We start from the raw sequence: 113,919 nt of genomic DNA on the forward strand, positions 1-113,919 counted from the left end.
CCTTGAATGTATTTCCGTAACGCGCCAACTTGTTCTCTCTTTATCGCCCCCAGATTCCAATTTTATCCAGGCGACAACCATTGTGACGCGGGGGGTAAGGGCGACGTACCGCGCGCGGAAGCCGTCAGAAAGAATCAAGAGCGGGATGGGGGAAAGGTAGCTAACAAGCCGGGAACCATGGTGATGCGTGACGCGTTCTCATTCGAGATCACGCCCGACACTGAGAACCTTTAGAGGATTCAAATGAATATGACGACTTACCCCATCTATCTCGTTGGCGGCAGTAAGGGCGGCGTGGGCAAGAGCTTTGTTGCGCTCGCGCTGGTCGATTATCTGCTGCGGCGAGATATTCATGCGGCGCTGGTGGAAACCGATACCTCCAATCCGGACGTGATGAAAGCAGTTCAGGATGAGATGCATTGCATCGCATACAACCTGGACGATGCAAACGGCTGGATCGGTCTCGTCAATTTCTGCGATGAGCAACGGGACGCTGCAATCGTCATCAACACGGCGGCGCGAAGCCAGACGGGTGTCGAGCAGTTCGGCGCGACACTGGCCGGTGCGCTTGGCGAGCTTCGGCGCCAGCTTGTTGTCCTGTGGGTGATCAACCGGCAACGCGACAGCCTTGAACTGTTGAACGCTTTCAGCCGGACGTTCCCGGACGCCGTAACGAATGTCGTGCGCAACGGCTACTTCGGTCCGGCTGACAAGTTCACGCTGTATCAGGGATCGCAGCTCCGCCGTTCCATCGAAACGCGCGGTCATTCGCTGGACTTTCCCGATCTCGCGGATCGCGTTGCCGACGAGCTTCGCAGTCACCGCATGTCGATCCGCAAGGCAGCGGAGACGATGCATATCGGAGAACGGGTCGAATTGTTGCGTTGGCGTTCGTTGTGCGATGCCATGTTCGCCAAGGTGACGGCCAATGCGTAACGGGCGGGCGAAGTCGCCTGATGTGCTCGCCCGTCTGTTCTTCGACGCCACGGGCGAGGTGCCCGACGACGCCAGCCTCCTACGCATACGCCGAGTATCCAGCACCCTGAAACTGCGCGACAACGATGCGCTATGGTCCGTCATCGCCGTGCTCGAATACTACGCACGGTTATATGAGGCGATACCTGAGCGTATCCGGCGGGCCGGTGATGGCAGCTTCGACGCGGTGCGTCGGGAGGCCGAGGCGGCAAATGATGCGCTGATGCGCCAGCATCGGGACGCGCTCGCGCGTTGCAAGGCGACGATCCAGTTGGCCGAGGACATGACCCGGGAGCACGAAGCGAGGTACCAGGCCGCGCTGGCAAAACTCAGCGAAGCATCGATAACTGTGCTCGCAGACCGAATGGCCAATCGGGTCGCGGGGATTGCCTGCAACCGTTTCATCGGTGCGGCGGCGGTGGCGGCGCGGGATCAGCGGACGCGGATGGACGGGGCGGTCGGCCTGTTCGAGCGAGCCATAGCGGAAGCGGCAACACGGGCACAAGCGAGCATCGAAGTGACCGAGGGGCGTTTGACTCGCACACTGCGTCGTTTATTGATCGTCGCGGCCTGCCTGCTTGTGACGCTGGTCGCTGCCGCATTCTGGGTGGGCGAGCATGCCCGGTAAACGATATGCCCCGCCTACGCGCGAACGCAGGCGGGGGAGTGGGTTATCACGCGATGTGCTGCACGGTTTCCGCCGTCGTGACGCTGGCGGAGGTCGGGAAGGGCCATGCCGGGAGGTTGTTGTCTGCCTCTGCGGTGCCGGTTGCGGGAGCAGGTTCCGGAGAACCTGCCTCATTTGCTTCGACTTTCTGCGGGTTCTCCGAATCATCCTCGTCGGCCTCATCGTCCGGGTCGTTCATCACGCCGAGGGCGCGAATCGACGGAACTTCCCGATCGGTGAGCATTTCCGGGAGCCATGCGGATTTTGCCAGTCGCATTTCGGCAGAGGCGGCGGCATCGCCTTTCTTCATCTTGCTGAGGTCGAGGGCGATCTTGGGCGAAACCGCCTGCATGGCGATGTCCACGATGCGCGTCTTGCTGACGTGATCGAAATACGAGGCGCGGGTCGGCGTCCAATACCGGGTCATGTCGAGTTGCAGCGCATTGCTCAGGGCATTGACGGCGTGTGGCCCCTCCGTGCCGGTGACGCCGTCGAGCAGGGTGCCGGTGCAGAAGGCAAGCAGGTCGAGCAGTGTCGTGCCGGGGTCCTGCTTGATCAGCCACGGCAGCAGGTCGGCCAGTTTCCCGGGTAGTGTGGCGAGCCATTGCTGGCGTCTCACGTCGATGATGCCCCACGCCGTGCTGGCAGGCAGATCGTCGGCCGCCTTGAGCAGCAGATCATGGTTGCTGGTTGCGTTCAGTTCGAGATAGTCCCGGCTCGGGCCGACGCCGTACCGCTCGGGGAAGGCGACCGGCGTGAGCCGGAACAGCAGGGCGGCGAGGGCGACGGAAGGCTGCGCGATCAGTTCCGCGTGGACGGCGGCGGTACGATGGGCACTCAGGCGCTGGCAGAGCTTCGCGCTGTGGACCGGCTTGGCTTTCCGGTTTGCTTCCTTGAGCGCGGCGACGGCCTGTCCGACCGGGATTCCGCCTTCGCCGCGTCTATCATCACTTTCGCGGCGTACCAGACCGCGCTCGATGATCAGGTTGCCCTGCGGGTCGAGGATGACAAACGCGCCCGCTTCCGCGATCTGCTGCGCATCCCATGCCTGCGTGCGGATTTCCAGCGCCTGAATCGCGGCGGTCACTTCGTTCATTTCGGCTTCGAGCTTTTCGCCTTCCTCATAGGCATCCTCGTCGTCCTCTGCGAGCGCATCATACCGTTCAGTCAGTTCGTCCTGCCGTGCGGTCAGGGCATCCATCTCACGCTGCTCGTCCTCCGTATAGGGGCGGTCGAGCGGATGGAGTCTGCCGAAGCGGTTCAGTTCGAGCACGTCACGCTCGATGCGCGTCTCCGTCCAGTTCCACCCTTCGGCGCGGACAGCCTCCGCAGCGGCTTCGAGCTTTTCGCCTGCGAGACGCTGCAGCAGTTCGACATCGGCGATGAATCCGGCGTTTTCGGTGTCACTGAACAGATCGCGTCTCACGTACCCGCCTGCTGCCTCGTAGGCCGCGAGTCCGACGAAGCGCACCAGACGGCTGCGGCTCGCGTCGATTTCGGCTCGCGTGATCGCCTGCCGCAGATATTGCGGCGCGTGCTGCCAGTCGTTCGGCGCATCGAACCAGACGCGTTCCTGCGTTTCATGGTCGTCGGCCAGCGCGAGCGCGGCCAACTGGTCGAGGGTAATCCCATCCTCGCGCAGCAGGGCGAGCAGTTTGGGTGATACGTTGGCGAGCTTGAGACGCCGCTTGACCGTGATCGGCGCAGCAGAAAAGAGTGCCGCAATATAGTCCACGCTGCGACCTTCCTCGGCCAGCATCCTGAACGAGCGCAGCACATCGAACGGGTCGAGACCTTCGCGGTGACTGTTTTCGATCAGCGAAATGGCAAGGGCTTCCCCTTCGCTGACGATCCGCACAGGAACCGGGTAATCGTTCCCGATGCGCTTGTCTCCGTGCAGCAGGTCGAGTGCCGCATGGCGGCGCTGACCGGCGCAGACGCCGAGCTTGCGCTGCTTGCCACGCGATCCGCGCAGTTCATGTACGACGAGATTCTGCAACAGCCCCTTCGCTGCGATATTGTCCGCAAGACCCGGAATTCCGTTGAGTGGCTTCGTGCGCGCGTTGAGCGGGGAGCGACGCAGGCATGAATAGGGCACCGTGACAATCGGCTGCTCGTTGCCAAAATTGTTTTCGAGCAGGGGTGTTTCCGTGGCGTCGGTGGTTTCGACGGCTTGGGTGATGGTTTGGGCTTCCATGATTGGCTCCAGATAGAAAGAAAGGTCCCGGGTCGCACTTCACTGGATTCGATCAGGAACGGACTCGGATAGGATTCCTGATCGAATGAATGGAGGGATGCCTGTCGGCGCACCCCTCCGGTGAGGCTTACGCCTTCATCTGGCGCATGGCGTCAGCAAGCATCCACAGTGCGCGGTTCAGCTTCACGTTCTGGTCGATGCCGGTCACGGGCCGGGTGGACATCGCGCGCCCGCTTGCCGAGCGCCCGTGCAATCCGCCTTTCGTGAGGTTTTCCTGAACGCGGTTAAAGACCGTCCAGAGATCGTCGCGGCGATCCTCGAAGCGGCGCGGAGAGAGCAACTGGTTCTCGGTGATCGGCGCAGGGGCGGTGGCGTCGGTCGGGTCATACCGCAGGGCGAGCGCGGAGCGGGCAAAGACGGTTTGCTCGTCGCGGTTCAGGGTCACGGCCTGCATGCCGTCCTTCTGCTCGCGGATCAGGTCGAAGCCGTCGAGCACGTCGAATGCGCCGTTGATGACGTTCTGCACGATGTTGCCCTTGTGGGGCACGCGGACATCCCGGACGTTTTCGCCTGCGACCATGCCGTTCTGGCACACAAATCTCAGTATTCCGGCGAGCATCTGGTAACTGCTGGTGCCATCGTGCGAGTTCAGCAGCACGATTTCGTTGGCTTCGTCGCCGGTGATCGTGTCGGCGTGGCGAAGCCGGAGCATGTGTTTTGTGTATTCGCGCTTGCTCTGGTCGCGCACGCGGGTCTGGCAGACCATGAACGGCTCGAAACCTTCGTTACGCAGGCCGCGCAGCACGTCGATGGTGGGAATGTGGTGTAACGGTTCGAGCGGCTGCCGTGCTTGCCTTCGGCAAAGATGGACGGGGCGACATGGTGAATCTGATCGTCGGAAAGCGGCGCATTCGAGCGCAGGACCGGGGAACCGGGACGGAAAGAAGAGGCGAGTTGCATGGCAATCTCCAAAGCAAAGGGTTGAGGGCACTGACCGGGCGATGGGGTGTGTCCTGCCGTTGCGGCTGGGCACCTCCCGGTGGAACCCGGGGTTGGCTTTGCTGCCGCCAGGCTCCCTGGTTCGCGCCCGTGCGACTCAAGGAGCCGATAGCGGGCAGGTGTCAAGGAAAAAGGCGAGGGAGGGGTGCGGGCAACACGGTCCCTCGCCCCTTGATGCCTGCCCGCTATCGGCTACGGTCGCGGGGTGAGGGCGGGAACCTGGGAGCCAGGTGGATGCCAGGCTTCGGGGTAGACCTGGTGGGTGCTGGCCGCGCGGTGAGCGCGGCTGCGTGGCCGGACGGCCGCGCTGGAATAGAAGGTGGCGGGGTTGACTGCTGCGCCAGGGATTGATGTCCGACAGCGCCGAGACGCGGTACGGTAGACACCACACTCGCCGTCGAAGGCAACCCACCACCAGAAAAACATGAGATAATTAGATTAGTCCATTTTATATTTATATAAATCAGTTTCAAATCAACGACTTAATGAAATGCTGGACGAAATGAACGAAGTCCAATCAGATTTAGCCCAGTTGATCCGGCTGGCTCTTGCCGAACAGACCGAAGATGTGCGGCTGTTCGTAGCGAGGCTCGTGCGCAAATACCGTCATACCGATCCGGCGCTGGCCGAACAGATGGATCTTTACTTGCGCGCGAAGACGCCTCGAACGGGTGCCCCTCTACGCAAGGCTGCGCAGTCGACGGCGCCCGCGCAACCGTTGCCGGTTGACGATGAGTCGCGGCTTTCGCTGCTTAAAGTGTTCAAGGACACGCCAGACCGGGAGCAACCGTTGCTGTCGGTTGATCTCGAAGAGACTCTGAGTCAGTTGATCCAGGAGCGCCGGCAGGTGGAGCGTCTGGCGTCAATGGGGTTGAGTCCGACACGCTCTGCCATCTTTGTGGGACCGCCGGGCGTCGGCAAGACCCTGACCGCTCGATGGCTCGCCGCGCAACTGGGCGTGCCGCTGTATGTGCTCGACCTGACTGCCGTCATGAGCAGTCTGCTCGGACGCAGCGGCAGCAATCTGCGTACCGCACTCGATTTCGCGAAACGCAGCCCTTGCGTTCTGCTGCTCGATGAGATTGACGCTATTGCCAAACGTCGCAGCGACGACACCGACATCGGTGAATTGAAGCGCCTGGTCACCGTCATCCTGCAGGAAGTCGATGAATGGCCGGCGACCGGATTGCTATTGGCTGCCACGAACCACGCAGACCTGATCGATCCTGCGTTGTGGCGTCGCTTCGATCTGGTAATCAACTTCAAGACACCTGAGATGCCGGCCGTCAAGTCGGCGATCAAGCGGTTCCTGGGCCCTGACTATGCGTTGTTCGGGCGCTGGATCGACATCCTCACTTTCGCCTTCAACGGCGAATCATTCAGTGACATCGAGCGCGATCTCCAGCGTTTCCGCCGCGCAGTGGCGCTTGGCACCGCTTCCGATGCCGATCTCATTGAAGAGTTCATCAAGTCGCGTGCGCTTGTTCTCGATCGCCAACCGCGCATCGATCTGGCGGTGTTGCTGGCCAAGCAGACGCGCCTATCGCAGCACACGATTTCCGACATCACCGGCGTCAGCCGCGACACCATCCGTAAGTACACAAACGAGCAACTGTCCGCAGATAAGAACCCGAAAAGGAAATCTGACGCATGAGCCAAACGAACTTTCTAATCGGACGCGGCGAATTGCTGACTCACGATATCAAGGGCCCGAAGCGCATGCCGGGCAAGGCTGAGGTATACAGCTTTGAGCAAGCCACGCAGCGGCTGACGCCGCAGTTTTCCGAGACGACCACGGCACTCGATGCCTTGCCACAGGACGCCTGCCCTGGTGATTTCGGCGTTGCCCGGCTGACGATGAACCCGAGCTACATCGCGAGATCCTTCTTCCCGGTGGCAATGCTACGTACCGTCGGCTTGGAATCAGTTGGCAGCCGCACCGTGAAGGTGGTGCCCGATGGCTGGACGAAGAAGGGGACGCCGGAGGAGTGCACGACGACTGAACTGTTTGTCGCCGGTAAGCGTCAGGCATTCCGCAACCTCAAAGGATGGACTCAACAGATTGAACCTGAATCCGATGAAGCGCTGGACTTGGCGCATATCGAAAAGTTTTCGGTGTTTGCTCCCAAGGAACGCATCGCCGACTATGGTAGCGCGAAGGATCGCTTCTTCGAGGTCGGTATTCACCTGCTGCCTGAAAGCCGTACCTTCGTCCAGCAGGCCTTCGTGAAGTATGCCAAGGAGGTCGGCGTCAAAGTCCACAGTGATCTCGGTTTCACGGCAGGCAGCCTGTGGTTCGTACCGGTTGAAGGCAAACACGACCGCATTGAACGGCTCGCGCAATTCGTGTTCGTGCGGGTCATCCGTCCGGTTCCCAAGTTACGCGGCATGCGCCCCGTGCAGCGCGTGGGGGAAGTGTCGGTCGGCTGCAGCCTGCCGACCGAGCAACCATTATCGTCGGAACCGAAGGTTGCGATCCTCGATGGCGGTTTGCCGAAGCAGCATGCGATCGGTCCATGGTTGCGCTCCTATCGCATCCTCGACGAAGATGCCGAGGACGACCCAGCAGGCCTGGAGCATGGTCTGGCAGTCAGCTCCGCGTTCCTGTTTGGTCCCATCCAACCGGATGGCGCTGCGGCCCGTCCCTTCGCTTATGTAGATCACTTGCGCGTGCTAGACAAGGATGCTGACACTGAAGACCCCTTGGAACTCTACCGAACCCTCGGCTTCGTCGAACAGGTTCTGTTGTCGCGCCAGTATCAGTTCGTCAACCTCAGTCTCGGCCCAGATCTACCCATCGAAGACACCGACGTTCATGCCTGGACTTCGGTCATTGACGATCTGCTGAGCGACGGCGATACGCTGATGAGCGTGGCGATTGGCAACAATGGACAGATGGACCGCGCTTCGGGAAATGCTCGCGTCCAGGTCCCGTCGGACTCTGTGAATGCGCTGGCAGTCGGTGCCGCCAACAACACTGAAGCGAGCTGGGCTCGCGCGCCTTACAGCGCGATGGGTCCTGGCCGCAGTCCCGGCGTCGTCAAACCCGATTTGATGGCTTTCGGTGGTGACGCCGGCAACTATTTTCATGTGCTTTCGCCGGGCAAAAAAGCTCGGCTTTCGCCGCAACTCGGCACCAGTTTCGCTTCCCCCTACCTGTTGCGCAGTGCGGTCGGCATCCGCGCTATCCTCGGCGCTGAATTGACGCCTCTGGCGATCAAGGCACTCCTAGTGCATGCCGCGGACGCTGCGATGCACGACAAGCTCGAGGTGGGTTGGGGCAAAGTACCCGAGGATTTGATGAGCATCATCACCTGCCCGGAAGGGGTGGCGCGCATCGTCTATCAGGGCGAGCTGAAACCGGGCAAATACCTTCGCGCCTCGTTGCCGCTCCCGGTCGGCGGTTTGAAAGGCAGCATCCGCCTCAAGGCGACCTTTTGCTATGCCTCGCCAACTGATCCGCAGGATGCCGCCGCTTACACCCGCGCGGGCCTGGAAGTTGTTTTTCGTCCCAGTGACGAGAAAATTAAGGCGGGCAAGACCAACGCCGATACGAAGAGCTTCTTCGACATGAAGAAATACGCGACCGAGGAAGAACGGCGCTCCGACATGGGCAAATGGGAGACTGTGCTGCACAGCGCAAAGAACATGCGCGGCAGCACCCTCAACAATCCTGTCTTCGATATCCACTACAACGCGCGCGAAGCCGGCGGCCGGGCAGCCGGGGCCGAGAAGATTCGTTATGCGCTGATCATCACCGTCGAAGCTCCGAAGCATGCGGATCTTTACAACGAGATCCTGCGTGCCTACGCCAAGACGTTGGTACCAATTCAACCGCAGGTGTCGTTGCCGATCCGCATCTGATAGCACGGTGAGTGCGACGCTGGATCTTTCAGTATCAACTGGGCTGTTTATAACGGAGGCAGCGATGCCGGAACCGCTTAAACGAAAAAGAAAAGACGGTGTGCCGTACGAACGCCCTCCAGAAATCGAAGCCTCGCTCAGGAAGCTGGAGGCGGTCGATGTCGCAGAGCGGCTTCAGCAGTTTGCTATGCTGTCTAGGAAGAGTCCTGGATACGTGCCATCGGAAGCCTTGGTCTATTTCCTGCGGCGAGCCTGGGCTGAGGGAATGAGGGGAGATTTCGAAAAGATCTTTCGCATTCTGATGAAACGGATCGAGCAATCCCTGTGCTCGGCCATCCCCGAGTCACGCATAGCCGGCGCCCGAGGCATCCGTGAAGAGATCATGGAGCGGTTTGCGGAGCGCGTCGCCAAGGACTGTGGGGGGCGCATTGGTCCGCTCGACTTCTATGAGATCCGCTTCGACAAGGCATTCGCAGCCTTCCGCACGTCCGCGCTGCGCCAGATCGGCCCGTCAGTTGTAGACACGGTGCCATTGGGCACGGACAACGACGACGGCTTGGAGATTTCGGCTGAGGTGGAAGCGGCAGCCGCTGACTTTCTAGGCGGTGATCCTGAAAAACTTGATGATCCGGCTTTCCGGTTGGAGCTGACCGCTGCGATTGACCGTCTACCCGATGACCAGAAGCAGGTCATCGGGTTGCTCCTACAAGGATTCCAGATCGACTCAAAGGATAAAGATGTCATGACCATCGCACGCATTCTGCAGTGTGACGAAAGGACGGTTCGCAACCGTCGTGATCGTGCTTACAAGACGCTCATGGTCATTCTTCAACAGGAGAATGCAAAATGATTGCTGAACAACCGTCAAGTCGGAGTGAGGAAGAGGTTCTGCTTGCCTTTTCAATCGAACCGACGCATGACCGCAAGACGTTAGAGAAATATCTGACGGATTACCCGGAGCATGCGCAAGCGCTCATCGCCTGTTCGATTGAATTGATGGTGGATGCAACGCGTACTGACGAAGTTGTGGGAACGTCAGAGCAGGCGGTAGATCGGGCTTGGCAGCGATTTCAATCCGTTATTAACGAAACTAGAGGTTCGTCAGTCGCAAACCCTTTTGCCACGCTTAATCCGACCGCATTGCGATCGTTAGCGAAGAAACTCGACATCACTAATTTACTATTAATACGCCTGCGTGATCGTGCAATCGACGCAGCGACGATACCGCGCCGCTTTGTTCAGCGGCTCGCGACCGAGTTGGAGACAACGACAGATGCTGTCACGGACTATCTAAGAAATCCGCCGGCCATGGTTTCCGGGCACAGCTTCCGCTCGGCCGTGAAGCCCACGGTTACCGAACAGATTTCGTTTGAAAAAGCCGTCGAGACCTCGCAACTTACGCACGATCAGCAGCAAGCCCTCAAGGCGCTGCAGGATTAGTCATGGATGCGACCGAGGCGGCTCATCGAGAAGCAGAACACATCCATAGAACAGCGGTCGCGGCGGGTAACGATCCCTGGGCACTGCTCGACTTTGTCCGCCAGGAGGCGATCCGGAGAGAGCTGGACGTGTATGCGTTGCCAGCAGGGGATTCTCAACTCAAGGGTGGGCGAGCGACCTTCGATAGTCAGGCTGGGATCATTCTTTACGAAGACATTGGGTCCGAATTTGACCGCGCTTTCCTCATTGCCCATGAACTTGGGCACGTTGTCCTGGAAGGCGGAACTCAGGACGTTGTGACTGAGCACGTCGAACCGGATCGCTCTATGGAGGACGCTCCAGTCGGCATTGAAAAAGTGCTCGACTATGGTGCGCGGGAGCGGCGGGAGGTCCGCATGGATCTCTTTGCTCGCGAACTTCTCCTGCCGCGTACGATGGTCCGGCATCTCCATCTGCATGATGGCCGCTCTTCAACTGACATTGCGGCGCGACTTGGTGTCCCATTGCCGGTGGTTCAGCAGCAGCTTCTCGACGCGCTATTGTTGCCCGACGAGTCGTCGCTCGAACCAGTCGCCGTTTCCGCTTCAGCCTTGACCCCTGATCCGACCCAGGTCGCAGCGGCAAGCCATCGCAATAGTGCCTTCCAGCTACAGGCGGGACCAGGCACAGGTAAGACGCGAACGCTTGTACATCGTATCGAGAGCCTGCTTGCTGAAAGTGTCGACCCCACGTCCATCCTGGTTCTTACTTTCTCCAATAAGGCGGCCAATGAACTGAGCGAGCGGCTTGCTGCAAGCAACCCGGCAGCGGCAGCAGCAATGTGGATCGGTACGTTCCACGCTTTCGGCCTGGATATCGTTCGTCGCTTTCACGACAAGTTAGGGCTCCCGCCCGATCCACGCCTGATTGATAAGCCAGAAGCGATCGAACTGCTTGAAGACGAACTACCCCGGCTGCCGCTTCGTCACTATCGAAATCTGTGGGACCCGACGCTTGATCTCAGTGACATGCTCAATGCGATATCGCGAGCCAAGGACGAGGTTATAGATGCCGCAGCGTATCGCACCTTGGCTCAGGCCATGGCGAACAACGCCGGTCATGACGCAGAGGCAGTTAAACGCGCAGAGAAGTGCCTGGAGGTTGCGCTGCTGTTCGAGACTTATGAGCGGCTCACGGCAGCAAGGCAACTGATCGATTTCGGAGACCTGGTCGCGCAACCTGTACGGTTGGTCGAATCCGATGCTGAAGTGCGCGGTGCGTTGAAGGCGCGGCACCAGCATGTTCTCGTTGACGAGTACCAGGACGTCAACCGTGCGTCGGTGCGTCTGCTGAAAGCGATTGTAGGCGAAGGGCGAAATCTCTGGGTCGTGGGAGACGCGCGCCAGTCCATCTATCGGTTTCGTGGTGCGTCGGCTACCAACATGGCGCAGTTCTCTTCGGACTTCCCTGGTGCACAGGTGCGCCAGCTAGGCATTAACTATCGCTCGGGTCAGGAGGTCATCGAGGTATTCACTGCGTTTTCGGGCACGATGAAAGCATCGGGAGGCGCATTACCTCTGCAACTGGTGGCTAATCGCGGTGCCCTAAATACACGGGCGGAATTTCGGGTGGTCAAATCAACCGACGATGAAATATCGGCGGTAGCGGCTGCGATCCAGGAGCAGCACGACACGGGAGTTCCATTTCGCAGACAGGCGCTGCTCTGCGCATCTAACGCTCGCCTGGGCGAAATTGCCGAAGGCCTGGAGGCAAGAGGTATTCCAGTGTTGCACCTGGGCAACCTCTTTGAACGCCCGGAGATCAAGGATTTGCTTGCCTTGCTTTCGATGTTGTCGGACCCGTATGCGGCGGGCCTGATCAGAGCCGCCACGATGTCGTCGCACGAGATGCCGTTGCAGGATGTGATGCAAATCATCGGATATCTCAGAGAAAACAATGCTGCTCCTCTCGACTGGCGGCAGGTCGGCGCGAAGCTGCCAAACCTTACGACCGGAAGCCAGGCTGCGTTGACTCGCGTAGCGAACCTCTTTGCCGGCCTGAATCCGACGGGCAACCCTTGGACCATCCTGGTGACATGGGTGATAGACCGGTTAGGTATGGCAAAAACCCTGTATCTGGCAAACAATCCTCAAAGCCGGATGAAGGGGCTCGCGCTGTGGCAATTCCTCAACTTCTGCCGTCGCCAGCCAGCGGGAATCGGAATTCCGGGCGTGCGCCTGCTTGATCGGATTCGCCGTCTCCTCGTGCTCTCCGAGGATCGAGGTCTTCGGCAAATGCCGGGGGCTGCTGAAGGGATTGACGCTGTACGCCTGATGACGATCCACGGCAGCAAGGGTCTCGAGTTCGACATCGTGCATATTCCCGGCATGGTGACCTCCGGGTTACCACGCAACAACACCCCGCCGCGCTGCGTGCCCCCGGATGGCTTGATTCACGGTTCGCAGGGCTTGACCGGATTGGAGGCGGTCAAGGCGGGGCATGACGAAGAAGAGGAGTGCCTGTTTTTCGTAGCGCTATCGCGCGCCCGTGATCGGCTATTTCTCTATGCGTCCTCGGTTCAGTCCGATGGCAAGGTACGCAACCCTTCAAAATTCATTCTGGCAATCGATCGTCTGCTTGTCCGTCCAGTCAATCCGCCTCAGTGCGGCGGAGTGGCTACGCCAGCAACCGCCATGGATATGACTTGGGAGGAAAAGCCGGCCTGGACCGAGAACCAGATCAACCTGTTTGAAAGATGCCCGCGACGGTTTCTGTACACGCACGTGCTCAAGCTCGGCGGGCGTCGTACGGAAACAGCTTTCATGAAGATGCACAACGTCGTCAGCGACGTGTTCGAGTGGCTGAAAACGGCCCACGAAACGACGACCCCGAGCGAAGCCGAACTCGACACACGCTTTGAGGAGGCATGGCAGGTGAAGGGCGCAGTGGATCATGGGTATGCTGATGACTATCGGCGCATCGGTCGCCGCCTGGTTGCCTACCTCGTCGAAACGCGAAGCACTGGCGTCCGCTCTCCGGTCGCGCCGCTTTCGCTCGGTTGGGCCGAGGGTGACATTTTCGTCAGGCCGGATAGTATTACCCGTGGTGGCCAAGGGCAAGTCGTGGTCGGGCGGGTCAAGACCGGCAAACCACGGTCGAATGCTTTTGACGATATCGAATACACCATTCTTCATCTCGCCGCGGTGCAGGCTTATGGCGGTCAAGCGCAGGTCGAGGTAACTTTCCTGACCAGCGAGACCACGGTGCCCATGTCGATCTCGGCGAAGAAACTTGAGGCACGACGACAGAAAGTTCAGAACATCGTTCAAAGCGTCCGCTCCGGCGACTTTCCGCCCAAGGCAGAAGCGCGCGCCTGTCCGCGCTGCCCCAGTTTCTTCATTTGTGGCGATCTGCCGGGTGGCGCCGTGACAATAAAAAAATCGTAGGCAGCTTTCCGGTTCAGAAATGGGCTGCGATTAACTGACTGAAGGCCAGAAACCTGCACTCCCGCAGCGGCCAACAGAAAGGTAATCATATGCAAACTGATGCTAATAACGGCGATAAGCGGATTCATGACGAAGATGGTGGCGGCGCAGCCCACTACATCATCGAAATCGCCGATCAAACCCTGACTTATCGGCAGGTCCGTATCGAGGACCCCACCCCAACCGGCGGGCAACTCGTCGTTGCCGCCGGCTTCAAGTCGGTTGATGATGTCAGTGTGCTGCAGGCCTTGCCTGACGGTGAACTGCAGGACATCCGCCCCACGGAAACCGTGGATCTGCGCCGGACGGAACGGCGCTTCGTTATCGTCGAGAGCGATCGCGCCTACCGGCTTACTATCGATGGCCAGCGTTTCGATTGGCCCTGCCGCATTGTCTCGGGAGGACTCTTGCGCAAGCTTGGGCAAGTACCTGCCGACAGGGCGATCTACTTCGAACGGCACGATCAATCGGATCGCCTCTTGGGCGAACACGATCTTGTCGATCTCAACGCTGCAGGGGTCGAAGCGTTCGTTAGCCGCAAGCGCGTGTGGAAGCTGAACGTGCAGGGCGTGTTGCTGGAGCTTCCCGCGCCGACTATTGTGGTGCGCGAAGCGCTGGTCCAGGCAGGGTTCAACCCGGATCAAGGCTGGCAGATTTTCCTCAAGATCGCCGGGCAGCCGAAGCAGCCTGTCCAGCTCGCCACCGAAATCGATCTGCGTACTCCGGGCATCGAAAAGCTCCGGCTCACGCCGAAGGACGTCAACAACGGCGAGGGGCCGGCAAACCCTTGCCGGGCGTTCGCTCTGCTCGGCATCGACGAAGCACATCTCGATCGCCTCGGCCTGAGGTGGGAAACCATTATTGAAGCCAATCGGCGCTGGCTTCTCCTCCACGACTATCCACTGCCGACCGGCTATACCGTCACCGAAACGAAATTGGCATTGGAGATCCCGCCCACCTATCCGGGCGCACAGATCTATGGCTTTTATGCCTACCCGCCGCTCGCGTTGGCTTGCGGGCGGACAATCGACAGGACTCAGCTTCGTGGAGTTGTGCTCGGCGCCGAATATCACGGCTGGTCCCGATACCGCGGCCCGGCGGCGCCTTGGAATCCTGCCACGGACAACGTGGTGACCCAGCTCACCCTGGTCGATGCGGCACTATCCAAGGAGGTAGGAGAATGATTTTCGAAACAACTTTGGCCTTCAGCGGTGCCGTACATGCCGAAGTGAAGAACCATCTCTTTCCGGGGGACGGACTGGAGGCGGCCGCCATCCTGATTTGTACGCGTACACCTAGCCCGCGACTCCGTCTCCTGGTCCGGGATGCCGTCCTTGTACCGCATATCGTCTGCAGGAACCGACAACGTGATGCGATCACCTGGTCAGGGGAATACTTGGAGCAGGCAATCGATGTAGCCGAGCCCGACGGCTGTATTGTGATCCTTATCCATTCGCATCCCGGCGGTCTTCTTGCGTTCTCAGTCGCGGACGATGAAAGCGACCGACGGGTGATTCCCAGCTTGTTTCATGCGTTCGGTGACTTGCATGGTTCAGCGGTCATGACAAAAGACGGCGCGATTCGTGCGCGCCTCTACGATTCTGGCCTTCACGAGCAACCGATTGATCTCGTTACCGTCTCCGGTGACGATTTGCGCTATTGGTGGGCGGACAGTGTTATCAACCATGGTTTCAGGAATCGGCCCGTCGCGTTCACCAGCGGCATGACTACCGAACTGGGCCGGCTTTCCGCCTTGGTGATCGGTGCGTCCGGAACTGGGTCGATCGTCGCAGAGCAGCTTGCTCGTCTGGGATTTGGTCGCATTCAGGCAGTCGATTTTGACCGGGTCGAATTGAAGAATCTGAACCGGATTCTCAACTCTAGCCGCGCCGACGCCGATGCTAGTCGCCTGAAGGTCGAGGTGTTTGCTGAAGCGGTGAATGGCTATCGCGGTGAAGGTGTCGCCATTCCGGTACCGGCTTCGATCACGACTCGGGATGCAGTGCTTGCGGCTGCTGATTGTGATGTTGTCTTCTGTTGCGTTGATACCCTGGAGGCTCGGCATATCGCTGACCTGATTGCGGCGGCATTCCTGCTGCCGCTGTTCGATGTTGGCGTGGTGATTCCTGTGCGGAAAAAGGAAGATACGTTCGCGATCGCCGACGTGTGCGGGCGCATCGATTATGTTCAGCCTGGCGGCTCCACCCTCCGGGATCGCGGCATCTATACGCCGGAGAGCTTGCGTGGTGAATATCTCCGGAACGTGGCGCCCGAGGCACATCAGCAAGAATTCGAAGCCGGCTATCTTAGGGGCCTTGTCGACGAAGCGCCGGCGGTAATTACGCTCAATATGCGTGCAGCCTCCGCCTGCGTAAACGAGTTCATAGCGCGTGCATATCCTTTCAGGCTGGAGCCTAACGGCCTTTATGCGCGCACAGAGTTTAGCCTCGCAGCCTGTGAGGAGGAATATTCCGCCGAGACGGCTTTTACGCGTACATCGAATCCCATTCTTGCGCGCGGTAGTGCAGAGCCGCTGCTGGGCATGCCGATGCTCAAAGGACCCGGGCGATGATGAATGCGACGAATATACGAAAATGGTGGCGTAACGCGCTGGCGCGCATTAGACCGCGTCGCCGGCTGCGTGTCATTGAGGGTGACAGCTTGCCCTCTCGACTGCCCAGACGTGACCTGATCCTTATGCGTGACGATGGCGAGGATTGGTGCGTTGGGATGCGTTGCCCCTGCGGTTGCGGGCATGCAATCGAGCTATTGGTTGTTGCGGAGGGCAGGCCTCGCTGGGACATTGAAGTCGATGCAAACGGTGCACCCACGCTTAAACCATCGGTCTGGATGCAAAGGGGTTGTCGTTCTCATTTCTGGGTGCGCGAAGGCCGTATTCACTGGTGCTAAGGTCGCTGGAGAAGGGCGCATTCGCGACGGGTGGAAAACGAAAGGAGCGGTCGGCCTCAGCTAAGGTGTCGATGTATAGATGTGGTCAATCCAAGAAGCGCATGCAGTCACCACCTGCAACGCCATGCCTGGTGAGTGAATGTCCGAAGTGCCGTGGGACAATCCGTTGCGCAACGCGATGAGGGCTTCAATCGGATCCATCAACGCGGGAGCGCCAGAGGTGATGGAAGGGAGGACACCTGCTTTGCGGGCTCGATCCACGAGATTCCGCAGCGTTCCGCGCGAAGCTCGGCCGTGACCATTGAGCCTATGCTTTAAGGCTAACTCGAAGGAGCCGAAAGCTTGTACCTCGCCGACCACAAAGAGATCATAGTCGAAGAACGCGTAAATCATCGTGTTGCGTGCGCGGTCGAACGAGTCCCTTACCTCGGAAGGTACTGTAGCTGTCAGCACAATACCCGCGAGTGTTTGATGGTGATCCGCTAGTATCATCGGACGTGCAAGGCCGTTTTCGACAACGCAAAGATCGGCGAAGCGCGGATCGGGCCGCATAACAGAGTCGATTGGTTTGAAGGGCATGGGTTCAGTCTGACTCAGACGAGTGTTTAACCGACGAGAAGGAACACATATACATGCAAGAGTCGCTCACACGAGAAATTGGCCTTTTGCGAACGCTCGCTACACATCTTGAGGGGCGACCGCTGCCATTTGAAAGCTTGACACAAGAACTGTTGCGGCGGGAAGGTCTTGGACATGTACGCCAGAAGGCTGGTGGTATTATTGCCATTCGAGTGCCCGGGCATCACGCGTTCACCGAGCTTACCGATTGCCTTTTGGATCGCCTTCCCGGGATGGAGCGTGGTGCCATCTACGTGGACATCCAGACCGAGCTGTTTAGTTTCATTGAAGACTATGTCGGCCGTGATCCATCGACCGTCGGAAGCAAGGATGCCGAGGCTGTCGTTGCACATTTTGAGAAATGGTTTGCCGATAAGGCGTCGCCCCGGCGTGTTTTCGTGCCGTGTGTAATCAGTCGAACACCTGCGCCACGCTTCGAGATTGGACCTGTCACATTCGAATTTATCGATCGTGTTGCGACCAGCAGTTTCTACCCGCGCGGCGGTGAAGACGCGGCGTTGGATCGACAGGGATTCGACGACCTAGTACGATGGATGCAAGAGCAAGACGCCGATTGGCTGGCACGCGTTTCCGTCGATGGTTGCGAGCAAAAGCGTGCCGAAGAAATAGCCGAGCTTGCAGTCGATCTTGTGATCGTGGGGCTGCAGCTTGCGGCTCCCTATCTGGACACGCGCACTATGGCGCGACTCGATGCTCGGCGAGGAACGTCGCAAAAACGCACCTTGTCAGAAGCCGACGGTTACCATAACGCTGGCTGGACACGCAAAGAGCCCGGAATGGCAATTGGCCAAGGCACGCTGCCTGATATTTTGCAAAAGGCCGCACCCATCTTTGTAGCCGTCGGGAATGTAGTGCGTTCATTTGCTGCTGGTTCGTTTCGTCTGCCGGCGCTTGAGCGAGCTTGGTGTGACGCTGCCTATTGGTTCCATCAAGCTTTGGCTGAATCCATCGATACTATTGCGATAGCAAAACTTGAAACAGCTTTGGAAGTATTGCTCCGCGCGGAAAGCAGCAAGGGCAGCGAGCGGCGCATGTTTGAGATTTTGAGCGCTTTCTTTGGCCTGGGGCCAGACGATCCCATTACGCCAGGATCTCCGCTAACTGCGCGGCAATTTGCGCGCAATGTTGTTCGCGACCGCTCCCGAATCCTACATGGGACGTGGTCGACGCTTAACGCTCGCGGTATTGATCGGTCAGGCATGGAAGGCTTCGTGGTTACGGTTCTCCGGACGGCTGTGATTGAACTTGAGGCGTACATTCATTCCGCAGGTCGTGCGGATGACATCGACGAATTTCTCAAGTGGGTGGAACTGCGTAGAACGACATCTGTACCCGCGAACATCTAATCGTGCCATCGCGTCGAAGGGTTGCGCTATGAGGTTCCCAAGCACACGCTGTGCTTGAACCGGACAGTTTGAGTTGAGGATCGCAGCACGTAGAGTGTATTAGGACAGCGTTAAATGGGTGCGTACACCGCCGGCATCGATGACGGTATCGTTCTTCGCAAGTCGCCCTAAACTACCTTTTTTGATGTTTTTTTGATTGAGCGGTGTTTAACTTCCAGTGCCGTCCGACCAAAGCCATCAAGTGCTAGGCACAAGTTTCGGTATCGCTGACGGTATTGGAGCTACACGATCGGGCGAAAACGCCGTCGCCACAAGGGTTGAGCTTCACGATTGACAATCGAGTGGGAATTGTGGGCCTCGGCTCGGTTTCGGTAAATGGTCGGGGCCAGCCGGGTGCGAGCTTCGAGACGTTTGAGAAACGCGAGAAGATGGCCATGACGCCACCGAGTCAGCCATGGCGCCGCCGGTGTTCTGCAAGCTAGGGTTCGTCGATTTTTCGCTGATGACCTCACATCCCCGGAGCTTGTTTGTTTACAAGCAATTTCAGTTTGCCGCGCCCCCTGGCGGTGTTGTTGTACATAGTCCGTCGATGTAGTCCGCCCACTCTTGCATCACGTGGCGACGGTCATCGTCAAAGGTTGTTCTGTCGTAGGCCTTCTGTACGTCACCTCGTTTCGCGTGTGCGAGTTGCGCTTCGAGAACATCGATGTCGATGCCAAGCCGCTCCCTGCCAACGGTTCGCAGCATACCGCGGAACCCATGAGTTGCATGTTTTCCTTGGAACCCCATGTCGCGCAAAGCCTTGCTTAACGCGTCTCGGTGCAAATGCGGCGTCTTCTGGCGGGCGGGCGACGGAAACACATAGTGCCCGCGGCCTGTGAGCGACTGTAATTCGCCGAGCAACGCAACCGCCTGTTTAGGTAACGGCACGATATGGTCGTGGCGCATCTTCATCCGGCTGGCGGGGATATGCCACTCGCCCGCGTCAAGATCGATTTCGTCCCACGGTGCGGTCGCCACTACTCCGGGACGTAGGCCAGTGAGCATGGTCAGCTTTAGAGCTGCCCTCGTGATTGGCGACTGGTATGTATTGATGGCCTGCACGAGCGGGACGATTTCGGTGGGCTTCGTAATCGCCGGTATGTGACCTTTCTCGTGTCGCGGGATGACGCCGCGCAGCGACAACGGAATACCGTCCTCTCTCAGGCTATGGTGGATCGCGTAGGTTACGATGCCGCCGACGTATTGGCGCGCCTTGGTTGCGAGGTTGGGGGCATGCGCCGCTATTGCTTCCAACACCGGCTTGACTTCCGATGTAGCGAGCGTCGAGATGGGCTTGTTGCGTAGTGGCGGGATCAGGTATTGCCGAACTACGAATTCCGCTTTGCGATAGGTCTCGTCGGCCCACTCCTTCCGTTTGAAGGCGAGCCAATTCTCGGCGACGAGGTGGAACGCCCCTTCTGCGACCCGTTTGCGTGCGGCAGATTCCGCCCTGCGGTGCTCGACGGGATCAGTACCCTCTCGTACGAGGCTCCGAGCGATCACGGCAGACTTGCGCGCGTCGACGAGCGCAACCTCAGGGTAGGGGCCGAGGCTGAGAAAGTTTTCCTTCCCAGTGCCCGGGCGGCGATAGCGGAGCAGCCAAGTCTTGCTCCCGTCCGGCCAGACGCGCAGAGCGAGCCCATTCCCGTCGGTGAGCAGATAGGGGCGCTCGCGCGGTTTGGCGACGCGAAAGACCACCTCGGACTTCGGTTCGACGCGTTTAGGCATGACCCGGCACCTCGATTCCGCGTATACGCAAGTGTATACGCAAAAATCGTCGATGCCACCGGAACTCGACAGTCGTCCGCGGAAACAAAAAACCCCGTAAGACCATGATCTTACGGGGTTTCTCGGACTACATCGGCTTACGCCGGAACTACTGATGGTGCCCAGGAGAGGACTCGAACCTCCACGGTGTTGCCACCGCTAGGACCTGAACCTAGTGCGTCTACCAATTCCGCCACCTGGGCACGTCTTCAAGCTAGACCGCTAGTTTAGCAAGATGATTAAGTTTGTCAATTTCTGCTTCAAACAAACTTGCTTTTCTCATCCGCCCGGTTGAATGCGCAGCGAAGTAATGCAATCGCTACTGAACCACCGTCCTGCTGATCCGGCAATCGAAACACAAACAGCGATTACGACTACCAGGCCCTTACACAAAAAAGTAGAGCCGCCAAAAGGCGGCTCTACTTTTGAATCTGGTGCCCAAGAGAGGACTCGAACCTCCACAGTGTTGCCACCGCTAGGACCTGAACCTAGTGCGTCTACCAATTTCGCCACCTGGGCAGGTGATGAACAGCAAAGACCGCCATTATAGCGACAGATTCCGACCTGTCAAGCGATTTGCCGAACGTGATTCAACCTCGCGGCGGGCCCGGCGAACGATGCGTCCCAACCACCGCCGCAGGCCCGCGTGGCGCCCGACACGGGTGTTAGAATGCCTCGCAGTAGTTCGTTGGCACGATGCACATCCGGCGTCCCGACGCGAGTGTCGACATGCGATCAGGCAGACGCGCGTCGGCTGGCGTCGAACGAGCAGGAGCCAGGCAGTTTCCAGTGCAAATCGCAATGGAGCAGAAGAGCAGAAAGCAGCAGGTGCAATGACCGAGGCAGCGCAGCCGCCGTGCAGATGCAGCCGAGCGCGACTGCGCGCATTACGCAAACGCCTTCCAGGCCGGATCACATCGCCGACCGACGTCCATGCAACGAGAAAAAATCATCGACAAGCCCTTGAGCAAATTTCCGTATCCGATTCCAAGCCGCGAAGAAATCCTCGGCGTGCTGCGCACGAGTGAAATGCCGCTTGCCGCGAACGACATCGCCGAAGCCCTGTCGATCAAACGCCAGGAGCGCGAAGGATTTTTCAAGCGTCTCGGCGCAATGGAGCGCGACGGCCAGATCCGGCTCGATCAGCGCAATCTCTATCAACTGACCCATCCGTCGAACTTCGTCGCGGGCCGCGTCCAGGGCCATCGCGACGGCTACGGTTTCCTGATCCGCGACGACGGCCAGGACGACCTGTTCCTGCCCAACGGCGAGATGCAGAAGGTCATGCACAACGACCGCGTGCTCGCACGCATCGTCGGCTATGACCGGCGTGGGCGGCCCGAAGGGCACATCGTCGAGGTCACCGACCGCGCGAACAAGCGCGTGATCGGCCGTCTGCTCAACGAGAACGGCGCGCTGATCGTCGCGCCCGAAGACAAGCGCATCGGCCACGACATCCTGATCACGCAGAACACCCGCAAGGCGAAGGTTGGCCAGGTCGTGGTGGTCGAACTGACCGATTTTCCGAGCCGTCATTCGCAGCCGCTCGGCCGCGTGGTCGAAGTGCTGGGCGATATCGACGACCCCGGCATGGAAATCGAAATCGCGGTGCGCAAGTACGGCGTGCCGCACGAGTTCGGCGAGGCCGCGCTGGCGGAAGCGGCGAAGCTGCCCGACGAAGTGCGCCCAGCCGACATCCGCCATCGCGTCGATCTGCGCGACGTGCCGCTCGTCACGATCGACGGCGAGGACGCGCGAGACTTCGACGACGCCGTCTATTGCGAGCCGGTGAAAGTGGGCCGCGGCGATGGCTTCCGCCTGATCGTCGCGATCGCGGACGTGTCGCATTACGTGCTTCCGCAAAGCGGACTCGATACCGACGCAATCGAGCGCAGCACGTCGGTGTATTTCCCGCGCCGGGTGATCCCGATGCTGCCGGAGAAGCTGTCGAACGGACTGTGCTCGCTGAATCCGCAAGTCGACCGCTGCGTGCTCGTGTGCGACATGATCGTCACCGCGCGTGGCGACGTGAAGGCGTATCAGTTCTATCCGGGCGTCATGCATTCGGCCGCGCGGCTCACCTACACGGAAGTCGCCGCGGTGCTGAAAAACACCAAAGGCCCGGAAGCGACCCGCCGCGCCGCGTTGCTGCCGCAACTGCAGAATCTGTATGGCGTCTACAAGTCGCTGTTCGCGGCGCGTCAGAAGCGCGGCGCGATCGACTTCGATACGACGGAGACGTACATCGTCTGCAACGCGCAGGGCAAGATCGAGCAGATCGTGCCGCGCACGCGCAACGATGCGCACAAGCTGATCGAGGAATGCATGCTGGCCGCGAACGTGTGCGCGGCGGACTTCCTCAAGCGCAACAAGCATCCGGGCCTGTTCCGCGTGCATGCGGGCCCGAGCGCGGAAAAGCTCGAGAACCTGCGTACCTTCCTGCGCGGCATGGGCCTGACGCTCGGCGGCGGCGACACGCCGCACGCGAGCGACTACGCCGCACTGATGGCGCAGATCCGCGATCGGCCCGACGCCTCGATGCTGCAGACGATGCTGCTGCGCTCGATGCAGCAGGCGGTCTACAGCCCCGACAACATCGGCCACTTTGGCCTCGCCTACGAGGCCTACGCGCACTTCACGAGCCCGATCCGCCGTTATCCCGACCTGCTCACGCATCGCGCGATCTACGCGATCCTGCAGGGCCGTAAGTATCAGCCGCAGCCGCCGCACGGCGTCGAACTCAATACCGCACTGTCGCCGCGCGCCCGCGCGATGCAGCAGGCCGACGAGGAAAGGCGCGGCGCCCGCGGGCGCGCGAACAACGTGGCGATCTGGGAAGAACTTGGGCTGCACTGCTCGGCGAACGAGCGCCGCGCGGACGAAGCATCGCGCGATGTCGAAGCGTGGCTCAAATGCTATTTCATGCGCGACAAGCTCGGCGAAGAGTATGGCGGCATGGTCAACGGCGTCACGTCGTTTGGCATTTTCGTGCAGCTCGATTCGCTCTTCATCGAAGGCCTCGTGCATGTGACCGAACTCGGCTCCGACTACTTCCAGTACGACGAGATCAAGAACGAGCTGCGCGGCGAGCGCACCGGCATTCGCTACCGGCTGTCGGACCGCGTGCGCGTGCAGGTGAGCCGCGTCGATCTCGACGCGCGCAAGATCGACTTCCGCCTTGTGCGCGATACGCCGATCAAGCCGCCTGCGGCACGCAGTATGGCGTCGGACAAGGGTGAAGGCGCTGGCCCGCGCGTGCGGTCGTTGCCGCCGGCGGAAAGTGGCGCGTCGGTGCCGGGTCCGCGGCGCAAGAAAGCCGCGCCCGCGCAGAGCGCGGCGCTCAAGGAAGCGCGCGCGGCGAGGAAGCACGGTGCCGCGACCAAGGCGGCGTCGAAGCAGGCACACAAGAAGCGCTGAGGCTTTCACAGCGCCGGGACCGCGCGCAGCGGGCACGTGAGCACGTGCCGGTTGCGCGCGGTCTGCCTTTTGGTTTCATATTCATCACAGTGGCGCGCGTTGAATGCGCGCCCCATCAAAGGTTGTTCAGTCATGGCACGTCATAAGGTTTTATACGGTTTCCACGCAGTGACCGCGCGTATCCGGCACGATGCGTCGACCGTCGAGGATGTCTATTACGACGCGACGCGCAAGGACCGTCGTATGACCGAATTCCTGCAGGCCGCGAAGGACGCGGGCGTGCGTCTGATCGCCGCCGACGAAACGCGTCTGTGGGGCCTCGCGCGCACGGAACGTCATCAGGGCGTGGTCGCGCGCGCGGGCGATCTGCCGCTCGCGCAGAATCTCGCCGAACTGCTCGACGGCATCAGCGGCTCGCCGCTGATCCTCGTGCTCGACGGCGTGACCGATCCGCACAATCTCGGCGCCTGCCTGCGCGTCGCCGATGCGGCCGGCGCCCACGCGGTGATCGCGCCGCGCGATCGCGCGGTGGGACTGAACGCGACCGCCGCGAAAGTCGCGAGCGGCGCGGCCGACACGGTCCCGTACATCACGGTCACGAATCTGGCGCGCGCGCTGCGCGAACTGAAGGACGCGGGTGTCTGGGTGGTCGGCACGGCCGACGACGCGCAGAAAAGCGTTTACGAAACGGAACTCGACGGGCCGGTGGCGCTCGTGATGGGGGCCGAAGGCGAGGGCATGCGACGTCTGACGCGTGAAACCTGCGATGTCGTCATGAACATTCCGATGGCGGGGACGGTGGAGAGTTTGAACGTATCCGTGGCTAGCGGAGTGTGTCTGTTCGAGGCTGTGCGGCAGCGGGCGGTGAAGAAGTAGTTTTGGTGTCGTCGTTCTTGTTGTTGGCCGATTGTTGGCGCCCGGAACGCGGTGGTGGTTCCGGGCGTTTTGCTTTGAGTGCGGAAAATGCAGCTATTTGCGCAGGAGGAGGCGCTTTAGCGTAGCCCCGCCCATAGCCGATTGCTCAGCATCTCCGTCTGACTGATCCGGGGCACAAAGCCACCCAAACCCGGCCTTCTCCGCGCCACTCCGGTAAACTACGGGTTTTTCACGCTTCTGCCGCCTCTCCCATGACTCAAGACGAACTCAAGCAACTGGTCGGCCGGGCCGCCGCCGATTACGTGAATGCCAACGTGCCGCAAGGCTCGGTGATCGGCGTCGGCACGGGCTCCACCGCGAACTGCTTCATCGACGCGCTGGCCGCCACCAAATCCCGCTATCGCGGTGCGGTGTCGAGTTCGCTCGCCACCACTGCGCGTCTGCAATCGCACGGCTTCAAGGTGCTCGACCTGAATGAGATCGACTCGCTGCCGGTGTACGTCGACGGCGCCGACGAAATCGATCACGGCGGCGCGATGATCAAGGGCGGCGGCGGCGCGCTCACGCGCGAGAAGATCGTCGCGTCGGTGTCGGAAGTATTCGTCTGCATCGCGGATGCGAGCAAGGTCGTCGAAACGTTGGGCCATTTCCCGCTGCCGATCGAAGTCGTCCCGATGGCGCGCACCGCGATCGGGCGGCGCGTGACGGCGCTGGGCGGCGTGCCCGTTGTGCGTGTGACGAAAGAAGGTGTGCCGTTCATCACCGACAACGGCAACGAGATCATCGACGTGAAGGGCTTGAGCATCAGCGACCCGCGCACGCTCGAGGCGCATATCAACGCATGGCCCGGCGTCGTCACGGTCGGCCTGTTCGCGGGCCGCGGCGCGAATCTGTGCCTGCTCGGCACGGACACCGGCGTGCAAACGATCACTTACGGCCAGAATTAAGCGAATGCGTTTCTGTTCGCTCTGACGCGTGTGAGCCGTTCCAACGGTTCACACGCGTTTTTTGTTGCGGTCGTGCCGTACGATTCCGGTTATATCGGCCGCCGCGGCGGCAATCGCGCGCACCTGGCGGAAAATGCCAGGCACCGTGCGCAGACAATTGGCCGCCGACGCCTGCCGCGCGATGTCCGACACGCGCGCGTCGCCAATCACCCGCGCGCCAAGCGCTTCGAAGCGCATGCACAACGGACCGTCCGACAGCAGCCCCACTGCGTCGCGCGCCGTGCAGCGCCCGGCGAATTCCCCAGGGCGAACCCGGCCCTCCCAACTGACTGCTCCGATCGCCAAACGGCACGCGGGGCACGCGGGGCACGCGAGGCACGCGAGGCACGCGCGGCACGGCGGCCGTCGACGTCGCACGCCTGTCGCTCGCGCAGCGCTCCGATCGTAAAGGTGTGGGCTGGACTGGCGAGCAGGCGTGGGACGATACGTCAGGCGTAGTGCACATACGAAAGCGCGGGAATGAAGCCGTGATTTTGCAGACGCGAACGGACTCTCCGAATTACTCGCGTACTGTCGCACGTCGAATGTGGGCACGCGCACGCACAGTCAGGAACGTGGCACATACACTCTTCTCTGAGGCCAGGTGGCGATTCGTGACAGATAGGACGGAATATGAAAGTGGCGATCGTGCACGATTGGCTGGTCGCTCCCGGCGGCGCCGAGAAAGTGCTCGGGCAGATCATCGAGTGCTTTCCCGACGCCGACGTTTTCAGCGTCGTCGATTTTCTCGAAGATCGCACGCCGCTTGCCGGTAAGCCGGTCACCACGTCGTTCATTCAATGCCTGCCGTTTGCGCGCAGCCGTTATCGCGCCTATTTGCCCTTGATGCCGCTCGCCGTCGAACGGTTCGATCTGTCGAGCTATGACCTGATCATCACCAGTTCTTGCGCAGTCGCGAAGGGCGTATTGGTCGGCCCTCATCAGACGCACATCAGTTACGTGCACTCGCTGATGCGCTATGCGTGGGATCTGCAGCATCAGTATCTGCGCGAAGCGAATCTGCTGCGCGGGCCGAAGTCGTGGGCCGCGCGGGTATTGCTGCATTACCTGCGCGGCTGGGACGCGCAGTCGACGAATGGTGTCGATCGTCTGATCGCGAATTCGCAATCGGTCGCGCGGCGCATGATGAAAACCTATCGGCGCGATGCCGCGGTGATTCCGCCGCCCGTCGACGTCAACGAATTCGAACTGCGCACCGAAAAAGACGATTTCTATCTGACCGTGTCGCGGATGGTGCCACACCAACGCATCGATCTGATCGTCGAGACGTTCAACGCCACGCCGCAGCGCAAGCTGATCGCGATCGGCGACGGGCCGCAGATGGCGTCGATCCGCGCGAAGGCCGGACCGAACGTGACGGTCCTCGGCTATCAGCCATTCGGCGTACTGAAGGATTATCTGGCGCGCGCGCGAGCCTTCGTGTGCGCCGCCGAGGAGGATTTCGGCATCGTGCCGCTCGAAGCGCAGGCCTGCGGCACGCCGGTCATTGCGTTCGCCAGGGGCGGGGCGCTCGAAACGGTAGTGCCGGTCGGCGACCCGCATCCGACCGGCGTTTTCTTCGCGCGTCAGACGGCGGTGTCAATGCTCGACGCGATCGACCGCTTCGAGCGGCTGAGCGCGTACATCACGCCGGCGGCCTGTCGCGCGAATGCCGAGCGGTTTTCGGCTCAGGTGTTCCGGCGGGCGTTCATGGCCGAGGTCACGCGCACGATTGCGGCGGTCGCTCAGGGTCTGCCGGCGATGGAGCTGGGGGAGCAGGTGAGGTGGGCGGAGCCCGATCTCGCGCGCCGGGAACTCGGCATCGCCAGAGACACGGCGCCGAAAAGCGGGTGGAGGCAATGAGGTGAGGGTCTTTCGCTGTTCTCGCCTCGTGGAGTTTTCGATAGGAGAGCAAGAGGTTTTCGTCGTCATGCAGTGATTTCGCAATGGGCAGTAACGAGCCGTTCTGACCAACGCGTCCGGGCGGCTATTGGTGTGGGCGCGTCCGCTTCGCGCTTTGTGTCGGCAGCGCATATCGCGTATCGCGCGATACGCGCCGCGCGTGCAAGGCCAGCCGCGGCGGGTCATTGTCAAGCAAGCAGTATTGGACTTCAAAAACGACATCGGGGTGCGCACCACGCGCTATGGGCGAGATATTCGCTGGCGCGGCATGCCTCGCGTGGCCATAACGACCTGAAGCAGACGTTCGCTATCGTGATCGCTGAATTTCCTCACTGCGAAGTTCGCCGTGCCGGCAATTCGGCGTGTCACGGCGATTCACTACAACAGGCAGTCGTCATTCGCGCGTCACCGATTAACGCGCCGACGGCTTTTGGACGAGGACGAATTTAAACTCATGAATGCCGATCGCCTTCCGGGACCCTTTCCCGACATCTCCGCAACGTGGGCTGCGCTGAAGAGCCAGTTGCCGATCACGCCGATTCGCACCGAAGAGGATTTTCACCAGATGGTGCGAGTCGCCAATTCGCTGTCCGATCATCTAAGCGGCAACGACAACGATCCGCTCGCCGATCTGCACGCGATCGTGACGGAACTGGTCGGTCACTGGCAAGCGCGCAACCTGACGATTCCAAAAGCGGAGCCGCGCGAGGTCCTGCGCCATCTGCTGATCACGCATGGTCTCAAGCAGAAGGATCTGGCCGGCATCGCGTCGCCGACCGTGGTCAGCGATATTCTCGCGGGGCGCCGCGCGATCAGCAAGAAAGTCGCCAAGGCGCTCGCGGTACGGTTTCAGACCGATGTCAGCGCGTTCCTGTAGAGGCGGTGTCGCGGACCCGTCCGTGACGTGGTCCGTCGCGGCTGCTCATCTTGCGTCAACCACGGCGGCTGTCGATCGGGCCGCCGGCGTTGGCGCTTCTATTCGCAGCGGCGCGTACGCGTTGTTGCCCGGTTGGGTGTTTTTCTCGAATGGAACGCAGGCGCATTCCGGCGATCCTTCAGCGCACCGCCTTCAGTACCCGCACTTCGCATGCGCCGCAGTGCCGGCACGATGACCGACACTCCCGGATGCGATTCCCTCGATGGCATGGTCAGAACGCGTTGCGGCCGACAAAGCCCTTGAAAATCGTGATGAAGACGATTTTCATGTCGAACCAGAACGACCAGTTCTGAATATAGAAGAGATCGAACTTCACGCGCGCTTCCATCTTCTCGACCTTGGCGGTCGCGCCGCGATAGCCGTTGACCTGGGCCCAGCCGGTGATGCCGGGCTTGATGCGGTAACGGTGCATGTAGCCGTATACCTGGTCCTTGTACAGATCATCGTGTTCGACCGCATGCGGACGCGGACCCACCACCGACATCTGACCGAGCAGCACGTTCAGAAACTGCGGCAGCTCGTCGAGACTCGTGCGGCGCATGAAGCTGCCGAGCTTCGTCACGCGCAAGTCGTTGCGGGTCGCCTGCGTGATCTGGCCGTGCTCTTCCTGGTGCACGGTCATCGAGCGGAACTTGTAGATGCCGAACGGCTGGCCGTCGACGCCCTTGCGGATCTGCCGGAAAAACACTGGTCCCGGCGACGTGAGCTTGATGCCGATCGCGAGCACGGCGAACACCGGCGCGAGCACGATGAGCGCGAGCACGGCGAACAGGCGGTCGAACATCAGCTTGGGCCAAATCTGCGGCGACGAGAATGGCGTCGCGCTCAGATTCAGCGTCGGCAAACCGACGACATCGACGATCGCATGATTGAACAGCGACAGACTGCGCACGTCGGGAATGAAGCGCAGATTGACGAAGTCGTGTCTGAAGGTGCGCGTGAAGCGGTAGATCGTGTGTTCCTCGGAAAGCGGCAACGCGAGCCACACTTCGTTCACGCGGTCATTTCGCACCTTCGTCGCGAACGCTTCCAGATCCGTCAGCACGGGTAGGCGGGTCAGACGCGCGCCATACGCGTCGTGGCCTTGCACGCTGGTGTCGAACACGCACACCGGTTTGAAGCCCGCTTGCGGCGCATGCTCGAGATGCGCGAGCAGCGTGCGCGCAAACCCCGGTGCGCCGACGAGCGCGACGGTGCGCGCGTTCATGCCGCGGCGACGTACGAAGCGCAGCACCACGTGCATGATGCAGCGTGTCGCGATGATCAACGCGCCGGAGATCAGCGTCGAGTAGCCGATCCACAGGCGCGACACCGCATCCGTCCGATGCAGCGTGAACGCGAGCAGGAGCGCGGTCGCGACCACCATGAGCCACGCGGCGGCGATTCGCGCGAGCACCGGCGCGAGCGCCTTGCCGCGCCACGTCTCATAGACCCCGAAGTACGGAAACAGCAACAGAACCAGCACACACTTGAACGCGATCAGAAGACGCTCGGTATCGGCGAACGCGATCGGCGCGGAAAAGCGCATCCAGTGGGCGAGCAGACCGCCCGCAATCACGAACAGTGCGTCGAGACATCGAGCAGTAATCCTGAACATAGGCAAATCGACCCCGGTCATCGAGCCGCGTGCCGCTTATTCGACGGTCTCGGCCTGGCGCAGTCGCGGCAGCAGACGATCGAATTCGCGTTTCACGAGGCCGTAGCATTCGCACGCGCGGGCTTCGAGGCCCTTGCGGTCGAGCACCTTGATATGACCGCGGCTATGATGAATCAGGCCTTCGTCGTGCAGCTTGCCGGCCGCTTCGGTGATGCCTTCGCGGCGCACGCCGAGCATGTCGGCAATCAGCTGCTGCGTGACGGTCAGATCGTTCGACGCCACGCGGTCCACCTCGATCAGCAGCCAGCGGCACAGTTGCTTGTTGAGCGCGTGATGGCGGTTGCACGCGGCGGTCTGCGCGACCTGGGTCAGAAGAGCGTGCATATACAGCAGCATCAGGCGGCGCAGAAAGTCGGACCGCGCGAACTGCTGCTTGAGCGCCTGTGCGCTCATCCGGTAGGCGAAGCCCGCGCATTGCACCTGTACGCGGTTGGGCATGGTTTCGCCACCCGTGAGGACCGGCACGCCGGTCATGCCTTCGCGGCCGACCGCGGCGATCTCGACGGAGCTGCCGTCTTCCATCGTCGAGAGCATCGAGATGATCGCGGTGGTGGGGAAGTACACATGATGGATCCGTTGACCCGAGTCGCATAGCAGTTGCTCGGTACGCAGATGAACCAGTTCGAGGTGGGGAGCTAGTGCCTGCCATTCGTGCGACGGCAATGCGCCCAGCAAATGGTTACCGTGCAAATCGGATTGAAGTGTCAACATGATCGGTCCTCGCATGAAAGTCGCGCCTCGCGCGACTCTCTCCGTTTATTTGATCCGATGCCCGCATCCTCGGAAGTGGGCTGCCCGGCGAGCAGCTAGGATGAACAGCATCGGCCCCGTTTTAGGCCTGTCTGCCACCGCCTCTGTTGTTGCGCTCGTGAGCGGTGGCACTCTGTTGCGTCGAAGTAGTAGCGAGGACCGTGCCAACGTTAGGGAAAACGCCTGCTGATGCGGCGCAGCGAAGAAACCCGAAGCACGTCGGGAGAATAAAAGCGGCTTTTTGTTTCAGTTCTGCACACCCCCGCCGGATGGGGAATGCATCGTATGAAAGCTTTGGGTTTGGGCGAATCCCTTGATATCAAAGGCTTCACGGCCAAAAACAGGGATGCTGTCGAAGCTGTCTCAGATTTGAACCTGGCGCCGCATGCACGTTTTGAAGCGCTCCTCGTGAAGTGCCGGAAATGATTCAGAAGTGTTCAATGGAGTGCGTACGCTGTCGCACTTAAGGCCTTTCAGAGCAGGCAACAGTCGCGTTCGAGCCAACAGTGAGCGAGCCGGGCAGACAGTTCGAGACCTGCGAAGCGAGCTTTGGGGCGCTTCGCGTGTGTGCGACTAGTTCGGAATGACCACTAGCCGTAGAAGATGGCGGATAGCGCATTGATCGCGCGGACTTCCCCCTGGGGTGCCGCGCATGTTTCATCCACCTTAAAAGCCGCGTTTGATGCAGGAGCAACGAGTTCTTGCGGCGATGCCGCGAAGGCGGTCGGCAGCAGCGGTTCGAGCGCATGCAGCGGCACGATACAGCGCCGGTTCGGCGCGAGATGGAACCAGTCGCGCGCCGCGCGATAACGGGGACCAATGATATGAACGAAGCGCGCAAAGCGCTTCGTTTCGATCGCAAGCTGCCAGCCGCTGCCGTCGCCTCGACGTTCGACCTCGACGGTCATACCGAGGTCATCACGCGCGTGCACGCTACGCTCAGGCAGATGAAACGCTTCGGACACGATCTCGCCACTCGCGGCGTCGTAGAGCGTTGCAATCGTGACATCGTGCGCGCGTGGGCCGAAGCGGTACGCATGCGTGAAATCGAAGAACCGGCCCAGATGCGCGGCCGCACTGATGCGTTGCAGGCTGCGCGGGGCAAGCGTCAGCGCGCGTCGCGCGGACGTGACCTTCACGCTGCCGTCGCGCAGACAGACCAGTTCGAGTTCGCCGCAAAACGTTTGTGCGCGCTCGTTGATCAGATGGATATCGAGGCCGTTCAGGCCTTCGTCGGTGAGCGTGATCTGCAACGGCTGCAGTGTCTGCGCGAAGCCGTGCAGCGCGCTTTTCGGCCGTCCCGTCGCGTCGATCACGCCCCAGCCCGCCCCTGCGCGCAGATCCTGCAATTGCCACACGAGGCCGCCGCCGCAAGACGAGCCCGCGCGCCGCCACTCGGCGAACACATCGCCGATCAGCTCCGCAACCACCGCGCGCGACAGATCCAGATAACGCGCAGCATCTTCATAGCGCAAGCGCGCCGGCTCGACGCCGTAAAGCGCCTGCAAATAATGATCGCGCACGTCGTCGAAATCCCAGCCTGCGCCAGGATCGCGCGGCACGGCGGCTTTCCAGCGCGGATCGTGCGTGTGGATCGTGCCGAGCGCGTCGTGCAGCGTCGCCTCGTCGGGCACGTTGGCGAATGCCAGGCATTCGGCCGCGAAGCGCACCTGCGCGCGGCGCACGTCGGCGAGCGGGCGCTGATACGCGCCGACGCCGTAGTAGTGCGTGACGCCCTCGTTGGTCGAAAACGGCCACGCGCCGCCCGATGGCGAATTGCTGACATAGGGCACGTCCTCGCGTTCGCGCGCGACGAGCGCGGGCAGCAGCTCGGTAAACAACGCTTGCGCGCGCCGCGCCGCGGGCAGTCCGAACATCGCCGCCTGCTGGTCGACCTCGCTGCCGCCGCACAGCACCGCGAGCGAGGCAAAGCGACGCGTGCGGCTCAGGAACTGGCTCGCTTCGCGCTCGATCAGTGCGCTGAACGCGGCATCGTTCGGGTAGTCGAAATTCGCCAGCGCGAAGTCCTGCCAGATCAGCATGCCGTACTCGTCGGCGAGTGCATAAAACAGATCGGACTCATAGAGCATCGTGCCGCCGACGCGCAGCATGTTCATGCCAGCGGCGCGCGAGAGCTCGAACGTATGGCGCAATTGCGTTTCGGTGCCTGCTAGCGTGACGAGATCGGCGCTGGTCCAGCACGCGCCGCGACAGAATACGGGCACTTCATTCACGCGCAAGGCGAAACCCGCAGCATCGGCGCCGCGGTCCACTTCGATACGACGAAAGCCGATCGAGCCCAGAGACTGAGAGATCACGTTGCCGTCGACGAGCTGCAACGTCAGAGGATATAAAGTGGGCTCTCCATGCGTATGCGGCCACCAGCGTTTCGCGTGGGGCACGCGCACGTCGCCGGCGAGTGTATATGCATCGTGCCATTGCAAGGACGAAACATGGTCGCCGCAAAAAAGTGTCGCGCGGCAGGCCGCGACGTCGTGGGGACGTACGAAACGTAACGTCAACGAAACAACCCCATCCTCTTGCTCGAGCCGGCTGGTCAGATCAATCGTGTCGAATGCATGCGGCGCGTCGCCGAGCATTTCGATCGGACGCCACGGGCCGACCGTCTGAATCGACGGACACCAGCCGGGCATATGGCCGAGCAGCGTGGTGCGCACGCTGCGAAGCGTCGGCGGCGACACGAGCCGCGGCCGCCAGCGCGCACGCGAGCGTTTGGCCGCCAACGCTGGCGTCAGTGAGCGAAAGCACAGCACGAGCGTCGCACGGCCATCTAGTTCGATATCCAGGTCATGGGCGATGAACATCGATGCGGAATCGAGCTGCTTCACATCGTCGAGCCACACTTGCGCGAGCGTCGCGAGTCCATGAAAACGCAAGCGGCGCCGCCCCGTACCGATCAGCGTGACGCGATACCAGTGATCGTCGAATGCGAGCGGTGGCGGGTGATCGACATCGAGCAGACCGGCGGCGAGCCGCGCGCTCGCGACGGTGCCGGGCACCTGCGCGGCGAGCCAGCCTTGCGCGGGCAGATCGGCCGGCGACTCATAGGCGTGCGGCGGGGTGCTCAGACAGGCCCAGCCGGTATCGAGCCGTTGCGGCCATAGCGAGGGCGCGGCGCAGGCAGTGCCCGCATCATGCGCTTGCGCGATCGCGCCGGCCGCGCGCGCACGGCCAGCATCGCTCTCGTCAGCGGGCGGATCGAGTGTCGATACATCCACGGTCAATTCCCGGAAAAACCGCGCGGCACGAAGTGCGCGCAACAACGCATCGCCGTACTAGCGCACCAGAGCGGCCAGCGCTGGCAGCGTTTTTTCGTAAGCGCTTTCAAGCACGTCGAAGCAGTCTTCGCAGGTATCGCGACGGCCGCGCGCGATCGCGCGAATGAGCCGGAACTGCATCACCATCGACTCCGACGCGATGCGTTGCGCGGCGGCCAGTATCGTCGGCGGAATCTCGAAGCCTTGTGCGAACAGCCACTGCAGATACTTCGACAGGAACTCGAAGTTCGCGCCGAGCTGCCGCATCAGATTGAACGAGTACAGATGGAAGTACGCCGCGTCGCGCTCGAACAGCGTATCGAGATGCGCGGGAAACGCGGCACGCCATTGCGAAATCGGATTGGTCAGCGGACGCCGCTCCAGATGCGCGCACAGCAGTTCCGCCGACGCCTCCGCGAGCGCGGTGCCTTCGAGCGCGGGCCGCGCCTGCTTGGCGAACTCGACGTATGGAAACAGCAGATCGGGCTGAGCGGTGAAATGCGGCAGCTTGCGAAACACGCCGTCGTAGTCGTCGCCCTCGAGCCGGTGGTAGCCGGTGTTGTGGAAATAGCCGAGGCGGCGCGCGGCGGTGTCGACGAAGTCGATGCCGATCGTGGTCTTCGGATGCTCGCGGCGATACGAGGTCGCGCGCGTATCGGGGAGGTAGTAGCCGTCGACCTCGACGAGCACGGTGTGGCCGCGCAGCGTCTGCGCGAGCACGCGCTCTTCGAGCGAGTCGTAGATCGCGAGCTCCTGCACCTGGGTGCCATACAGACGTGCGAGATCATCGAGCGGAAACTTGAAGAACGTGAACTGATCGCCTTCGAAATCCTGCGTGACCGTGAACGCGAGCGCCGCGCGCGGATCGAGCCCGAAGCCGTGCAGCAGCTCGATCCACAGATCGACATAGCAGTTGGTCTCCTGCCACACGCGTTCGCCCTGATGCAGCGCGTGCGCTACGTGCTCGCGCAACTGCGTGCCGGCACCGGGCACCGCGTGGGTCTGCTGATGCGTCGGCAGATCGCCTGCGCGTCGCGGCAGCGACGAGTTGGCGAGCGCGCCGGCAAGCGCCGAAGTCGGCGATGGATTCATGCGCGCTCCCCGGCGACGGTCGCGGTTTGCGTAGATTGCGCCGCCTGCAGCGCATCCGCGACGCGCGTCTCGGTATCGCCCCACAGCAGCGCGCGCACCTCGTCGGGCCACGTGTCGACGTCGAGCCCATGATGACGGAACAGCGCGAGCGTGATGCGTTCCATGCCGAAGCCCACACAACCTGTATGCGCGGTCGTGCCGTCTTCGCAGGCGATCTTCCAGATCGCGCCGAAGTGGTCCACGTGATAGTTGAACGACAGGCAGGCCGTCTTGCCGCGCGGATCGGCGACCGCGATCAGCAACTCGAACTTGAGCGCTTGCGCGCGCTGACTATCCGCGACGATCTTGCCGCCGCGGCCGAAGAACGGATCGTTCGCGAGATCGACTTCGACCGGCAAGCCTAGCAGCTTCACAAGCAGCGAGCCGCGCTCGATCCACATCTGGCGGAACGCCATCACCTGCTCGGGGCTGCCGAGACGCACGTATTCCCGCTGACGGAACATCTGCATGCGGCCCGGATCGAGCGACGGCTCATGACGGAAGCAGTACGACAGCACGTCGACGGTGCGGCCGTCGGCGGGCAGCGCGCCGCGCCGCGCCATCACCGGATAGATCGGATAGCAGGCGGCCGGCGTCAGCACGACGCGCGTCGGTTTCTGTTGCGCGAGCCACGCGTCGCCGCGGTCGTCGTCGCGGTCGGCCATCGCATCGTCGAGCGCGCGCAGCAGACGGTGGTGGCCCATGTCGTCGCCGCAAAACGAATGGATGGTGCCCGCGAGATTCGGAAAGCTCTTCAGGTATTCGCTATCCTCGAAGTCGGTGCGGCGCATGGCGGGCGGAAAACGCAATACTTCGGCTTGCTGATCTTTACCCAGCTGCGTAATCGCGAGGTTCAGTCGCTCGATCACGTCCTCGAAAACCTGGCTGCGGCCATACAGTCCGTTTTCACCGGTATCGATCAGCAGGCCGGCGGCCAGCATCTCGTCGCGCAGCGTGAGCGAAGGCCCCACGTCCGCGGCGGCGGCGGCGGCCGCGGCGACAGCGGCGGTATCGGTCATCAGCTTCATTCAGGGTCTCCCCGGCGCGGCGGGACGTTGCGCGAGCAGCAGACTCGCGGTGTTCTGCGCGATACGGTCGTTATTGATCATCAAGGGCGCCGAGTGCAGGTCGCGCAGATGGCGGCCGACGCTATAGGGCGTGCCGTTCTTGTAGCCCGCCATGCCGCAGATCATCAGCACTTCCTGTACGACCTGCAGCGCAGTGGTCGAAATGCTGGTCTTCAGCGTGTTCATGTCCGACGCGAAACCGAGCATCGCCGCGAGCGGGGCGTCTGCCTGGGCCGCGCCCTCGCGTGCCTGATGCGCGGCGCGCGCGGCCTCCAGCGCGACCGCTAGACGCGCCTGCATCATCTGCAATAGCCCGACCGCTTCGGCGAGCCGCAGGCCCGCCGGCGGCATCGTGCCGGGCTTCGCGCGCGCCTGCGCGCGGAAGAACGCTTTCGCGCGATTGACCGCGTCGACGGCGATGCCGGTCCATACCGACGCCCACAGCGTGTGCGACACCGGCAGCATGGTCTGATCGGCGATGTCGGCGAACGGCGTCGCGAGGATCTGTTCGGCCAGTCCCGTCGCGACGAGCCGGAAGCCCTCGCTGCAGGTGCCGCGCATGCCCATCGCGTCCCAGCCGCCGCGCCGCTCGAGCTGCGTATCGGCGCGCAGCGCGACGATCAGCACCTGGTCGGACGCGGCCGCGTCGGCGGTGCGCCGCGCGGTCACGAGGATGCCGTCGGCATGCGCGCCGTACGAGATCGTCGGTGCGAGCTTTTCGATCCGAAAACGCGCGCCATCGAGCTCCACCGAGCACGCGCTCGTGCGCATGTTGCCGCCGATCGTCTCTTCCGACGTCGCCGACGCGAGCAGCCATTGCTGCTCGGCCAGTTGTGCAAGCAGGCTCGCTTGCCAGGCGGAGGCGCCGCGGTGAGAGTCGATGCACGCGACCTGGATCTGATGCATCGCATAGATCATCGCGGTCGATGCGCAGCCCTGCGCGAGCGTTTCGCAGATCGCACCGATATCGGCAAGCGACAGGCCCGCGCCGCCGAAAGCGGTCGGCACCATCGCCGACAGCAAACGCTCGGCCTTGAGCGCGTCGAACGCCTCGACCGGAAAGCGCGCCTCGCGGTCCACGGCGTCCGCGTACTGCGAGGCGATCGCCGCGCAACGATGCGCTGCAGCACGCCATTCGGGACCGGTATCGAGCGCGGTCAGCGCCCCGGTGGCAGCGCCCTGGCCATCGCCGGTCCGTGCGTCAGTAGTCGAGTTCGAGGCCGCCCCGGAGGCCGCTGCGGCGGCCTGACCCAGCAGCGGCGCACTCATGCTGCCGCCTTGGCCCGCTGCAACTCCGTCATCGCGGCGGCCATCGAGTCGATGCTCGAGAACAGGCGGCGCGTCAGCATACGGTCAGGAATTTCGACGTTGAATTCGTCTTCCATGGCAAGCATCAGATGCACGGTCGCGAGCGATGAGAGTCCGGCAGCATAGAGGTCGGCGTCGTCGGCGAGGCTTTCCACCGGGACATCCAGGCGTGCGGATTCAGAAAGGATGCGTCTCAATGCAGTCTTCATGCAGTGCTCCCCTTATGGTCAAAGGTCTGCCGATGGGTGCCGAGGTCGAATGACGTCGGCACCTGATTTTCGTGTGTAGTTACGTGCGGAGCGAAGACCGCGGCGTGCGTTCGCGATGGTGCAGTGCGGTGTTGCAGGCGGGCCTGCGTGAAGCCATCTGCGATACCGGGCGAACGTGGCAAGGCTGCGCTTCGTTGGCTCGTATTCGTATTTAAGATTCCTCAACCCCGAGCGTCAGTGCGATGGCGCACGGAAGCACATCTTTCACGCACGTTACCGTGTAGTCGATGATGAGGGACCGTCATGGATCGGCCTGCCGTCGCGCACGGCAGGCATTGCCGGACCCGCCGAAAATTTTGACAGCCGGGGGCGTGATGAACTGGAAAACGCTGGAGTTCGATCAGCTATCTGCACGTGAGTTGTATGTCGTGCTGCGTGCGCGCAGTGCGGTATTCGTCGTCGAGCAGTCGCATGTGTGCCTCGACGCGGACGGTCGCGACGAGCGGGCCTTGCATGTGTTCGCGGTCGAAGACATGGCGCGGCCGATGCCGGTGCTAGCCTATGCGCGGGTGCAGCCCGGCGATTCCGAAGATCCGGAAGTGATGATCGACAAGGTGCTGACGAGTCCGCTGCGGCGCGGCGACGGCACCGCCGAGATGCTGATCGAGCGTGTGCTCGAAGCGGTCGCCCAACGCTGGCCGGGCCGCGCCACGCGCGTGAGCGCACCGCTTGGCTTGCGCGGGTTCTACGAGCAGTTCGGCTTTCGCAAGACGGAGGGACCGTACCTCGAACACGGTATGCCGTTCATCGGTCTCACGCGTCAGGTGCGCGGCGCTCAGGCGCGCTTCGGTCTGAGGCGCCGCGAGCGCGACGGCGCATCGTTCGTCAATACGTTCGAACTGTTGTGATGCCGCGTTGGCTGGGTACGTGTTTTCAGCCTTGGCATCCAGGTCCACCGACCATGAACGAGCGGTGGACCGGCGTCATTGATTGCGCGCGCCGGGACTCAGCCTTGTGCCCGTCCGGACGACGGCGCGCAACGCAGCCAGAGCCTGTACAGCGCGTCGCGCAACTCGCTCGACCCGCGCAGCGACATGCCGAAGTTCGCGGCGCTCAACGCGAGCGCGACGACGATCGCCAGCAGCAACGCGCTGATCGAATCCGCGAGCGCGAGCGCGACGAGCAGAAACGCGAGATGCGCGAGCATGTTGCGCACGATCGTCCATGCATGCAGCCGTGAGAACGCTAGCAACACCGAGTAATCGAGCAGCGCCTTCAGCACGACGACGACCGCCGCGCCCATGATGCCGAACCAGTGGATGCCGCACCATAACGCGCCGGTAAAGAACGGCAACTGAAGCCAGCTGACGCTCGCCACTGCCCCGGGATGGGTCTGCGCCTGCAACAGGCTGCCGAGGATGCTCGACTGGCCGCTCAGCCACACGCCGAGGATCAGCACGCGCGCGACCGGCGCCGCGGCGGCGAGCTGCGGTCCGAGCCACAGCAGCAAAAACGGCTTCAGGGCAAATAGCGCGATGATCACGCATGGCGTAAAGGCTCCATTGAGAAGCGCGAGCGCGTTATGCGCGAGCGCATCCGCATCCTCGCGCGACGCCGCCGACAGTCGCGGAAACAGGGTGCGCACCATCGCGAGCGGCAGCAGGTTCAATCGATTGATCAGGTTTTGCGGCGTCGCGTAGTAAGTGACGAAGCGCGCGCCGAGCAGTCCGCCGATGAACACGCGGTCGAGCGTCGACGCGATCATGTTGGCGCCGGAAAACATCAGCAGCCAGCGGCCGTTGCGGAACAGCCCGATCATCAAGCGCCATTGCGGCATCCGCATACGGCGAATGCCGAGCGCGCGAATGGCGGCCACGCCCAGCATCAGGCCGCCGACGAAACGCGCGATCACGGCGGCTGGAATCGCGATCGCCAGTGACGGCGAAAAGCAGAGGACCGCCGCGATCGGCAGCAGCTGGAACAGCGCGGTGCCGAGCGTCTGGTTGATGTTGTAGCTCGTGAAGCACTCGACGCCCGTAATCGCGCCCGCGAACACCCAGGTCACGTTCGCGATCGGCACAGCGACTGCGATCCACGGCAGGCTCGCCATCACTTCATGCTGGAACGTCGGCTCGATTTTCACGCCGTAGGTGATGTAGACAATGGCTCCGGCATAGATCAGCGCGCCGCCGATGATGCCGGTACCGAGATTCATGAACCACGCACTCCAGAAGATCGGTTCGATCGAATCGTCGCCGGCCGCGCGAGCCTTGGCGATCTGGTTTTCGGTCGCCAGACTGGTGCCCAGATCGAGGACGCTGAAGTAGCCGATCAGCGCCCACACCAGATTGACCACCCCGTAACGCTCGGCGCCCAGCAGATGAATGTAGGTGGGCACGGTCATGAGAGAAACGAAGGTCGGCGCGACCGCGCCGGCAAAGTTGATGAAGATGTTCCTGACGATGCTTCGTTCCATGTTCCATTGCCGGGCCGGTGAGAAGGGCCGCGCGGACATACGCGGCGGCATCAACGCGTCGCAGGTCTTGCATCTTGCCCCCGTGCGCCGCGTGACTGTGTGGGTGGCCGTACAGATAGCCGCGATCGGGAGGGGTTAAATGGCAAAGGTCACAGGGTAGCGCGGTGGTTAGCCACGAGCCGGCCGCGCGCACCGCATTGCGGAGCACGCCTGAGCGTGCCCGCGCCGTCTCCATCACGTCATGCTCGCGGCACGCTGCACGCAGTCGCGGGCATCGACTACAGCGCATGACCGACGCGATCCGCCGCACGTCGGTCCATGCGCGGGGCCTGCTGCACTGCACAGCACGCTCATCGATACACACGCCAGCGCAGCGCGATTCGGAGCCCAAACCAATGTGGCGCGACGCACATATGCGCGAGAGCACCTTTGTTGTAATCACTTGAAAAGGAAGAGTAAGGAGCGGACTGTGAGACCCATCGTCTTCGACGGCAAATTCGGCTGGTTGCATCCAGCCAACGGCCCGGATGGCGTTGTGATGTGTTCCCCGTTTGGCTACGACACGCTGTGCACGTATCGCGGCATGCGCCGGCTCGCCGAGCGCCTCGCCGCGCGCGGCATGCCGGTGCTGCGCTTCGACTACCCGGCGACCGGCGATTCAGCCGGCGATCCGACCGACGCCGGCCTGTGGCGCGCATGGATCGACAGCGTCAAGCAGGCGGTCGCGCAGCTGCGCGAGGCGACCGGCATCGAGCGTGTCAGCGTGTGCGGTCTGCGTCTCGGCGGCATGCTGGCCGCGCTTGCCGCGCAGGAACTTGGCGATGTGCACGGTCTCGTGCTGATGTCGCCGGTGCTGTCGGGCAAGACTTACCAGCGCGAATTGCGCGCGCATTACCGGCAGTGGTTGAACGATCCGGCCGCGATGGATTGCGTGGTCGAGCCCGATACCGACGAGTTCGTCGAAGCGTATGGCTTCCGCATGTATAGCGACACGCTGCAAAGCCTGCACGCGGCGGATCTGTATCGCGCGACGAGCCGGCCGGCCGCGCGCGTGCTGCTGCTCGATTCACTCAACCCGGTGCGCGCCGGTGCCCTTGCCGCGCATTACAGCGAACATGGCGTCGAGCTCGAGCGTCATCCGTTCGACGAATACAGCCGCTTCATGATGGAACCGCTCGAAAGCGAAATACCGCACGCCGCGTTCGAGACCATCGAGAACTGGCTGCTGGCGGGGCGCGCGCGAACGACCCAAACGGTGGCGCGCGTGCCCGAGCGAGGCGAGGAGCCGGCGGGCGGCCACTATGTCGCGCCGAGGCTGCACGAGACGCCGGTGTGGCTGAACGACGGCAAGGTGTTCGGCATCTACTGCCGGCCCGACGGCGCCGCGGCGGCGCGCGCGCCGGCGGTGCTGCTGCTCAATACCGGCGCGGTCTCGCGGATCGGCAATGGGCGTTTCGGCGTGCATTTCGCGCGGCGTCTCGCACGCCAGGGGATCGCGTCGCTGCGCGTCGACGTGGGTGGTGTCGGCGACAGCATGCCGTCCTGCGACACGTTGAGCCTCGACGCGCTGTACTCTCAGTCGAGTGTCGGCGACGCCGCGTGCGCATCGCGCTGGCTCGCCGCGCGCGGTCATGCTGGCGCGGTGCTGCTCGGCATCTGCTCGGGCGCCTACACCGGCCTGCATGCGGCGACGCGCGAAGCGGCGGTGGTGGGCGCGGTGATCGTCAACGTGCAGAAGTTCAGATGGCATAACGTCTGCGACGAACACGGCAAGCCGATGATCCCGGTGTCCGCGTTCGGTTCGACGCGCAACTACATGCGCTCGATGAAGCAGCCGGGCAAATGGCTGCGCGTGCTCAAGGGCGAGACGGGCGGCTGGGGCCTCGTGCGCGAGCTGGTGGTACGCCAGCTCGCGCGGACCGGCGAAACGCTGGCCGACCGGATCGAGCAACTGTGTGGCCTCGAATTCGGCGCGCGTGACGAGCGGCATCTGTTCGCGAACCTCGAAGCACGGGGCGTCGACACGCACCTGGTGTTCGGTGTGCTGGACGAAGGCGTCGAGGAGCTCGAGCGCTACTTCGGCGTGCGAGGCACGCGGCTCGCGCGCTTCACGCGCATTCACGTGGCCTTCTGCAAGCACACGGATCACGCGATCCTGTCGTCGGTGGCGCAGGAAAACATCATGTCGTACGTCGAGAACGTCTGTCGCGGCGGCTTCACGAAGCTGCGTCAGCCCGACAGCGCGGCGCTCGACGGCGAGCTGCACAGGCAGCACCCGGAGCACGATGAACATCGCGCCGCGGGGGCCTTGCGTCCGTTCGGAGAAGCATAGGGAGCACGCGGACAGACAGGGCCGCCCAGGCCGCAGTGTATGTCGCGCGTATACGACTGAACGCGCTTGCGACCACGAGGCGCTTGCTCGCGTCATGCCGGCCCGTGAACAGGATCTGGATTCGACGGGATCGCAAATGAATCGAATAGTAGAGCCAGGTTATCCGCTCGCGCCGCAGGCTGGGACCGCCGCCGCGCTGCGCGAACTGACCGTGCAACCAGTGATTCTCGCGAGCGGCTCCGGTACGAGGCTGTGGCCGCTGTCGCGCGAACGCAATCCGAAGCAGCGGAGCGGGCTGATGGGCGACCAGTCGCAGCTCGAAGCGACGCTGCGCCGGCTCGACGACGCGTTCGACCCGGCCGCGCCCGACGCGACCCGCACCACGCCGCCCGCCGTGCCGCTGGTGGTCTGCTGCGAGGAACTGCGGCTGCCGACGCTCGAGCGCGTCGAGCAGTACCGCAAGCCGGTGCGCATACTGCTCGAACCGATGGCGCGCAACACCGCTCCGGCGCTGACTGTCGCGGCGCTCGCTGCGCGCGCGTCGGTCGCGGCCGGCGACGATCCGATCCTGGTCGCGCTGCCCGCCGATCATCCGATCGCCGATCAAGCGGCGTTCGGCGCGGCGCTCAACGAAGCGCTCGCGCATGCCGCACGGGGCGCGATCGTCACGCTCGGTGTGCCGCCGCAGCGCGCGGCGACCGGCTACAGCTATATCCGCACCGCCGCGGCCTTGGGAAACCGGGGCGCGCGGACGATCGAGCGCTTCGTCGAGAAGCCCGATGCCGAGCTGGCCGAGCGCTACCTCGCGTCGGGCGAGTACTGGTGGAACAGCGGCATGTTCGTGGTGCGCGCGTCGGTGTGGCTCGACGCGATCGGCCTGTGCCGTCCGCTGATCGCGGCGGCCTGCAAGGACGCATTCAGAGGCGCGAGCATCGACGATGCCGGCGCGCTGCACCTCGCACGCGACGCGTTCGCCGCGTGTCCGTCCGACTCGGTCGACTATGCGGTGATGGAGCGCATGGGCACCGACGCGCGTCTCGTCGGCGTGACGGTGCCGCTCGACGCGGGCTGGTCGGACACCGGCGCCTGGGATTCGGTGTGGGGCGCGTCGAGCAAGGACGGCGACGAGCGCTTCCTGCTGTCGGAGAATCAGTCGACGTTGATTCCGCCGGGCGTCAGGCATCGGCTCGAAAATGCTGGCAAGACGCCGCTGGAAATCATCGAGGCGCATTCGGGCGGCGATCCCGGCGAAGACGACATCGTGCGCTTCGACGATCGGTATGGCCGCGAGCACGGGAGCGCCCGTGCGCGCCACGGCAGCTCAGACGGATAAGCCAGCCGATAAAGCGCCGTCGCCGTCATTCGACGAGCGGCGCTTTCGTCATGCGCTCGGGCGCTTCGCCGCGCGCGTGGTGGACCGCCATCCGTGCGGCGACCATACGCTGTTCGTCGGCGAGGTGCTGGTGTTCTCGCTCGACGAGCACGCGCCGCTGCTGTTCTTCGGCGGCCGCTATGCGTCGGTCGCGGCGAGCGCGTCGAACGAAGTCTCGGCGTGATGCGGCGTCCGCGTGCCGCGGACCCACCTGCGCCGCTTGCGCTTCGCACGACATCTTTGTTCGCCGGAACACGCAGGCGTCCGACCACGTCCGTGCAAATCAGACAATTTCATCACGCCAACGTGCGAATGCGCACAATTTAAACCCCACAACGCAGGCACGCTTTGACGAGCGAGCTTTGTGCCTGGCGAAACAGATGGCGTTACACGAACGAAACAAATCTTCAGAGGGATAACCCTGTCAGGAAGTGTCCCACTGGCGCATCCGTTTCGAAGCTTGCAACGTATCGAAAAACGATCCTATTTGCATAACAGATACGTACGGGCCCTTCATCAACAGGCCACGCGGGGTCAACACCGCTTCGGGGATATGTCATGGAACACGCAAACAAGGATCGCTCGTTGGTGAGCAAAGTCATGGACGGGCTCGTCAGCGGCATCGTCGAGGAGAAATACGGCGCGATTCTGCCGCCGCAGGATGTGCTGTCGAAGGAATTCGATGTGAGCCGCACCGTGATGCGCGAGGCGCTATCGATGCTGCTCGCGCGCGATATGCTCGACGTGCGGCCGAAGATCGGCACGCGCATCCGGCCGATGAGCGACTGGCGCATGATCGACGAGGACGTCGTCAATTGGCGTTTCCGCGCGAAGCCCGATCCGATGTTTCTGCGTGACGTGATCGAGTTTCGCATCCTGATCGAACCGCGCGCGTCGGCACAGGCGGCCGCGCGCGGCAGTGCCGCTGAGGTCGCGGCGATTCGCGAGGCGTTCGAGGCGTTTCGCATGATCCGTCCGGGCGAGGCCGGCTATCAGGAAGCCGACGAGCTGTTCCATACGCGCATCGTGATCGCGAGCGGCAACCAGTTCTTTAAGCAGATGGCGGCGATCATTCGCGGCGCGCTGTCGACCCTCAATCCGATCGTGCACGACCGGGAAGGGCTGTGGGAGAGTGCGATCGCATCGCATCAGCGCGTCATCGAAGCGATCGAGCGGCGCGATCCGAAGGAGGCCGAGATCGCTGCGCTCGCGATGATCGATTACGCGGCCGAGGAGATCGGCGGGCGGTTTTCATCTGAGCCGCCAGCGCGGGTATGAGCGTGATTGCGAGCGCGGGCTAGCGTATCTGTGAACGTCCCGCGGGAGCGGCGGGGTTGGGTGTCGAAGGTCGGTGCGCGGCAGTGATGCCGCATGGTTCGATTGGCCGGGTTCGCCGCGTTCGCAAGCGGCATCGGTGACAATAGCGGCTGTTCCGAACCGCATGGACCTTTGCACACACGATGACAGATACGACAGCGGCACCGCACGCAGCCACCACCCAACCGACCGATCGGGCAGCGCAGGACACCACTTCATCGCGCGAGATCCGCTGGGGGATCGTCGGCACCGGCCGGATTGCGCGCCGCTTCGCGCAAGGGCTCGCGTTCGTGCCGCGGACGCGTCTCGCGGCGCTGTGGTCGCGTCGCGTGGAACCGGCCCAGGCGTTCGCCGATGAATTCGGCGGCGCCGTCTGCGACAGTTTCGACACTCTGCTCGCGAGCGGCATCGACGCGCTCTACATCGCGACGCTGCAGGACAGTCACGCCGACTATGCGATCGCCGCGTTGCAAGCCGGGCTGCACGTGCTGTGCGAGAAACCCGCGTGTATCAATCGTCCGCAGCTCGAGCGCGTGCTCGACACCGCGCGCGCTTCGCAACGGCTCTTCATGGAAGCGATGAAGCCGCCGTTCTATCCGCTCTACAGAAGGTTGCGCGAGCGCCTCGCGGCCGAGCCGATCGGCGAGGTCGGGCTCGTGCGCGCGGGCTGCTCGGTGCCGGGCGTGCCGGCCGATCATCCGTCGCTGTCGTTCGATCATGCGGGCGGCGCGCTGCTCGATATCGGCATCTACGAGATGTTTCTCGCGGTCGACTGGCTCGGCGCGCCACGCGACGTGCAGACCTTCGGCCGGCTTGGCGCGAGCGGCGTCGATACGTTCGCGAGTCTGAACAGCCAGCACGAGCGCGGCGGCATCGCGCAGCTATTCTGCGGGCTCGATCTGCATGGCAAGGGCGATGCGCTGCTGATGGCCCAAGGCGGTCACGTGACGCTGCACGAGCCGTGGTGGAACCCGTCGCGCGCGACGATCCGCTATGCGGACGGCCGCGTCGTCGAACTCGACGAACCGTTCGAAGGCGGCGGCTTGAACTACGAGACCGCGCACTTTTGCGAGCTGATTCGCGCGGGTGTGCTGGAGAGTCCGCTGATGCCGCACGACACGTCGCGACAGATGATCGCGATGGCCGACGCGGCGCGCGCGGCGTTGGGGCTCAGGTTCGCTGGGGAATGAGCCGCTTGGAGGCAACGAAAAGGAGCGGGCGGCGCTCAGTGCCGCGTCGGCAGCGACAGCCGCCGCTCGTACCAGCGCTGCGCCCACTCGAGCACCTGACACAGCACCCAGTACACGGCCGCGGCCGCAAGATAAAGCGGCAGCGGCTGGTAAGTCGACGCGATGATTTCCTGCGCGCTGCGCAGCAACTCGGTCACCGTGATGACGGACACGAGCGAGGTGTCCTTGATCAGGCTGATCAGGCTGTTCGACAGACTCGGCACCGCGATGCGCAGCGCCTGCGGCGCGATCACGTAGCGCAGCGTCTGACGCCGCGACAGCCCGAGGCTGTACGAGGCGAGCCACTGGCCCTGGTGGATGCCCAGAATCGCGCCGCGCATGCTCTCGGACAGATACGCGGCGACGTTCGCCGACAGCGCGATCACGCCGGCCGGCGTCGGATCGAGCGAAATGCCGAAGCTCGGCAGACCGTAATAAATCACGAAGATCTGCACGAGCAGCGGCGTGCCGCGCATCACGCTCACATAGACGCGCGCGATCCAGTTCAGCGGACGGCTGTGGCTGATGCCCATCAGCGCGAGCACGGCGCCGCCGATCAGGCCGAAGATCATCGACAGGATCGCGAACTTGATCGTCAGCAGCGCGCCTTGTGCGAGCACCGGCAGCGATTGGAGCAGCAGGGATGTGATGGACATGGGCAGTGTTCTTATTGACGCACAAAGCGCACATCATAAACTTTGGCGCGCGTTCAGGCGCGGGCCGCGCGATGCGGCTTGGGGTATACGCGGCGCGCGGTTTGGCTCCCGCGGCTCCCGCAGCTCGCGTGGGCCGCAAAAAGCGCGAAGGGCGGCACCGTGATCGATGCCGCCCTTCGTTCGACTCGACGCGTGTTACTTGATCGGCTTGCTGACGTCGATGCCGAACCACTTGTCCGAGATCTTCGTGAAGGTGCCGTCCGCTTCGAGTTGGGTCATCGCGTCGTCGATCGCCTGCGCGAATTTCGGGTTGCCCTTTCTGAACGGAATGCCCGACGGGTTGCCCGGGCCGACGTTCGCGCCGGTGCGCAGCGGCAGGTTCGAGTTCTTCAGCAGGTACGCGAGCATCAGACGGTCGTTCAACGCCGCGTCGAGCCGGCCGGCGGCCAGATCACGCAGGTATTCGGGTGCGCCGGGGTAGGTCTTCACGTCGATGCCCGGCACTGCCTTCGCCATGTCCATGTAGTTCGTGCCGAGACCGACGCCGAGCTTCTTGCCCTTCAGGTCTTCGAGCGAGCTGAACTGGCGCGTGTCGTTCTTGCGCTGGATCAGTTGCGCCGCCGAGTACGTGTACGCCGGCGAGAAGTCGAGCGTCTGCTTGCGCGCGTCGGTGATGCCGACCTGGTTGACGATCACATCGAACTTGCCCGCCTGCAGACCGGCGATGATGCCGCTCCACTCGGTCGTGACGAACTCGGGCTTCACGCCGAGTTTGGCTGCGACCGCCTTGGCGATGTCGACGTCATAGCCGACCAGCTCGCCCGACGGCGCTTTCGAGTTGAACGGCGGGAAGGTCCCTTCGAGACCGATACGCAGCGTGCCGCGCTGCTTGACCTGGTCGAGCAGGTCTTCCGCGTGCGCGGCAACGGCGGTCAACGACGCGCCGATCAGCGCGGTGGCGAGGAGCTTTTTCAGCAGGCCAAATTTCATCGTGTTCCTTTTTGTACGTCTGACGTTTTGACGGTCAGAGCATAGCAAACGAGCCTATCGCAACCTAAATACCGTTTGTTTATGTCTATATGCGGCGACGCGGATGCCTAGCGCAACGCCTGCGCGCATTCGGCGACGAGCGCCGGACCTCGGTAGATGAAACCAGTATAAAGCTGCACCAGCGACGCGCCGGCCGCGAGCTTCGCGCGCGCATCGTCGCCCGAGAAAATGCCGCCGACGCCGATGATCGGCACCGCCTCGCCGACTTCGGCGCGCAGCTTGCGGATCACCTCGTTCGACGCGTCGAACACCGGCTTGCCCGACAGGCCGCCGGCTTCGTCAGCATGCTGCATGCCGGCGACGGCGGTGCGCGACAGCGTAGTGTTGGTCGCGATGACGCCTTCGAATTTGTGGCGCAGCAAGGTGTCGGCGATCGACTTGACCTGCTCGTCGTCGAGGTCGGGCGCGATCTTCAGCGCGAGCGGCACGAGCTTGCCGTGCATGTCGGCGAGTCTTTGCTGCTTGTCCTTCAGCGCGGCGAGCAGCGCGTCGAGTTCGTCGGCGCCCTGCAGCTGGCGCAGGTTCTTCGTATTCGGCGACGAGATGTTGACCGTCACGTAGCTCGCGAACGGGTACACGCGCTCGAGGCAGTACAGATAGTCTTCAGCGGCGCGCTCGATCGGCGTGTCGGCGTTCTTGCCGATATTAAGACCGAGGATGCCGCGATAGCGCGCGGCCTGGACGTTCTTCACGAACTGGTCGACGCCGGCGTTGTTAAAGCCCATCCGGTTGATCACCGCGTTCGCCTGCGGCAGCCGGAACATGCGCGGACGCGGATTGCCCGGCTGCGCGCGCGGCGTCACGGTGCCCACTTCGATGAAGCCGAAGCCGAGCGCCGCCAAACCGTCGATGCACGCGCCGTCTTTGTCGAGGCCCGCCGCGAGTCCGACCGCGTTTCGGAACGTCAGGCCCATCACGGTGCGCGGCGAATCCGGCACGCGCGCCCCGAGCGCGCCGGCGAGACCGGTGCGACCGGCGGCGCCAAGCATGCGCAAAGTCAGATGGTGAGCGTCTTCCGCGTCCATGCGAAAGAGTTGGGCGCGAACGAGCGGATAAAGGAAACTGAGCACGGGATGAAGCCGGACGGCCGGAAAATGGGAACCCGCTATTTTACCGGCTTTGGGCTTTGATGAGACCGGTGGGGCGTTGCCGGCGACGAGCAGGACCCGGCAACGACTCGGCGGACGGCGCCTCGACTACGGCCTGAGCGGCCCGCGTCGTCCATGCATCGCGAAATCGACCGGCGGCAGGTCGATGCTGGCCGGATCGAGCACGCGCCACGCGCCGTCGATCAAGCCTTCGAGCGGGCGGAAATTCGCCTTGTACGCCATTTTCGGGCTTTCGCGAATCCAGTAGCCGAGATACACGTACGGCAGCTTCAGGCTGCGCGCCTGCTCGATCTGCCAGAAGATGTTGTAGGTGCCGAAGCTCGCGTGCGGCAGGCTCGGCTCGAAGAACGTGTACACCGACGACAACCCGTCGCCGAGGATATCGATCATGCTGATCATGCGCAGCGCGCCCCGCGTGTCAGGTAGCCCGTCAGGCCACAGCGGCGCTGGCTCGCGAAACTCGACGAGCCGCGAGTTGATCCGGCTTTGCAGCAGGAACTGCTCGTACTGGTCGCGGCTGTCGCGATCCATGCCGCCGCCCGCGTGGCGCGCCGACTGGTAGCGCATATACAGCGCGTAATGCTCCTCGTCGTAGTGCAGCGGCGCGACGGTCGCGATCAGGTTGCCGTGCTTTCTCCATACACGCCGCTGCGTGCGGTTCGGTTGAAAACGCTCGACCGGCACGCGCACTGGCACGCACGCACGGCAGCCGTCGCAATACGGGCGATACGTGAACACGCCCGAGCGCCGGAAGCCCGCCTTGACGAGGTCGGTGTAGACGTCCGAATTGATCAGGTGACTGGGTGTGGCGACCTGCGAGCGCGCGATGCGGCCGTCCAGGTAACTGCAGGGATAGGGCGCCGTTGCATAAAATTGCAGCGCGGAAAGTGGGGAAAGAGGCAGCTCGTTGGGATGAGTCACGTTGGCAGCTCTCGAAGCGTCTCTGGTAATGCAAACCCGGCGCGCATGGCGGTTGATGCCACTATTCGATGGGCGCCGGACCCGGATTCGGCCTGATTTTTCCTACACCGTGCGCGCAAGGATATCGAGCAGGGCGGTCTTGTCGAATCGCCACGGGATGGCCGGTGCGCCGACAGACGCGCGAACATGCGCGACGAACGCCTTGCGCGCTATCTCGCGGCCGCCGAGCGACGCCAGATGCGACGTATTCTGCTGGCAGTCTATCATTTCTATTTCGTGACGTCGCAAGTGGCCGACCAGCGCGGCCAGCGCCATTTTCGAGCCGTCGGTGACATCGGTATACATCGATTCGCCGAAGAACATCCGCCCGAGCGACACGCCATACAACCCCGCTACACGCTCGCCCCCGAGCCAGGTTTCGATGCTGTGCGCGTCGCCCAGGCGGTGCAGCAACGAATAGGCCTCGACGACGTCTGCGGTGATCCACGTGCCGCGCTGACCGCGGCGCGGCGCCTGCGCGCAGGCGCGCATCACGGCGGCGAAATCGTGATCGACGCGGATTTCCCACGCGTCTTCGCGCAACACGCGCTTGAGCGTCTTGCGCAGCGATGGCGACACCTTGAACTCGGCGGGGCGCAGGATCATGCGCGGATCGGGGCTCCACCACAACACCGGCTGGCCGTCCGAATACCACGGGAAAATGCCGCGCCGATACGCGTCGATGAGGCGCGACGGCAGCAGATCGCCGCTTGCCGCCAGCAGACCGGGCGCGCCGCTCGCGGCGCCGAGCGCGCGCTCGACGGGCGGAAACGGGTCGTCAGCTCCGAGCCAGGGAACCATGCGCGCCGCTCAGCCTTCGCGCAGGGAGCGGAAGATGTCGCCGGTATGCAGGCCGAAACTGCCGGCCGCGCGGTCGGCGAAAAAAAAGCGCAGCGTCTGGCCGACGGTCGGAAACGCGATCTCGTCCCACGGAATCTCGTGCTCGTCGAACAGCTTCACTTCGAGGCTTTCCTCGCCGGCGACGACGTCGAGATCGAGCAGCCGCGCCATGTAGAACAGATGCACCTGATGCACGTGCGGCACATTCAGCAGCGAAAACAGGTTCTGCACCTCGACGCGGGCGCCGGCTTCCTCGAGCGTTTCGCGCGAGGCGGCTTCGGCCGTCGTTTCTCCCATTTCCATGAAGCCGGCGGGCAGTGTCCAGTAACCGTAGCGCGGCTCGATCGCGCGACGGCACAGCAGCACCTTGTCGTCCCACACGGGAACGGTGCCGACCACGTTACGCGGATTCTGATAATGCACGGTGCCGCAGCTGCCGCATACGAAGCGCTCGCGATTGTCGCCCGGCGGAATGCTCAGACTGACGCCGTGGCCGCAGACAGAACAGAATTTCATTGGAAAGGGGACGAGAAAGGGTGATAGGAGTTTATCACCGGGGCGGGGGATTACTGAGGCGCCGACAGGGGCTGCGCGAGACGACGTCCAAGGCGGCGAGCGCCGTCGCGTCTGACATTGATTGACAGTCGATTTTTGGATGCACTGATAGCATCAGTCCTGATGGTTGCGATGGAGGCCAGCGCGTCCACCGCAGTCATCTTTTCTCTCTTGTACATTGCCTCGTAGCTTGGCGCGTCATTCAGTTGACGCGCTTTTTTTCGCCTGAGGGTGGAGCGGTCAAGGGGATTGTCAGACCAAGGCCACAAAAACAAAAAAGGGTTACACGCCAATGCGTTGTAACCCTTCAATGATTTCGGTTGGTTGCGGGGGTAGGATTTGAACCTACGACCTTCGGGTTATGAGCCCGACGAGCTGCCAGACTGCTCCACCCCGCGTCCGTCGAAGAAAAGATTATAGACCAGCCAGATGGTCAGCGCAATAGCCATGTAAGAATTGGCTTCATTGCGCGTCGCTCTGAGCGCGCGACGTCGCCTATCGGAAAGGCTCTGGAAAGCCGTGCGCGGACGCTGCGCTAGAATTCAGATTCTCCACGCGGCTCGCCGGATCTTCACGACGGCGGCCTCTTTGACTCTGATCCTCCGACCCGTTCTGAACCCCATGGATATCGCTCACGACCTGCAGGTCATCGCCATTCAGGAAAAAACACTCGTGTTTCCCCGCTTCGATGCCGACCGCGCGTGGCAAGTCGGCGCGTATCTGCACGAAGTCGCGAAAGCGCGCGGCATTGCCGCTGCGATCGACGTGCGCACGTTCGGCCAGCCGCTGTTCTTCAGCCTGCTCGACGGCGCGACGCCCGACAACGTCGACTGGGCGCGCCGCAAGGGCAACACCGTCGCGCAATTTCGTCGTAGCTCGTACGCGATCGGTCTGAAAATGCAGCTCGCGGGCGCGACGCTCGCCGACAAGCACGGACTGCCGGCCACCGAGTACGCATCGCACGGCGGCGCGTTTCCGCTGGCGGTGGAAGGGGCGGGCGTGATCGGTTCGATCACGGTGTCCGGTCTGCCGCAGCGCGCCGATCATGAACTCGTGGTCGAAGCGCTGTGCGCGCATCTCGGTCACGACTACGGCAAGCTCGCGCTCGCGAAAAGCTGACGCGATGCGCGTACCCTCGTATGCGCTGCTCGCGATCGCGATCGTCGCCGAAGTGATCGCGACTTCCGCGATGCGGGCCTCGGACGGCTTTTCACGCCTGCTGCCGTCGATGGTCGTCGTGCTCGGCTACGGCATCGCGTTCTATTGCCTGTCGTTGACGCTCCGAAGCATTCCAGTTGGCATCGTCTACGCGATCTGGTCCGGCGCGGGCATCGTGCTGATCACGCTGGTCGCGCTAGTGCTGTACCGGCAGATACCCGACGTGCCGGCGATCATCGGGCTGGGATTGATCGTCGCTGGCGTCGCGGTGTTGAATCTCTTCTCGAAGATGCAGGCGCATTGAGCGCCCGCGCCAACCGCCGCGATTGCCGCCAGGCACGTAAATCGGCTTACTTGCAGCGCACGATCATCGAGCGGCCCTTCACGTTCGCCGACGCCACGTTCGTGACGCTGCCGCCGGCGGTGCCGCCTTCGTCGTTATCCTTCGACACGATGTCGTAGCCGGTCGCGCCGCAGGCCTTACCCGCTTGCACGTAGCACGAGGCCCAACTCGAGCCGGCGTCGGCGCCGCTGCAGTTGACCGCGAAGCCGGTCTGGCCGTTCGGCAGATTGATCAGCGTGGTCGTGTTCGACGACGCGCAGCCGCCCAGTCCCGCGGCGAGCAGCAGCGCGGCGGGCAAGGCGGCCGACAGCGAGGCGCGACGCACGAGGGCAAGCGCGGCGCTGGATCGGAGGCGGTGGAATCGGCCGGCGCGTCGCGGTTGCGTCGTGAATTGCATCGTATTGTGTCCTTTCATTCAGATAGAGGGGGTCTGCCGGGCCGGGTCGGCCGCTGTGGAGCGCGAGGGCGTGCGCCACGGCTCAGGTCGTTTCGACGGTGATGCCCGCCGCGTTGACGAGCCGCCGGGCTTCCACGCCTTCTTCAGTGGCTGCGTCTTCCCAGATGCCGATCGCTTTCGGGATGTCGATGCCGTGACTTTCGGCGTACTCGAACCAGCGGTTCGCCGCATCCGGCTCGGGCAGTTCTTGATCCTGCAGAAAATATTTTCCCATATTGCGCTCGCTGGCCTCGAAATGGCGTCGTAACAGCTACCGTGTGACAGCATGGAGCATGCCGATACGGACCGTTCGACCAGCACGCGCGGCTGAAGTGCGGCGCGGCTTTTTTGGTGCGGCGCGGGGGCGTGTCTCGCGAGCAGAACTTATCGCGCTGCAACGCGCCTTATCGTTATGGGACGGGCCGCCCGAAAACACCCAGTGCAGCGGCGCGCCGCATGCTGAAGCATCAGGGCGGCGCCGTTGCGACTGGCGCCAGCTCTGCAACCGCAACAGGAGGACGAAGATGGCTGAACGGGTCAGTGGCCCTTATCGCGGCTATTACATCAGCGCCGCCGCGCGCCTCGTGCCAGGGGGCAGCACGTCGAGCACGTCGGGCGATGCGCACACCAAAGCGGACGGTACTTACGTCGGCACGGTCAGCCTCGCCGAGCTCGGCCCGGACGATCCGCACCGGATGGAAACGCTGCTCGAGCTCGGCGACCGGCAACGCTTCGACAGTGAAGAAGAGGCGCTCGCGTTCGTCGAACGGGCGGCCCGCGAGTATGTCGACCGATTGCTGGATGGGCAGTGAGCGTGTCGGCGATTTCCGTGCAAAGGGCCCGCCGATGGGTTCGCCAAGGCAGCGCGCAATGCCCTGAATCAGGCGCCCGCGCGCGCTGGACCGTGATCCGGCGGCGCGGTTACCATAGCGGGACTTGCGAGGATCGGCGGCGTGCAGCGGCCTTCCGCGCGAGCTACGTTCCCGCCGCCAACTTCTGACGAGGCGACCATGGAGATCCGTTTTCCCGAAGACGCGCCTGCTTACCGCGACTCCAACCTGACCGTCGTGTTTTCCGCGCTGGTGGACGGTGAGCCGGTGCCGTGCGCGATCTCGGTGGAAGCGCTCGAGGATCATTTCGGCGCTTACAGCGAGGACCTCGACGGCTGGCTGCGCGCGTTCGATGCGGGCCGGCCGCGCATCGAGGCCGTTGCGCGTGAGCATCTGCAGATCAGTAACGGCACACCCGTGCTGCTCAAGAGTGGCCACTTTCCGCCGGGGCAGATGGCAGGCTAAGCGGACCTGCCGACGGACCGTCGGCGCCAGAGGCCGGGTGCAGGTCCATCTCTGTGGTTTTCACTTCACCTACGCATCGCCAACGCCTTGCCGCTAATTCATGTCGCGTGCCGGCACTACCTCGCGTGCCGCTTCGAAACACCGCCTGATCCCTTCCTGATATGGCGTCTTCCTGAGCGTCCCGATCAACGTCGCCAGCGCCGAATCATCGAGCACGACCGGCTCGGTCATCAGATAGTTCATCTCGACCAACTCGCGCATCAGCGGATTGAATAGCCCGAGCACGCGCAGCATGCCCTTGCCGGCCACCATCAGCTTCGGCCCGGAGCCCGCGAGCGCGTAGGCCTCGCGAGCCACCTCGCGCTGCGTGATCGTGCCGGCGCCCGCGAGATGCCACCAGCGGCCGTAGGCTTCGGGCGTGCGCGTGAGTCGTTCGACCACGGGACCGACATCCGGCAGATAGATGAATTCGTGCGGTACGTCGACGGGACCGAGCACCTGCGCGCGCTTGCCGCTAGCGGCGCCAACGAAGACACCGTGCAACAGGCTGCGCTCGACCCCCGGTCCGTAGAAATCGGGCAGTCGCAATACCAGCGTTTCGAGACCTTGCTGGCCATGCGCGGCCAGCACGAGCTTTTCCTGTTCGAGCCGCATGCGGCCCTTGAACGTGTGCGGCTCGCGCGGATGATCTTCTCGGACCGGGTTGCCGCGCGCGCGGCCGTACGGATACACGGTGCCGATCAGAATGAAGCGCTCGACACCGGCGGCCGTCACGCCAGCCAGCGTTTTCTCCATCAACGGCGGGTGCTGCGCGAACTGATCGTAGGGCACGCCGACGAGGTAGACCACGCTCTGCAGACCGGCGGCCGCGGCGCGGATCGATGCGGGGTCGTCGGGGTTCCAGGTGACGATCTCCGCGTGCGGGTCGTCACCGAAAGTCCGTTGCAATACCTCGCGCGAGCGGCCGACCACACGGTAATCGCGGCCCGCCGCGCCAAGCGCCGTCGCGATGCTTTGACCCGCAGCGCCCGCTGCACCGAATAAACCGACCTTTCCCGTGGCTTGCATGACGACTCCCTCAGATGGCGGCGCGACATCGTCGCGCACTTTTGGCTGCTCGATTTGACAGACGAACATTTACTTAACATCGTTCAGTAAACGATGTTAAGTTTAAATTGACTTTTCAGTTTGTCAATCTGAAAATTGCGAGTCATGGGAATCACCGAACGAAAAAACCGCCAGAAGCAGGCACTGCGCGAACGCATCCTCGATGCCGCGCGGCGCATCGTCGTCGGCGAGGGCTTTGCCGCGCTGTCGATGCGCAAGATCGCTGACGCGATCGAATATTCGCCCGCCACGTTGTATCTGCATTTCGCGAGTCGCGACGACATCGCGCGGGCCTTGTGCGCCGAAGGCTACGCGCAGTTGCTCGCGACCTTCGTGCCGCTCGTGCAGATCGCGGATCCCGCCGAACGGCTGAAGGCGCTCGGGCGCGCGTACGTCGCGTTTGGCGTCGAGCATCCTGAAACGTACCGGCTGATTTTCATGGAGGACCCGAGCTATACCGGCGCGGCGCTCGGTGGCGGGGTGGGCACTGGCAAACACGACGGCAACACGGGCGACACAAGCGCGAACGCCGGGACCGGTGGTTCAACCGCCTCCCCGGGCAACGCCGCCGGCGGCGTTGCCGACGACGACCCCGGCGACGCCGCGCTGCGCATCATGATCGACGCGCTCGACGAGTTGCGAGCAGCGGGGCGTCTGTCGGCGTCGGTCGCATCGATGGAGCCGGCCGTCTGGGCCGAGGCGTTGTGGGCGAGTCTGCATGGCATCGTCGCGCTGAATCTCACGTGCCCTGTGTTTCCGAGCGTGCCGCTCGAGACGCTCGTCGGCGTGACGCTCGACGCATGGCTCGGTGTGCCGCAGGCCGTGGCGGCGGGCGCATCTAACAGCGCCGCAGTCCGCGGCAAAAAAACCGTCGCACGGCGCCACGCCAGGTCGGCCGGCTCCACGGACCCGGCCCCGGAGCGCCCCATCAAACGCAAAGCGGCAGGCCCGTGATAACGTTCAGTTCCACCTCATGCCGCGCCGCCGCGCCCAGTTCTCCATGTCCACGTCCGCCTTGCCCGCCACTAGCGACGAAATCGCGACCCACGTAGCCAACCGCATCGGTCTCATCGAACTGGAGCGGCCGAAAGCGCTGAACGCGCTGTCGACCGGCATGATCCGCGCGATCCACGCGGCGCTCGACCAGTGGCGCAAGGACCCCGAGGTGCTGGCCGTCGTCGTGCGCAGCCGGCACGAGCGCGCGTTCTGCGCGGGCGGCGACATCCGCTACATGTACGAAGCGGCGCAAACCGGCGACCAGGAGGCGCGCGATACATTCTTCAGCGAGGAATACCGGCTCAATCACGCGATCTTCGTGTATCCGAAGCCGTATATCGCGTTGATGAACGGCATCGTGATGGGTGGCGGCATGGGCATTTCGCAGGGCGCACATCGCACCGGCGGCCTGCGCGTCGTCACGCAATCGACGAAGATGGCGATGCCCGAAACCCGTATCGGCCTCTTTCCGGATGTCGGCGCGAGCTGGTTTCTCGCGCGCACGCCCGGTGCGATCGGCCGCTATCTGGCGGTGACCGGCGAGACGATCGGCGCGGCCGACGCGCTGTACGCGGGCCTCGCCGATGCCTACATCGACGACGCGGCGTTGCCCGCGCTCGTCGATAGATTGAGCCGCGAACCATTCGAGCGCGGTGCTGATGTGGTTGCGTGCGTCAAGCGCGAGACGCTCGCGTATCAGGTCGCGCCGCGGCCCGAGGAGAGCGCGCTCGCGAAGGCGCGGACATTGATCGACCGGCATTTCGCGCTGCCCGACGTCGCGCGGATACTCAAGTCGCTCAACCAGGAACGCGAGCGAGGTGGCGACGCGGCGGAGTGGGCCGAGCAGACGATCGCGGTGCTGCGCGAGCGCTCGCCGCTGTCGATGGCGGTCTCGCTCGAAGTTGTCACACGCGCGGAAGGGTCGATGGGCGACGTGCTGCGCACTGATCTCGATCTGACGCGCTCGAGCTTTCAGCGCGGCGATACGGTGGAAGGCATTCGCGCACGCATCATCGATAAGGACAACGCGCCGCGCTGGCGTTTCGCGCGCATCGAGGACGTCAACCGGGCCGATGTGGAGCAGATGTTCGACAGCCCGTGGCCCGCGAACGAGCACCCGCTGGGCGCTTTGCGCGGGTGAACGCGCGGCCTCACGAACCCGCCCGCGCGAATCTACGCGTTGCGCGAATTCATGTTCGCCGCGCTTATTCCTCTTCCTCGCTCGCCATGAACGCGCGCATGAACACGAGCGCACCCCAGCCCCACATCGCGTTCGCCGTGAAGCCCACCGCGAGGCGCGGCAGCATGTTGCCGCTCGGCCAGATGCCGCGCAGCGGATCGACGACGAACACGCTCGCCGCCGTCAGCACGATGCCGCCGAACACGAACGCGGGTACCCACGGCGCGCGCCGATGCGGCGCGACGCGCAGCAGCCAGGCCATCAGCACGGCCCAACATGCACTCCAGATTGCGTTCGCGATGAACTCAGGCAGGCCGAGCGGCAAAAACGGCGCGGTCGAAAAACCGCTGGGGTCGATCATGCCGGCGGCGTGCATCAGCGCCAGCGTCGATTCGCGAAAGAACAAAGAAGCCAGAAAACCGGCGACGAACGGCAGGATAATTTTTTGCATGCATTGCACCGGCAACGTACAGGCGACGCGAATCGCAAGACCTGTACCGGGTGATTGGAAACGAGCGCCATTATATCGACCGGGGTTGGGCGGCCGGGGCCGCGTGTATAAAGCGCAACAACCGTATGCGGTAGCACCGGGCTAATCACGAAAGCGGAAATCCTAAGCTCAAAAAAATCGTTCTAAAGCCGCGGACCGCTCCATAGACTGTTTCCTCATGCAGACGGCGCGGGTGTCGCCGTCATCCGATAAATCGAGCGCATCACGCGCACATTGGTCGAGGAAAGCCGTCGCAATGTCGAGCCTCACGCCGAATCTCCGTTGTCGCAGGGCCCGCGCGCGGTCGTGTTCGCGGTGTCGTCCGCCAGGCACATAGCCTTCATCGATTTGACGCAGCTGCCGATGGCCTGAGTCCAATCGTCCGTTTCTCGATTCTTCAACCCGTCGCAGCGCCTTGCCGGTTGCCGGCTCGATGCGCGCGGCCGGCGCTCGCGCTCACCGTTTTCATTACGTCAGGAACAGGCAGGAGCACCAACATGAATGTGTTCTGGTTCATTCCGACTCACGGCGACAGCCGCTATCTCGGTACGTCCCAAGGCGCACGCGCAGCCGACTACGACTACTTCCGGCAGATCGCCGTCGCCGCCGACACGCTCGGCTACGAGGGCGTGCTGCTGCCGACCGGCCGCTCGTGCGAGGACGCCTGGGTCGTCGCGTCGAGCCTGATTCCCGTGACGCAGCGGCTGAAGTTCCTCGTCGCGATTCGCCCGGGGCTGTCGTCGCCGGGACTCGCCGCGCGTATGGCGGCGACGTTCGACCGGCTGTCGAACGGGCGTCTGTTGATCAACGTGGTGACGGGCGGCGACGCGGCCGAACTGGCCGGCGACGGCGTGTTCGTCGATCACGACACGCGCTACGAAATCACCGACGAATTCCTGCATATCTGGCGCAAGCTGCTCGCCGCGTCGCACAGCAACGAAGCGATCGATTTCGACGGCAAGCATTTGCGGTCGAAGGGCGGCAAGGCGCTATATCCGCCGGTGCAAAACCCGCATCCGCCGCTGTGGTTCGGCGGCTCGTCGGCGGCCGCGCACGATATCGCGGCCGGGCACATCGACACCTATCTGACGTGGGGCGAGCCGCCCGAAGCGGTCGCGAAGAAGATCGCCGACATTCGCGCACGCGCCGCGGCGCGCGGCCGGCAGATCCGCTTCGGCATCCGTCTGCACGTGATCGTGCGCGAGACCGAGGAGGAAGCGTGGGCCGCGGCCGACAAGCTGATCAGCAAGCTCGACGACGACACGGTCGCGCGTGCGCAGGCCTCGTTCGCGAAGATGGATTCGGAAGGGCAGCGCCGTATGGCCGCGCTGCACGGCGGCAAGCGCGGCGGGCGCGAGCAGCTCGAGATCTATCCGAACCTGTGGGCGGGCGTGGGGCTCGTGCGCAGCGGCGCGGGTACCGCGCTGGTCGGCAGTCCGGAGCAGGTGGCCGCGCGTATGAAGGAGTACGCGGCGCTCGGCATCGAGACGTTCATCCTGTCGGGCTATCCGCATCTCGAGGAATCCTACCGTTTCGCCGAACTCGTGTTTCCGCTGCTGCCGCAACGCTTCAGCAAGGTTGCCAACGGGCCGTTGTCGGGGCCGTTCGGCGAAATCGTCGGCACCAGCTATCGGCCGAAGGCGGCGAGCGCGAGTTGAGCGCGCGCATAGCGTGGGTCGCGCGGCTTGCGCGACACGCGCACGACGATCGACAGGCAAGGAGAAAAGCCAACATGAGTGACACCACTTTGAGCGCGGGAACGGCGGCAACTCCGCAGCCCGCGTCCACAACGCGCGCTGCCGCGCTGCGCCGTTTCGGCGCGCACCTGCTGCCGTGGCTCGCGCCGATCGCGATCCTGCTTGCGTGGGAAATCGCCGCGCGCAGCGGTGCGCTGTCGACGCGCGTGTTGCCGGAGCCGCTCGCGGTCGTGAAGGCCGCATGGTCGCTGATCCAGTCCGGCGAAATGTGGGCCGACGTGAAGGTCAGCGCCTGGCGCGCGGTGTCGGGCTTCGCGATCGGCGGCGGCATCGGTCTCGTGCTCGGACTGGCGACGGGTCTCTTCAAACCCGCGGAAATCGTGCTCGATTCGACCGTACAGATGATCCGCAACATTCCCGCGCTCGCGATGATTCCGCTCGTGATCCTCTGGTTCGGCATCGAGGAACAAGCGAAGGTGTTCCTCGTCGCGCTCGGCGTGTTCTTCCCGGTCTATGTGAACGCGTTTCACGGCATCCGTTCGGTCGACGCGAACCTGATCGAGATGGCGCGCAGCTATGGCGTCAAAGGTTTCGCGCTGTACCGGCACGTGATTCTGCCGGGTGCGCTGCCGTCGATTCTGGTCGGCGTGCGTTTCGCCTTCGGCTTGATGTGGGTCACGCTGATCGTCGCCGAGACCATTTCCGCGCAATCGGGCATCGGCTACATGACGATGAACGCGCGCGAATTCCTGCAAACCGATGTGGTGGTGGTCGGCATTCTGCTGTACGCGGCGCTCGGCAAGCTCGCGGACATGCTCGCGAAGAGCCTCGAGCGCGTGTCGCTGCGCTGGCATCCGGCCTATCAGCGATGAGAAAAAGCATGAGCGCAACGACGCTATCGACGACGTTCGGCGGTATCGCGGGCAGCGATCTCGAGACCGAACTCGCGCAGCCGCGGCTCGCGGATCAGGACGCGAACGAGACCGCGCAGGTTGAGCGGGACGGGGCGGCTGTGGCGCATTGCGGCTCGCAACCGGGCTTGCAACCCGCCACCGCCCTGGCCCGCAGCGACGCGCGCCCCGCGAGCGACTACGCGGTGCAATTGCGCGGCGTCGGCAAGCGCTATGGCGAGCGCGAGGTGCTGTCGGGCTTCGATCTGTCGATCGAGCGGGGCAGCTTCGTCGCGATCGTCGGCCGCAGCGGTTGCGGCAAGTCGACCTTGCTGCGGCTAGTCGCGGGTCTCGAAGAAGCCAGCTCGGGTGTGCTCGAAAAGCGCGCCGGGAACGGCGGTCCGCTCGACACCCGCATCATGTTTCAGGATGCGCGTCTGCTGCCGTGGAAAAGCGTGCTGCAAAACGTGATGCTCGGCCTCGGCCGCGGCGCGCGCGACGATGCGCGCGCGGTGCTCGCCGAAGTCGGCCTGCTCGAACGCGCAAACGACTGGCCCGCGCAACTATCGGGCGGTCAGCGGCAGCGCGTCGCGCTCGCGCGGGCGCTCGTGCATCGTCCGCAATTGCTGCTGCTCGACGAGCCGCTCGGCGCGCTCGATGCGTTGACGCGCATCGAAATGCACACGCTGATCGAAAGGCTATGGCGCGAGCATCGCTTCACCGCGCTGCTCGTCACGCACGACGTGCACGAAGCCGTCGCGCTCGGCGACCGGATTCTGCTGATCGAGGAAGGCCGCATCGCGCTCGATCAGCCGGTCGCGCTCGCACGTCCGCGCGCTCGGGCGTCGGCGGGCTTCGCCGCACTCGAAGACCACGTGCTGCAGCGCGTGCTGAGAAACGCGCCGAACGACGACACCTTGGCGCATCGCGCGTATCAGCCCTATGACCCGTATGGCTTGCCCGAACCCGGCCGTCTCAAGCGGCCGACCGAAGTGCGCTGGGCAGTCTGAGTTTTCCTGGCAAATCGATCCGATCCGCTATCAACTGCTTCTGTGGAGTTATCTGAAATGAGCATTTCCGCCATCAACGTGCGCAATCAGTTCAAAGGCAAGGTCAAGGAGATCATCCGCGGCTCGGTGGTGTCCGAGGTCGACGTAGAGACGCCGTTCGGCATCGTCACGTCGGTGATCACGACGCGCTCGGTCGACGAACTCGAACTGAAAGTCGGCTCGGAGGTGGTCGCGCTCGTGAAGTCGACCGAGGTGTCGATCGCGCGGCTTTGATGACGCTCCGCCAATGCGAGCGGCGTGCGCAACGGCTATTTCGCGTTTGCGCCGCTTGCGGGCGGCTCGTGCGACATGTGGTCGTTGGTTGGCTTCTCCGGTCGCTTGATCGGCATGTTGTCCGGGTTGCTCGAACCGCCGGCGCCCGAGGCCGCCTCGGGTGGTTTGGCCATCGGCGCATGGCTGTCCGGCGGCGCGCTGGGCGCCGTCTGCGCGACGGCGCTCGCGCCGCTCGCGAAGAGCGCCGCCAGCGTGGCGGCGGTGGCGGTCAACGTGGCCCAATTGCCTCGTTTCATGTCGTTCTCCTTCGATGTCGCGCGCCGTCTGAAGACGCGCGGCCGTGTGCACGATTAGCTAGTAGCAGGCCGCGTTCCGGGGCCGCTGCTGGCGCGTTGAGGCGTGCTCCTAACGGTTCAGGTCGGTTTCAGACGCCAATTGCTAGGCTCGACGCTCCGGGGAGCGGGCTCGTCAGGCGCGCACACCTGCATCCGCCGATGAAACTTGCTACGATGAATTGAGCATTCCGACGGAGACGGCCATGTCGAAGTCCTTGAGTCCTGAAGCGGTCGAAGCGTTGCGGCGTCTGAACGACGTCGGCGTCGGACAGACGGCGCCCGAAGTCGCGCAGTCCGTTGCGGCGGAGTTGCTGGCATGCGACCTGGTTGCCAAAGCGGGCGGCGGTGGGGTCGAAATCAACTGCAACGGCCGGCAGTATCTTTCCGGCGATTGCAACTGATCCGCTGATCGGCGGCCGGCCGCACGGCCGGTGTGAAGAGCGAGGCGGGGCGTCGCGGGTGAGTCGCGAGCAGGTGATTGGCCAGCGCGACGCCAGCTGGAGTCGCGCGTCCGCCTACCCGCGATCAGCGAAACCACGGAGACGAGCATGGAGCCGAAGGGCGTCGACATGGGCGACTATCAGGCGCGCTATGGCGACTACGACATCGAGGTGGCAGTCGAACAGGTGCTGACCGGCGTCAAGGCGCATTTCCGGGTGCTGCGCGACGATTCGACGGTGGTCGACTGGCAGCTCGTGCATATCGATAGCTTGTGGTCCACCGAGCATGCGGCCGCCGAGGCGGCTTTTCGAGCGGCGCGCGAGTTGATCGATGCGGGGCTGGCGAGTTAGACGCGGATAGCCGCATCGCGACGGCAAGGGACGCCGTGTACGGATGAGGCAAGGAAGCGGCAGGCGCACGAGACGACGGTTGCAAACCGAAGGCTACCCGGGCAACGTACCGGCTACCACGGCTGCCGTGAATGCAACTGGGCGCCGGCATCGATACTGCATGCGCGGCGCCCAGTTTGATCGCTGCCTCAGAGGCAGCGGATCTGACGGTACTGCTGGCGGCTTAGTGGCCGAAGAACACCGATTGCGGACCCGACGTGGGTTCGCTGCGCGTGCCCGATTGCGTCGACACGCTATTCACGCCACCGTATGCATTCGATTGCGCGTTGGCACGTTCAGCAGCGACGGTCTGCGCGTTCTGGCCTTGTTGCGAAGCCGGCGCGCCAACCGACGGACGGTAGTACGGTGCCGGACCATAGCCGCTGGCGAAAGCGGGAGCGGCGATCGAGGCAGAAGCGGCAATCAGCAGGGCGGCGATAAACTTGGTCTTCATGGTAGGACTCCGATAACGTTTCGACTGCATTTCAGGAAGATGTTGCAGGAGCCAGTGAACCAGGTGTCTGCAACGTCGATGGAATGCAGTGTATACCCCTACTATCGAAAATTTGTGCCCATAATCTGAAATTACTATTCCCGCGGAAGAAACAATCGTTCAGACGTGCGCGCCGCAAGGCGAACCGGTGATCCGGCCCTGTTGGCCAAGCGGTTTTTGAGAGGCGGGAGAACGCGGGGAAGGGGCGATGCGGGGTGGAAAACCGCACATACATCGTGGAAAACGCAGAAGGCCCGTCAGCAAGACAAAAACGGCGTTGTGATTGCTCACAACGCCGTTCGCTTGAATTCCTTGGGGTGGCTAATGGACTCGAACCCACGGCGACAGGATGCCTACACAGTGCCTACACGGCACGAACAATGGGCAAAGCGGACGCCATCCGACGCACTGCAACGATTCGTTGCACTCCGTTACGTTTCCTTCTCGACATCGTTGCTCGACCGTTTTTTGTTCGCCCTGATGTCGGCGCTCGGCTGGCTCGTCGACCAACCCTCATTCGCGCCACGGGCCGAGCGCCAAGCGGTTCGTTGAAGAAGGCGCCTATGTTTTCATCACGGGCCGGAGGCAGCAGGCGCTCGACGAGGCCAATCTCGACGACCTCGACCGCCTGTTCGATACAGTCTGGCGGGAAAAGGGCAAGATCGACATCCTGTACGCGAGCGCTGGCACGGGCAAAGCCGTCCCACTGGGCGAGATTACCGAGCAGCACTTCGATGCGGAATTCGGCCTGAATACGCGCGGCACGCTGTTTACGGTTCAGAAGGCGTTGCCGTTGTTCAACGATGGCGGATCGATCTTCATGACCGGGTCAGTTGCTTCAGTGAAAGGTTTTCCTGGTTTCGGCGTGTATTCGGCGAGCAAGGCGGCGTTGCCCTCATTTGCACGTACTTGGCTCAACGAACTGAAGGGCAGAAATATCCGGGTGAACGTGCTGAGTCCGGGGCCGATCGCCACACCGATGCAGGACCAGGTTCTCGACGAGGAGGCGAAGCGGATGTTCGAATCCCTGATCTCGCGGGGAAAGATGGGTCGTCCTGAGGAAATTGCGGCGGCCGCGCTGTTTCTTGCTTCAGATGATTCGAGCTTTGTGAATGGGGTTGAGTTGTCTGTTGACGGCGGCTTCTCGGCCATCTGAAATCGCGCCGAAAGGCGTGCAGGGGGCTGCAACTTGACGAAGATGATCCGGTTTGTATCGATAAATATGGAATCCCCATCAATAAAGGGGATTAATTTCAGTGATTGTCAGGCGGAGTATTGTCATGGCTGCTCGCGCTGCCCTCGCTGCAAACGGCGATGAGGGCGCTCGGTTCCGCGTGTCTACTGTGGCTCGCGTGGCGCATCGCGCGCAGCGGGATCACAACCTGGCAGGACAAGACGATCATCGACACGACCAATGTTTTCGGAGTTCCCATTGAAGACCTGCAAGGTCAGCCGTCGTCCGCAGTTGTCGCCAAAGCGTTTACCGGCGCCAGGGTCGTCAAGGGCTTTAACCATCTGCCCGCTGCCGTTCTGGCTGCTGATCCGAACGTGAACGGCGGCAACCGCGTCGTGTTTTTGTCGAGCGATGACGACAATGCGGTGGCACCAGTCGCAGCTTTGGCCGAATACCACGGTTTCGCGCCGATTGCGCTAGGACCGCTCAAGGATGGCGGCTCGCTCGTCCAGGCCAGGGGGAATGCCTGGGCTCAGTTGATCTTCAAGGATCTCGTTAAGTTTAAATGGCGGCGCGTCACGACAAAGTCACGGCGGCCACGCGCATCGCTAAACGCGTGCTGGTGATCTGACCGAGATTCAGTTGGTGCTTCTGGGCGAGTGCCTGATGGCCGCTAGCGCCCGTACGACAGACGTGGTGCGGACGGATGTCCGTTCGGAACTGGAAAGCGGTCGTCGCCGACGTCGCGATCCGAGTAACGGCTTCACGCCCTGAGGCGGTCCGTCAAGGTTTTCCCGGGGCCGCGCGCCAATCGACCCAACGACAGCGGTATTCAAACGGTCAAATTGCGAGGGATGACCATTCGCCTTTCCCCACTGGGTGTCCCACTACATGAGCGACGCGGTGCCCATCGCAAGCCAGATGAAGTCGCCCGTTTCTTCACGGCAGAAGCAATGGTCTGCCTTTGTCGACTCATCGCTTAGGATTGGAGGGCGACGGAAAAATTCTGCCCTTGCCACGTCTGACTCAAGGTCCAGAAAAAGGTGAATGCAAGCGATGAACCGGCCTGGGCTGCTTGCGTGACCAGGTCGACGTAGTAGATGCCGACCGCCGTTGTGGTGGCTTCGCTGTCCTCCGACGAGGCCCAGTCGTCGATCGACCAGCGCAGGCGGAAAGGCGCAGCCAAAGGGATCCGAAGTGTCGTGGCGGCAGGAATCGACGGCAGCGGGCGGTTGAAGTTCCAGATTTCGATGGTGCTGCGGGCGCGCGGGGCCTGGGCAAGCCGAGGCTGATAACGGCCGGCGACGACATCGAGGCGGTCGAAGACGTGACCATCAGAAGCGGAGCGAACGAGCTTTATGTATTCGGCGTGGGCCCACGCGAGCGGCGTGGCTGAGCCCGTCGGCCCGCCGGTCACGAAGGGCGTGTTGGGCAGATCGGGCAGATCCCACACTTGCTCGGGAAGCAGACCGCGCGTTCCTGCGAACGCCTCGAGAGCGCGGATGTAGGGTATAGGATCGCCACCGGCGGCCAATTCATAATGGCCGCGTTCGCCAGCAAGCAGCGGCCAGGGGCGCCCAACCCCGAAGGAAGAGCCGTCGTACCAGTCCTCACCGAGATTGCCCTGGCCGTAACCGTCATGGTTGTATCGATAAAAGCCCAGTCCCTGTGGCAGATTTTTTCTGATTACTGCATCGACTACCTTGATCGAGTTGACGATGATCGGATCATTCGCGGCGCGAATGCCATAGCGCACCAGCTCGAGAAAGCCTGCGTCTACGATGGTGTTTGCGTCGTACTCGTTCCTCCAGACGCTTACCTTGGCGGTGTTTGGATCTTCTGGAAAATCGAAGACGCCATTGATGTGCGTCGGCAAGATTCGAATGTAGTGCTGCGCAATGTCTGGAACCAGTGTGCCTTGCGTGGTGACGCACCATGTCTCGAGATGCGATTCCAGAAAGTCCGCGTATTCGAGCAGGAACTGGGCGGTTTTGGCGTCCGCCCATTTCGCGGCCGCACAGACCAGCGCCGCGATGTTCGATGCCAGTGTCGAAGGCGAATAGCCTTCGAGTTCTTCCCATCGTTCCTGCTGAGTCATGGGGCCGTTCTTGATCAATGCGCCTGCCGCGGCCAGCACCATTCCGGTGGGATCGAATTGACGCAGCAGACCGGCCTCGCTCAAGTGGTAGGCCAGGATGATTGGAAAGGAATATTCGTCAAGCTGCGAGGCATTGCCGGGCCACGGCTCGCCGTCGATGAAAAACTTTTGCGGAAAGCTGCCATCCGCCAATTGCGATGCCGCGAGAAACATCAGTCCACGCAGCGGCGCATCCTGCGCACCCGAGGCCAGCAGCGCGAGTGCGCTTTGGCACATGTCACGCGGCCAGACCATGTGGTAGCCGGCAGCGAGGTCCCGCATCGTCTGTCCCCACGGGATGCTCAATGAAGCCACCAGTGCGCCGTCGGCCGTCTTGTCCTCATGCGCGAGCAACACGTTGCGGCTCATGTTGAAGAGCGCATTGCCATCGCCCGTAATGTTCGCCTTGGGCTCGAACGGGTCACGAACAGCGTCGTTCCAGCCCTGGTTGAACGCTTGCTTGTGGCTGTATGGGTCGGCGGGTCCGTCGAAGGGGTAGGCCAGCGCCTCGGATACGGCGGTCAACGCCTTGTTGGGCGTGCTCTGCGTAATCGGTGTCGGTTCGTCGACGCAGAACGCCAGTGCGAGAACGAATTGATTTTGCCCTGCGCGGTTGATCTCTGCCGTCACGGCGACGTATCCGTCCTTTGCTGCGTCGTAGTTCCAGACCGGCAAGCGCCTGTTTGCGATGATGTCGGTCCAGCCATCGTTCACTCCCACGAAGCCGCAACTCGTCGTGCCGAAGCCGCAGTCGGCGCCCAGCGCCAGCCAGTAATGGTCGCGCGTCGCGACCAGGCGATCGCCATTTGCGGTGCTGACGCGATGCGCGGTGTTGCCAGCGCCGTATCCCGCCATGTGAGGCGCCAACAACGCGTAGACGTGCAGTTTGTTAAGGAAATCCTGATCCCCCTGCAGTGTCGTGCGAACCAGCACGCAGGCCGAACCCTTCTCGGCGATCACGTCCTGCACGACGGTGTAGGGCTGCCCTTTCGCCTGGGATGTGAGCCGGAAGGATAGGGCGGGCGGCTCCGGCCATTCGCATCGATGGTCGAAGTCCTTCTGCGCGTCGTGATAGAAGGTCGACCCGTCGGTAATGATCAGCTGGAAGTCTCGTACCTGAGGGGTGTCGACATCCGGGAAGTAGATTTCCGTGAGGATGCCGCCTGCTGTCGTGTACCAGACCTGGCTCGACAGCGAGTACGCCGTTCCGACGGCGTCTTTGTCCGCGCGGCTCCAGTTCAGCGGATTGCCAGGTGCGCTCGGAGCCGGATTCGATTCAAGCAGATATGCCATCGCATCTCACTCCATTATTCTCTTTGCTTCGATCCAGAAATCCACGTGATGAGCAGAAGAACGGGCATGCTACGCGTTGTAGATCGAGGATAGCGCTTTTGACGTGCATAGAGAGGACACGTGAGCCCGCCCAATCAGCGACAGTCCTAACAAGTTCAGAGGGACGCGTGGCGGGCGTGCCCTCCATCGCATGCATGTAGAAGTCCTCTTTGCGTGCGGCGCGTGAGCGTGATTACGCTGGCGCACGGAGGGGGCATATATGCGTTATGTATTCCGCAGGAATAGCTCAGTAGGAGCAATGGACGACGAGTCAGACGAGAGATTCTTGCGGGACTGTTTTTTCGACACTGGGGACCTCGCGGCCTTGGTGGATTGCGATGACCCAAAGGAATGATTGTCGGCCGCGTTGGCGCCAGAAATAGCGTTCTGCTTTCCCGCCTCCTCGCGGAGCAACATAACGCAATAGAGATTCGCGCGAAACACTCTCCCTCAGTTATGTCGCGAATTCCGACATTATCCAGTTTTTCGAATCCGCCGGTTGAAGCTTGAGCTATTTTATCAATTGCCTTGGCGTCAAGTGTTTGTGGTGGAATTGCTATGCAAACGGTACCGTATATCTCGGGAAGATCCTTGGGGATTTCTCGAACAATTCCGGAAATATTTTCTCGCGACCCGCAAAAAAAGAGCCGTCGAATATTTACGTGAATGAAATGATCATTTTTGGCAGGATACCAAAACGCGCGTCAGGTCTGCACGGCGTCCGGATAGTGGTGTGGGACATGGGGTGCGCATTACTGTATGAGTATGCAGTATAGCTAGGTCTGACGAGTACTGGCACATATCTAGCTGGCGCGCGGTTGGCAATTGCGACATGCCGCGCCTCATAAAGGTGACGTTATTGTTTGAGTTGTAAGCTAAATGGATTAATCGTTCTATCGTGCAAGCCACGGTCGCGTCTTCAACTCACCTGTCATGCGCTGGTTTTTATGGAGTTTGACGATGAGTTCCTTTTCTACATGGCATTGGCAGTGGCTCATTGTCTTAGTCGCTATTGCCGGGTATTCATTCCCACCTACGTAGCCTTTTGTCGCCGACACCAAAACCGCATAGCGTTGAATCAGGCCACTGTAGGTGTCATCCGCGACACCGATCCCACCTCGAATGGGTGTCATCAGACACCTATCCCTTCGCCCCTGTGCGGGACGGCACCTATCGATACGATTTCCGCGAGGACTGCTATGCGGCGATACTCCAGCCAGATGATTTGCCAGCATCGTTCATTAGAGCCCGTGGCTACAAGGAATCCAGGGGTTCCAGTCCTCCCATCACTTATCGATAGGCAACTCGGTCAAGACTCGGGCGCCAGCCGAACTCCAGTGCGAGAGCGTGTCGCTCTTCGCCCAAATCGGGACGCAAAAAAGCCCGCTCGATGGCGGGCCTTATTCGGAAATCCTCGCTCCGTTCCGAATTTCACTGATGAAATCTGAGGAATTCGATAGGCGATTGATTCTAATGGATTCTTTGGGGTGGCTGATGGGACTCGAACCCACGACGACAGGAATCACAATCCTGGACTCTACCAACTGAGCTACAGCCACCACTAACGTCCGCTTGACTTGCTCTAAAAACCTGTCGCGCCGACGAAGAAACGAGATTATAGGGGACTAGATTGTGGTTTGCCTAGTCCTTTATTCAAAAAGTTCGAGGGGCTCGCGCAGATGCTGTCTTGCTTCGTCGAAGATGGTCAGATCACGGGCCGCAAGTCGCTTGCTGTCGGACAAAACTCGACGCCAACCACGCGCACCCGCTTCGCCGCGATACAGCCCAAGCGCATGGCGCGTGATCGCGCCGAGATAGGTGCCGCGCGCCATTTCGGTCGCGCAATACTCGATCAGTTTCGCTTCGACCTGCTCGCGCGTCAGCGGCGCCTGCGCGGAGCCGTAGAAGCGCGCGTCGACATCGGCGAGCAGGTAGGGGTTGTGATACGCCTCGCGCCCGAGCATCACGCCGTCGACGTGCTGAAGATGCGCGTCGACTTCGTCGAGCGTCTTGATACCGCCATTGATGATGATTTCCAGCTGCGGAAAATCGCGCTTCAACTGATACGCGTAGTCGTACTTGAGCGGTGGAATCTCGCGGTTTTCCTTCGGGCTCAGGCCCTTCAGGATCGCGTTGCGCGCATGAACGATAAAGACCTCACAGCCGGCTAGCGCGATCGTGCCGACAAAATCGCGGACGAAGCCGTATTCCTCGACCGTATCGACGCCGATGCGGTGCTTGACCGTGACTGGCACCGATACGACGTCGCGCATCGCCTTCACGCAATCGGCGACGAGTTGCGGCTCGTTCATCAGGCATGCGCCGAACGCGCCGCGTTGCACGCGCTCGGATGGGCAGCCGCAATTCAGGTTGATTTCGTCATAGCCCCATTGCTCGCCGAGCTTGGCCGAACGCGCGAGATCGTCGGGCTCGCTGCCGCCGAGTTGCAGCGCGACTGGCGCTTCGTCGGGCGTGAATGCGAGATGACGCGGCACGTCGCCGTGCAGCAGCGCGCCGGTCGTCACCATTTCCGTGTAAAGCCAGGTACGGCCCGAAATCATTCGATGCAGCGAGCGGCAATGACGATCCGTCCACTCCATCATCGGGGCAACGGACACGCGGCGGGGGCTGGGAGTGCGAGGTAAAGACATGGAGCGGCCAAGCGGCTTGAATCAAAACATCAATTTTACCGCAAGGCCAGAAACCGCCGGGCGCTGGAGCCATATCGCGACAGAGGCGGGCGCCGGTTCGTCAATGCGTCAATGCTTCAATGCCCATGGCCCCCCATCCCGCCACCACTGCTCCATGAGCTGCCGCCGCCGTGCATGCCGCCGTATCCGCCACCGTGCCATCCGCCGTCCCCGCCATGCCAGCCGCCGTGCCCGCCGTGCCAGCCTCCGCCATGCCATCCGCCGCGCCCGTGCCAATACCCATGTCCGTAATAGCAGCACCGCCCTCCGAAACCGCCATAGATACCAACCGAGCCGTACGCCGGTCCGTAGTAAGGCGGTCCATACGCGTAGGGATAGTAGGGTTGCGCGTAGCCGTAGTCCGCTGGCGGAGCGACGACGCATCCAGTGATGCTCGCTGCCGCGGCCGCGAGCAGCGTCATCGATGCAATGAGCCTGGTCACGATTTTCTCCTTCACGTAATCCTCAGAAAAACCGCGCGCAACGGAGTTCAGCCGCGTTTGTGTCCGAGCGTTACCGGCGCCGGCGCGGCGGTGCGCGCTCGGGGCTTCGACCACGCGAGCCGTTGCCGCGACGCTCGACCGTTTCGCTAAACTTCTCGCGTATTACCGAGCGGCGCTGCGGTGAAACTTCGTTAACGATCTGAAACATTACTGAAGGGCGTGGCTGCTAACTTCCATCGGATGATTCGTCGTTTGAGTCGGAAGCGATTCGCGTGCCCGCGCGGAAATCCGCGCTTCTGCTCGACGAAAGCGAACAACCCATTCGCCCGCGACGCCGCCGCCCGACCGCCGTCGCGCTAGGAGCTGGTCGACGATAGCGAAGCGAACGTGCGTCGCATGCACGCGCATTGCGGGGTCGAGTGAGACGAACGTTGCCTCGCATTTCGCGAGAAGATGCGGCGTGTCAGCACCGCGAGTTCGGCACAGGTGCGCCGACCGTTGTATCGAACGTCGGTGCGGCGCTGGCAGCCGCGAGGCGAATTGCCTGAACCGCTATGGGAAGGTCTCGGACCCGACCTGACGGCGGCCGACGCTCAACGCGCGATTACTGACACGTGATGCAGCCACGGGTACACGCCGGCAGTGAACGCCGCGTAGATCGCGGCCATCGTCACGCCGGCGGCCGTGCCCCAGATGTCGCGCGAGGCCGCGCCCTGGCGAAAATGCACGGGCAGTCCGACCACGACGTAGCCGATCACGAAGAACAGGATGACCGCGCGCACCGGCGACAGATCGTGGCCGATGAATTCGAGCAACGCCGACAGGCTGAATTGCGACATGGACATGCAGGCAGTCACGAAGGCGGGGGATCGGACAGCGCCGGAACACATCGAAATTGTTCAGTGAATGACGACTGATCCGCTTCACTCTCGACGTTTCACAGCGCGACGACCTATGCCGATTAAAGGCCACGCAAACGTGATCCGCAAGAAAAAACCTGTATGAATTTGTACTGTCCTACATTGCTTGCAGCTTGCCTGCGCCGCGACTTTCAGCCGGCTTGGCAACGCTTTCACGGCGACGGTCTCAACGCTCCAGGGGCTTCGGTTTGCGCAAGGGGCCGAGCAGCGGTTTCAAGCCGTTGTGATCGATCTCGTGCATCAACGCGAGCAGACGGCCGATCTCGCCGGGCGGAAAGCCCTGGCTCGCGAACCAGTTCAGATAGTGGCCGGGCAGGTCGGCGATCACGCGGCCTTTATATTTCCCGTAGGGCATCACGCGCGTGACCAGCAATTCGAGGTGTTCGTGATTCATGGCAACGAAGTCATGATGAAACGCGCATCGAGAGCGCAAAGCGCGCAACGCGCAAGCACCAGGCGGCGCGCTGCAACGCATGGCCCCGCATTCTAGCCTTGCTGCAGGTAATGCGCCGGCGTGGTAACGTCTGCGCTTTCCGTTCACATCTTCAACAGGACAAGTTAGATGGAATACCGCAGACTCGGCGACTCCGACGTGCAGGTTAGCCTGATTGGTCTCGGCACGATGACGTGGGGCGAGCAGAACACCGAGCAGGAAGCGCACGCGCAGATCGACTACGCGCTCGATCACGGCGTGAACCTGATCGACACCGCGGAAATGTATCCGGTGCCGCCGCGCGCCGAAACGCAAGGCTCGACGGAGCGCTACATCGGCACGTGGCTCGCGCAGCACAAGAGCGCGCGCGAGAAGATCGTGCTCGCCACCAAGATCGCGGGCCCCGCGCGTCAGCCGCACAATCCGCGTCATATTCGCGGCGAGGGCAACCAGTTCGATCGCAAGAACCTGACCGAGGCGCTCAACGACAGCCTCAAACGTCTGCAAACGGACTACGTCGACCTGTATCAGCTGCACTGGCCGGATCGCAGCACGATGACGTTCGGCCGCCCGTCGTATCCGTGGGTCGACGACGCGTACACGGTGCCGATCGAGGAAACGCTGACGGTGCTCGCCGATTTCGTGAAGGCAGGCAAGGTGCGCCATATCGGCGTGTCGAACGAAACGCCGTGGGGCGTCGCGCAGTTTCTGCGCGCGGCCGAAAGGCTCGGCTTGCCGCGCATCGTCAGCATCCAGAATCCGTACAGCCTGTTGAACCGCACGTACGAAGTGGGTCTGTCCGAGTACGCGCATCGCGACAACATCGGTCTGCTCGCGTATTCACCGCTCGCGTTCGGCTGGCTGTCGGGCAAGTACGAAGGCGGCGCGCGTCCTGCCGGCGCGCGCATCACGCTGTTCGAGCGCTTCCAGCGCTATAGCAAGCCGCAAGCCGTGCAAGCGACCACGCGTTACGTCGAGCTCGCGAAGCGCCACGGCATGACCCCCGCGCAATTCGCGCTCGCGTTCGTCAATCGCCGGCCGTTCGTGACCAGCAATCTGATCGGCGCGACCTCGCTCGAGCAATTGAAGGAAAACATCGCCAGCGTGGACGTGAAGCTGTCGCCGGAAGTGCTGGCGGAAATCGACAGGCTGCACGAGCTGCAGCCGAATCCGGCGCCTTGATGTCGAGGTAAGCGCGACGCGCTTGCCGCGGTGGCCCCGGTCGATTGCCGGGGCCGCCGCGGAAGGCGCAGCGAGTCACTCGGCATCGGCCAAACTCAACCCGCGGCCTTTGCCGTATCCACCGTCTCGCGCTTCGCCGCAAGCGGCGAATTCTCGCCGAGATCCCAGAACAGTCCCGCCATCATCTGCAGTCCCTCGCGCACCACCGGAGCCAGAAGGTGCTCGTTCGGCGCATGCTGCGAGCAGGCCGGATAAGAATGCGGCACCCAGATCGTCGGCAGACCGAGCGTGTCGGCGAATACCTCGTTCGGCAGCGTGCCGCCGAGATTCGGCAGCAGCGCGGTCTTCTTGCCGGTGGTCGCTTCGAGCGACGCGATCGCCCACGTGACCCACGGATCGTCGGGATCCAGCCGCGTGGCTGGCGCGCCGCGTTCGACGTCGATTTCGACCAGCTGAAAACCGTGCGCATCGAGATGCGCGCGCAGGTGCTCGCCGAGGTTTTCCCAATCGGTGCCGACCACGAAACGCAACTGGCAGACCGCGAACGCCGACGGCGGAATCGCGTTGACCGGGTTCTCCGGATTGCCCGCCTTGAAGGCCAGCACTTCGAAGCTGTTCCAGCCGAACACGCGCTCGGGCGCGGAAAGACCCGGCTCGCCCCAGTTATCATCGACGGTGGGGTCGCCCGGACCGTTGCCCACCGTGATGTCGGCAAGTGCGCGGCGCACGGCCTCGGGGATCGGCGGCGGACGCAGGCCGTCGACTGCAATCACGCCGCGCGCATCGACGAGACTCGCGAGCGCGTTGGCGAGCACCGTCGCCGGATTGCGCAGCAAGCCGCCCCAGTTGCCCGAGTGATGCGCGCCGTCGCGCAGGTTCAGCGATAGTCTGAAATTGACCGCGCCGCGCGAGCCGAGAAACACGGTCGGACGACGCGCTGCGAGACGCGGACCGTCGGAGGCGATCAGCACGTCGGCGGCCAGTTCGTCGCGATGCGCATGGCAGATCGCGTCGAGCCCCGGTGAGCCGGTTTCCTCGCCCATCTCGATCAACAGCTTCGTGTTGAAGCCGAGTTTGCCGTCGCGCGCGGCGAGTGTGCTCGCGAGCGCGGCGAGGTTGATCGAGTGCTGGCCTTTGTTGTCGGCGGTACCGCGACCGAACCAGCGCTCGCCTTCCACGGTCACCGCCCACGGCGTCAGCGGCGCGCGCCACTGGCTGTCGTAGCCGCGCACGACGTCGCCGTGGCCGTAGATCAGCACGGTCGGCAGATGATCGCCTTCGTGACGGTTGGCGATCAGGAACGGACCGAAGCCGTCGACCGGGTTATCGACGATGCGCGTGCTGAAGCCGAGGCGCTCCGCTTCGGGCTGGATTTCGTCGGTCAGATAGGACAGCAGCAGCGCGCCGCGATCGCTTTCCTGGCTTTCGGTGCGAAATCCGACGCGGCGGTTCAGATCGGCGAGAAAAGCGCCGGATTCGAAATGCCGGGTGGCGAGCTCGATGGCCTGGTTGCGGCTCATGTCGATGTCTCCGATGCGGGGGATGGGTGAAGGGGCTGAGGGCCGCCAGGCTCGATGGCTCGATGCTCGGCGCGGCGTTCAGGCGAATCGCCTGCAACGTCATTGCAACCGATTCTAGAAGCGCGCCATTTTTGTCACAATGATCATGTTTCGAAGCTTGCCTTGCCGGAAAAGCAAAGCGTCGCGCGTCGGCTCGAACCGCGGCACCCGCCCACCCATGGCACCGTTGCAACAGATTCGATCGAGGCGTCCAGGATGGCACGTTCACTGCATGGCATCGCGTTGCGTTATTTCGTCGAAGTCGCGCGCAGCGGCTCGCTGAGCGACGCGTCGGAACGGCTGCACGTCGCGGTATCGGCGATCAGCCGACAAATCGCGCGGCTCGAAAGCGGGCTCGGCGTGACGCTGTTCGAGCGGCGTCCGCGCGGCATGGCGCTGTCCGAGGCCGGTGAGCGGCTGCTTGCGTACGCGCAACGCAGCCTGCTCGAAGCCGAGCACGTGATGAAAGAGATTAGCGGCCTCGCGAGCTTGCACGGCAGCCGGATCAAGATCGCGACCGCCGAGGGCTTTGCGGTCGACTTCCTGCCTGCCGCGATTGCGGATTTCCGCGCCGAGCACCCCGGCATCGATTTCACGCTGACCGTGATGTCGCCGGCCGACGCCACTCGCCACGTGCGCGACGGCGACGTCGATATCGCGCTGTCGTTCAGCCTCGCGCCAGAGAAGGGCGTGAAGGTCGAGCACACCGAACGCGCGCCGGTGTTCGTGCTGCTGCGCGCCGATCACCCGCTCGCGGCGCGCGCGAAACTGTCGCTCGCCGAGGTGAGTCGCTATCCGCTCGTGTTGTCAGAGACGGGCACCACGATTCGCCAGTTGATCGACATCACGTGCGCGCTCGAAGGCATCCTCCTCGAGCCGGACCTGATCTGCAACAACAGCGGCGCGAGTTATCGCTACGCGCAGCGGTCCGGAGCGATCATGTTCACGGGGCTGCTGTCGGTGCGCGACCGCTATGCCGACGACGGCTTCGTCGTGATTCCGCTCACCGACCCGCAGATGCGCCAGCGCAGCATCCAGGTGCAGACGATGGCGGGGCGCGAGTTGCCCTCGTCGGTGCGCACGTTTCGCGACCATTTGATCGCGCGGATCGCGGATGCGAAGCCGGCTGGGGCGCAGGCGTCGAAGGTCGCCGGCGGACGCGGTAAACGTACGCCGCGGCGTCCGCGAGCCGATGCATGAAATGCGTCACATGCAACGCACCAAGCGGCAAATGTTCTCCCGGAATCCGAATCACGACCTAAACTGTGGTGGACGGCAAGGACGGCCCTGAGAAAACGACCCTGATGGTGCGCGCCACGATCAGGGGAAACGCGGAACAATGGCAGTCGAACCGCGGACCTGCCGCCCAGCCCGCGATGCTGCAATGCACACAGGCGGCAACAGATGGACCCAAATAGAAACGCGGCGCGTCGTCCCGATGGCGCGTTGCCCACAACAGAGCGATAGGACCAACACAGCCATGGCGCAACAGAAAACCAATCCAAAACTCGAGCAGGCTCTCACGCGCGGTGATCTCGCGATCCGTCAGGCGAACTCGGCGCGAGCGACCGCGTTGTTGCGTGCGCTCGCCAAGATGATCGTCGATGCGTCGGCGACCATCGGCGTGGAAGCCTTCACGCTGATTCACGACGGCGACAAGATCTACGATCCCGCCGATGGTATATGGCCACAGGCGCTGCTGATCTCGCTCGACGGTCCGGTCGAGGACGCCGATCCCGACGAATTGCGCACGGTGCGGCTGATCGCGGATGATCCGGCCACCGTGTTCCGGGTGGAGTGGCAGCGCGCCGATGGCAAGATCGGGCGTCACGAGGGCGGCCCGTTCGCGACGGTCGCGTTCATCTCCGACGTCGACATTCCGTGGACCGATGACGAGGACTGAGCGCGCGCAACGATAGCAAACACGCCATGCGACGACCGACGCGGCGTCGTCTTGCGCGGGTGCAGGCGCAACGCGCCGCCCGCGCATTCGGCTTACTTCATCATGCGACGCCGAAACAGGATCGCCGACACGATGAAGCCGCCGATCGCATAAGCGGCCAGCACGCTCACATGCAGCGCGGCGTACTCCATCGGCCGACCGAGCATCGCCGGGCGCATCAGATCGACCGCATTGGCGAGCGGCAGCGCGGCAGTCACCGCTTGCGCGGCGCCGGGCAGTTGCGAGATCGGAAAGAACACGCCGGAGAGCAGCAGCATCGGCGTGAGCACGAGCGTCTGATAGAACATGAAAAAGTCGTATGACGGCGCGAGCGCCGTCACGATCATCGCGAGGCTCGCGAACGCGAGACCGGCCAGCACGATGACCGGCAGCGCGAGCAGCATCGACGGAAAACTCGCATAGCCGAGCGCGCCCGCCACCAGCATGATCGCCACACCCGACAACACCGATTTGCTGGCGGCCCACACCACCTCGCCGAGCACGATATCGCCGAGCGTGAGCGGCGTATGCATGATCGCTTCCCACGTGCGCTGCACGTGCATGCGCGAAAAGCCCGAATACATCGACTCGAAGCTCGCCGACATCATCACGCTCGACGCCACCGTGCCCGCCGCGAGGAACGAGATATACGACACGCCGTCGACGTGCCCGACCATCAGCCCGAGCCCGAGGCCGAGACCGAACAGATAGATCATCGGATCGGCGAGGTTGCCGAACATCGACGCGATCGCGAGCTTTTTCCACACCAGGTAGTTGCGGCGCCATACCGCGATCCAGTTCGTGGCGTTGGCGGGGAAGGCACCGAACGGCTCTTGCGCCGATGGCGTGCCGTCGTGGGTTTCGTAAGTACGTGCGTCCATCAAGTGTCTCGCTATGGGTTCAGTCCTGCATCTCGCGACCGGTGAGCCGCAGAAACACATCCTCGAGATTCGCCGGCCGATGCAGATAGCGCAAATCGGCGCGCTGCTTGAGGCGCATATGCACGGGCTGCGCGTCGTTCACGTAACAGAACAGCGTCTCGCCGCTGATCTCGGTGCGCTCGGCGAGCGGCGCGAGTTCGTCGCGCAACGCAAACGGATCGGGGCCGTAGATCTCGATCACGTCGCAGCCGATCTCGGATTCGATCAACTCGCGCGGCGCCCCTTCGGCGATCTTGCGGCCTTCCTCGATCACGCACAGTCGATGACAGAGCCGTTCGGCTTCTTCCATGAAGTGCGTGGTCAGCAGGATGGTCTTGCCGCGCGCGAGCAGCGAGCGCAGCCGCTCCCAGATCAGATGGCGCGCTTGCGGATCGAGACCGGTGGTCGGCTCGTCCATGATCAGCACGTCGGGATCGTTGATCAGTGCGCGCGCGAGCGTGAGGCGCCGCTTCATGCCGCCCGACAGTTCGCTCACGCGCGCGTCCGCCTTGTTCTCGAGGCGGGCGAATTCGAGCAGACCCGGCACCGCCGCGCGACACTGCGCGGCGCTCAGACCGAAGTAGCGACCGAATACGAGCAGATTTTCGCGCGCCGTGAAATCGGGATCGAGGTTGTCGAACTGCGGCACCACGCCGACGCGCGAGCGTGCGAGGCGCGCGCGGCCCGGGATCGGCTCGTCGCACAGCCGGATCGCGCCGGCGTCGGGCGCCGCAATGCCGAGCAGCATGCGCAATGTCGTGGTCTTACCGGCGCCGTTGGGGCCGAGCAGCCCGAAGCATTCGCCGGTGTTCACATGAAACGACAATCCGTCGACGACCGTTTTTTCGCCGTAGCTTTTCCTGACCTGATGGAATTCGATGGGGGCGGTGGGCATGGTTCGAGCAAGGCTCCGGGAAAAGACACAAGGTACGCGCAAGACACACAACATAGCTGCGATGCACGCATTGCGCACGCGAAGCCGCTTGCTCCAGGTATCGGATCGCTGATGCGAGCGGGTGTCCGGGAACGCGTCATGCGTGGGGTGCGATGTGCTCGTCGGTGTCGATTGGCGCCGCTGATTGGCGGTGGCACGACTGGCACGTCAACAGGCCCGCAGTGTGTCGACGCAGCGTTCGCAAACGAAGTTTTGCATTGCGGCATCCGTGTGCAAACGCTGCGTCGGGTCGCCCAACGCTTGTGCAGACTGGATCGGCATGCACCGAGTATGCACTTAGCGTTTTCCATCCCTTGCAAGCTGAATTGCGGCGCACCATGATTGATTCAGACCGCGCTTTCCGCGCGAATGGAGAAAACAGATGGCGAGCTACCAGAAAATTCTGTTGTGCTACGACGGCTCGCGCGAAGGCCGCAAAGCCCTGCGTTGCGGTGCCGATCTGGCGTTGGAACTGAAGGCGGAAACGCATCTGCTGTCGGTGGTCGACATGCGTTCTAGCATTGCCCAAAGCGCGGGCCTGCTGACGGACGTCGCCTGCGGCAGCTTTGAAAAAACAGCCCGCGAGATTTTGCAGGAGGGCGTGAACTGGCTGACCGAACGCGGCGTGAGCGCGCAAGGGCATTTCGCATTCGGTCATCCGATCGACGAGATCGCCAATCTTGCCAACGAGTTGCAGGTCGACCTCGTGGTGGTGGGTCATCGCTGCCGGACTGGTTTGTCGCGGTGGTGGATGGGGGCGGGCAACACGCCGCTGCTCGACCGCGTGTCGTGCAGCATTCTGGTGGCGTGCTCGTCCGCGCAGGAGCAGCAGCAGGCAGCTGCGGCGTAATAGGCTAGTGAGGGACGCGAAGCCGCGCGCCCTGTCATCTAGCCCAGAATGTGAATAGACCCTGTCGCGTGGCCGGCCCCGATGGCCAGCCACGCATCTCATCCGGCCAGGCTTCGATCTCACTCGTTCAGATCGATCGCCGCGAGCTTCCACGTGACTAGACCTTCGCGACGCAAGATTGCCGAATAGTTCGCGTTACCTTCGCCACGCCGGTACGTGACGACAAACTCGTTGAGACTGCGATAGCCGGCCGTGCTTTGACGCCCGGGCGGCGGTGCGCTTGCCTGGGTGGTGGTGTCGCCCGCGGCTGGTGCGGCCGGCGCTTCGCCGCCCGCGGCTGGCGGCGCGGACGGTTGCTCGCCCGGCGTGCCACGCGGCGGCATGCCGTTCAGCAGCGCCGCGACGCCGTCGGGTGTCGCATAGGCATCGACGAGCGGGCCGATCAGCGTCACGCCGATCACCGCGCCGATCGTGGCCATCTTGTTGCCGGCATCCGCCTCGAGTCGGCGTGTCAGCATGGCGCCCACCTGTTGCTTCAGGCTATCGCGTAGCGCGGGAAAGTCCACGTATTGATTGACAGTTTGCACGTCGCGCGCATCTGCGGCGCGTTTGAGATTGTTCACCGCGAGATACGGTGACGCATAAATAAAGCCCAGCGCGGCAATCACGATCACCACGATCAGCGTGATCAGCAGCGGCCGGGTGGCGCTGCCCTGTGTGCGTTTCCGAATTGTCATCGAATGGGACTCCACGTCAGTGATGATCTAACGTCGACCACGGCGAGGTCGGAACGATCCCATCCCACGCGAATCTCTGAACATCCGAAGTGCTTGTTGCATGCGTACTCAGGATTCGCTCAGGCTTCGAACACCGCGCCGTGCACGTTGGCTTCGTCGGCTATGCAGCGATCGATCATACGGCATACGGCGTCGACCGTGCCGACCATGATCAGTCGCGACGGTCCATGATAGACCCGCACCGGCGCGCGACGCGCGGGCTCGGCGATGTTCAGCGCCGAATTCAGCGACACGCGCGCGAACGCCGGCAACGACGACGGCAGACCGGAAGCTTCGGCAGTCGCGTCGAAGAGCGACGGCGTGCGCGCAGCGGGCGCCTCGATTAGTGCGCAGGGCGTGAGCTTGCGCAGATGGCGCAGACGGCCGAACTGGCGAAAGGGCAACAGGCGGGCAAGGCGTTCCATGAGTCTCTCCAGGCGATGCGGCGTAGATGCGGGCGTAAATTCGGGCGTAAATGCGGCTCGGGTCGGACAAACCGGCGCAAGCGTTCTGGCGACAGCGAAAGATCAGAACTCGCTGGGACGGATCAGCCCGACCGCGATTCCTTCGAGCGCGAAATCGGCGCTGCCGGTTTCCACGAAGATGTTGTCGTAATCGGGGTTTTCGGCGATCAGTTCGATGCCGTTCGGCCGGCGCTTCAGACGCTTGACCGTCACGTCGTCGCCAAGCCGCGCAATGATGATCTGGCCGTCCTTCGCTTCGGTGCGCTTTTGCACCGCGAGCAGGTCGCCGTCGAGAATGCCCGCGTCGCGCATCGACAGGCCGCGCACCTTCAGCAGGTAGTCGGGCTTGCTCGAGAACAGCGCCGGGTCACACGCGTAGTGCTGCGAGATATGTTCCTGCGCGAGGATCGGGCTACCCGCCGCGACCCGGCCGATCAGCGGCAACGACAACTGCATCAGGCCCGCATGCGGCAGGGTGAACTGATACGGCGCGTCCTCCTGCCCAGACAGCAGGCGGATGCCGCGCGACGCGCCGGCCGCGAGTTCGATCACGCCCTTGCGCGCCAGCGCGCGCAGATGCTCTTCCGCGGAATTGGCCGAGCTGAACCCGAGTTCGGCGGCAATTTCCGCGCGGGTGGGCGGAAAGCCGGTGCGTTCGATCGCGCGGCGGATCAGATCGAAAACCTGCTGCTGTCGTGCGGTGAGTTTTGTCATGGCCACTGTATGTATGAACAGGTGACTGTATTTTTATACAGTATTCGGCGCATTTCAAGCTTTACTTTAAGTTCGGCGCAAGGGGCGCGCTGAGACGTCGTTGATCGGCGACACGACGGCGTTTTCGGCGTCCCAGCAGCCGGCGCATCTGTCGTTACCACTTTTGAGTATTAAAAAATGAAGAAACATTATTTTTAATGATGAAAGCGCTTCGATAGACTGGCCTCCGGTTGGCGCTCATGTGCACGTGACCGCGACGCAGAACAACACCAGACGCTCACCAGCGGACATCACGCGGAGAAAAATTGAAATGAACCATCGGCATACGGGGCTCGCGGCTCGAACCAGAAAACTGATCGCGGCGCTCGCCGTCGGCGCGGCGGGTGCGCTCGGCATGTTGGGCGTAAGCGGCGTCGCGCACGCCGACACCACGCTGTTGAACGTGTCCTACGATCCGACGCGCGAGCTGTATCAGGACATCAATCAGGCATTCGGCAAGGAATGGAAGGCCAGGACCGGCGAAGCCGTCACCTTCAAGCAGTCGCACGGCGGCTCGGGCGCGCAGGCTCGCTCGGTGCTCGACGGGCTGCAGGCCGACGTCGTGACGCTTGCGCTCGCCTATGACATCGACGCGCTCGCGAACAAGGGGCTCGTCGACAAGAACTGGCAAAAGCGTCTGCCGGACAACGCATCGCCGTACACGTCGACGATCGTGTTTCTGGTGCGCAAGGGCAACCCGAAGCACATCAAGGATTGGGACGATCTGGTGAAGCCGGGCGTGTCGATCGTGACGCCGAATCCGAAGACCTCGGGCGGCGCGCGCTGGAACTACCTGGCCGCGTGGGCGTACGCCGAGCATCGACCGGGCGGCAACGACCAGAAGGCCAGGGAGTTCGTCGGCAAGCTGTACAGGAACGCCGGCGTGCTCGATTCGGGCGCGCGCGGCGCGACCACGAGCTTCGTGCAGCGCGGTATCGGCGACGTGCTGATCGCGTGGGAAAACGAGGCGTTCCTGTCGCTGAAGGAGTTTGGTCCGGACAAGTTCGAGATCGTGGTGCCGTCGGTGAGCATTCTGGCCGAGCCGCCGGTTGCGGTGGTCGACAAGGTCGTCGACAAACACGGCACGCGCAAGCTGGCCGAGGCGTATCTGAACTTCCTGTATAGCGAGCAAGGTCAGGAGATCGCCGCGCGCAATTTCTATCGTCCGCGTTCCAGCAAGGTGCCCGCCGATCTGACCGCGAAGTTTCCGAAACTGAAGCTGTACACGATCGACGATTCGTTCGGCGGTTGGACCAACGCGCAGAAGACCCATTTCGCGGACGGCGGCGTGTTCGATTCGATTTATCAGCCGCAGTAAGAACCACCGCCTGAATCACAGGCAGGGGCAAAAGGGCGCGCCTGATGGGCGCGCTTTCGGCTAACCGGGGTCCGGTGGCAAGCAGAGTGCGGCAGTACCGCAGTACGGCAACACGGCAAAACGAACAACCGCGCGAGCATCAACCATGAACGGGTATCCAGCATGACCACGTTGACCTTCCGCAAGCCGAGCGCATTGCCCGGTTTTGGCCTGACACTCGGCATCACGGTGGCTTATCTGAGCCTCGTGGTGCTGGTTCCATTGGCGGCGACCTTTCTGAAAACCGCGACGCTCGACTGGGATCAGTTCGTGCGCGCGGTCACGTCGCCGCGTGTGCTCGCGTCGTATCGGCTGACGTTTTTCTCGGCGCTAGGCGGCGCGCTGATCAACGCGGTGTTCGGCTTTCTCGTCGCGTGGGTGCTGGTGCGCTACACGTTTCCGTTCAAGCGGATCGTCGATGCGGTCGTCGATCTGCCGTTCGCGCTGCCCACCTCGGTGGCGGGCATTTCGCTCGCGGCCGTGTATGCGGGCAACGGCTGGATCGGCCAGTTTCTCGCGCCGCTCGGCATCAAGATCGCGTTCACGCCGGCGGGTGTGCTGGTCGCGCTGACGTTCATCGGCCTGCCGTTCGTCGTGCGCACCGTGCAACCGGTGCTCGATGAGTTCGAGCGCGAGCAGGAGGAGGCGGCCGCGTGTCTCGGCGCGTCGCGCTGGCTCACGTTTCGCCGCGTCGTGCTGCCGGCCGTGTTCCCGGCGCTGCTGACCGGCTTCGCGCTCGCCTTTGCGCGCGCGCTCGGCGAATACGGCTCGGTGATCTTCATCGCAGGCAATGTGCCGATGAAGTCGGAGATCACGTCGCTCCTGATCATCACGAAGCTCGAGCAATACGACTATGCGGGCGCGACGGCGCTCGCGGTCGTGATGCTGGTCGTGTCGTTCCTGATGCTGCTGTCGATCAACACGCTGCAGTGGTATCTGCAGCGGCGCACGAGCCGCGGCAATACGGGATCGGCGCCAGTGGCCACGAGCGTCGCCGCTATCGGTGGAGGTGTGCAATGAGCCGCGTTCCGACCAACCCGGCGAGCGTGGCGCGTCGCCCCGATCCGGTCAGCGAGCCGGCGGTCGTGCGCTGGCTGCTGATCGGCCTCGCACTGCTGTTTCTCGCGCTGTTTCTGGTCGTCCCGCTCGCCGCGGTGTTCTACCAGGCGCTGAACAAGGGGCTGCGTTTTTACTTCGAAGCGCTCGCCGATCCGGATGCGCTGTCGGCGATCAAACTGACGCTGCTCACCGCGGCAATCGCGGTGCCGCTGAACCTCGTGTTCGGCCTTGCGGCGTCGTGGTGTATCGCGAAGTTCGAATTCCGTGGCAAGGCGCTGCTGACCACGTTGATCGATCTGCCGTTTTCGGTGTCGCCGGTGATCTCCGGTCTGATCTACGTGCTGATGTTCGGCGCGCAGGGCTGGTTCGGCCCGTGGCTCGAAGATCACAACGTGCAGATCATCTTCGCGGTGCCGGGCATCGTGCTCGCGACGATCTTCGTCACGTTCCCGTTCGTCGCGCGCGAGCTGATTCCGCTGATGCAGGCGCAGGGCAACGACGAGGAAGAAGCCGCGCACGTGCTCGGCGCATCGGGCTGGCAGACGTTCCGTCGCGTCACGCTGCCGAACGTCAAGTGGGGTCTGCTGTACGGCGTGATTCTGTGCAATGCGCGCGCAATGGGCGAGTTCGGCGCGGTGTCGGTCGTGTCGGGCCATATTCGCGGGCAGACCGACACGATGCCGTTGCACGTCGAAATCCTCTACAACGAGTACAACTTCTCGGCCGCGTTCGCCGTGGCCTCGCTGCTCGCGCTGCTGGCGCTGGTTACGCTGGGGCTCAAGCTGTTGGCCGAGCGTCAGATGTCGGCGGAACTGTCGGCGGCGCGCGAAGTGCCTGCGTATGCGGGGCCCGTGTCGCCGTCCGGCGCTTCGCAGGCCAATAGCGCGCAGTCCGCTTCTCATTCGTTTTTCGTCAACGCCACGCCTGCGTCGCAGCGACATCCGCTCAAGCAAGGAGAGCTGTAAATGGGTATCACCGTTCGTAACCTGCAAAAGCGCTTCGGCGATTTCGTCGCGCTCGACAACGTGTCGCTCGACTTTCCGCCGGGCGAACTCGTCGCGCTGCTCGGGCCGTCCGGTTGCGGCAAGACGACGTTGCTGCGTGTGATCGCCGGCCTCGAATACGCGGATGGCGGCCAGGTCGAACTGCAAGGCCAGGATGTCGCGGCGGTCGGCGCGCGTGAGCGCGAGGTGGGTTTCGTGTTCCAGCACTACGCGCTGTTCCGTCATATGACGGTGTTCGAAAACGTCGCGTTCGGGCTGCGCGTGAAGCCGCGCAAGGAACGTCCGTCCGAGCAGGTGATTCGTGAGAAGGTGCATGAGTTGCTGAAGCTCGTGCAGCTCGACTGGCTCGCACAGCGCTATCCGTCGGAGCTGTCCGGCGGCCAGCGCCAGCGCATCGCGCTCGCACGTGCGTTGGCCGTGGAGCCGAAGGTGCTGTTGCTCGACGAGCCGTTCGGCGCGCTCGACGCGAAGGTGCGCAAGGAACTGCGCAGCTGGTTGCGTCGCCTGCACGACGATCTGCATATTTCGACGATCTTCGTCACGCACGATCAGGAAGAAGCGCTCGAAGTGGCGGATCGTATCGTCGTGCTCAATCGCGGGCATGTCGAGCAGGTAGGGAGCCCACAGGAGGTGTACGACCATCCGCAGACGCCGTTCGTCTACGAGTTTCTCGGCGCGGCGAACCGCCTGCACGGCAGCGTCGATGCGCAAGGCTTCGTCGTCGATGGCGCGGCGCTGCCGGTCGCGATCGCGGAGGGTTTTAGGGGCCCGGCGTTCGCCTATGTGCGGCCGCACGATCTGCAGTTGTATCCGCAGGCGGCGGGGCATCGCGAGGGCATTGTCGTCGACGTGCGGCGCGTGGTGACGCTCGGCGGTTCGGTGCGCGTCGAGCTCTCGGGTCGCGAGGGCAATCTGCTCGAAGCCGAACTCGATCGCGAAACGTGGCGTGATCTGCAACTCGCGGTCGGCGACGGCGTGACCGCGGTGCCGCGCGCGCTGCGGGTGTTTCCGGCGCAGTGAGGTGGCGGCGCCGCTGCGCGGCGCTGATGACAAGCGAGAACGTATCAGCCGTACCGCGTGGATCGCCTGGCATTTGCGGCTCCAATAAAACTCAACTCTGGCAGAACCGGAGACACAACGATGAATTTCCAGCAATTGCGCTTCGTGCGCGAAGCCGTGCGGCAGAACATGAACCTGACCGAAGTGGCGAACGTGCTCTACACGTCGCAGTCGGGCGTATCGAAGCAGATCAAGGATCTCGAGGACGAACTCGGGGTCGACATCTTCATCCGCCGCGGCAAGCGTCTGACCGGGCTCACCGAACCGGGCAAGGCCGTGCATCAGTTGATCGAGCGGATGCTGCTCGATGCGGAGAATCTGCGCCGCGTCGCGCGTCAGTACGCGGATCAGGACAGCGGCCACCTCGTCGTCGCGACCACCCACACGCAGGCACGCTACGCATTGCCGAAGGTGGTTCGGCAGTTCACGTCGGTGTTCCCGAAAGTGCATCTGGCGCTGCGCCAGGGCAGCCCGCAGCAGATCGCGCAGATGATCATCAACGGCGAGGCGGATATCGGCATCTCGACCGAGGCGCTCGACCGTTTTCCCGACATCGTCACGTTCCCGTGCTATTCGTGGCATCACGTCGTGGTGGTGCCGAAGGATCATCCGCTCGTCGGCCGAGCGAATCTGACGCTCGACGAGATCGCCGAATTCCCGATCATCACCTACGACCAGGACTTCACCGGCCGCTCGCATATCGATCAGGCGTTCGCGAAAGCGGGTGCGTTGCCCGACGTCGTGCTGACCGCGATCGACGCCGACGTGATCAAGACCTACGTCGAACTCGGCATGGGCATCGGCGTGGTCGCGGCAATGGCCTACGACCCGAAGCGCGACAGCGAACTCGTCGCGCTCGACACGCAGCATCTGTTCGAGGCGAGCACGACGCGTGTCGGCTTGCGCAAGGGCGCGTTCCTGCGCGCGTACGCCTATCGGTTGATCGAGATGTTCGCGCCGCAGTTGAGCGAGGCAGACATCGCGGCGCAGTTGCGCGAGGCGGCTTAGAGCCGCGAGCAGCTTAGGGTGGGACTTGCACCCGTCGTCAATACTTGTGGTGATGAGTGCAATTGGGCACCGCATGAGATTTGAGCCCGCTCGCGCGTTGCGCACGCTCGCGCAAGCCGAACCCGCGTCCGGTCTTCCACGCATGGCGACGCGAAGCGCATCGCTTACAATCGCCGCCATGAATACCTCGACTTCTCCCTCTCCGCCGATTTCCCCCGGCCATAGCACCGCGCCGACGCTGCCGCGCATCGCGGTGCTCGCGACCGGCGGCACGATCGCCGGCTCCGCCCCGGATGCGGCCAATACGTCGGGCTATCAGGCGGGCGTCGTCGGCGTCGATCAGCTGCTCGCGGCGGTGCCGGCGTTGTCTACGGTCGCGCGAATCGCGCCCGAGCAGATCGCCAGCGTCGACAGCAAGGACATGTCGCTGCCGCTGTGGACCACACTCGCGCAACGCATCAACGCGCTGCTCGCGACGGACGACGTCGACGGCCTGGTGGTCACGCACGGTACCGATACGCTCGAAGAAACCGCCTATCTGCTGCATCTGACCGTCAAGTCGGACAAGCCGGTCGTGCTGACCGCGGCGATGCGCCCAGCGTCGGCGCTCTCCGCCGACGGTCCGCTGAACCTGCTAAACGCGGTGACGGTCGCTGCGCACGCGGCGGCACGCGGTCAGGGCGTGCTGGTTGCGTTCAACAACCGGATTCACAGCGCGCGCGACGTCGTGAAAACGAGCACCTATGCGGTCGATGCTTTCCAGTCGCCCGAAATCGGCGCGCTCGGCTGGGTGCAGGATGGCCGCGTCGAATTCCAGCGCAGCGTGGTGCGCGCGCATACGGTCGCGAGCGAATTCGCAATCGATGCGGCGTGGCCGCAGGTGGAGATCGTCACGAGCTATGCGGGCGTGTCGCGGGTCGCCATCGATGCGCTGGTCGCCGCGGATGTGCGCGGCATCGTCGTGGCGGGTACGGGCAATGGCTCGATCCACCAGTCGTTGCAGCAGGCACTGGCGGATGCCGCGTTGCGCGGCGTGGCGGTGGTGCGCTCGTCGCGCGTGGGTTCGGGGCATGTGATGCGCAACGGCGCGGCGGCCGACGATGCGCTCGGTTTCGTCAGCGCGGGTTCGCTGAATCCGTACAAGGCGAGGGTGCTGCTGATGCTGGCGCTGGCCGCGGGCCACACTGCGCCGGCGGCGTTGCAGAAGGTGTTCGATACGTATTGATTGGCGAATCCGACAGCCGGACACCCGACGACGACGTCTGACCGACCAAGGCTTCCCCGTCACCGACGGGTGCCGCTGCGGACCCCACTTGCCGCTCTCAGCCCAGAGCGGCGCGATTTGCCCGTTGCGCCGCGCCGGCAATCCAAGCTGCCGTGCAACGAACGGGCGCCCCACCTGTGTTCACCGTGACGTCGCCGATGCCGAAGCGGCAACCGGCGGAATCAACGGCGAGCTGAACTGCAGAGGAAGCGTGAAGACCTCAAGCCGCCTTCGCTTCTTCACTGTCCGGCGCCTGAGCGACTTCATGATTCGCCATGATTTCGAGCGCGCGCACCATCGCCGAATGATCCCACGCCTTGCCGCCGTTCGCGGCGCAGACGCTGAACAGTTGCTGCGCGCTCGCGGTATGCGGCAGCGCGATGCCGAGCTTACGCGCGCCATCGAGCGCGAGATTCAAGTCCTTCTGATGCAACTCGATCCGGAAACCCGGATTGAACGTGCGCTTCGTCATGCGCTCGCCATGCACTTCGAGAATCCGCGACGACGCGAAGCCTCCCATCAGCGCGCGCCGCACGCGCTCTGGGTCGGCGCCCGAACGCGACGCGAACAGCAGCGCTTCCGCGACCGCTTCGATGTTCAGCGCGACGATGATCTGGTTCGCGACCTTGCAGGTCTGACCCGCGCCGTTGTCGCCGATCAGCGAGATGTTCTTGCCCATCAGTTCGAACAACGGCCTGGCCAGCGCAAAGGCTTTCTCGGGACCGCCGACCATGATCGTCAGCGACGCATCCCGCGCGCCGATTTCGCCGCCCGACACCGGCGCATCGAGATAGTCGACGCCGAGCGCGTTGATCTTCTTCGCGAACGCCTGGGTGTCGAGCGGTGAGATCGAGCTCATGTCGATGACGAGCTTGCCTTTGGTGAGGCCGGCGGCGACGCCGTCGTCGGCGAACAGCACGTTGGCGACGTCAGGTGTGTCCGGCACCATGATGATGACGATGTCGGCGGCCTGCGCGACCGCGGTCGAACTGGCGACTACGCTCGTGCTCTTCGCGATGTCGTCCGGCACCGGATACGCGCCGTTCACGAACAGCGCGTGTCCGCCCTTGATGAGGTTGCGCGCCATGTGCGCGCCCATGATGCCGAGTCCGATGAAGCCGATCTTTGCCATGTGTGTGAATCTCCAGGGTTATTAGGGGACGTGCGTTGAGGACCTTCAGGGAGCCGTGACGATCCCTGAGGACCCTCAAGCCGCCGCGTGTGCCGCGCCGCGCGCCTGACCTGCCATACTTTGCACCCAGCCGAGGCCGGCATCGGTCGTCGTGCGCGGCTTGTATTCGCAACCGACGTAGCCGTCGAAGCTGAGCGAGTCGAGCAGCGCGAACAGATACGGATAGTTGATTTCGCCGGTGCCCGGTTCGTGCCGCCCGGGGTTGTCCGCGAGCTGGATATGCGCGATCTGCGCGAGGTTCTTTTCGATCGTCGCCGCGAGTTCGCCTTCCATCCGCTGCATGTGATAGATGTCGTACTGCAGGAACAGATTGTCCGAGCCGACCTCGCGAATCACGGCGAGTCCATCGCGGGAACGGTTCAGCGCGAAGCCCGGAATGTCGTACGAGTTGCATGGCTCGACGAGCAGCCGGATGCCGGCCTTCTTGAGCTCGCGCGCGGCAAAGCGCAGGTTGTCGACGATCGTTGCGCGGGCGGTGTGGGCGTCGACGTTCGCGCGCGGAATGCCGACGAGGCAGTTCAGTTGCGGCACCTTCAACGCGCTTGCGTATTCGATCGCGCGGCCCACGCCTTCCTGAAACTCGGCGACCCGATCGGGCAGGCACGCGATGCCGCGTTCGCCGGCTTCCCAGTTGCCGGCCGGCAGGTTGTGCAGCACCAGCTTGAGGCGGTTCTGTTGCAGACGTTCGCTCAATTCGGCGATCGAATACGGATAGGGAAACAGGAATTCGACGGCATGAAAGCCGGCGTTGGCCGCTGCCGCGAAACGGTCGAGGAACGGCACTTCGTTGAACAGCATCGTCAGGTTCGCTGCGAATTTAGGCATGGTGCTTTTGTCTCTCAGGTCGGTCAGGGAATGGCGCGCTGGTCGTGATGAGGCGAGGGCGCAGAGCATGAACTCGGCCCTCGCGTATCGAGCGCGCTGAATGCTGCGAATACCGCGAAGACGCAACGCTCAATCGAGCAGGCTGATCGCCGTCGGCGCGTCCTCGCGCTTTTCCGCGAGTTCCTCGAACTCGTTGATCGCGTCGATCTCGGTGCCCATCGAGATATTGGTCACGCGTTCGAGAATCACTTCGACGATCACCGGCACGTTGAATTCGGCGAGCATCGACTGCGCTTTTTGCAGCGCCGGCTTCAGCTCCTCCGGCTTGAACACGCGAATCGCCTTGCAACCCAGACCTTCGGCCACCGCGACGTGATCGACGCCATAGCCGTTCATCTCCGGCGAGTTGATGTTTTCGAAGCCGAGCTGCACGCAGTAGTCCATTTCGAACGCGCGCTGCGCCTGGCGAATCAGGCCGAGGTACGAGTTGTTCACGACGACATGCACGTACGGCAGCTTGAATTGCGCGCCGGCCGCGAGCTCTTCGATCATGAACTGGAAGTCGTAGTCGCCCGACAGCGCGACGATCGGCCGTTGCGGGTCGGCCGCGCGCACGCCGAGCGCCGCCGGAATCGTCCAGCCGAGCGGGCCCGCCTGACCGCAGTTGATCCAGTTGCGCGCCTTGTACACGTGCAGGAATTGCGCGGCGGCGATCTGCGACAGGCCGATCGTGCTCACGTAGCACGTGTCGCGGCCGAACACCTGGTTCATCTCTTCGTAGACGCGCTGCGGCTTCATCGGCACGTTGTCGAAGTGCGTCTTGCGCAGCATCGTGCGCTTGCGTTGCTGGCAATCGGCAACCCACGCGCCGCGATCCTTCAGCTTGCCCGCGGCCTTCCATTCGCTGGCGACTTCGACGAACAGTTCGAGCGCGGCCTTCGCGTCCGACACGATGCCGAGATCCGGGCCGAACACGCGGCCGATCTGCGTCGGTTCGATATCGACGTGCACGAACTTGCGGCCCTTCGTATAGACATCGACGCTGCCGGTGTGACGGTTGGCCCAGCGGTTGCCGATGCCGAGCACGAAGTCGGACGCGAGCATCGTCGCGTTACCGTAGCGATGCGAGGTCTGCAGACCGACCATGCCGACCATCAGCGGATGGTCGTCGGGAATCGCGCCCCACGACATCAGCGTCGGGATCACCGGCACGCCGAGCGTTTCGGCGAACTTCACGAGCAGGTCCTCGGCCACGGCGTTCAGCACACCGCCGCCCGACACGATCAGCGGCCTGTCGGCATCGTTGAGCAGCGTCAGCGCGGCCTCGATCTGCTTGCGGGTCGCCTTCGGCTTGTAGACCGGCAGCGGCTCGTACGTGTCGATGTCGAATTCGATTTCGGCGAGCTGCACGTCGATCGGCAGATCGACCAGCACCGGGCCCGGGCGGCCCGAGCGCATCAGATGGAACGCCTGCTGAAACACGCGCGGCACCAGCGCCGGCTCGCGCACGGTCACGGCCCACTTGGTGACGGGCTTGGCGATCGATTCGATATCGACGGCCTGGAAGTCTTCCTTGTACAGACGCGCGCGCGGCGCCTGGCCTGTGATAGCCAGAATAGGAATCGAGTCGGCCTGCGCGGAGTACAAACCGGTGATCATGTCGGTGCCGGCGGGGCCCGAGGTGCCGATGCACACGCCGATGTTGCCCGGCTGAGCACGCGTGTAGCCCTCGGCCATGTGCGATGCGCCCTCCACATGGCGCGCGAGCACGTGGCTGATGCCGCCGGCTTTGCGCATCGCCGAGTAGAACGGGTTGATCGCGGCGCCCGGCACGCCGAACGCGGTATCGATGCCTTCTTTTTCGAGCACCAGAACAGCGGCGTCGACGGCTCTCATTTTGGCCATGAATGTCTCCTCTAGGTCGGGAATTACGTCGGTTGAGGGACACTGTAGGCCTGCGCCAAAGGTTTGATAAGATCAGTCCGGGTCGCTTATTCCGAAACAAAAAGTATGGAATGACGTGAAGCCCGGCGCACGGCCGGCATCAGCCCGGCAAGAGACAGGTGGGAGACGAACATGGACCGCTTCAAACAGATCGAAACCTTCGTGCGGGTCGCCGATGCGGGCAGTCTCGCGGCGGCGGCGCTTGAGGAAGGCGTGTCGCCGGTGATTCTCGGGCGGCGCATCGATGCGCTCGAGAAGCGCCTCGGCGTGAAGCTGATGTATCGCACGACACGGCGGCTCGTCGTCAGCGAGGACGGCGCCGCGTTTCTCGAACGCTGCCGCGGGCTTCTCAGCGAATGGGATCAGGCGGAAAACGAACTGAGCGCCGGGCGCCGCGCGGTGAACGGCCATCTGATCGTGTCGGCGCCCGCCGCGTTCGGGCGTAAGCACGTCGCGCCGCTCGCGCCCGCGTTTTTACGTGACAAACCCGAGTTGCAGATGTCGTTCAATCTGACCGACCGGGTCGTCGATCTGGTGCGCGAGGGCTACGATCTGTCGATCCGCATCGGCGGCGCGGTCGATCCGAACTTCATCGCGGTGAAGCTGGCGTCGAACCGGCGCGTGGTGTGCGGTACGCCCGACTATTTTCGCCGTCACGGCAAGCCGAAGACGCTCGAGGATCTGCCGGCCCACAACTGTCTCGCGTTCAATCTGCAAGGCGGGCAGAACCGCGGCTGGTATTTCCGCCGCAACGGCAAGCTCGCGACGGTGCGGGTGGGCGGCTCGCTCGACTGCAACGATGGCGAACTGCTGCATCGCTGGGTTTCGGAGGGGCTCGGACTCGGCTGGCGTTCGACGTGGGAAATCCAGCGGCAGCTCGCGCGAGGCGAGCTGGAAACCGTGCTCGACGAATATGCGCTGCCCGATTACGACATCCTTGCGGTCTATCCGCAGCAGCGCTTCGTGCCGGCGCGCGTGCGCTATTTCATCGACTATCTGAAAGACGTGTACGCGAGCGACGACTACTGGAACAGGCCGTCGTACTAGCTGGCGAGCGGCGCGCGCAGGCGATCGCGATCTTTCCTGCGAATGCTCGCCTGAGTCGGGAATAAACTCGGTCTATGGCCAGTTCTGCTGTGAAAGACACGTCAGGAACGACACCTCGCGGGGCGCGCAACCGCAGCGACCCGCACGACGCAGCCGCCATGCCCTTGGAGGGGCCCACGTGGTCCAGACCGATTCAGACGCCGATGCCGATGCAGCGAAAAGCCGCCGCTTCCAGCAGCTGGCGTTGCCGCATCTCGACGCCGCGTACAACCTCGCGCGCTGGCTGTGCGGCAATCCGAACGATGCCGAGGACGTCGTGCAGGAAGCATTCATGCGCGCGTTCCGCTTCTTCGATACGTTTCGCGGCGACTCTGCGCGGCCGTGGCTGCTCGCGATCGTGCGCCGCACCTGGTACACGGAATGGCGCCGTCGCGCGCCGTCGCACGACATGCTCGAATTCGACGAAACGATGGACGACGCGACACTCGACGGATGGAGCGCGGGCGGCGACGATCCGCAGACGCTGCTGATCCGCGACGAGGATGCACGCCAGGTACACGACGCGTTGGCGCGTTTGCCGGTCGAGTATCGCGAGGTGCTGATCTTGCGCGAGCTCGAGGAGATGGGATATCGGGAGATCGCGGTGGTGGCCGACGTGCCGATCGGTACGGTGATGTCGCGGCTCGCGCGTGGGCGGCGCAAGCTGGCGGAGGTGTTGATGGCGCAGCAGCGAGGCGGGGGGGAGTCGGTTGGCGGGGGGCGCAAAGGCGGGCAGGGTGGCCCGCGCGGGTCGACGGGAGCGCCGTCGGATCAGGCCGCGCAGTCCGACCGACTCGCGCGGTCAGCGCCCGCCGCGCCGCCTGCGTCCTGCCCGCAGCCCGCACGAAGTTCCGGCGATGGTCGCCCGGTATCGGCGGCGGTCGTGCCCGCCACCGCAACAGTGACACAGCTCCGGGCGTTTGCCGACGGCCGGCCCCTCAACATTCCCGGCGCTGTCGCCGACCCCGCTCAGGAGACGCCGGATGGACTGTAACGAAGCTCGGCCGCTCCTCGAGGCGAATGCCGATCACGAACTGCCGGCACCCGATGCGCGCCGGGTCCAGCAGCATATCGAGAGCTGCGACGACTGCCGGCGCGCGAGCGACAACCTGCGCGCGCTGAGCGGCGCGCTGCGCGCGGCGCCGTATCATCGGGCGCCGCAGTCGTTGCGGGCGCGGATCGTGGCGGGCTTGCCCGGCGCGGTCGAGGGAGGAACTGCGGGGTTGGCCACGGCGGCGGCGCCTGAAGATTCAGAGGAGGAGTCTACCGGCAGCGCTAGCGCCGGGATGACGGACGTGGCGACGTACGAACCTCAGCGTCAGCGTCGCTGGGCGCGGCGACCCGCGTGGCTCGACCGGTGGCTCAGAGGCTTCAGCGGTCCGGGTCGCTCGGGCGATTCACGCGGCCGGCTAATCGGCTTCAACGGACCGCATGCCGCCGGCGGCGCCAACCGCGTGGTCGCGCGCGGCGGTCTCGCGGTGCTCGTGATCGCGCTGTGTGTGGCCACCGCTGTCCTGACGCTGACGCTGCGCCGTCCCGCCGAATTCGCGCCATTCACCGACGAACTCATCGAAAGCCATGTGCGCGCGCAGGTTTCCGGCCGCGACATCGACGTAATTTCGACCGACCGTCACACGGTCAAGCCATGGTTCAACGGTCGACTCGACTACTCGCCGCCGGTCGAGGACCTCGCGGCGGCCGGCTTCGCGCTGGAGGGTGGCCGGCTCGACTACCTCGCGCATCAGCGTGTCGCGGTGCTCGTGTACCGCTACGGCAAGCACGTGATCGACGTGTATGTATTTCCGCAGTCCACAACGCGTGGCATTGACGGCGCGGCGCCGGCATCGCTCGCCCACGACGGCTATTCGATCGCACATTGGGACGCGGCGGGCATGACCTGGTGGGCGATCACGGACGCCGCACCCGATGCGCTCAGTGGTCTCGAAGCGGCGCTCAGAGCGCGTTTGCAGAGCGGCAGCCAGCGCACGGAAGCGGGTTGAGGGACAAGAACGGCCCGACTTCCGCGACCCACCACCTAAGCTCTTGAAAACACATCCGATTCCGCCGCCGAATCGGCGGAATTCCTTGCAACCCGTCCCCATTCGGGTTACACTCTTCGGCTTCTCACTTGCCGCACCGGTTTCGACGCCCGGGCGGCTTCTATCCAAAAGTCAGCACAAGGAGTGTGTAATGCGTCATTACGAAATCGTCTTTATCGTGCATCCCGATCAAAGCGAGCAGGTGCCCGCCATGATCGAGCGTTACAAGAGCACGATCACGTCGCACGGTGGTCAAGTCCACCGCGTCGAAGACTGGGGCCGTCGCCAACTGGCCTACATGATCGAGAAACTCGCGAAGGCTCACTACGTCTGCATGAACATCGAGTGCGACCAGACCACGCTCGACGAGCTGGAACACGCGTTCAAGTTCAACGACGCCGTTCTGCGTCACCTCATCGTCAAGATGAAGAAGGCCGAAACCGGCCCGTCGCCAATGATGAAGGAAGTGCAGCGCGAAGAAGCCAAGAAGTCGGCAGCAGCTCAGCCGACCGAAGCGCAGGCTTAAGACTCGTTATTTAAGCTGCCAGACACGCAGCGTCGCTCCGCTCACGTACACGAAGACATAAACAGGTACATGAACCGGCTGCAACTTACGGCGAGCGTCGTCGAACGCGAACAGGTGCGGTACACACCCGCCGGCGTTCCGATTGCAAGCTGCACGTTGCACCACCGCACGGAAGTCGTCGAGGCGGGCATTGCCCGTCAGGTCGAACTGACCATGCAGGCGGTCGCCGCGGGCGAAGCGAGCGGTAAGCTCGAAAACTGTCAGATGGGCGTCGAAACGCTCTTCACAGGTTTTCTGGCTAAAAAGCACCGTAACGCGCGAACTCTGGTATTTCACATCACAGCATTGCAGGACATTGGAAAGGACTAATCATGCCCCGCCCGACTGGTAAGAAATTCGACAAGCGTCGTCAGCAACAGAACCCGCTCTTCAAGCGCAAGAAGTTCTGCCGTTTCACGGCTGCTGACGTCGAGTACATCGACTACAAAGACATCGAAACGCTGAAGGACTTCATCGGCGAGAACGGCAAGATCACGCCGGCACGTCTCACGGGTACCAAGGCGCATTATCAACGCCAGCTGGACACGGCTATCAAGCGCGCACGTTTCCTCGCGCTGGTGCCGTACACCGACCAGCACAAGGCCTAACCCGACGACGCGATAAGGAGCATCCGAATGCAAATCATTCTTCTGGAAAAAGTCGTCAACCTGGGTAACCTCGGCGACATCGTGAAGGTCAAGGACGGTTACGCACGTAACTTCCTGATCCCGAACAAGAAAGCTCGCCGTGCAACGAAGGACGCGCTGGCTGAATTCGAAGTGCGCCGCGCAGAACTGGAAAAGCACGCCGCTGAAAAGCTGGCAGCCGCTCAGGCTCAAGGCGAAAAGCTGGCAGGCCAGACCGTTCAGGTCAATCAGAAGGCTGGCGTCGACGGCCGTCTGTTCGGCTCGGTGACCAACGCCGACATCGCCGAAGCGCTCGGCAAGCAAGGCTTCGCAGTGGAAAAGGCGCAAGTGCGTCTGCCGGAAGGCCCGCTGAAGATGGTTGGCGAGCACCAGGTTCAGGTTTCGCTGCACACCGACGTTCTCGTCGATGTGACGGTGGCCGTGATCGGCGAGCACGTCTAAGCCGACCGCGTCTAAGCCGACCGCGTCTAAGCCGACCGCGTCTAAGCCGACCGCGTCTAAGCATCAGGCAGGATCAGCCAGCGTATTGCTGGTGAAGAGCAGGGGCCGGGAAACCGGCCCCTGCTTTTTTTGTGCCCGACTATCTCTCGTATATCCCCGTATTTGCGTTTTTTCCGCTCGCAGCCGTCGCCGGATTGCCCGATAATTCCTCCCCATGAACGCACCGTCCAAAGATCCCCAACTCGAGTCGCTGAAAGTCCCGCCGCATTCGATCGAAGCCGAGCAATCGGTGCTGGGCGGCCTGCTGCTCGATAACGCGGCGTGGGACCGCATCGCCGACTTCCTCGCGCAAAGCGACTTCTACCGCTACGACCACCGCATCATCTTCGAGCACATCGGCAAGCTGATTGCGGCCACGCGGCCGGCCGACGTGGTCACCGTCTACGAAGCGCTCGGCACTTCGGGCAAGGCGGAAGATGTCGGCGGCCTCGCTTACCTGAACGCGCTCGCGCAGAACACACCGAGCGCGGCCAACATCCGCCGCTATGCGGAAATCGTGCGCGACCGTGCGGTGCTGCGCCGGCTCGTGTCCGTCGCCGATGAAATCTCCGCCGACGCGTTCAACCCGCAAGGCAAGGAAGTCCGGCAATTGCTGGACGAAGCGGAATCGAAGGTGTTCTCGATCGCCGAAGACGGCGCGCGTGGCACCCAGGGCTTTCTCGAGATCGGGCCGCTGCTGACCCAGGTGGTCGAGCGGATCGACACGCTCTATCACACCGCCAATCCGAGCGACGTGACCGGCACGCCGACCGGCTTCGTCGATCTGGATCGTATGACCTCGGGCATGCACGGCGGCGAGCTGATCATCGTCGCGGGCCGTCCGTCGATGGGTAAGACGGCGTTTTCGATGAACGTCGGCGAATACGTCGCGGTCGAGTACGGACTACCCGTCGCGGTGTTCTCGATGGAAATGCCGGGCACGCAGCTCACGATGCGTATGCTGGGCTCGGTCGGCCGGCTCGACCAGCATCGCATGAGAACCGGGCGCCTGACCGACGAGGATTGGCCGAAGCTCACGCACGCGGTGCAGAAAATGAGCGAGGCGCAGATCTTCATCGACGAAACCGGCGGTCTGAACCCGATGGAACTGCGCTCGCGCGCGCGCCGGCTATCGCGCCAGTGCGGCAAGCTCGGGCTGATCATCATCGACTATCTGCAGCTGATGAGCGGCTCGTCGTCGGGCGAAAACCGCGCGACCGAAATCTCGGAAATCTCGCGTTCGCTGAAGAGCCTCGCGAAGGAGCTCGACGTGCCGGTGATCGCGTTGTCGCAGCTGAACCGCGGCCTCGAGCAGCGGCCCAACAAGCGGCCAATCATGTCGGACCTGCGCGAATCGGGCGCTATCGAACAGGACGCCGACGTGATCCTGTTCATCTATCGCGACGAAGTGTACAACCCGGACAGCCCCGACAAGGGCACCGCGGAGATCATCATCGGCAAGCAGCGGAACGGTCCGATCGGTCCCGTTCGGCTCACTTTCCACGGCCAGTACACGAAGTTCGACAACTTTGCGGGCACGCAGAACTTCTACGGCGGCGAGTGACGCAAAGCGCCGTGGGCTGTTGTAACGGCGCTGTCACGAATGCGGCAATGATGACGGAACGGTACAATATGGCGGTTTTATGTCAGCCATAACGTGACCCATTTCCAGGATCCCAATGTTCGGTCGATTCATGCCCACCGAGGGCAAGTTCTTTGAAATCTTCAATTCGCACGCAACGTGCATCATCTCGGCAAGCCGCGAACTCGAGCTCCTGATCGACAATCTGCAGGACGCCGAAACCCACAAGCAGAACGTACAAAAGGCCGAGAAAGCGGCCGACAAGCTCACGCACGAAGCCATCGACCTGCTGCACAAGACTTTCATCACGCCGCTCGACCGTGACGAGATCCACAAGCTGATCACGACGATGGACGACATCCTCGATCTGATGGAGGACGTCGCCACCGCGATCTCGCTGTACGACGTGCAAGCGGTCACGTCGGAGGCGAGCCAGCTCGCGCATATCTGCACGGCGACCTGCGAGCGCGTGCAGTTCGCGGTCAGCCTGCTGTCGGACATGAAGCAGGCGAGCCAGATCCTGAAGGCCTGCGAGGACATCGACCGGCTTGAATCGGAAGCCGACCGCGTGCTGCGCGCGGCGATGTCGAAGCTGTTCCGCGAGGAAGACGACGTCAAGGTCCTGATCAAGCTGAAGGCGATCTACGAGTTGCTCGAAACGATCACGGACAAGTGTGAGGATGTGGCGAACATCATCGAAGGCATCGTGCTGGAAAACGCATAATGCAATCGATACAACTCGCTATCTGGGTCGTCACCGGCCTGGTTGCCATTGCTTTGGTGTTCGACTTCATGAACGGTTTTCACGACGCGGCGAATTCGATCGCCACGGTCGTGTCGACCGGCGTGCTGAAGCCACAGCAGGCGGTGGCGTTCGCGGCGGCGTTCAACGTCATCGCGTATTTCGTGTTTCACCTGAAGGTGGCCACGACCGTCGGCAAGGGCACGATCGACCCGGACATCGTCGACCACTACGTGATCTTCGGCGCGTTGGTCGGCGCGATCGCGTGGAACGTGATCACCTGGGTCTACGGCATTCCGTCCAGCTCGTCGCACGCGCTGATCGGCGGCCTCGTGGGTGCGGCGCTCGCGAAGTCGGGCTGGGAATCGCTGAACTGGGACGGCCTGATGAAGACCGTCGCGTTCATCTTCATTTCACCGCTGCTCGGCTTCGTGCTCGGCTCGTTTTTCATGCTGCTGGTGTCGTGGCTGTACTTCCGCACGCCGCCTAGCAAGGTCGACGGGCGCTTCAGGCGTCTGCAATTGCTCTCTGCTGGCCTGTACAGCCTGGGTCACGGCGGCAACGACGCGCAGAAAACCATCGGCATCATCTGGATGCTACTGATCGCCACCGGCTTCGCGTCGATGAAGGCGGACGCGCCGCCGCTGTGGGTGATCGGCGGCTGCTATCTGTCGATGGGTCTCGGTACGCTGTTCGGTGGCTGGCGCATCGTGCGCACGATGGGCCAGAAAATCACGAAGTTGAAGCCGGTCGGCGGCTTCTGCGCGGAGGCGGGCGGAGCGATCACGCTCTTTACCGCCTCGGCGCTCGGCATTCCCGTCTCTACTACGCATACGATTACCGGCGCGATCGTCGGAGTCGGCGCGACGCAGAAGCTGAGCGCAGTGCGCTGGGGTGTCGCCGGCAACATCGTCTGGGCCTGGATTCTGACGATCCCGGCTTCCGCGGTGCTGTCAGGCGGGGCCTGGTGGCTGGGTCACCACTTCCTGTAACCACCATGCGATGCAGGCCTGCGCTACCGGGTTCGGCTGAGTTTGGCTGAGTAGAGCACGCGCGGGCTTCGGCTACATGCCGCCCAAGGCATCGCACCGGCGTCCCTACGCAGTTCGACTAAAAAGCGCGTTGCACGACGCGTTCAGATCAGCGGCGCGTTCGCACCATCCATCGGAATGATCGCGCCCGTCACATAGCTCGCGCGGCGGCTCGCGAGGAACAGCGCAACGTCGGCGATTTCCTCCGGCTTTGCATAGCGCCCGAGCGGCATCCGGGCCTGGCCGCGCGCCAGCGCTTCGTCATTGCCGATGCCTTGCTGCGCCGCTTCCAGCCGGACCGCTTCCTCGACGCGCTCGGTCAGCGTCGAGCCCGGATTGATCGCATTGATGCGGATGCCATAGCGCGCGTAGTAGTGCGCGAGGCCGACGGTCGCGAGCATCAGCGCCGCGTTGGCCGCGCCGCCTGCGATATGGATGTCGCTCGCGACCTTGCCGCCCATGCCGATGATGTTGACGATCGTGCCCGGCTCGGCACCGCCGTTGGCTTTCGCGCGCTCGGCCATACGGCGCAGCACTTCCTGCTGCGGATAGATATACGGGAAATACTTCGCTTCCATCGTCGCGCGGAATGCGTCGGCATCGAGCGTCTCGGGGTCGTACCGGCGCGCGGCGCCGGCACTGTTGATCAGTACGTCGATCGGGCCCACGGCGGTGCTGACTTCCTCGACGATATCGGCGGCGCTGTGCGCTTCGTGCAGGTCGGCGCGCGTGCGGTGCACGTGGAATCCTTCCTGTTTCAGCTGTTCGTAGGCGCGCGCAAGGTTGGCGGGGTCGCGCGACACGATCGCCACCCTCGCGCCTTCCTGGGCGAAGGCGCGCGCACAGGCGAAACCGATGCCTTTGCTGCCGCCGGTGATGAGCACCACCTTATTTCTGAGCCCGAGTTCCATGGTCGTTACCCGCCGTCGAAAGAATATCGATGACGATAGCAGATCAGGGCGTCAGAAGTTGCCGTTCGCGAAACGGGCGATCGGGTCGTCGCTGCTTTGCGTGGGTCCGGGCACGCCGTGGGAAGCCGTCGACGCACGCATGAGCTGCATGGATCCACTGCCTTCGGTCTGCTGCATCTGCCGGGCCTGACGTTCCGCGATGGAGGCGGGTGGCGGCGGTTCGAATGCATCGGCGGCGGCGTCGATCGGGTCGGGTGAAGGTTGGGCAAGGGTGCGGGCGGTCGTCGCGGACTGCATCGGTTGAGCGGGCGAACGAGCGCCGCTTTCATTCGTGCTCGCCTGAGCCGCGGGGACCGTCGCTGCCACGGCGCCCGCTGAACGTGCCTGCAGCTGCGCGGCGCCGAGGCCCGGCGGCGGCTCGAATTGATCGGCTTGCACGACGGGCGTGCCGCCGCCTGCACCGGTCGCCGGCGTCGCGCTCGCGACCGGCCGGGCCGTTGCCATCGACGGCGCGCTGGACAGCGCCGTCGGGCCCGCGTAGATCGACGCTGCCGGAGCTGCCACGGTTGTTGCCGTGCCGGTGGCCGCGACCGCAGCGCCTCGCTCGGTTTGCGGCACCGCAGCCTGATAGCTCGGCGTATCGAACGGCGCCGGCGTCGCCGCCGGTCCCGCCATCCGGCGGATGCCGTCGAAGCGCTTCGCCCAGTAGGGATTGGTCAGATAGTCGAGCCGCACGGTGCCGCCCGTCGATGGCGCGTTGACGAAGCGCAGCTTGCCCACGTAGATGCCGACGTGCGAATGCGCGCGCCCCGTCGTGTTGAAAAAGATCAGATCGCCTGGCGCGATTTCGTCCGGTTCGACCGACTCGCCGCGCCCGCTCATCTCGGCCGTCGTGCGTGGCAGGTTCACCGACGCCGCGCGCAGCACGACGTACCGCACAAGACCGCTGCAATCGAAGCCGCTGTCGGGCGTATTCCCGCCCCAACGGTAGGGCACGCCGACGAGACTCATCGCCTGAATGGAGATTTCCTCGCGGCCGATGCTGTGATCGACGAAGTGGGGAAAGCCGGGCGGCGGCGCGCGATAGGCGCCGTTCGCGACGACGCTGCCGCCTGACCCGCGTGACGTCTTCTGCGGCGCGCCGGCACAAGCGGCGAGCAGCAGGACGGGCAGCAGCGATAAGGCGAGTGGGCGCATGAAGACGGCACGGGCGGTAAGCACCCGTTTACTCACTGACGATGTCGGGATGGTAGCCGTCCAACAAGGCTGCGGCAAGAATTGTTGATAAATTACTTGAAGTTTGTGCGCTAAGTGTTGCCCGCGGGGAACGCCGGTGCAATAAAAAAGCCGCGTCCGGAACGAACCGGACGCGGCCTGCGATCAAACGCCGGAAAAAAAACCGGCGAACCTCTAGAGAATCTCCGACGCGTAGTCAGCGAGGCGCGAGCGCTCGCCGCGCGCGAGCGTCACGTGTCCGCTGTGCGCCCAGCCCTTGAAGCGATCGACCACATAGGTCAGGCCCGAACTGCCCTCGGTCAGGTAAGGCGTATCGATCTGCGCGATGTTGCCAAGGCAGATGATCTTCGTGCCCGGACCCGCACGCGTGACGAGCGTCTTCATCTGCTTCGGCGTCAGGTTCTGCGCCTCGTCGATGATCAGATACTTGTCGACGAACGTGCGGCCGCGCATGAAGTTCATGCTCTTGATCTTCAGGCGCGAGCGGATCAGCTCCTGGGTCGCGGCGCGGCCCCATTCGCCGGCGGCGTCGTCGGTTTTCTGCAGGACTTCGAGGTTGTCGTCGAACGCACCCATCCACGGCTGCATCTTTTCCTCTTCGGTGCCCGGCAGAAAGCCGATGTCTTCGCCGACCGGCACCGTCGCGCGCGTCACGATGATCTCGTTGTAGCGCTTGTCGTCGAGCACCTGCGCGAGACCCGCCGCGAGTGCGACCAGCGTCTTGCCGGTGCCGGCCTGGCCGAGCAGCGTGACGAAGTCGATGTCCGGATTCATCAGCAGGTTCAACGCGAAGTTCTGCTCGCGATTGCGCGCCGTGATGCCCCACACGTTGTTCTTGTGGTGGCCATAGTCACGCAGCGTTTGCAGTAGCGCGGTCTTGCCGTTCAGTTCGCGCACCAGCGCATGAAACGCGGGCTCGCCGTTCTGCGGCTCCAGATAAACGAACTCGTTGACCAGCATCGACGCGCACAGCGGACCCGTCACGCGGTAGTACGTGGTGCCGGTTTTCGTGTCCTGCCAGCTTTCCATGCCCTTCGCGTGCCTGGTCCAGAAGTCTTGCGGCAGCGCGCGGATGCCCGTGAACAGCAGGTCGCTGTCCTCGAGCACCTGGTCGTTGAAGTAGTCTTCGGCCGGCAGACCGAGCGCATGCGCCTTGATGCGCATGTTGATGTCTTTCGACACCAGCACGACCTGGCGATCCGCGCGATCGCGCTGCAGCGCGCGCACGACGCCGAGGATCTGGTTGTCGGCCTTGCCCTCGGGCAGACCCTCGACCGGCTCGATCGCGGTCAGCCGGGTCTGGAAGTACAGCCGCCCGGACGCCTCGCGGCTGCCCAGACGCGCGAGCGAAATGCCGTCGGCCATGTCGCCCGCGTTCGCGACGAGCGCGTCGAGCGTGCGGCTCACCTGACGCGCGTTACGCGCGACTTCCGACATTCCCTTCTTGTGGTCGTCGAGCTCTTCCAACGTCATCATCGGCAGATAGACGTCGTGCTCCTCGAAGCGGAACAGGCAGCTCGGATCGTGCATCAGCACGTTGGTGTCGAGCACGAAAAGCTTCTGCGCCTCGGCGGGCGTGGCGCTCGTGCCGCGTTTCCTGCGCGTGGCGGCAGGGCTCGCTGCGGCGGGCGCGGCGGCTGTTTCGGCCGTGGGCTGCTTCGTGGCGGGCGCGCGTGCGACGACCGGCTGCGCTTCGGCCGCGTCGGCTTCGAGCTGGGGGCGCTCGGACGGAACCGGCTGCAACAGCGCGGCGGTCTGTCTGGTCTTGCGCCCGAGTGCCGGCGCCGGTTGCGCGGCGGGCGGCGACTCGACGGCGGGCACGGGCCACAACGTGGTGGCGGCGTTGGCAGCGTGCGCCATCGGCGTGGCGACATTGGCGCGGCCGTAATCGGCCGACTCTGCGGATTCCCCTTCACGCGCCTGTTTTTTCGCGGTGGAGCGCGCGGGCGTGACGGCTTTGGCCTTGTATTCGTCAGGCGACAAAAGATTGCCGAGCTTGCTGGGGGGAGTAGGCAAAGGCATGGTTTCCCTCGAAATGATCGGGTCACATATCGTGCGCCGCCCGTCGCATTCTGACGATGCCCTCATGGGACATCGAGTTTGCGCGAGGAGGCGCGCATTCGGTCTAGAGATGCCGGTTCGCCTGGTTTTCGATAGGCTCCTTGACGGAAGCGCGTGAACCAATGAACGAACGGTCGCGCGCAATTAAAAAAGCCGCCGCCCCGGCATTCGGGGCAAGCGGCTCGACGATGATGCTCACGTTGCGCCTCACGCTCCGAACGGCACCGGTGGATCCGGTCAGGCGGCCGTCAGGGCTGGCGCAGCGGAGAACAATGTGGGGTGGACAGGCACTCATTGCGGGCCAATATAACGCGCATCAAAGCGCTTGTACAGCCTCCAGAATATCGTCGACGTGGCCCGGCACCTTGACGCCGCGCCACTCCTGGCGCAGCACGCCATCGGCGTCGATGAGGAACGTGGAGCGCTCGATTCCCCGTACCTCTTTGCCATACATTTTCTTCATTTTGATGACGGCGAAGAGGGCGCACAGCGTTTCTTCCGGGTCGGAAATCAGCGGGAAGGGTAGTTCGAGCTTAGCCTTGAAGTTGTCATGCGAACGCAGGCTGTCGCGCGACACGCCGATCACTTCCGCGCCGGCTTTCTTGAACTTCGGATACAGATCGCGGAACTGCAGCCCTTCGGTCGTGCAGCCCGGCGTGTTGTCCTTCGGATAGAAATACAGCACCACCTTCTTGCCCCGCAGTTTTGACAGCGTGATTTCGCCGCCCGTCGCGGCGGCGGTGAAGTCGGGGATGGGTTGGTCGACTGCGATGGACACGAGGTTCTCCGGTTGTTGGGGCCGGCGTCGCTAGGTGCCGCGGCGTCGGCCGGTCTGTCGTCGAGGTTGTTGTTGTTCGGCAATACGGTCGGCGCGCGGTTGTCCGATCGTCAGGCCCGGCAGGAAGCGGGTAACAGGCGGGCAACAGGCAGGCAATTAGCGGCCCGCCTTCTAATGACCCCCGCGTCGCGAGCCTTCAGGGCTGGACGATCAGTTCGCCGGAGCGCCCCGCAATCTCGCCCCACGCGACAGGGTACGATGGCAGCGTGTCGCGGTCTAGCGTGGCGTAGTAATCGCCCATCGTCGCGAACGTGTGGCCCTGGGCGCGCCAGCCTTCGAGCAACTGTTCGAAAACCGGCGCGAGTTTCTGTCCTTCGAGTTCGGCGTGCAGCGTGAACACCTGGTCGTGCGGATTTTTTTCAGTTTGTTTCAGCATCCACGCGGCGACGTTGTGCGTATCGACACCATCGACACCGAGCACTTCGTCGAGCGTCGGGAGCGTGGTCGGTATCTGCACGTGCTTCAGCGTCCTGCCGTCGACCACCGGCAGATATGGCGAGTGTCCGCGGCCGTCGGAAGCGTAGCGCATGCCCCACGCGTCGATCTGCTCGAACGCGTGGCCGTTCATCTGCCAGCCCGCGGCGCCGTGCGTGACGGGCGGCGCGCCGAATATCTCGATGAACCGCGCGTGGCTCCGCTGCATCTGCGCGACGGTCCACGCGCGATCTTTGGCGCGCACGTTGTCCTGCCAGTACACGTGATCCCACGTATGGATGCCGCACTCGAAGCCGGCTTCGTGGATCGCTCGCATCTCGGCCGCGGCCTTCGCGCCGATGTCCGGAGCGGGCAGCAGCACGCCGTACATCAACTGCCTGACGCCGTAATGCTCGACCACCGACGTGCGCGACACCTTCTTCAGAAAGCCCGGCCGCAGCACGCGGCGCATCGCCCAGCCGGTGTGGTCGGGCCCGAGGCTGAACAGGAAGGTGGCGCGCGCCTTGAAGCGGTCGAAGATGCGCGCGAGATTCGGCACGCCTTCGCGGGTGCCGCGCAGCGTGTCGACGTCGATCTTCAGGACGATGCGAGCCAAGGACGCGCCCTTATTGCTGTTCGACGAGCGCGCGGGCTTCCGCGACGTGGCCGCGATACGCTTCGAAAATCTTGCGCAGCGCTTCGTCGAAAGTCGACGTGGGTGCCCAGCCGAGTTCCTGCTTCGTATTGTCGATCTTCGGCACGCGGTTCTGCACGTCCTGATAGCCGTTGCCGTAGTACGCGCCCGACGACGTTTCGACCAGTTGCACTTTCTTGGCCAAGTCCGCGTATTCGGGGAATTCGGCCGCGAGTGCCAGCATCTTGTGCGCGAGCTCACGCACCGAGAAGTTGTTGGTCGGGTTGCCGATGTTGTAGATCTTGCCGGTGGCGACGCCGTTCTTGTTCTCGATGATCTTCATCAGCGCGCTGATGCCGTCGTCGATGTCCGTGAACGCGCGCTTCTGCGCGCCGCCATCGACGAGGCTGATGTTCTCGCCGCGCACGATGTGGCCGAGGAACTGCGTGACCACGCGCGAGCTACCTTCCTTCGGCGTGTAGATCGAGTCGAGGCCCGGGCCGATCCAGTTGAACGGACGGAACAGCGTGAAGTTCAGGCCTTCCATGCCGTAGCCCCAGATCACGCGGTCCATCAGCTGCTTCGAGCACGCGTAGATCCAGCGCGGCTTGTTGATCGGGCCGTACGACAGCTGCGATTCTTCCGGATCGAACTGCTCGTCCGTGCACATGCCGTAGACCTCGGAGGTCGACGGAAACACCAGATGCTTGCCGTACTTGACGGCTGAACGCACGATCGGCAGGTTCGCCTCGAAGTCGAGTTCGAACACGCGCAGCGGCTGCTTCACATACGTTGCGGGCGTGGCGATCGCGACGAGCGGCAGGATCACATCGCACTTCTTGATGTGGTACTCGACCCACTCCTTGTTGATGGTGATGTCGCCTTCGAAGAAATGCATCCGCTCATGATTGACGAGGTCGCCGAGACGTTCGGTCTGCATGTCCATCCCGAACACTTCCCAGTCGGTCGTTTCGAGAATGCGTTTGGACAGGTGATGGCCGATGAAGCCATTGACACCCAGAATCAGGACTTTTTTCATGAATGAGATTGGATGAGCTGGGCGAATTCCGCCGGACTGACGGCAGACTCGCCGCCGTCGTGCTGGTGCCGCAATTCGTGGATGTTGATCGCGCGGCCGTCGCCGCAGATCGCGAAAACGGCATTATCGCTTACGTGCAGGCCCCGGGGCAAATCCGAGCGGAGCGCGCCGGGCGCGGCCAGACGCGCGCGCGCGACGACGAAACGGCGCCCGTTCAGCTCGGTGAAAGCGCCCGGATACGGCGGCGCGACCGCGCGGATCAGGTTGTAGACCTGTTGCGCGGACTGATTCCAGTCGATGCGGCCGTCTTCCGGTTTGCGCCCGCCGTAGTAACTGCCATGCGCGAGATCGTTTGGCAGATGCGGCGCCTCGCCCGCGAGCAGCGCCGGCAGCACGCGCCACAGAGTTTGCTCGGCGGCGACGGTGACCTTGTCGAAGACCTGCGCGGCGGTGTCGTCGGGCAGGATTGGCACCGGGGTTTGCGCAATGATCGCGCCGGCGTCGGGCTTCGCGGCCATTTCGTGCAGCGTTGCGCCGGTTTCGCTTTCGCCGTTGAGCACCGCCCAGTTGGTCGGCACGCGGCCACGATACTTCGGTAACAGCGAGCCGTGCATGTTGTAAGCGCCCCGTGCGGAGATTGCGAGCAGGTCGAGCGGCAACATGTGGCGGTAGTAGAACGAGAAGATGAAGTCCGGCCGCGCGGCGCTTACCGCGGCGCGCAGTTCGGGGCTCTTCGGATCGGCCGGCGTGACGACGGCAATGCCGTGCTCGGCTGCCACCGAAGCGACGCTGCCGAACCAGATGTTCTCGCTCGGGTTGTCTTCGTGGGTCACGACGAGCGCGACCTCGACGCCGCGCGCGAGCAGCACCTGCAGGCAGCGCACGCCGACGTTGTGATACGCGAATACGACGGCGCGTGGCTTCATGGATGGTGTCCCTGGTCGGCGACCGGCACCGGCTGCACGCCTTGCACGACGCTCTGACGCGGCGCTTCGGCGACGGCCCCGCCGTCGCGTTCCTCGAGAATGGTCTGCACCAGATAACGCGGCCGCGCACGCACCTGCTGATAGATCCGGCCGATGTATTCACCGAGCAGGCCGAGCGCGAAGATGATCACGCCGAGCAGGAAGAAGGTGATGGCGAACAGCGTGAACACACCTTGCACTTCCGCGCCGATGATGAAACGGCGAATCAGCAGCAGGACGAACAGCGCCGCGGATCCTAGCGACAGGATCACGCCGATGAACGACAGCCATTGCAGCGGCACCACCGAGAAGCCGGTGACGAGGTCGAAATTCAGACGGATCAGCGAGTACAGCGAGTACTTCGACTCACCGGCGAAGCGTTCCTCGTGCGCGACCTCGATTTCCACCGGATTCTGCGCGAACGTGTACGCGAGTGCCGGAATGAACGTGTTGATTTCGCCGCAGCGGTTGATCGTATCGACGATATGGCGGCTGTAGGCGCGCAGCATGCAGCCCTGGTCGGTCATCTTGATGCGCGTGATGCGCTCGCGCAGATGATTCATCGCGCGCGACGCCTTGCGGCGCCACAGGCTGTCCTGGCGCTGCCGACGGATCGTGCCGACGTAGTCGAAACCTTCGCGCATCTTCGCGACGAGCTTGCCGATTTCCTCGGGCGGATTCTGCAGGTCGGCGTCGAGGGTGATCACGATGTCGCCGCGTGACTGCTCGAAGCCCGCGAGAATCGCCATGTGCTGGCCGTAGTTGCCGTTCAGCAGGATCACGCGCGTAGTGTCGGGGCGCGCGCGGAACTGCCCGGCGAGCAGCGCCGCGGATTTGTCGCGGCTGCCGTCGTTGATGAAGATCACTTCATAACCGGTGCCGAGCGCGTCGAGCGCCGGATAGAGGCGCGCGAACAGCGCGGCCAGTCCGGCTTCCTCGTTGTACACCGGAATGATGATCGACACTTCCGGTGCGACGGCGCGATGTTCCGAATAAGTCATGTCCGCTTATTTTCCGTAGTGTTCGCAAATTTCGTTGACCGCGCGGCACACGCGCTCGACGTCGCCTTCGTTCATCAGCGTGAAGAGTGGCAGCGTGACGGTGGTGGCGCCGAAGCGCTCAGCGTGCGGGAACATGCCTTCCTTGAAGCCGCGCGCGCGGTACAGGGAAAACAGGTGCAGCGCCGGGTAGTGCACGCCCGAGCCGATGCCGCGCTCCTTCAGCTCGCCCATGAAGCCGGCGCGGTCGATCGACAGTTTTTCGAGCGGCAGCGTGATCTGGAACATGTGCCAGTTGCTGTTTTCGAAGTCCGCGGGCGGCAGGCCGACGCCGAGCTTAACGGCCGCGCCGCCTTCGAGTTGCGCGAAGTACGCGCGCACGAGCTTCTTGCGCTGCGCGATGAAGCGCTCGAGATGCGGCAGCTGGCCGAGGCCGACACGCGCGGCGACGTCGGTCAGGTTGTATTTGCCGCCGAGCACGTCGCAGTCCATGCCGTCGAAGCCGGTGCGCGTGATGCCTTGCAGGCGGTACTTCTGCGCGAGCACCGCTTCTTCCTCGTTGTTCAGCACCAGCGCGCCGCCTTCGACCGAGGTCAGGTTCTTGTTCGCGTGGAAGCTGAACGACACGATGTCGCCGAGCTTGCCGATGCGCTCGCCGTTCCAGGTGGAGCCGAATGCCTGCGCGGCGTCTTCGATCACACGCAGCTCGTGCGCGCGGGCAATCCCGTACAGACGGTCCATGTCGACCGGCAGGCCCGACAGGAACACTGGCAGCAACGCCTTGGTGCGCGGCGTGATCGCTTTTTCGAGCAGGTCGAGATCGATGTTGCGCGCGATCGGGTCGATGTCGGCGAACACTGGCGTCGCGCCGGTTTCGAGGATCACGTTGCTGGTCGACACCCAGGTGGCCGGCGTCGTGATCACTTCGTCGCCGGGACCGACGCCGGCGATGCGCAGGCCGATTTCGAGCGTCGCGGTACCGGAATTGAAGGTGCGCACCGGGCGGCCGCCGCAGTACTCGGACAGCGCGGCCTCGAACTTCTGGTTCTGCGGGCCGGTGGTGATCCAGCCGGAACGCAGCACTTCGGCGACGCCCTGGATCGTTTCCTCGTCGATCTCGGGTTTGACAAACGGCAAAAACGGGACTTGTGACTGGCTCATTGAATGCATCGCTCGATTGAAAGGGGCGCGGCCCGACAGGCGCGAAGTACGATGGGCGCGAAGTAAACCACAAACTACCCGCAAACCCAAGGCCGCGGCTTAAAAAACGCAACCGCTCAGCTTACCGCGGCCTACCTTACGTCAGGCTTAGGCGGCGCGTGTGCCGCGCGGGTTCCTACGGGGGGCACCGCGCCTAGCTGCGCGCGAGCACGACGACGCCGACGAGAATGATGCCGATGCCGATCAGCTTCTGCACCGACATCACTTCGCCGAACAGGTACCACGCGGCAATCGCGTTGACGACGTAGCCAAGTGACAGCATCGGATAGGCGATCGACACGTCCACGCGCGAGAGCCCGATGATCCACACCGCCACGCTGATCACGTAGCAGGCGAGTCCGCCGATGATCGGCGGCTGGGTTGCCAGCTTGAAGCCGATGGGCAGGATGTTCGCACGGGTGAATTCGAAGTGTCCAACGGCATTCGTGCCGGCCTTGAGCAGCAGCTGCGCGCCGGCATTCAGCGTGACGCCGGCCAGGATGCAGAACAGGGAAATCGGGTTCATCGAACGGTCTGGTTCTCGAAAGGGTTAGGGCTTTGCCGCGGGCGTGGAGACGGGGGCCGGCGTGGCCGATGCCGCGGGCCTCACTTCGACGACTGCCGAGGCGGCGTTAGCGGGGGTAGCGGGTGCTGCCGCCGCCGCTGCGGCCGGGGCGGCGGCGGGAGCCGCGTCGGCGAGGGGCTTCATCACCACCACGCGGCGCGGATCGCGCGCGATCACCTGCATCGGCACGCCTTGCTTGACGAGGCGGTCGTAGGTCGGCGGCGGGATCAGCGCGAGCGCGTAGCGATCGGCCTTCCAGCGCTCGATCCACGCGTCGACCGTCGGCATCCATTTTTGCGGCTCGACGGACACGCCGAATGCGAGCTCGTCCGGGTGCGCGACCATGATCATCGTGTGGCCGATGTAGAACGGCAGCGTGTGGTCGAGTACGCCGACCGAGTAGAACGGCGTGTCGGGCGGCAGCTTCGCGAGTTCGGCCTTGATCGCGGGCGCGAGCGGCGCGCCGGAGCTCAGGCGCCCGAACACGTCGTGGCCGGTGCCCGCGATGGTGCCGAGCAGCAGCCAGCCCGCGCCGAACGCGGCGAGGCTGCCGAGACCGACTCGCGCGTTGGCGCCCACGCCGCCCTGGCCGCGGCGGTTCAACCACAGCGCGAACAGCGTGAGCACGAACGCGACGGCTAGCGCGGCGAGCACCCACACGCGGTATTCGGCATACAGCTCGGCTGGATTGCGCGCCGTGCCGAAGCGCGGCAGGAACAGCGCCGCGAACGCGGCGACCACGAAAAACAGCGCGTAGCCCGCCAGATGCCGGCGCAGCTGCTCGCGCGTGACGAGCGGCAGATACATGCCGATCAGCATCGCGATCGGCGGCGCGATCGGCAGCGTGTAGGACAGCAGCTTCGAGTGCGACGCGCTGAAGAACAGGAAAATGAAGACGATCCACGTGAGCATCAGCGTGACCGGCGCGAAGCCGTTCGGCTGACGCGGCTGGCGCCACGCGTGGCGCACGCTTTGCACGGTTACCGACAGCCATGGCAGGAAGCCCACCAGCAGCACTGGCACGAAGTAGTAGAACGCACCGGGGCGATTCTGCTCGGGCGTCAGATAGCGCTTGAACTGCTGAACGACGAAGAAGAAGTTCAGGAATTCCGGATTGCGCTGCTGCACGAGGACGAACCACGGCGTCACGATCGCGAAAAACACGATCAGCCCGCTCACCAGATGCAGACGCTTCCACAGCGCCCAGTCGCGCGCGATCAGCGTATACAGCACCAGCACCGCGCCCGGCAGGATCATCCCGACCAGGCCCTTGGAGAGCACCGCCAGCGCCATCGACGCCCAGCACACCCACATCCAGCCGCGCACGCATGGGGGCCGCAGGTTCGGGCGCTGGGCGAGCAGCAGCGCGCACAGCGTGAGCGCCATCCAGAGCGACAGGCCCATGTCG

105 protein-coding genes, 4 tRNA genes and 3 pseudogenes (1 of these 112 only partly in view) are annotated in these 113,919 nt (G+C 63.3%); 57 read left to right on the forward strand and 55 right to left on the reverse strand.

All coding sequences use genetic code 11. The annotated features are described in order from the left end of the window. The first annotated feature begins 243 nt into the window (after nt 1-243). Both HDG39_RS03275 and HDG39_RS03280 read left to right on the forward strand, forming a co-directional pair. Nucleotides 244-936: a nucleotide-binding protein gene (locus tag HDG39_RS03275; protein ID WP_184003245.1), complete on the forward strand. Its 693-nt coding sequence runs from the start codon at nt 244-246 to the stop codon at nt 934-936. Further along, nucleotides 929-1,603 carry a hypothetical protein gene (locus HDG39_RS03280; RefSeq protein WP_184003247.1) on the forward strand — a complete coding sequence of 225 codons (675 nt, stop codon included), beginning with the start codon at nt 929-931 and terminating at the stop codon, nt 1,601-1,603. Before HDG39_RS03275 ends, HDG39_RS03280 begins: the two co-directional genes overlap by 8 nt. A gap of 46 nt (nt 1,604-1,649) precedes the next feature. On the opposite strand, the gene HDG39_RS03285 is transcribed toward HDG39_RS03280, so the two are convergent. Both HDG39_RS03285 and HDG39_RS03290 read right to left on the reverse strand, forming a co-directional pair. After that, a complete protein-coding gene (locus HDG39_RS03285) occupies nt 1,650-3,839 on the reverse strand; it encodes a ParB/RepB/Spo0J family partition protein (protein WP_184003249.1) in 2,190 nt (729 codons plus the stop codon). Nucleotides 3,840-3,966: 127 nt separating this feature from the next. Continuing rightward, nucleotides 3,967-4,799, reverse strand: a pseudogene (locus HDG39_RS03290) (DUF932 domain-containing protein). A gap of 529 nt (nt 4,800-5,328) precedes the next feature. Between HDG39_RS03290 and HDG39_RS03295 the strand changes: the two are divergent. The 8 genes from HDG39_RS03295 to HDG39_RS36015 all read left to right on the forward strand — a co-directional run bounded on the left by HDG39_RS03295 (nt 5,329) and on the right by HDG39_RS36015 (nt 16,516). Then, nucleotides 5,329-6,492, forward strand: a complete 1,164-nt coding sequence (locus HDG39_RS03295) for an AAA family ATPase (RefSeq protein WP_184003251.1) — start codon at nt 5,329-5,331, stop codon at nt 6,490-6,492. Further along, complete coding sequence (locus tag HDG39_RS03300; protein WP_184003253.1) at nt 6,489-8,702, forward strand: S8 family peptidase; 2,214 nt, start codon at nt 6,489-6,491, stop codon at nt 8,700-8,702. Before HDG39_RS03295 ends, HDG39_RS03300 begins: the two co-directional genes overlap by 4 nt. Before the next feature lie 64 nt (nt 8,703-8,766). Then, nucleotides 8,767-9,552 carry an RNA polymerase sigma factor gene (locus tag HDG39_RS03305; protein ID WP_184003255.1) on the forward strand — a complete coding sequence of 262 codons (786 nt, stop codon included), beginning with the start codon at nt 8,767-8,769 and terminating at the stop codon, nt 9,550-9,552. Beyond that, nucleotides 9,549-10,142 carry a hypothetical protein gene (locus HDG39_RS03310; RefSeq protein WP_184003257.1) on the forward strand — a complete coding sequence of 198 codons (594 nt, stop codon included), beginning with the start codon at nt 9,549-9,551 and terminating at the stop codon, nt 10,140-10,142. Before HDG39_RS03305 ends, HDG39_RS03310 begins: the two co-directional genes overlap by 4 nt. Before the next feature lie 2 nt (nt 10,143-10,144). Next, nucleotides 10,145-13,567, forward strand: a complete 3,423-nt coding sequence (locus HDG39_RS03315) for a UvrD-helicase domain-containing protein (RefSeq protein WP_184003259.1) — start codon at nt 10,145-10,147, stop codon at nt 13,565-13,567. 89 nt (nt 13,568-13,656) lie between these two features. Continuing rightward, a complete protein-coding gene (locus HDG39_RS03320; RefSeq protein WP_184003261.1) occupies nt 13,657-14,790 on the forward strand; it encodes a multiubiquitin domain-containing protein in 1,134 nt (377 codons plus the stop codon). Continuing rightward, entirely contained in the window at nt 14,787-16,178 is a 1,392-nt protein-coding gene (locus tag HDG39_RS03325) for a ThiF family adenylyltransferase (RefSeq protein WP_184003263.1), read from the forward strand. Before HDG39_RS03320 ends, HDG39_RS03325 begins: the two co-directional genes overlap by 4 nt. Continuing rightward, on the forward strand, nt 16,178-16,516 hold the full coding sequence (locus HDG39_RS36015; RefSeq protein WP_221305621.1) for a ubiquitination-like system serine protease family protein: 339 nt from the start codon (nt 16,178-16,180) through the stop codon (nt 16,514-16,516). The genes HDG39_RS03325 and HDG39_RS36015 overlap by 1 nt, the downstream gene beginning before the upstream one ends. A gap of 60 nt (nt 16,517-16,576) precedes the next feature. Here HDG39_RS36015 and HDG39_RS03330 read toward each other — a convergent pair whose 3' ends face one another. After that, a complete protein-coding gene (locus HDG39_RS03330; RefSeq protein WP_184003265.1) occupies nt 16,577-17,095 on the reverse strand; it encodes a hypothetical protein in 519 nt (172 codons plus the stop codon). A gap of 53 nt (nt 17,096-17,148) precedes the next feature. On the opposite strand from HDG39_RS03330, the gene HDG39_RS03335 reads away from it, so the two are divergent. After that, nucleotides 17,149-18,501 (forward strand): hypothetical protein, encoded by a 1,353-nt coding sequence (locus tag HDG39_RS03335; RefSeq protein ID WP_184003267.1) that lies wholly within the window; start codon nt 17,149-17,151, stop codon nt 18,499-18,501. A gap of 543 nt (nt 18,502-19,044) precedes the next feature. Here the strand turns inward: HDG39_RS03335 and HDG39_RS03340 are convergent. The 3 genes from HDG39_RS03340 to HDG39_RS03350 form a co-directional block, all read right to left on the reverse strand. After that, on the reverse strand, nt 19,045-20,271 hold the full coding sequence (locus HDG39_RS03340; RefSeq protein WP_184003269.1) for a tyrosine-type recombinase/integrase: 1,227 nt from the start codon (nt 20,269-20,271) through the stop codon (nt 19,045-19,047). 155 nt (nt 20,272-20,426) lie between these two features. Then, nucleotides 20,427-20,513, reverse strand: a tRNA-Leu gene (locus HDG39_RS03345). 229 nt (nt 20,514-20,742) lie between these two features. Continuing rightward, nucleotides 20,743-20,829: transfer RNA gene (locus HDG39_RS03350), tRNA-Leu, on the reverse strand. Nucleotides 20,830-21,243: 414 nt separating this feature from the next. On the opposite strand from HDG39_RS03350, the gene rnr reads away from it, so the two are divergent. From rnr to rpiA, 3 genes are all read left to right on the forward strand, one after another. Beyond that, complete coding sequence (rnr, locus tag HDG39_RS03355; protein ID WP_184003272.1) at nt 21,244-23,727, forward strand: ribonuclease R; 2,484 nt, start codon at nt 21,244-21,246, stop codon at nt 23,725-23,727. 132 nt (nt 23,728-23,859) lie between these two features. Beyond that, nucleotides 23,860-24,603 (forward strand): 23S rRNA (guanosine(2251)-2'-O)-methyltransferase RlmB, encoded by a 744-nt coding sequence (gene rlmB / locus HDG39_RS03360; RefSeq protein ID WP_026225426.1) that lies wholly within the window; start codon nt 23,860-23,862, stop codon nt 24,601-24,603. A 251-nt stretch (nt 24,604-24,854) separates the two neighbouring features. Next, the gene (gene rpiA, locus HDG39_RS03365; protein ID WP_184003274.1) at nt 24,855-25,550 is read left to right on the forward strand and encodes a ribose-5-phosphate isomerase RpiA; all 696 of its coding nucleotides are present in this window, start codon (nt 24,855-24,857) and stop codon (nt 25,548-25,550) included. A gap of 48 nt (nt 25,551-25,598) precedes the next feature. On the opposite strand, the gene HDG39_RS03370 is transcribed toward rpiA, so the two are convergent. Next, nucleotides 25,599-25,817, reverse strand: coding sequence for a hypothetical protein (locus HDG39_RS03370; protein ID WP_184003276.1), 219 nt, complete (start codon nt 25,815-25,817; stop codon nt 25,599-25,601). A 405-nt stretch (nt 25,818-26,222) separates the two neighbouring features. Here HDG39_RS03370 and HDG39_RS03375 point away from each other — a divergent pair, with 405 nt between their 5' ends. After that, nucleotides 26,223-27,452 (forward strand): glycosyltransferase family 4 protein, encoded by a 1,230-nt coding sequence (locus tag HDG39_RS03375; RefSeq protein ID WP_184003278.1) that lies wholly within the window; start codon nt 26,223-26,225, stop codon nt 27,450-27,452. A 493-nt stretch (nt 27,453-27,945) separates the two neighbouring features. After that, nucleotides 27,946-28,368: a helix-turn-helix domain-containing protein gene (locus HDG39_RS03380; RefSeq protein ID WP_184003280.1), complete on the forward strand. Its 423-nt coding sequence runs from the start codon at nt 27,946-27,948 to the stop codon at nt 28,366-28,368. A 271-nt stretch (nt 28,369-28,639) separates the two neighbouring features. Here HDG39_RS03380 and HDG39_RS03385 read toward each other — a convergent pair whose 3' ends face one another. After that, the gene (locus HDG39_RS03385) at nt 28,640-30,025 is read right to left on the reverse strand and encodes an undecaprenyl-phosphate glucose phosphotransferase (protein ID WP_184003281.1); all 1,386 of its coding nucleotides are present in this window, start codon (nt 30,023-30,025) and stop codon (nt 28,640-28,642) included. A gap of 36 nt (nt 30,026-30,061) precedes the next feature. After that, nucleotides 30,062-30,796 carry a Crp/Fnr family transcriptional regulator gene (locus HDG39_RS03390; protein ID WP_006048767.1) on the reverse strand — a complete coding sequence of 245 codons (735 nt, stop codon included), beginning with the start codon at nt 30,794-30,796 and terminating at the stop codon, nt 30,062-30,064. 324 nt (nt 30,797-31,120) lie between these two features. On the opposite strand from HDG39_RS03390, the gene HDG39_RS03395 reads away from it, so the two are divergent. Then, the gene (locus HDG39_RS03395; protein ID WP_184003283.1) at nt 31,121-31,261 is read left to right on the forward strand and encodes a hypothetical protein; all 141 of its coding nucleotides are present in this window, start codon (nt 31,121-31,123) and stop codon (nt 31,259-31,261) included. Between the two features lie 164 nt (nt 31,262-31,425). On the opposite strand, the gene HDG39_RS03400 is transcribed toward HDG39_RS03395, so the two are convergent. The 5 genes from HDG39_RS03400 to HDG39_RS03420 are packed head-to-tail and all read right to left on the reverse strand — an operon-like array spanning nt 31,426 to nt 37,828. After that, nucleotides 31,426-34,074: a glycosyl hydrolase 2 galactose-binding domain-containing protein gene (locus HDG39_RS03400; protein WP_409259156.1), complete on the reverse strand. Its 2,649-nt coding sequence runs from the start codon at nt 34,072-34,074 to the stop codon at nt 31,426-31,428. 57 nt (nt 34,075-34,131) lie between these two features. Beyond that, on the reverse strand, nt 34,132-35,205 hold the full coding sequence (locus HDG39_RS03405; RefSeq protein ID WP_184003287.1) for a DUF1839 family protein: 1,074 nt from the start codon (nt 35,203-35,205) through the stop codon (nt 34,132-34,134). Beyond that, complete coding sequence (locus HDG39_RS03410; RefSeq protein ID WP_184003289.1) at nt 35,202-36,272, reverse strand: amino acid--[acyl-carrier-protein] ligase; 1,071 nt, start codon at nt 36,270-36,272, stop codon at nt 35,202-35,204. Before HDG39_RS03410 ends, HDG39_RS03405 begins: the two co-directional genes overlap by 4 nt. After that, nucleotides 36,273-37,580, reverse strand: coding sequence for an acyl-CoA dehydrogenase family protein (locus HDG39_RS03415; protein ID WP_184003291.1), 1,308 nt, complete (start codon nt 37,578-37,580; stop codon nt 36,273-36,275). It abuts the gene before it with no gap. After that, nucleotides 37,577-37,828 (reverse strand): acyl carrier protein, encoded by a 252-nt coding sequence (locus HDG39_RS03420; protein WP_026225422.1) that lies wholly within the window; start codon nt 37,826-37,828, stop codon nt 37,577-37,579. Before HDG39_RS03420 ends, HDG39_RS03415 begins: the two co-directional genes overlap by 4 nt. 374 nt (nt 37,829-38,202) lie before the next feature. Here HDG39_RS03420 and HDG39_RS03425 point away from each other — a divergent pair, with 374 nt between their 5' ends. After that, the gene (locus HDG39_RS03425; RefSeq protein WP_184003293.1) at nt 38,203-38,736 is read left to right on the forward strand and encodes a GNAT family N-acetyltransferase; all 534 of its coding nucleotides are present in this window, start codon (nt 38,203-38,205) and stop codon (nt 38,734-38,736) included. 98 nt (nt 38,737-38,834) lie between these two features. On the opposite strand, the gene HDG39_RS03430 is transcribed toward HDG39_RS03425, so the two are convergent. Continuing rightward, complete coding sequence (locus tag HDG39_RS03430) at nt 38,835-40,304, reverse strand: oligosaccharide flippase family protein (RefSeq protein ID WP_184003295.1); 1,470 nt, start codon at nt 40,302-40,304, stop codon at nt 38,835-38,837. 469 nt (nt 40,305-40,773) lie between these two features. Here HDG39_RS03430 and HDG39_RS03435 point away from each other — a divergent pair, with 469 nt between their 5' ends. From HDG39_RS03435 to HDG39_RS03455, 5 genes and pseudogenes are all read left to right on the forward strand, one after another. After that, nucleotides 40,774-42,636, forward strand: coding sequence for an alpha/beta fold hydrolase (locus tag HDG39_RS03435; RefSeq protein WP_184003296.1), 1,863 nt, complete (start codon nt 40,774-40,776; stop codon nt 42,634-42,636). A 136-nt stretch (nt 42,637-42,772) separates the two neighbouring features. After that, nucleotides 42,773-43,969: a mannose-1-phosphate guanylyltransferase gene (locus HDG39_RS03440; RefSeq protein ID WP_184003297.1), complete on the forward strand. Its 1,197-nt coding sequence runs from the start codon at nt 42,773-42,775 to the stop codon at nt 43,967-43,969. A gap of 49 nt (nt 43,970-44,018) precedes the next feature. After that, a pseudogene (locus HDG39_RS03445) lies at nt 44,019-44,192 on the forward strand (flavin reductase); the annotation flags it as partial. A 374-nt stretch (nt 44,193-44,566) separates the two neighbouring features. Then, a complete protein-coding gene (locus HDG39_RS03450) occupies nt 44,567-45,286 on the forward strand; it encodes a FadR/GntR family transcriptional regulator (RefSeq protein ID WP_184003299.1) in 720 nt (239 codons plus the stop codon). Nucleotides 45,287-45,468: 182 nt separating this feature from the next. Further along, the gene (locus HDG39_RS03455) at nt 45,469-46,515 is read left to right on the forward strand and encodes a Gfo/Idh/MocA family protein (protein WP_221305613.1); all 1,047 of its coding nucleotides are present in this window, start codon (nt 45,469-45,471) and stop codon (nt 46,513-46,515) included. Nucleotides 46,516-46,550: 35 nt separating this feature from the next. Here the strand turns inward: HDG39_RS03455 and HDG39_RS03460 are convergent, their stop codons facing one another. The 7 genes from HDG39_RS03460 to HDG39_RS03490 all read right to left on the reverse strand — a co-directional run bounded on the left by HDG39_RS03460 (nt 46,551) and on the right by HDG39_RS03490 (nt 52,122). Further along, nucleotides 46,551-47,210 (reverse strand): amino acid ABC transporter permease, encoded by a 660-nt coding sequence (locus tag HDG39_RS03460; RefSeq protein ID WP_027197491.1) that lies wholly within the window; start codon nt 47,208-47,210, stop codon nt 46,551-46,553. Nucleotides 47,211-47,405: 195 nt separating this feature from the next. Then, nucleotides 47,406-48,200, reverse strand: coding sequence for a cystine ABC transporter substrate-binding protein (locus tag HDG39_RS03465; protein WP_184003300.1), 795 nt, complete (start codon nt 48,198-48,200; stop codon nt 47,406-47,408). Nucleotides 48,201-48,307: 107 nt separating this feature from the next. Further along, nucleotides 48,308-49,330: a quinone-dependent dihydroorotate dehydrogenase gene (locus HDG39_RS03470; RefSeq protein WP_184003301.1), complete on the reverse strand. Its 1,023-nt coding sequence runs from the start codon at nt 49,328-49,330 to the stop codon at nt 48,308-48,310. Between the two features lie 126 nt (nt 49,331-49,456). Beyond that, nucleotides 49,457-50,290: an arginyltransferase gene (locus tag HDG39_RS03475; RefSeq protein WP_184003303.1), complete on the reverse strand. Its 834-nt coding sequence runs from the start codon at nt 50,288-50,290 to the stop codon at nt 49,457-49,459. Between the two features lie 102 nt (nt 50,291-50,392). Next, on the reverse strand, nt 50,393-51,130 hold the full coding sequence (gene aat, locus HDG39_RS03480; RefSeq protein WP_184003305.1) for a leucyl/phenylalanyl-tRNA--protein transferase: 738 nt from the start codon (nt 51,128-51,130) through the stop codon (nt 50,393-50,395). A 9-nt stretch (nt 51,131-51,139) separates the two neighbouring features. Beyond that, complete coding sequence (locus HDG39_RS03485) at nt 51,140-51,685, reverse strand: NUDIX hydrolase (protein WP_018418223.1); 546 nt, start codon at nt 51,683-51,685, stop codon at nt 51,140-51,142. A gap of 360 nt (nt 51,686-52,045) precedes the next feature. Next, nucleotides 52,046-52,122: transfer RNA gene (locus HDG39_RS03490), tRNA-Met, on the reverse strand. Between the two features lie 223 nt (nt 52,123-52,345). Here HDG39_RS03490 and HDG39_RS03495 point away from each other — a divergent pair. Next, nucleotides 52,346-52,843 (forward strand): heme-degrading domain-containing protein, encoded by a 498-nt coding sequence (locus tag HDG39_RS03495; protein ID WP_018418222.1) that lies wholly within the window; start codon nt 52,346-52,348, stop codon nt 52,841-52,843. 4 nt (nt 52,844-52,847) lie between these two features. Beyond that, on the forward strand, nt 52,848-53,186 hold the full coding sequence (locus HDG39_RS03500) for a DMT family transporter (RefSeq protein WP_184003307.1): 339 nt from the start codon (nt 52,848-52,850) through the stop codon (nt 53,184-53,186). A gap of 46 nt (nt 53,187-53,232) precedes the next feature. Here HDG39_RS03500 and HDG39_RS03505 read toward each other — a convergent pair whose 3' ends face one another. Beyond that, complete coding sequence (locus HDG39_RS03505; RefSeq protein ID WP_090805720.1) at nt 53,233-53,622, reverse strand: hypothetical protein; 390 nt, start codon at nt 53,620-53,622, stop codon at nt 53,233-53,235. Nucleotides 53,623-53,704: 82 nt separating this feature from the next. Then, nucleotides 53,705-53,896 carry a hypothetical protein gene (locus tag HDG39_RS03510; RefSeq protein ID WP_018418219.1) on the reverse strand — a complete coding sequence of 64 codons (192 nt, stop codon included), beginning with the start codon at nt 53,894-53,896 and terminating at the stop codon, nt 53,705-53,707. Nucleotides 53,897-54,185: 289 nt separating this feature from the next. On the opposite strand from HDG39_RS03510, the gene HDG39_RS03515 reads away from it, so the two are divergent. Next, nucleotides 54,186-54,473 (forward strand): hypothetical protein, encoded by a 288-nt coding sequence (locus tag HDG39_RS03515; RefSeq protein WP_018418218.1) that lies wholly within the window; start codon nt 54,186-54,188, stop codon nt 54,471-54,473. A 198-nt stretch (nt 54,474-54,671) separates the two neighbouring features. Next, entirely contained in the window at nt 54,672-54,956 is a 285-nt protein-coding gene (locus HDG39_RS03520; protein ID WP_013089272.1) for a DUF1488 family protein, read from the forward strand. A gap of 93 nt (nt 54,957-55,049) precedes the next feature. Here the strand turns inward: HDG39_RS03520 and HDG39_RS03525 are convergent, their stop codons facing one another. Further along, nucleotides 55,050-56,024, reverse strand: coding sequence for an NAD-dependent epimerase/dehydratase family protein (locus tag HDG39_RS03525; RefSeq protein ID WP_184003308.1), 975 nt, complete (start codon nt 56,022-56,024; stop codon nt 55,050-55,052). Between the two features lie 144 nt (nt 56,025-56,168). Here HDG39_RS03525 and HDG39_RS03530 point away from each other — a divergent pair, with 144 nt between their 5' ends. Further along, entirely contained in the window at nt 56,169-57,017 is an 849-nt protein-coding gene (locus HDG39_RS03530) for a TetR/AcrR family transcriptional regulator (RefSeq protein WP_184003310.1), read from the forward strand. Nucleotides 57,018-57,063: 46 nt separating this feature from the next. After that, nucleotides 57,064-58,200, forward strand: coding sequence for an enoyl-CoA hydratase/isomerase family protein (locus HDG39_RS03535; protein ID WP_184003312.1), 1,137 nt, complete (start codon nt 57,064-57,066; stop codon nt 58,198-58,200). Between the two features lie 64 nt (nt 58,201-58,264). On the opposite strand, the gene HDG39_RS03540 is transcribed toward HDG39_RS03535, so the two are convergent. Beyond that, entirely contained in the window at nt 58,265-58,690 is a 426-nt protein-coding gene (locus HDG39_RS03540) for a hypothetical protein (protein WP_184003314.1), read from the reverse strand. 536 nt (nt 58,691-59,226) lie between these two features. On the opposite strand from HDG39_RS03540, the gene ssuD reads away from it, so the two are divergent. The 4 genes from ssuD (at nt 59,227) to HDG39_RS03560 (ending at nt 62,599) form a co-directional block, all read left to right on the forward strand. Beyond that, the gene (gene ssuD, locus HDG39_RS03545; protein WP_184003316.1) at nt 59,227-60,387 is read left to right on the forward strand and encodes an FMNH2-dependent alkanesulfonate monooxygenase; all 1,161 of its coding nucleotides are present in this window, start codon (nt 59,227-59,229) and stop codon (nt 60,385-60,387) included. A 74-nt stretch (nt 60,388-60,461) separates the two neighbouring features. Continuing rightward, complete coding sequence (ssuC, locus tag HDG39_RS03550; RefSeq protein WP_184003318.1) at nt 60,462-61,298, forward strand: aliphatic sulfonate ABC transporter permease SsuC; 837 nt, start codon at nt 60,462-60,464, stop codon at nt 61,296-61,298. A gap of 8 nt (nt 61,299-61,306) precedes the next feature. Then, nucleotides 61,307-62,326 (forward strand): ATP-binding cassette domain-containing protein, encoded by a 1,020-nt coding sequence (locus HDG39_RS03555; protein WP_184003320.1) that lies wholly within the window; start codon nt 61,307-61,309, stop codon nt 62,324-62,326. A 57-nt stretch (nt 62,327-62,383) separates the two neighbouring features. Continuing rightward, entirely contained in the window at nt 62,384-62,599 is a 216-nt protein-coding gene (locus HDG39_RS03560; RefSeq protein WP_008922916.1) for a TOBE domain-containing protein, read from the forward strand. Between the two features lie 35 nt (nt 62,600-62,634). On the opposite strand, the gene HDG39_RS34870 is transcribed toward HDG39_RS03560, so the two are convergent. Continuing rightward, nucleotides 62,635-62,895 carry a hypothetical protein gene (locus HDG39_RS34870; protein ID WP_084753968.1) on the reverse strand — a complete coding sequence of 87 codons (261 nt, stop codon included), beginning with the start codon at nt 62,893-62,895 and terminating at the stop codon, nt 62,635-62,637. 242 nt (nt 62,896-63,137) lie between these two features. Here HDG39_RS34870 and HDG39_RS03570 point away from each other — a divergent pair, with 242 nt between their 5' ends. Together HDG39_RS03570 and HDG39_RS03575 are read left to right on the forward strand one after the other, a co-directional pair. Further along, nucleotides 63,138-63,335: a hypothetical protein gene (locus tag HDG39_RS03570; RefSeq protein WP_018418206.1), complete on the forward strand. Its 198-nt coding sequence runs from the start codon at nt 63,138-63,140 to the stop codon at nt 63,333-63,335. Between the two features lie 147 nt (nt 63,336-63,482). Further along, nucleotides 63,483-63,725, forward strand: coding sequence for a DUF6566 family protein (locus HDG39_RS03575; protein WP_018418205.1), 243 nt, complete (start codon nt 63,483-63,485; stop codon nt 63,723-63,725). Nucleotides 63,726-63,948: 223 nt separating this feature from the next. On the opposite strand, the gene HDG39_RS03580 is transcribed toward HDG39_RS03575, so the two are convergent. Further along, nucleotides 63,949-64,218: a hypothetical protein gene (locus HDG39_RS03580; RefSeq protein WP_184003324.1), complete on the reverse strand. Its 270-nt coding sequence runs from the start codon at nt 64,216-64,218 to the stop codon at nt 63,949-63,951. 571 nt (nt 64,219-64,789) lie between these two features. Between HDG39_RS03580 and HDG39_RS03585 the strand changes: the two are divergent. Together HDG39_RS03585 and HDG39_RS03590 are read left to right on the forward strand one after the other, a co-directional pair. Beyond that, nucleotides 64,790-65,413 (forward strand): annotated as a pseudogene (locus HDG39_RS03585) (SDR family NAD(P)-dependent oxidoreductase); the annotation flags it as partial. Between the two features lie 158 nt (nt 65,414-65,571). After that, nucleotides 65,572-66,057, forward strand: coding sequence for an NADPH-dependent F420 reductase (locus HDG39_RS03590; RefSeq protein WP_260327547.1), 486 nt, complete (start codon nt 65,572-65,574; stop codon nt 66,055-66,057). 353 nt (nt 66,058-66,410) lie between these two features. On the opposite strand, the gene HDG39_RS03595 is transcribed toward HDG39_RS03590, so the two are convergent. The 6 genes from HDG39_RS03595 to HDG39_RS03620 form a co-directional block, all read right to left on the reverse strand. After that, the gene (locus HDG39_RS03595; protein WP_184003326.1) at nt 66,411-68,861 is read right to left on the reverse strand and encodes a glycoside hydrolase family 15 protein; all 2,451 of its coding nucleotides are present in this window, start codon (nt 68,859-68,861) and stop codon (nt 66,411-66,413) included. A gap of 1,522 nt (nt 68,862-70,383) precedes the next feature. Next, a tRNA-His gene (locus tag HDG39_RS03600) sits at nt 70,384-70,459 on the reverse strand. A 90-nt stretch (nt 70,460-70,549) separates the two neighbouring features. Further along, entirely contained in the window at nt 70,550-71,551 is a 1,002-nt protein-coding gene (gene dusA, locus HDG39_RS03605; RefSeq protein WP_184003328.1) for a tRNA dihydrouridine(20/20a) synthase DusA, read from the reverse strand. Between the two features lie 116 nt (nt 71,552-71,667). Continuing rightward, nucleotides 71,668-72,033, reverse strand: a complete 366-nt coding sequence (locus HDG39_RS03610) for a hypothetical protein (protein WP_184003329.1) — start codon at nt 72,031-72,033, stop codon at nt 71,668-71,670. Nucleotides 72,034-72,626: 593 nt separating this feature from the next. Then, nucleotides 72,627-72,872, reverse strand: a complete 246-nt coding sequence (locus HDG39_RS03615; protein WP_184004167.1) for a hypothetical protein — start codon at nt 72,870-72,872, stop codon at nt 72,627-72,629. A 247-nt stretch (nt 72,873-73,119) separates the two neighbouring features. Next, nucleotides 73,120-73,347 (reverse strand): DUF3820 family protein, encoded by a 228-nt coding sequence (locus HDG39_RS03620; RefSeq protein ID WP_184003331.1) that lies wholly within the window; start codon nt 73,345-73,347, stop codon nt 73,120-73,122. 168 nt (nt 73,348-73,515) lie between these two features. On the opposite strand from HDG39_RS03620, the gene HDG39_RS03625 reads away from it, so the two are divergent. Continuing rightward, on the forward strand, nt 73,516-74,568 hold the full coding sequence (locus HDG39_RS03625; protein ID WP_184003333.1) for an NADP(H)-dependent aldo-keto reductase: 1,053 nt from the start codon (nt 73,516-73,518) through the stop codon (nt 74,566-74,568). Nucleotides 74,569-74,663: 95 nt separating this feature from the next. On the opposite strand, the gene HDG39_RS03630 is transcribed toward HDG39_RS03625, so the two are convergent. Next, nucleotides 74,664-76,088: a M20 family metallopeptidase gene (locus tag HDG39_RS03630; protein WP_184003335.1), complete on the reverse strand. Its 1,425-nt coding sequence runs from the start codon at nt 76,086-76,088 to the stop codon at nt 74,664-74,666. Between the two features lie 255 nt (nt 76,089-76,343). On the opposite strand from HDG39_RS03630, the gene HDG39_RS03635 reads away from it, so the two are divergent. Together HDG39_RS03635 and HDG39_RS03640 are read left to right on the forward strand one after the other, a co-directional pair. Continuing rightward, nucleotides 76,344-77,327: a LysR family transcriptional regulator gene (locus HDG39_RS03635; protein ID WP_184003337.1), complete on the forward strand. Its 984-nt coding sequence runs from the start codon at nt 76,344-76,346 to the stop codon at nt 77,325-77,327. 280 nt (nt 77,328-77,607) lie between these two features. Beyond that, on the forward strand, nt 77,608-78,030 hold the full coding sequence (locus HDG39_RS03640) for a hypothetical protein (protein WP_184003339.1): 423 nt from the start codon (nt 77,608-77,610) through the stop codon (nt 78,028-78,030). A gap of 92 nt (nt 78,031-78,122) precedes the next feature. On the opposite strand, the gene HDG39_RS03645 is transcribed toward HDG39_RS03640, so the two are convergent. Together HDG39_RS03645 and nodI are read right to left on the reverse strand one after the other, a co-directional pair. Continuing rightward, nucleotides 78,123-78,950 (reverse strand): ABC transporter permease, encoded by an 828-nt coding sequence (locus tag HDG39_RS03645; protein WP_184003341.1) that lies wholly within the window; start codon nt 78,948-78,950, stop codon nt 78,123-78,125. A 19-nt stretch (nt 78,951-78,969) separates the two neighbouring features. Beyond that, nucleotides 78,970-79,884: a nodulation factor ABC transporter ATP-binding protein NodI gene (gene nodI / locus HDG39_RS03650; RefSeq protein ID WP_184003343.1), complete on the reverse strand. Its 915-nt coding sequence runs from the start codon at nt 79,882-79,884 to the stop codon at nt 78,970-78,972. Nucleotides 79,885-80,305: 421 nt separating this feature from the next. On the opposite strand from nodI, the gene HDG39_RS03655 reads away from it, so the two are divergent. Then, the gene (locus HDG39_RS03655; protein ID WP_018418191.1) at nt 80,306-80,773 is read left to right on the forward strand and encodes a universal stress protein; all 468 of its coding nucleotides are present in this window, start codon (nt 80,306-80,308) and stop codon (nt 80,771-80,773) included. A gap of 119 nt (nt 80,774-80,892) precedes the next feature. Here HDG39_RS03655 and HDG39_RS03660 read toward each other — a convergent pair whose 3' ends face one another. The 3 genes from HDG39_RS03660 to lexA form a co-directional block, all read right to left on the reverse strand. Further along, nucleotides 80,893-81,510 carry a DUF2939 domain-containing protein gene (locus tag HDG39_RS03660; protein WP_184003345.1) on the reverse strand — a complete coding sequence of 206 codons (618 nt, stop codon included), beginning with the start codon at nt 81,508-81,510 and terminating at the stop codon, nt 80,893-80,895. A 119-nt stretch (nt 81,511-81,629) separates the two neighbouring features. Further along, entirely contained in the window at nt 81,630-81,974 is a 345-nt protein-coding gene (locus tag HDG39_RS03665) for a hypothetical protein (RefSeq protein WP_018418189.1), read from the reverse strand. Nucleotides 81,975-82,076: 102 nt separating this feature from the next. After that, nucleotides 82,077-82,727: a transcriptional repressor LexA gene (lexA, locus tag HDG39_RS03670; RefSeq protein ID WP_026225415.1), complete on the reverse strand. Its 651-nt coding sequence runs from the start codon at nt 82,725-82,727 to the stop codon at nt 82,077-82,079. Nucleotides 82,728-83,037: 310 nt separating this feature from the next. Here lexA and HDG39_RS03675 point away from each other — a divergent pair, with 310 nt between their 5' ends. The 6 genes from HDG39_RS03675 to HDG39_RS03700 all read left to right on the forward strand — a co-directional run bounded on the left by HDG39_RS03675 (nt 83,038) and on the right by HDG39_RS03700 (nt 89,478). After that, nucleotides 83,038-84,084, forward strand: coding sequence for a sulfate ABC transporter substrate-binding protein (locus tag HDG39_RS03675; RefSeq protein ID WP_184003347.1), 1,047 nt, complete (start codon nt 83,038-83,040; stop codon nt 84,082-84,084). Between the two features lie 162 nt (nt 84,085-84,246). Beyond that, nucleotides 84,247-85,143, forward strand: a complete 897-nt coding sequence (gene cysT, locus HDG39_RS03680; RefSeq protein ID WP_184003349.1) for a sulfate ABC transporter permease subunit CysT — start codon at nt 84,247-84,249, stop codon at nt 85,141-85,143. Further along, a complete protein-coding gene (cysW, locus tag HDG39_RS03685; protein WP_184003351.1) occupies nt 85,140-86,147 on the forward strand; it encodes a sulfate ABC transporter permease subunit CysW in 1,008 nt (335 codons plus the stop codon). Before cysT ends, cysW begins: the two co-directional genes overlap by 4 nt. Beyond that, nucleotides 86,148-87,206, forward strand: coding sequence for a sulfate/molybdate ABC transporter ATP-binding protein (locus HDG39_RS03690; RefSeq protein ID WP_184003353.1), 1,059 nt, complete (start codon nt 86,148-86,150; stop codon nt 87,204-87,206). Nucleotides 87,207-87,326: 120 nt separating this feature from the next. Then, nucleotides 87,327-88,253 carry a CysB family HTH-type transcriptional regulator gene (locus HDG39_RS03695; RefSeq protein ID WP_184003355.1) on the forward strand — a complete coding sequence of 309 codons (927 nt, stop codon included), beginning with the start codon at nt 87,327-87,329 and terminating at the stop codon, nt 88,251-88,253. A gap of 178 nt (nt 88,254-88,431) precedes the next feature. Further along, entirely contained in the window at nt 88,432-89,478 is a 1,047-nt protein-coding gene (locus HDG39_RS03700; protein WP_184003357.1) for an asparaginase, read from the forward strand. A gap of 259 nt (nt 89,479-89,737) precedes the next feature. Here the strand turns inward: HDG39_RS03700 and HDG39_RS03705 are convergent, their stop codons facing one another. The 3 genes from HDG39_RS03705 to gcl form a co-directional block, all read right to left on the reverse strand. Then, nucleotides 89,738-90,649, reverse strand: coding sequence for a 2-hydroxy-3-oxopropionate reductase (locus tag HDG39_RS03705; RefSeq protein WP_184003359.1), 912 nt, complete (start codon nt 90,647-90,649; stop codon nt 89,738-89,740). A gap of 75 nt (nt 90,650-90,724) precedes the next feature. Then, entirely contained in the window at nt 90,725-91,534 is an 810-nt protein-coding gene (gene otnI / locus HDG39_RS03710; protein ID WP_184003362.1) for a hydroxypyruvate isomerase, read from the reverse strand. A 129-nt stretch (nt 91,535-91,663) separates the two neighbouring features. Continuing rightward, nucleotides 91,664-93,439 carry a glyoxylate carboligase gene (gcl, locus tag HDG39_RS03715; RefSeq protein WP_184003364.1) on the reverse strand — a complete coding sequence of 592 codons (1,776 nt, stop codon included), beginning with the start codon at nt 93,437-93,439 and terminating at the stop codon, nt 91,664-91,666. A gap of 171 nt (nt 93,440-93,610) precedes the next feature. On the opposite strand from gcl, the gene HDG39_RS03720 reads away from it, so the two are divergent. From HDG39_RS03720 to HDG39_RS03765, 10 genes are all read left to right on the forward strand, one after another. Continuing rightward, nucleotides 93,611-94,525: a substrate binding domain-containing protein gene (locus HDG39_RS03720; protein WP_184003366.1), complete on the forward strand. Its 915-nt coding sequence runs from the start codon at nt 93,611-93,613 to the stop codon at nt 94,523-94,525. Nucleotides 94,526-94,703: 178 nt separating this feature from the next. Further along, entirely contained in the window at nt 94,704-95,558 is an 855-nt protein-coding gene (locus HDG39_RS03725; RefSeq protein WP_184003368.1) for an RNA polymerase sigma factor, read from the forward strand. Next, on the forward strand, nt 95,548-96,564 hold the full coding sequence (locus tag HDG39_RS03730) for an anti-sigma factor family protein (RefSeq protein ID WP_184003370.1): 1,017 nt from the start codon (nt 95,548-95,550) through the stop codon (nt 96,562-96,564). Before HDG39_RS03725 ends, HDG39_RS03730 begins: the two co-directional genes overlap by 11 nt. 190 nt (nt 96,565-96,754) lie before the next feature. Continuing rightward, nucleotides 96,755-97,129: a 30S ribosomal protein S6 gene (gene rpsF / locus HDG39_RS03735; RefSeq protein WP_018418174.1), complete on the forward strand. Its 375-nt coding sequence runs from the start codon at nt 96,755-96,757 to the stop codon at nt 97,127-97,129. A 69-nt stretch (nt 97,130-97,198) separates the two neighbouring features. Further along, nucleotides 97,199-97,498 (forward strand): primosomal replication protein N, encoded by a 300-nt coding sequence (gene priB, locus HDG39_RS03740; protein WP_184003372.1) that lies wholly within the window; start codon nt 97,199-97,201, stop codon nt 97,496-97,498. Between the two features lie 2 nt (nt 97,499-97,500). After that, nucleotides 97,501-97,776 (forward strand): 30S ribosomal protein S18, encoded by a 276-nt coding sequence (gene rpsR / locus HDG39_RS03745; RefSeq protein ID WP_184003374.1) that lies wholly within the window; start codon nt 97,501-97,503, stop codon nt 97,774-97,776. A gap of 27 nt (nt 97,777-97,803) precedes the next feature. Then, the gene (gene rplI / locus HDG39_RS03750; RefSeq protein WP_018418173.1) at nt 97,804-98,256 is read left to right on the forward strand and encodes a 50S ribosomal protein L9; all 453 of its coding nucleotides are present in this window, start codon (nt 97,804-97,806) and stop codon (nt 98,254-98,256) included. A 214-nt stretch (nt 98,257-98,470) separates the two neighbouring features. Further along, complete coding sequence (locus tag HDG39_RS03755) at nt 98,471-99,859, forward strand: replicative DNA helicase (RefSeq protein WP_184003376.1); 1,389 nt, start codon at nt 98,471-98,473, stop codon at nt 99,857-99,859. A gap of 115 nt (nt 99,860-99,974) precedes the next feature. After that, complete coding sequence (locus HDG39_RS03760) at nt 99,975-100,601, forward strand: DUF47 domain-containing protein (RefSeq protein WP_018418171.1); 627 nt, start codon at nt 99,975-99,977, stop codon at nt 100,599-100,601. Beyond that, a complete protein-coding gene (locus HDG39_RS03765; protein WP_184003378.1) occupies nt 100,601-101,611 on the forward strand; it encodes an inorganic phosphate transporter in 1,011 nt (336 codons plus the stop codon). Before HDG39_RS03760 ends, HDG39_RS03765 begins: the two co-directional genes overlap by 1 nt. Before the next feature lie 143 nt (nt 101,612-101,754). Here HDG39_RS03765 and HDG39_RS03770 read toward each other — a convergent pair whose 3' ends face one another. From HDG39_RS03770 to HDG39_RS03820, 12 genes are all read right to left on the reverse strand, one after another. After that, nucleotides 101,755-102,561 carry an SDR family oxidoreductase gene (locus tag HDG39_RS03770; protein ID WP_184003379.1) on the reverse strand — a complete coding sequence of 269 codons (807 nt, stop codon included), beginning with the start codon at nt 102,559-102,561 and terminating at the stop codon, nt 101,755-101,757. 51 nt (nt 102,562-102,612) lie between these two features. After that, a complete protein-coding gene (locus HDG39_RS03775) occupies nt 102,613-103,758 on the reverse strand; it encodes a C40 family peptidase (RefSeq protein ID WP_184003381.1) in 1,146 nt (381 codons plus the stop codon). A 213-nt stretch (nt 103,759-103,971) separates the two neighbouring features. Further along, entirely contained in the window at nt 103,972-105,819 is a 1,848-nt protein-coding gene (locus tag HDG39_RS03780; protein ID WP_184003383.1) for a PhoH family protein, read from the reverse strand. 103 nt (nt 105,820-105,922) lie between these two features. Beyond that, nucleotides 105,923-106,057: a hypothetical protein gene (locus tag HDG39_RS34875; RefSeq protein ID WP_260321379.1), complete on the reverse strand. Its 135-nt coding sequence runs from the start codon at nt 106,055-106,057 to the stop codon at nt 105,923-105,925. A gap of 117 nt (nt 106,058-106,174) precedes the next feature. After that, complete coding sequence (locus HDG39_RS03785) at nt 106,175-106,636, reverse strand: peroxiredoxin (protein WP_018418166.1); 462 nt, start codon at nt 106,634-106,636, stop codon at nt 106,175-106,177. A gap of 196 nt (nt 106,637-106,832) precedes the next feature. Next, complete coding sequence (locus HDG39_RS03790) at nt 106,833-107,726, reverse strand: polysaccharide deacetylase family protein (protein ID WP_184003385.1); 894 nt, start codon at nt 107,724-107,726, stop codon at nt 106,833-106,835. Nucleotides 107,727-107,736: 10 nt separating this feature from the next. Beyond that, a complete protein-coding gene (locus HDG39_RS03795) occupies nt 107,737-108,783 on the reverse strand; it encodes a bifunctional UDP-4-keto-pentose/UDP-xylose synthase (RefSeq protein WP_184003387.1) in 1,047 nt (348 codons plus the stop codon). Next, a complete protein-coding gene (locus tag HDG39_RS03800; RefSeq protein ID WP_184003389.1) occupies nt 108,780-109,709 on the reverse strand; it encodes a formyltransferase in 930 nt (309 codons plus the stop codon). Before HDG39_RS03800 ends, HDG39_RS03795 begins: the two co-directional genes overlap by 4 nt. Then, nucleotides 109,706-110,749, reverse strand: coding sequence for a glycosyltransferase (locus HDG39_RS03805; protein ID WP_184003390.1), 1,044 nt, complete (start codon nt 110,747-110,749; stop codon nt 109,706-109,708). The genes HDG39_RS03800 and HDG39_RS03805 overlap by 4 nt, the downstream gene beginning before the upstream one ends. 6 nt (nt 110,750-110,755) lie before the next feature. Then, nucleotides 110,756-111,907 carry a DegT/DnrJ/EryC1/StrS family aminotransferase gene (locus HDG39_RS03810; protein WP_184003392.1) on the reverse strand — a complete coding sequence of 384 codons (1,152 nt, stop codon included), beginning with the start codon at nt 111,905-111,907 and terminating at the stop codon, nt 110,756-110,758. 193 nt (nt 111,908-112,100) lie between these two features. Next, nucleotides 112,101-112,472, reverse strand: coding sequence for an SMR family transporter (locus HDG39_RS03815; protein ID WP_018418160.1), 372 nt, complete (start codon nt 112,470-112,472; stop codon nt 112,101-112,103). Between the two features lie 24 nt (nt 112,473-112,496). Then, nucleotides 112,497-113,919, reverse strand: the 3' portion of a protein-coding gene (locus HDG39_RS03820; protein WP_184003394.1) for an ArnT family glycosyltransferase. It continues 422 nt past the right edge of the window; only the last 1,423 of its 1,845 coding nucleotides appear in the window; its start codon lies beyond the right edge, outside the window; its stop codon occupies nt 112,497-112,499.

Source organism: Paraburkholderia lebeckiae (assembly GCF_014201005.1).
GTDB lineage: Bacteria > Pseudomonadota > Gammaproteobacteria > Burkholderiales > Burkholderiaceae > Paraburkholderia > Paraburkholderia tuberum.

Coding starts and splice junctions, on each gene's coding strand:
- HDG39_RS03425 (WP_184003293.1), top strand. CDS start 38,203: ATGAACTGGAAAACGCTGGAGTTCGATCAGCTATCTGCACGTGAGTTG.
- HDG39_RS03530 (WP_184003310.1), top strand. CDS start 56,169: ATGGGAATCACCGAACGAAAAAACCGCCAGAAGCAGGCACTGCGCGAA.
- HDG39_RS03410 (WP_184003289.1), bottom strand. CDS start 36,272: ATGAAGCTGATGACCGATACCGCCGCTGTCGCCGCGGCCGCCGCCGCC.
- HDG39_RS03730 (WP_184003370.1), top strand. CDS start 95,548: ATGGACTGTAACGAAGCTCGGCCGCTCCTCGAGGCGAATGCCGATCAC.
- rplI (WP_018418173.1), top strand. CDS start 97,804: ATGCAAATCATTCTTCTGGAAAAAGTCGTCAACCTGGGTAACCTCGGC.
- HDG39_RS03625 (WP_184003333.1), top strand. CDS start 73,516: ATGGAATACCGCAGACTCGGCGACTCCGACGTGCAGGTTAGCCTGATT.
- HDG39_RS03340 (WP_184003269.1), bottom strand. CDS start 20,271: ATGCCTAAACGCGTCGAACCGAAGTCCGAGGTGGTCTTTCGCGTCGCC.
- HDG39_RS03300 (WP_184003253.1), top strand. CDS start 6,489: ATGAGCCAAACGAACTTTCTAATCGGACGCGGCGAATTGCTGACTCAC.
- HDG39_RS03485 (WP_018418223.1), bottom strand. CDS start 51,685: ATGAAATTCTGTTCTGTCTGCGGCCACGGCGTCAGTCTGAGCATTCCG.
- HDG39_RS03810 (WP_184003392.1), bottom strand. CDS start 111,907: ATGAGCCAGTCACAAGTCCCGTTTTTGCCGTTTGTCAAACCCGAGATC.
- HDG39_RS03705 (WP_184003359.1), bottom strand. CDS start 90,649: ATGGCAAAGATCGGCTTCATCGGACTCGGCATCATGGGCGCGCACATG.
- HDG39_RS03630 (WP_184003335.1), bottom strand. CDS start 76,088: ATGAGCCGCAACCAGGCCATCGAGCTCGCCACCCGGCATTTCGAATCC.
- ssuD (WP_184003316.1), top strand. CDS start 59,227: ATGAATGTGTTCTGGTTCATTCCGACTCACGGCGACAGCCGCTATCTC.
- HDG39_RS03590 (WP_260327547.1), top strand. CDS start 65,572: ATGAGGGCGCTCGGTTCCGCGTGTCTACTGTGGCTCGCGTGGCGCATC.
- HDG39_RS03580 (WP_184003324.1), bottom strand. CDS start 64,218: ATGAAGACCAAGTTTATCGCCGCCCTGCTGATTGCCGCTTCTGCCTCG.
- HDG39_RS03615 (WP_184004167.1), bottom strand. CDS start 72,872: ATGTCGCAATTCAGCCTGTCGGCGTTGCTCGAATTCATCGGCCACGAT.
- rlmB (WP_026225426.1), top strand. CDS start 23,860: ATGGCACGTCATAAGGTTTTATACGGTTTCCACGCAGTGACCGCGCGT.
- HDG39_RS03795 (WP_184003387.1), bottom strand. CDS start 108,783: ATGAAAAAAGTCCTGATTCTGGGTGTCAATGGCTTCATCGGCCATCAC.
- aat (WP_184003305.1), bottom strand. CDS start 51,130: ATGGTTCCCTGGCTCGGAGCTGACGACCCGTTTCCGCCCGTCGAGCGC.
- HDG39_RS03525 (WP_184003308.1), bottom strand. CDS start 56,024: ATGCAAGCCACGGGAAAGGTCGGTTTATTCGGTGCAGCGGGCGCTGCG.
- HDG39_RS03665 (WP_018418189.1), bottom strand. CDS start 81,974: ATGGAACGCCTTGCCCGCCTGTTGCCCTTTCGCCAGTTCGGCCGTCTG.
- rpsF (WP_018418174.1), top strand. CDS start 96,755: ATGCGTCATTACGAAATCGTCTTTATCGTGCATCCCGATCAAAGCGAG.
- HDG39_RS03775 (WP_184003381.1), bottom strand. CDS start 103,758: ATGCGCCCACTCGCCTTATCGCTGCTGCCCGTCCTGCTGCTCGCCGCT.
- HDG39_RS03505 (WP_090805720.1), bottom strand. CDS start 53,622: ATGCAATTCACGACGCAACCGCGACGCGCCGGCCGATTCCACCGCCTC.
- HDG39_RS03700 (WP_184003357.1), top strand. CDS start 88,432: ATGAATACCTCGACTTCTCCCTCTCCGCCGATTTCCCCCGGCCATAGC.
- HDG39_RS03765 (WP_184003378.1), top strand. CDS start 100,601: ATGCAATCGATACAACTCGCTATCTGGGTCGTCACCGGCCTGGTTGCC.
- HDG39_RS03420 (WP_026225422.1), bottom strand. CDS start 37,828: ATGAAGACTGCATTGAGACGCATCCTTTCTGAATCCGCACGCCTGGAT.
- HDG39_RS03560 (WP_008922916.1), top strand. CDS start 62,384: ATGAGCATTTCCGCCATCAACGTGCGCAATCAGTTCAAAGGCAAGGTC.
- HDG39_RS03375 (WP_184003278.1), top strand. CDS start 26,223: ATGAAAGTGGCGATCGTGCACGATTGGCTGGTCGCTCCCGGCGGCGCC.
- HDG39_RS03520 (WP_013089272.1), top strand. CDS start 54,672: ATGGAGATCCGTTTTCCCGAAGACGCGCCTGCTTACCGCGACTCCAAC.
- HDG39_RS03640 (WP_184003339.1), top strand. CDS start 77,608: ATGGCGCAACAGAAAACCAATCCAAAACTCGAGCAGGCTCTCACGCGC.
- otnI (WP_184003362.1), bottom strand. CDS start 91,534: ATGCCTAAATTCGCAGCGAACCTGACGATGCTGTTCAACGAAGTGCCG.
- HDG39_RS03555 (WP_184003320.1), top strand. CDS start 61,307: ATGAGCGCAACGACGCTATCGACGACGTTCGGCGGTATCGCGGGCAGC.
- HDG39_RS03760 (WP_018418171.1), top strand. CDS start 99,975: ATGTTCGGTCGATTCATGCCCACCGAGGGCAAGTTCTTTGAAATCTTC.
- HDG39_RS03595 (WP_184003326.1), bottom strand. CDS start 68,861: ATGGCATATCTGCTTGAATCGAATCCGGCTCCGAGCGCACCTGGCAAT.
- HDG39_RS03675 (WP_184003347.1), top strand. CDS start 83,038: ATGAACCATCGGCATACGGGGCTCGCGGCTCGAACCAGAAAACTGATC.
- HDG39_RS03320 (WP_184003261.1), top strand. CDS start 13,657: ATGCAAACTGATGCTAATAACGGCGATAAGCGGATTCATGACGAAGAT.
- HDG39_RS03635 (WP_184003337.1), top strand. CDS start 76,344: ATGGCACGTTCACTGCATGGCATCGCGTTGCGTTATTTCGTCGAAGTC.
- HDG39_RS03690 (WP_184003353.1), top strand. CDS start 86,148: ATGGGTATCACCGTTCGTAACCTGCAAAAGCGCTTCGGCGATTTCGTC.
- HDG39_RS03535 (WP_184003312.1), top strand. CDS start 57,064: ATGTCCACGTCCGCCTTGCCCGCCACTAGCGACGAAATCGCGACCCAC.
- HDG39_RS03325 (WP_184003263.1), top strand. CDS start 14,787: ATGATTTTCGAAACAACTTTGGCCTTCAGCGGTGCCGTACATGCCGAA.
- HDG39_RS03405 (WP_184003287.1), bottom strand. CDS start 35,205: ATGAATCCATCGCCGACTTCGGCGCTTGCCGGCGCGCTCGCCAACTCG.
- HDG39_RS03495 (WP_018418222.1), top strand. CDS start 52,346: ATGGATATCGCTCACGACCTGCAGGTCATCGCCATTCAGGAAAAAACA.
- HDG39_RS03275 (WP_184003245.1), top strand. CDS start 244: ATGAATATGACGACTTACCCCATCTATCTCGTTGGCGGCAGTAAGGGC.
- HDG39_RS03540 (WP_184003314.1), bottom strand. CDS start 58,690: ATGCAAAAAATTATCCTGCCGTTCGTCGCCGGTTTTCTGGCTTCTTTG.
- dusA (WP_184003328.1), bottom strand. CDS start 71,551: ATGTCTTTACCTCGCACTCCCAGCCCCCGCCGCGTGTCCGTTGCCCCG.
- HDG39_RS03770 (WP_184003379.1), bottom strand. CDS start 102,561: ATGGAACTCGGGCTCAGAAATAAGGTGGTGCTCATCACCGGCGGCAGC.
- HDG39_RS03415 (WP_184003291.1), bottom strand. CDS start 37,580: ATGAGTGCGCCGCTGCTGGGTCAGGCCGCCGCAGCGGCCTCCGGGGCG.
- HDG39_RS03515 (WP_018418218.1), top strand. CDS start 54,186: ATGGCTGAACGGGTCAGTGGCCCTTATCGCGGCTATTACATCAGCGCC.
- HDG39_RS03465 (WP_184003300.1), bottom strand. CDS start 48,200: ATGAAATTTGGCCTGCTGAAAAAGCTCCTCGCCACCGCGCTGATCGGC.
- HDG39_RS03780 (WP_184003383.1), bottom strand. CDS start 105,819: ATGCCTTTGCCTACTCCCCCCAGCAAGCTCGGCAATCTTTTGTCGCCT.
- HDG39_RS03430 (WP_184003295.1), bottom strand. CDS start 40,304: ATGGAACGAAGCATCGTCAGGAACATCTTCATCAACTTTGCCGGCGCG.
- HDG39_RS03460 (WP_027197491.1), bottom strand. CDS start 47,210: ATGTCCATCACATCCCTGCTGCTCCAATCGCTGCCGGTGCTCGCACAA.
- HDG39_RS03455 (WP_221305613.1), top strand. CDS start 45,469: ATGACAGATACGACAGCGGCACCGCACGCAGCCACCACCCAACCGACC.
- HDG39_RS03315 (WP_184003259.1), top strand. CDS start 10,145: ATGGATGCGACCGAGGCGGCTCATCGAGAAGCAGAACACATCCATAGA.
- rpiA (WP_184003274.1), top strand. CDS start 24,855: ATGACTCAAGACGAACTCAAGCAACTGGTCGGCCGGGCCGCCGCCGAT.
- cysT (WP_184003349.1), top strand. CDS start 84,247: ATGACCACGTTGACCTTCCGCAAGCCGAGCGCATTGCCCGGTTTTGGC.
- HDG39_RS03330 (WP_184003265.1), bottom strand. CDS start 17,095: ATGCCCTTCAAACCAATCGACTCTGTTATGCGGCCCGATCCGCGCTTC.
- gcl (WP_184003364.1), bottom strand. CDS start 93,439: ATGGCCAAAATGAGAGCCGTCGACGCCGCTGTTCTGGTGCTCGAAAAA.
- HDG39_RS03385 (WP_184003281.1), bottom strand. CDS start 30,025: ATGTTCAGGATTACTGCTCGATGTCTCGACGCACTGTTCGTGATTGCG.
- HDG39_RS03815 (WP_018418160.1), bottom strand. CDS start 112,472: ATGAACCCGATTTCCCTGTTCTGCATCCTGGCCGGCGTCACGCTGAAT.
- HDG39_RS03310 (WP_184003257.1), top strand. CDS start 9,549: ATGATTGCTGAACAACCGTCAAGTCGGAGTGAGGAAGAGGTTCTGCTT.
- HDG39_RS36015 (WP_221305621.1), top strand. CDS start 16,178: ATGAATGCGACGAATATACGAAAATGGTGGCGTAACGCGCTGGCGCGC.
- HDG39_RS03380 (WP_184003280.1), top strand. CDS start 27,946: ATGAATGCCGATCGCCTTCCGGGACCCTTTCCCGACATCTCCGCAACG.
- HDG39_RS03335 (WP_184003267.1), top strand. CDS start 17,149: ATGCAAGAGTCGCTCACACGAGAAATTGGCCTTTTGCGAACGCTCGCT.
- HDG39_RS03570 (WP_018418206.1), top strand. CDS start 63,138: ATGTCGAAGTCCTTGAGTCCTGAAGCGGTCGAAGCGTTGCGGCGTCTG.
- HDG39_RS03755 (WP_184003376.1), top strand. CDS start 98,471: ATGAACGCACCGTCCAAAGATCCCCAACTCGAGTCGCTGAAAGTCCCG.
- HDG39_RS03295 (WP_184003251.1), top strand. CDS start 5,329: ATGCTGGACGAAATGAACGAAGTCCAATCAGATTTAGCCCAGTTGATC.
- HDG39_RS03500 (WP_184003307.1), top strand. CDS start 52,848: ATGCGCGTACCCTCGTATGCGCTGCTCGCGATCGCGATCGTCGCCGAA.
- HDG39_RS03510 (WP_018418219.1), bottom strand. CDS start 53,896: ATGGGAAAATATTTTCTGCAGGATCAAGAACTGCCCGAGCCGGATGCG.
- ssuC (WP_184003318.1), top strand. CDS start 60,462: ATGAGTGACACCACTTTGAGCGCGGGAACGGCGGCAACTCCGCAGCCC.
- HDG39_RS03305 (WP_184003255.1), top strand. CDS start 8,767: ATGCCGGAACCGCTTAAACGAAAAAGAAAAGACGGTGTGCCGTACGAA.
- nodI (WP_184003343.1), bottom strand. CDS start 79,884: ATGCCCACCGCCCCCATCGAATTCCATCAGGTCAGGAAAAGCTACGGC.
- HDG39_RS03805 (WP_184003390.1), bottom strand. CDS start 110,749: ATGACTTATTCGGAACATCGCGCCGTCGCACCGGAAGTGTCGATCATC.
- rnr (WP_184003272.1), top strand. CDS start 21,244: ATGCAACGAGAAAAAATCATCGACAAGCCCTTGAGCAAATTTCCGTAT.
- HDG39_RS03390 (WP_006048767.1), bottom strand. CDS start 30,796: ATGTTGACACTTCAATCCGATTTGCACGGTAACCATTTGCTGGGCGCA.
- HDG39_RS03450 (WP_184003299.1), top strand. CDS start 44,567: ATGGAACACGCAAACAAGGATCGCTCGTTGGTGAGCAAAGTCATGGAC.
- HDG39_RS03575 (WP_018418205.1), top strand. CDS start 63,483: ATGGAGCCGAAGGGCGTCGACATGGGCGACTATCAGGCGCGCTATGGC.
- cysW (WP_184003351.1), top strand. CDS start 85,140: ATGAGCCGCGTTCCGACCAACCCGGCGAGCGTGGCGCGTCGCCCCGAT.
- HDG39_RS03695 (WP_184003355.1), top strand. CDS start 87,327: ATGAATTTCCAGCAATTGCGCTTCGTGCGCGAAGCCGTGCGGCAGAAC.
- HDG39_RS03285 (WP_184003249.1), bottom strand. CDS start 3,839: ATGGAAGCCCAAACCATCACCCAAGCCGTCGAAACCACCGACGCCACG.
- HDG39_RS03800 (WP_184003389.1), bottom strand. CDS start 109,709: ATGAAGCCACGCGCCGTCGTATTCGCGTATCACAACGTCGGCGTGCGC.
- HDG39_RS03645 (WP_184003341.1), bottom strand. CDS start 78,950: ATGGACGCACGTACTTACGAAACCCACGACGGCACGCCATCGGCGCAA.
- HDG39_RS03660 (WP_184003345.1), bottom strand. CDS start 81,510: ATGACAATTCGGAAACGCACACAGGGCAGCGCCACCCGGCCGCTGCTG.
- lexA (WP_026225415.1), bottom strand. CDS start 82,727: ATGACAAAACTCACCGCACGACAGCAGCAGGTTTTCGATCTGATCCGC.
- HDG39_RS03395 (WP_184003283.1), top strand. CDS start 31,121: ATGAAAGCTTTGGGTTTGGGCGAATCCCTTGATATCAAAGGCTTCACG.
- HDG39_RS34870 (WP_084753968.1), bottom strand. CDS start 62,895: ATGAAACGAGGCAATTGGGCCACGTTGACCGCCACCGCCGCCACGCTG.
- HDG39_RS03720 (WP_184003366.1), top strand. CDS start 93,611: ATGGACCGCTTCAAACAGATCGAAACCTTCGTGCGGGTCGCCGATGCG.
- priB (WP_184003372.1), top strand. CDS start 97,199: ATGAACCGGCTGCAACTTACGGCGAGCGTCGTCGAACGCGAACAGGTG.
- HDG39_RS03655 (WP_018418191.1), top strand. CDS start 80,306: ATGGCGAGCTACCAGAAAATTCTGTTGTGCTACGACGGCTCGCGCGAA.
- HDG39_RS03440 (WP_184003297.1), top strand. CDS start 42,773: ATGAATCGAATAGTAGAGCCAGGTTATCCGCTCGCGCCGCAGGCTGGG.
- HDG39_RS03280 (WP_184003247.1), top strand. CDS start 929: ATGCGTAACGGGCGGGCGAAGTCGCCTGATGTGCTCGCCCGTCTGTTC.
- rpsR (WP_184003374.1), top strand. CDS start 97,501: ATGCCCCGCCCGACTGGTAAGAAATTCGACAAGCGTCGTCAGCAACAG.
- HDG39_RS03620 (WP_184003331.1), bottom strand. CDS start 73,347: ATGAATCACGAACACCTCGAATTGCTGGTCACGCGCGTGATGCCCTAC.